This is a genomic window from Rhodococcus sp. P4_B6, assembly GCF_056402215.1.
Genome location: NZ_JBFUHV010000012.1, coordinates 1 through 113,211, shown reverse-complemented (window position 1 = coordinate 113,211; position 113,211 = coordinate 1). Strand labels below are relative to the sequence as shown.

Annotated in this window: 108 protein-coding genes and 2 pseudogenes (1 of these 110 only partly in view); 52 read left to right on the top strand and 58 right to left on the bottom strand. The window is 67.2% G+C overall.

All coding sequences use genetic code 11. The annotated features are described in order from the left end of the window. Nucleotides 1-636, bottom strand: partial view of a polyphosphate kinase 2 gene (gene ppk2 / locus AC1DWT_RS08640; RefSeq protein WP_072943826.1) — the 5' portion only. Its footprint begins 204 nt before the window's first position; the window shows 636 of its 840 coding nt (coding positions 1-636); it begins with the start codon at nt 634-636; its stop codon lies beyond the left edge, outside the window. A 24-nt stretch (nt 637-660) separates the two neighbouring features. After that, complete coding sequence (locus tag AC1DWT_RS08635; protein WP_072943825.1) at nt 661-1,059, bottom strand: DUF7144 family membrane protein; 399 nt, start codon at nt 1,057-1,059, stop codon at nt 661-663. A 228-nt stretch (nt 1,060-1,287) separates the two neighbouring features. Between AC1DWT_RS08635 and AC1DWT_RS08630 the strand changes: the two genes are divergently transcribed. The 5 genes and pseudogenes from AC1DWT_RS08630 to AC1DWT_RS08610 form a co-directional block, all read left to right on the top strand. Then, nucleotides 1,288-1,506, top strand: coding sequence for a three-helix bundle dimerization domain-containing protein (locus tag AC1DWT_RS08630; protein ID WP_477920268.1), 219 nt, complete (start codon nt 1,288-1,290; stop codon nt 1,504-1,506). A 91-nt stretch (nt 1,507-1,597) separates the two neighbouring features. Further along, nucleotides 1,598-2,047, top strand: coding sequence for a DUF6325 family protein (locus AC1DWT_RS08625; protein ID WP_072943823.1), 450 nt, complete (start codon nt 1,598-1,600; stop codon nt 2,045-2,047). Nucleotides 2,048-2,080: 33 nt separating this feature from the next. Continuing rightward, nucleotides 2,081-2,365: an SHOCT domain-containing protein gene (locus AC1DWT_RS08620; protein ID WP_206014174.1), complete on the top strand. Its 285-nt coding sequence runs from the start codon at nt 2,081-2,083 to the stop codon at nt 2,363-2,365. Between the two features lie 30 nt (nt 2,366-2,395). Then, on the top strand, nt 2,396-2,773 hold the full coding sequence (locus tag AC1DWT_RS08615; protein WP_072943820.1) for an SHOCT domain-containing protein: 378 nt from the start codon (nt 2,396-2,398) through the stop codon (nt 2,771-2,773). A gap of 65 nt (nt 2,774-2,838) precedes the next feature. Next, nucleotides 2,839-3,107: pseudogene (locus AC1DWT_RS08610) on the top strand (IS630 family transposase); the annotation flags it as partial. Between the two features lie 32 nt (nt 3,108-3,139). Here the strand turns inward: AC1DWT_RS08610 and AC1DWT_RS08605 are convergent. After that, entirely contained in the window at nt 3,140-4,537 is a 1,398-nt protein-coding gene (locus AC1DWT_RS08605; protein WP_206014175.1) for a hypothetical protein, read from the bottom strand. A 6-nt stretch (nt 4,538-4,543) separates the two neighbouring features. After that, nucleotides 4,544-4,942, bottom strand: a complete 399-nt coding sequence (locus AC1DWT_RS08600; protein ID WP_206014176.1) for a DUF7144 family membrane protein — start codon at nt 4,940-4,942, stop codon at nt 4,544-4,546. A 165-nt stretch (nt 4,943-5,107) separates the two neighbouring features. Here AC1DWT_RS08600 and AC1DWT_RS08595 point away from each other — a divergent pair, with 165 nt between their 5' ends. Next, a complete protein-coding gene (locus AC1DWT_RS08595; protein ID WP_477920266.1) occupies nt 5,108-5,515 on the top strand; it encodes a DUF7144 family membrane protein in 408 nt (135 codons plus the stop codon). Nucleotides 5,516-5,577: 62 nt separating this feature from the next. Continuing rightward, nucleotides 5,578-7,269 (top strand): alpha/beta hydrolase, encoded by a 1,692-nt coding sequence (locus tag AC1DWT_RS08590; RefSeq protein ID WP_206014177.1) that lies wholly within the window; start codon nt 5,578-5,580, stop codon nt 7,267-7,269. A 7-nt stretch (nt 7,270-7,276) separates the two neighbouring features. On the opposite strand, the gene AC1DWT_RS08585 is transcribed toward AC1DWT_RS08590, so the two are convergent. The 10 genes from AC1DWT_RS08585 to AC1DWT_RS08540 form a co-directional block, all read right to left on the bottom strand. After that, entirely contained in the window at nt 7,277-8,857 is a 1,581-nt protein-coding gene (locus tag AC1DWT_RS08585) for an MFS transporter (protein WP_072943810.1), read from the bottom strand. Between the two features lie 85 nt (nt 8,858-8,942). Further along, nucleotides 8,943-9,797: a poly(3-hydroxyalkanoate) depolymerase gene (gene phaZ, locus AC1DWT_RS08580; protein WP_206014178.1), complete on the bottom strand. Its 855-nt coding sequence runs from the start codon at nt 9,795-9,797 to the stop codon at nt 8,943-8,945. After that, on the bottom strand, nt 9,794-10,246 hold the full coding sequence (locus AC1DWT_RS08575) for a MaoC family dehydratase (RefSeq protein WP_206014179.1): 453 nt from the start codon (nt 10,244-10,246) through the stop codon (nt 9,794-9,796). The genes phaZ and AC1DWT_RS08575 overlap by 4 nt, the downstream gene beginning before the upstream one ends. Before the next feature lie 27 nt (nt 10,247-10,273). Beyond that, entirely contained in the window at nt 10,274-11,974 is a 1,701-nt protein-coding gene (locus AC1DWT_RS08570; RefSeq protein WP_206014180.1) for a PHA/PHB synthase family protein, read from the bottom strand. A 52-nt stretch (nt 11,975-12,026) separates the two neighbouring features. Further along, a complete protein-coding gene (locus AC1DWT_RS08565; protein WP_206014181.1) occupies nt 12,027-13,598 on the bottom strand; it encodes a long-chain-fatty-acid--CoA ligase in 1,572 nt (523 codons plus the stop codon). Between the two features lie 36 nt (nt 13,599-13,634). Then, nucleotides 13,635-14,228, bottom strand: coding sequence for an RBBP9/YdeN family alpha/beta hydrolase (locus tag AC1DWT_RS08560; RefSeq protein WP_072943801.1), 594 nt, complete (start codon nt 14,226-14,228; stop codon nt 13,635-13,637). A gap of 16 nt (nt 14,229-14,244) precedes the next feature. Next, nucleotides 14,245-15,552 (bottom strand): MFS transporter, encoded by a 1,308-nt coding sequence (locus tag AC1DWT_RS08555; RefSeq protein WP_206014182.1) that lies wholly within the window; start codon nt 15,550-15,552, stop codon nt 14,245-14,247. Nucleotides 15,553-15,676: 124 nt separating this feature from the next. After that, nucleotides 15,677-16,729 (bottom strand): beta-keto acid cleavage family enzyme, encoded by a 1,053-nt coding sequence (locus AC1DWT_RS08550; RefSeq protein WP_072943797.1) that lies wholly within the window; start codon nt 16,727-16,729, stop codon nt 15,677-15,679. A 51-nt stretch (nt 16,730-16,780) separates the two neighbouring features. After that, complete coding sequence (locus AC1DWT_RS08545; RefSeq protein WP_206014183.1) at nt 16,781-17,695, bottom strand: TauD/TfdA dioxygenase family protein; 915 nt, start codon at nt 17,693-17,695, stop codon at nt 16,781-16,783. 35 nt (nt 17,696-17,730) lie between these two features. Next, nucleotides 17,731-18,705, bottom strand: a complete 975-nt coding sequence (locus tag AC1DWT_RS08540; protein ID WP_095865500.1) for a quinone oxidoreductase family protein — start codon at nt 18,703-18,705, stop codon at nt 17,731-17,733. Between the two features lie 220 nt (nt 18,706-18,925). Here AC1DWT_RS08540 and AC1DWT_RS08535 point away from each other — a divergent pair, with 220 nt between their 5' ends. Next, on the top strand, nt 18,926-19,936 hold the full coding sequence (locus AC1DWT_RS08535) for an AraC family transcriptional regulator (RefSeq protein ID WP_072943791.1): 1,011 nt from the start codon (nt 18,926-18,928) through the stop codon (nt 19,934-19,936). Here the strand turns inward: AC1DWT_RS08535 and AC1DWT_RS08530 are convergent. From AC1DWT_RS08530 to AC1DWT_RS08510, 5 genes are all read right to left on the bottom strand, one after another. Continuing rightward, nucleotides 19,926-20,315, bottom strand: coding sequence for a DUF7144 family membrane protein (locus AC1DWT_RS08530; RefSeq protein WP_072943790.1), 390 nt, complete (start codon nt 20,313-20,315; stop codon nt 19,926-19,928). The two genes, AC1DWT_RS08535 and AC1DWT_RS08530, sit on opposite strands and share 11 nt — an antisense overlap. Beyond that, the gene (locus tag AC1DWT_RS08525) at nt 20,312-21,658 is read right to left on the bottom strand and encodes a dipeptidase (RefSeq protein WP_206014184.1); all 1,347 of its coding nucleotides are present in this window, start codon (nt 21,656-21,658) and stop codon (nt 20,312-20,314) included. The genes AC1DWT_RS08530 and AC1DWT_RS08525 overlap by 4 nt, the downstream gene beginning before the upstream one ends. A 3-nt stretch (nt 21,659-21,661) precedes the next feature. After that, complete coding sequence (locus tag AC1DWT_RS08520) at nt 21,662-22,108, bottom strand: hypothetical protein (RefSeq protein ID WP_072943786.1); 447 nt, start codon at nt 22,106-22,108, stop codon at nt 21,662-21,664. Then, on the bottom strand, nt 22,105-23,559 hold the full coding sequence (gadC, locus tag AC1DWT_RS08515) for a glutamate/gamma-aminobutyrate antiporter GadC (protein ID WP_095865502.1): 1,455 nt from the start codon (nt 23,557-23,559) through the stop codon (nt 22,105-22,107). Before gadC ends, AC1DWT_RS08520 begins: the two co-directional genes overlap by 4 nt. 71 nt (nt 23,560-23,630) lie before the next feature. Next, nucleotides 23,631-24,767, bottom strand: a complete 1,137-nt coding sequence (locus AC1DWT_RS08510; protein WP_206014185.1) for a M24 family metallopeptidase — start codon at nt 24,765-24,767, stop codon at nt 23,631-23,633. 338 nt (nt 24,768-25,105) lie between these two features. On the opposite strand from AC1DWT_RS08510, the gene AC1DWT_RS08505 reads away from it, so the two are divergent. After that, entirely contained in the window at nt 25,106-26,455 is a 1,350-nt protein-coding gene (locus AC1DWT_RS08505) for an APC family permease (RefSeq protein WP_095865503.1), read from the top strand. Nucleotides 26,456-26,473: 18 nt separating this feature from the next. Here AC1DWT_RS08505 and AC1DWT_RS08500 read toward each other — a convergent pair whose 3' ends face one another. Then, nucleotides 26,474-27,298, bottom strand: a complete 825-nt coding sequence (locus tag AC1DWT_RS08500) for a class II glutamine amidotransferase (RefSeq protein ID WP_477920260.1) — start codon at nt 27,296-27,298, stop codon at nt 26,474-26,476. 16 nt (nt 27,299-27,314) lie between these two features. Next, nucleotides 27,315-27,869 (bottom strand): GNAT family N-acetyltransferase, encoded by a 555-nt coding sequence (locus AC1DWT_RS08495; RefSeq protein ID WP_206014186.1) that lies wholly within the window; start codon nt 27,867-27,869, stop codon nt 27,315-27,317. A 185-nt stretch (nt 27,870-28,054) separates the two neighbouring features. Here AC1DWT_RS08495 and AC1DWT_RS08490 point away from each other — a divergent pair, with 185 nt between their 5' ends. From AC1DWT_RS08490 to AC1DWT_RS08470, 5 genes are all read left to right on the top strand, one after another. Then, the gene (locus tag AC1DWT_RS08490; RefSeq protein ID WP_072943777.1) at nt 28,055-29,413 is read left to right on the top strand and encodes an MFS transporter; all 1,359 of its coding nucleotides are present in this window, start codon (nt 28,055-28,057) and stop codon (nt 29,411-29,413) included. 49 nt (nt 29,414-29,462) lie between these two features. Continuing rightward, on the top strand, nt 29,463-31,058 hold the full coding sequence (locus AC1DWT_RS08485; RefSeq protein WP_206014187.1) for an aldehyde dehydrogenase (NADP(+)): 1,596 nt from the start codon (nt 29,463-29,465) through the stop codon (nt 31,056-31,058). 25 nt (nt 31,059-31,083) lie between these two features. Further along, nucleotides 31,084-32,019, top strand: a complete 936-nt coding sequence (locus AC1DWT_RS08480) for a 5-dehydro-4-deoxyglucarate dehydratase (RefSeq protein WP_206014188.1) — start codon at nt 31,084-31,086, stop codon at nt 32,017-32,019. Next, nucleotides 32,019-33,290: a glucarate dehydratase family protein gene (locus AC1DWT_RS08475; protein ID WP_095865507.1), complete on the top strand. Its 1,272-nt coding sequence runs from the start codon at nt 32,019-32,021 to the stop codon at nt 33,288-33,290. The genes AC1DWT_RS08480 and AC1DWT_RS08475 overlap by 1 nt, the downstream gene beginning before the upstream one ends. Before the next feature lie 103 nt (nt 33,291-33,393). Further along, nucleotides 33,394-34,287 (top strand): LysR family transcriptional regulator, encoded by an 894-nt coding sequence (locus AC1DWT_RS08470; RefSeq protein WP_072943770.1) that lies wholly within the window; start codon nt 33,394-33,396, stop codon nt 34,285-34,287. 12 nt (nt 34,288-34,299) lie between these two features. Here AC1DWT_RS08470 and AC1DWT_RS08465 read toward each other — a convergent pair whose 3' ends face one another. Together AC1DWT_RS08465 and gvpJ are read right to left on the bottom strand one after the other, a co-directional pair. Next, a complete protein-coding gene (locus AC1DWT_RS08465; protein ID WP_072943768.1) occupies nt 34,300-34,782 on the bottom strand; it encodes a carboxymuconolactone decarboxylase family protein in 483 nt (160 codons plus the stop codon). An 80-nt stretch (nt 34,783-34,862) separates the two neighbouring features. After that, nucleotides 34,863-35,231, bottom strand: a complete 369-nt coding sequence (gvpJ, locus tag AC1DWT_RS08460; protein WP_072943766.1) for a gas vesicle protein GvpJ — start codon at nt 35,229-35,231, stop codon at nt 34,863-34,865. A 260-nt stretch (nt 35,232-35,491) separates the two neighbouring features. Between gvpJ and AC1DWT_RS08455 the strand changes: the two genes are divergently transcribed. Next, a complete protein-coding gene (locus AC1DWT_RS08455) occupies nt 35,492-35,782 on the top strand; it encodes a hypothetical protein (RefSeq protein WP_072943765.1) in 291 nt (96 codons plus the stop codon). On the opposite strand, the gene AC1DWT_RS08450 is transcribed toward AC1DWT_RS08455, so the two are convergent. Next, nucleotides 35,783-36,394 carry a malonic semialdehyde reductase gene (locus AC1DWT_RS08450; RefSeq protein ID WP_072943764.1) on the bottom strand — a complete coding sequence of 204 codons (612 nt, stop codon included), beginning with the start codon at nt 36,392-36,394 and terminating at the stop codon, nt 35,783-35,785. Between the two features lie 91 nt (nt 36,395-36,485). On the opposite strand from AC1DWT_RS08450, the gene AC1DWT_RS08445 reads away from it, so the two are divergent. Then, nucleotides 36,486-36,824 carry a winged helix-turn-helix transcriptional regulator gene (locus tag AC1DWT_RS08445; RefSeq protein WP_072943763.1) on the top strand — a complete coding sequence of 113 codons (339 nt, stop codon included), beginning with the start codon at nt 36,486-36,488 and terminating at the stop codon, nt 36,822-36,824. Between the two features lie 36 nt (nt 36,825-36,860). On the opposite strand, the gene AC1DWT_RS08440 is transcribed toward AC1DWT_RS08445, so the two are convergent. Next, nucleotides 36,861-37,925 carry an MBL fold metallo-hydrolase gene (locus AC1DWT_RS08440; protein WP_072943762.1) on the bottom strand — a complete coding sequence of 355 codons (1,065 nt, stop codon included), beginning with the start codon at nt 37,923-37,925 and terminating at the stop codon, nt 36,861-36,863. Between the two features lie 150 nt (nt 37,926-38,075). On the opposite strand from AC1DWT_RS08440, the gene AC1DWT_RS08435 reads away from it, so the two are divergent. Together AC1DWT_RS08435 and AC1DWT_RS08430 are read left to right on the top strand one after the other, a co-directional pair. Continuing rightward, the gene (locus AC1DWT_RS08435) at nt 38,076-39,200 is read left to right on the top strand and encodes a serine hydrolase domain-containing protein (RefSeq protein WP_206014189.1); all 1,125 of its coding nucleotides are present in this window, start codon (nt 38,076-38,078) and stop codon (nt 39,198-39,200) included. Nucleotides 39,201-39,363: 163 nt separating this feature from the next. Next, entirely contained in the window at nt 39,364-40,320 is a 957-nt protein-coding gene (locus AC1DWT_RS08430; RefSeq protein WP_206014190.1) for an alpha/beta fold hydrolase, read from the top strand. 61 nt (nt 40,321-40,381) lie between these two features. Here the strand turns inward: AC1DWT_RS08430 and AC1DWT_RS08425 are convergent, their stop codons facing one another. Both AC1DWT_RS08425 and AC1DWT_RS08420 read right to left on the bottom strand, forming a co-directional pair. After that, nucleotides 40,382-40,642: an acyl-CoA-binding protein gene (locus AC1DWT_RS08425; RefSeq protein ID WP_072943759.1), complete on the bottom strand. Its 261-nt coding sequence runs from the start codon at nt 40,640-40,642 to the stop codon at nt 40,382-40,384. Nucleotides 40,643-40,712: 70 nt separating this feature from the next. Beyond that, nucleotides 40,713-42,302, bottom strand: coding sequence for a GntR family transcriptional regulator (locus AC1DWT_RS08420; protein WP_206014191.1), 1,590 nt, complete (start codon nt 42,300-42,302; stop codon nt 40,713-40,715). 283 nt (nt 42,303-42,585) lie between these two features. On the opposite strand from AC1DWT_RS08420, the gene AC1DWT_RS08415 reads away from it, so the two are divergent. Next, nucleotides 42,586-43,917, top strand: a complete 1,332-nt coding sequence (locus tag AC1DWT_RS08415; protein WP_095865511.1) for an MFS transporter — start codon at nt 42,586-42,588, stop codon at nt 43,915-43,917. Nucleotides 43,918-44,059: 142 nt separating this feature from the next. Here the strand turns inward: AC1DWT_RS08415 and AC1DWT_RS08410 are convergent, their stop codons facing one another. Further along, nucleotides 44,060-44,458 (bottom strand): DUF7144 family membrane protein, encoded by a 399-nt coding sequence (locus AC1DWT_RS08410; RefSeq protein ID WP_095865525.1) that lies wholly within the window; start codon nt 44,456-44,458, stop codon nt 44,060-44,062. Between the two features lie 156 nt (nt 44,459-44,614). Continuing rightward, complete coding sequence (phoU, locus tag AC1DWT_RS08405; protein ID WP_206014192.1) at nt 44,615-45,262, bottom strand: phosphate signaling complex protein PhoU; 648 nt, start codon at nt 45,260-45,262, stop codon at nt 44,615-44,617. Nucleotides 45,263-45,651: 389 nt separating this feature from the next. Between phoU and AC1DWT_RS08400 the strand changes: the two genes are divergently transcribed. After that, the gene (locus tag AC1DWT_RS08400) at nt 45,652-46,797 is read left to right on the top strand and encodes an endonuclease/exonuclease/phosphatase family protein (protein WP_477920249.1); all 1,146 of its coding nucleotides are present in this window, start codon (nt 45,652-45,654) and stop codon (nt 46,795-46,797) included. On the opposite strand, the gene AC1DWT_RS08395 is transcribed toward AC1DWT_RS08400, so the two are convergent. The 3 genes from AC1DWT_RS08395 to AC1DWT_RS08385 are packed head-to-tail and all read right to left on the bottom strand — an operon-like array spanning nt 46,790 to nt 50,362. Then, nucleotides 46,790-48,355, bottom strand: coding sequence for a bifunctional 3-(3-hydroxy-phenyl)propionate/3-hydroxycinnamic acid hydroxylase (locus tag AC1DWT_RS08395; RefSeq protein ID WP_259376083.1), 1,566 nt, complete (start codon nt 48,353-48,355; stop codon nt 46,790-46,792). The two genes, AC1DWT_RS08400 and AC1DWT_RS08395, sit on opposite strands and share 8 nt — an antisense overlap. Before the next feature lie 24 nt (nt 48,356-48,379). Then, on the bottom strand, nt 48,380-49,057 hold the full coding sequence (locus AC1DWT_RS08390; RefSeq protein WP_206014195.1) for a YceI family protein: 678 nt from the start codon (nt 49,055-49,057) through the stop codon (nt 48,380-48,382). A gap of 9 nt (nt 49,058-49,066) precedes the next feature. Beyond that, a complete protein-coding gene (locus tag AC1DWT_RS08385; protein ID WP_206014196.1) occupies nt 49,067-50,362 on the bottom strand; it encodes a nucleotide disphospho-sugar-binding domain-containing protein in 1,296 nt (431 codons plus the stop codon). Nucleotides 50,363-50,544: 182 nt separating this feature from the next. Between AC1DWT_RS08385 and AC1DWT_RS08380 the strand changes: the two genes are divergently transcribed. Then, nucleotides 50,545-51,594, top strand: a complete 1,050-nt coding sequence (locus AC1DWT_RS08380) for a type III polyketide synthase (protein ID WP_206014197.1) — start codon at nt 50,545-50,547, stop codon at nt 51,592-51,594. Nucleotides 51,595-51,682: 88 nt separating this feature from the next. On the opposite strand, the gene AC1DWT_RS08375 is transcribed toward AC1DWT_RS08380, so the two are convergent. Next, nucleotides 51,683-52,147, bottom strand: a complete 465-nt coding sequence (locus tag AC1DWT_RS08375) for a hypothetical protein (RefSeq protein ID WP_206014198.1) — start codon at nt 52,145-52,147, stop codon at nt 51,683-51,685. Between the two features lie 92 nt (nt 52,148-52,239). On the opposite strand from AC1DWT_RS08375, the gene AC1DWT_RS08370 reads away from it, so the two are divergent. Next, on the top strand, nt 52,240-52,935 hold the full coding sequence (locus tag AC1DWT_RS08370; protein WP_206014199.1) for a helix-turn-helix transcriptional regulator: 696 nt from the start codon (nt 52,240-52,242) through the stop codon (nt 52,933-52,935). Between the two features lie 59 nt (nt 52,936-52,994). Here AC1DWT_RS08370 and AC1DWT_RS08365 read toward each other — a convergent pair whose 3' ends face one another. Further along, a complete protein-coding gene (locus AC1DWT_RS08365; protein WP_072943740.1) occupies nt 52,995-53,639 on the bottom strand; it encodes a dihydrofolate reductase family protein in 645 nt (214 codons plus the stop codon). Between the two features lie 336 nt (nt 53,640-53,975). After that, the gene (locus tag AC1DWT_RS08360) at nt 53,976-54,269 is read right to left on the bottom strand and encodes a DUF4193 domain-containing protein (RefSeq protein WP_072943739.1); all 294 of its coding nucleotides are present in this window, start codon (nt 54,267-54,269) and stop codon (nt 53,976-53,978) included. Between the two features lie 337 nt (nt 54,270-54,606). Here AC1DWT_RS08360 and AC1DWT_RS08355 point away from each other — a divergent pair, with 337 nt between their 5' ends. Both AC1DWT_RS08355 and AC1DWT_RS08350 read left to right on the top strand, forming a co-directional pair. Then, nucleotides 54,607-55,299 carry a TNT domain-containing protein gene (locus tag AC1DWT_RS08355; protein WP_206014200.1) on the top strand — a complete coding sequence of 231 codons (693 nt, stop codon included), beginning with the start codon at nt 54,607-54,609 and terminating at the stop codon, nt 55,297-55,299. 7 nt (nt 55,300-55,306) lie between these two features. After that, complete coding sequence (locus tag AC1DWT_RS08350; protein WP_072943737.1) at nt 55,307-55,753, top strand: Imm63 family immunity protein; 447 nt, start codon at nt 55,307-55,309, stop codon at nt 55,751-55,753. 4 nt (nt 55,754-55,757) lie between these two features. On the opposite strand, the gene AC1DWT_RS08345 is transcribed toward AC1DWT_RS08350, so the two are convergent. Further along, on the bottom strand, nt 55,758-56,294 hold the full coding sequence (locus AC1DWT_RS08345; RefSeq protein WP_206014201.1) for a GNAT family N-acetyltransferase: 537 nt from the start codon (nt 56,292-56,294) through the stop codon (nt 55,758-55,760). Between the two features lie 85 nt (nt 56,295-56,379). On the opposite strand from AC1DWT_RS08345, the gene AC1DWT_RS08340 reads away from it, so the two are divergent. Next, nucleotides 56,380-56,976 (top strand): TetR family transcriptional regulator, encoded by a 597-nt coding sequence (locus AC1DWT_RS08340; protein WP_206014202.1) that lies wholly within the window; start codon nt 56,380-56,382, stop codon nt 56,974-56,976. Between the two features lie 45 nt (nt 56,977-57,021). Here the strand turns inward: AC1DWT_RS08340 and AC1DWT_RS08335 are convergent, their stop codons facing one another. Genes AC1DWT_RS08335 through AC1DWT_RS08320 form a run of 4 tightly spaced genes read right to left on the bottom strand, consistent with a single transcriptional unit; the run spans nt 57,022 to nt 62,643 of the window. Next, nucleotides 57,022-59,028: an acetoacetate--CoA ligase gene (locus tag AC1DWT_RS08335; protein WP_206014204.1), complete on the bottom strand. Its 2,007-nt coding sequence runs from the start codon at nt 59,026-59,028 to the stop codon at nt 57,022-57,024. Beyond that, nucleotides 59,018-59,941, bottom strand: coding sequence for a VOC family protein (locus AC1DWT_RS08330; protein ID WP_072943733.1), 924 nt, complete (start codon nt 59,939-59,941; stop codon nt 59,018-59,020). Before AC1DWT_RS08330 ends, AC1DWT_RS08335 begins: the two co-directional genes overlap by 11 nt. Nucleotides 59,942-59,968: 27 nt before the next feature. Beyond that, entirely contained in the window at nt 59,969-60,835 is an 867-nt protein-coding gene (locus AC1DWT_RS08325) for a fumarylacetoacetate hydrolase family protein (protein WP_206014205.1), read from the bottom strand. Between the two features lie 26 nt (nt 60,836-60,861). Beyond that, a complete protein-coding gene (locus AC1DWT_RS08320) occupies nt 60,862-62,643 on the bottom strand; it encodes an FAD-dependent monooxygenase (RefSeq protein WP_477920244.1) in 1,782 nt (593 codons plus the stop codon). A 184-nt stretch (nt 62,644-62,827) separates the two neighbouring features. On the opposite strand from AC1DWT_RS08320, the gene AC1DWT_RS08315 reads away from it, so the two are divergent. From AC1DWT_RS08315 to AC1DWT_RS08300, 4 genes are all read left to right on the top strand, one after another. Continuing rightward, entirely contained in the window at nt 62,828-63,529 is a 702-nt protein-coding gene (locus AC1DWT_RS08315) for a GntR family transcriptional regulator (RefSeq protein ID WP_072943730.1), read from the top strand. 396 nt (nt 63,530-63,925) lie between these two features. Continuing rightward, a complete protein-coding gene (locus AC1DWT_RS08310) occupies nt 63,926-64,264 on the top strand; it encodes a hypothetical protein (RefSeq protein ID WP_167372186.1) in 339 nt (112 codons plus the stop codon). A 161-nt stretch (nt 64,265-64,425) separates the two neighbouring features. Further along, nucleotides 64,426-65,343 carry a phosphatase PAP2 family protein gene (locus tag AC1DWT_RS08305; RefSeq protein WP_241031417.1) on the top strand — a complete coding sequence of 306 codons (918 nt, stop codon included), beginning with the start codon at nt 64,426-64,428 and terminating at the stop codon, nt 65,341-65,343. Nucleotides 65,344-65,403: 60 nt separating this feature from the next. Next, nucleotides 65,404-66,804, top strand: coding sequence for a sensor histidine kinase (locus AC1DWT_RS08300; RefSeq protein ID WP_072943728.1), 1,401 nt, complete (start codon nt 65,404-65,406; stop codon nt 66,802-66,804). Here AC1DWT_RS08300 and AC1DWT_RS08295 read toward each other — a convergent pair. Further along, nucleotides 66,761-67,462: a response regulator transcription factor gene (locus tag AC1DWT_RS08295; protein WP_206014207.1), complete on the bottom strand. Its 702-nt coding sequence runs from the start codon at nt 67,460-67,462 to the stop codon at nt 66,761-66,763. The two genes, AC1DWT_RS08300 and AC1DWT_RS08295, sit on opposite strands and share 44 nt — an antisense overlap. Nucleotides 67,463-68,192: 730 nt before the next feature. Here AC1DWT_RS08295 and AC1DWT_RS08290 point away from each other — a divergent pair. Then, a complete protein-coding gene (locus AC1DWT_RS08290) occupies nt 68,193-68,894 on the top strand; it encodes an MspA family porin (protein ID WP_095865539.1) in 702 nt (233 codons plus the stop codon). A 90-nt stretch (nt 68,895-68,984) separates the two neighbouring features. Here the strand turns inward: AC1DWT_RS08290 and AC1DWT_RS08285 are convergent, their stop codons facing one another. The 4 genes from AC1DWT_RS08285 to AC1DWT_RS08270 form a co-directional block, all read right to left on the bottom strand. Further along, nucleotides 68,985-69,734, bottom strand: coding sequence for a rhomboid-like protein (locus AC1DWT_RS08285; protein WP_241031418.1), 750 nt, complete (start codon nt 69,732-69,734; stop codon nt 68,985-68,987). Nucleotides 69,735-69,748: 14 nt separating this feature from the next. Further along, nucleotides 69,749-70,237: a sigma factor-like helix-turn-helix DNA-binding protein gene (locus tag AC1DWT_RS08280; protein ID WP_072943723.1), complete on the bottom strand. Its 489-nt coding sequence runs from the start codon at nt 70,235-70,237 to the stop codon at nt 69,749-69,751. 38 nt (nt 70,238-70,275) lie between these two features. Further along, a complete protein-coding gene (locus tag AC1DWT_RS08275) occupies nt 70,276-70,584 on the bottom strand; it encodes a hypothetical protein (RefSeq protein ID WP_477920239.1) in 309 nt (102 codons plus the stop codon). A 182-nt stretch (nt 70,585-70,766) separates the two neighbouring features. After that, nucleotides 70,767-71,291, bottom strand: a complete 525-nt coding sequence (locus AC1DWT_RS08270) for a PRC-barrel domain-containing protein (RefSeq protein WP_206014211.1) — start codon at nt 71,289-71,291, stop codon at nt 70,767-70,769. 332 nt (nt 71,292-71,623) lie between these two features. Between AC1DWT_RS08270 and AC1DWT_RS08265 the strand changes: the two genes are divergently transcribed. The 3 genes from AC1DWT_RS08265 (at nt 71,624) to AC1DWT_RS08255 (ending at nt 75,946) form a co-directional block, all read left to right on the top strand. Beyond that, on the top strand, nt 71,624-71,917 hold the full coding sequence (locus AC1DWT_RS08265) for a hypothetical protein (RefSeq protein WP_072943717.1): 294 nt from the start codon (nt 71,624-71,626) through the stop codon (nt 71,915-71,917). Nucleotides 71,918-72,019: 102 nt separating this feature from the next. After that, complete coding sequence (locus AC1DWT_RS08260) at nt 72,020-73,501, top strand: DUF1254 domain-containing protein (protein ID WP_241031419.1); 1,482 nt, start codon at nt 72,020-72,022, stop codon at nt 73,499-73,501. Nucleotides 73,502-73,591: 90 nt separating this feature from the next. After that, the gene (locus AC1DWT_RS08255) at nt 73,592-75,946 is read left to right on the top strand and encodes an arylsulfatase (RefSeq protein WP_095865545.1); all 2,355 of its coding nucleotides are present in this window, start codon (nt 73,592-73,594) and stop codon (nt 75,944-75,946) included. A gap of 15 nt (nt 75,947-75,961) precedes the next feature. Here AC1DWT_RS08255 and adhP read toward each other — a convergent pair whose 3' ends face one another. Continuing rightward, a complete protein-coding gene (gene adhP / locus AC1DWT_RS08250) occupies nt 75,962-76,987 on the bottom strand; it encodes an alcohol dehydrogenase AdhP (protein ID WP_174705514.1) in 1,026 nt (341 codons plus the stop codon). Between the two features lie 103 nt (nt 76,988-77,090). Continuing rightward, nucleotides 77,091-77,621, bottom strand: coding sequence for a DUF1269 domain-containing protein (locus AC1DWT_RS08245; protein ID WP_072943712.1), 531 nt, complete (start codon nt 77,619-77,621; stop codon nt 77,091-77,093). A 241-nt stretch (nt 77,622-77,862) separates the two neighbouring features. Between AC1DWT_RS08245 and AC1DWT_RS08240 the strand changes: the two genes are divergently transcribed. Both AC1DWT_RS08240 and AC1DWT_RS08235 read left to right on the top strand, forming a co-directional pair. Then, nucleotides 77,863-81,126: a protein kinase domain-containing protein gene (locus AC1DWT_RS08240; RefSeq protein ID WP_477920235.1), complete on the top strand. Its 3,264-nt coding sequence runs from the start codon at nt 77,863-77,865 to the stop codon at nt 81,124-81,126. 196 nt (nt 81,127-81,322) lie between these two features. Beyond that, nucleotides 81,323-81,502 (top strand): annotated as a pseudogene (locus AC1DWT_RS08235) (FAD-dependent oxidoreductase); the annotation flags it as partial. Between the two features lie 19 nt (nt 81,503-81,521). Here AC1DWT_RS08235 and AC1DWT_RS08230 read toward each other — a convergent pair. Both AC1DWT_RS08230 and AC1DWT_RS08225 read right to left on the bottom strand, forming a co-directional pair. Continuing rightward, nucleotides 81,522-82,667, bottom strand: a complete 1,146-nt coding sequence (locus AC1DWT_RS08230; protein ID WP_206016134.1) for a serine hydrolase domain-containing protein — start codon at nt 82,665-82,667, stop codon at nt 81,522-81,524. After that, the gene (locus AC1DWT_RS08225) at nt 82,667-84,055 is read right to left on the bottom strand and encodes an APC family permease (protein WP_206014214.1); all 1,389 of its coding nucleotides are present in this window, start codon (nt 84,053-84,055) and stop codon (nt 82,667-82,669) included. Before AC1DWT_RS08225 ends, AC1DWT_RS08230 begins: the two co-directional genes overlap by 1 nt. A gap of 141 nt (nt 84,056-84,196) precedes the next feature. On the opposite strand from AC1DWT_RS08225, the gene AC1DWT_RS08220 reads away from it, so the two are divergent. After that, a complete protein-coding gene (locus tag AC1DWT_RS08220; protein ID WP_095865550.1) occupies nt 84,197-84,907 on the top strand; it encodes a TetR/AcrR family transcriptional regulator in 711 nt (236 codons plus the stop codon). A 16-nt stretch (nt 84,908-84,923) separates the two neighbouring features. Here AC1DWT_RS08220 and AC1DWT_RS08215 read toward each other — a convergent pair whose 3' ends face one another. Then, nucleotides 84,924-85,889 carry an alpha/beta hydrolase gene (locus AC1DWT_RS08215; protein ID WP_477920232.1) on the bottom strand — a complete coding sequence of 322 codons (966 nt, stop codon included), beginning with the start codon at nt 85,887-85,889 and terminating at the stop codon, nt 84,924-84,926. Between the two features lie 157 nt (nt 85,890-86,046). Between AC1DWT_RS08215 and AC1DWT_RS08210 the strand changes: the two genes are divergently transcribed. Genes AC1DWT_RS08210 through AC1DWT_RS08200 form a run of 3 tightly spaced genes read left to right on the top strand, consistent with a single transcriptional unit; the run spans nt 86,047 to nt 88,830 of the window. Further along, the gene (locus AC1DWT_RS08210; protein WP_206014217.1) at nt 86,047-86,712 is read left to right on the top strand and encodes a hypothetical protein; all 666 of its coding nucleotides are present in this window, start codon (nt 86,047-86,049) and stop codon (nt 86,710-86,712) included. Then, entirely contained in the window at nt 86,705-88,060 is a 1,356-nt protein-coding gene (locus tag AC1DWT_RS08205) for a glutamine synthetase family protein (protein ID WP_095865553.1), read from the top strand. Before AC1DWT_RS08210 ends, AC1DWT_RS08205 begins: the two co-directional genes overlap by 8 nt. Beyond that, nucleotides 88,057-88,830: a gamma-glutamyl-gamma-aminobutyrate hydrolase family protein gene (locus tag AC1DWT_RS08200; RefSeq protein ID WP_477920230.1), complete on the top strand. Its 774-nt coding sequence runs from the start codon at nt 88,057-88,059 to the stop codon at nt 88,828-88,830. The genes AC1DWT_RS08205 and AC1DWT_RS08200 overlap by 4 nt, the downstream gene beginning before the upstream one ends. Nucleotides 88,831-88,896: 66 nt before the next feature. Here AC1DWT_RS08200 and AC1DWT_RS08195 read toward each other — a convergent pair whose 3' ends face one another. Then, entirely contained in the window at nt 88,897-89,574 is a 678-nt protein-coding gene (locus AC1DWT_RS08195) for a TetR/AcrR family transcriptional regulator (protein ID WP_206014219.1), read from the bottom strand. Between the two features lie 290 nt (nt 89,575-89,864). Between AC1DWT_RS08195 and AC1DWT_RS08190 the strand changes: the two genes are divergently transcribed. After that, a complete protein-coding gene (locus AC1DWT_RS08190; RefSeq protein ID WP_477920228.1) occupies nt 89,865-91,334 on the top strand; it encodes an MFS transporter in 1,470 nt (489 codons plus the stop codon). A 42-nt stretch (nt 91,335-91,376) separates the two neighbouring features. Here the strand turns inward: AC1DWT_RS08190 and AC1DWT_RS08185 are convergent, their stop codons facing one another. Next, nucleotides 91,377-92,057, bottom strand: a complete 681-nt coding sequence (locus AC1DWT_RS08185; protein WP_477920227.1) for a TetR/AcrR family transcriptional regulator — start codon at nt 92,055-92,057, stop codon at nt 91,377-91,379. A 307-nt stretch (nt 92,058-92,364) separates the two neighbouring features. On the opposite strand from AC1DWT_RS08185, the gene AC1DWT_RS08180 reads away from it, so the two are divergent. From AC1DWT_RS08180 to AC1DWT_RS08135, 10 genes are all read left to right on the top strand, one after another. Continuing rightward, entirely contained in the window at nt 92,365-93,987 is a 1,623-nt protein-coding gene (locus AC1DWT_RS08180) for a class I adenylate-forming enzyme family protein (protein WP_477920225.1), read from the top strand. A gap of 10 nt (nt 93,988-93,997) precedes the next feature. Further along, the gene (locus AC1DWT_RS08175; RefSeq protein ID WP_477920223.1) at nt 93,998-94,777 is read left to right on the top strand and encodes an enoyl-CoA hydratase/isomerase family protein; all 780 of its coding nucleotides are present in this window, start codon (nt 93,998-94,000) and stop codon (nt 94,775-94,777) included. A gap of 14 nt (nt 94,778-94,791) precedes the next feature. After that, nucleotides 94,792-95,886, top strand: coding sequence for a Zn-dependent alcohol dehydrogenase (locus AC1DWT_RS08170; protein WP_072943686.1), 1,095 nt, complete (start codon nt 94,792-94,794; stop codon nt 95,884-95,886). Between the two features lie 44 nt (nt 95,887-95,930). Continuing rightward, the gene (locus tag AC1DWT_RS08165) at nt 95,931-97,388 is read left to right on the top strand and encodes an aldehyde dehydrogenase family protein (protein ID WP_072943684.1); all 1,458 of its coding nucleotides are present in this window, start codon (nt 95,931-95,933) and stop codon (nt 97,386-97,388) included. A 107-nt stretch (nt 97,389-97,495) separates the two neighbouring features. Further along, nucleotides 97,496-99,160 carry a flavin-containing monooxygenase gene (locus AC1DWT_RS08160; RefSeq protein ID WP_477920220.1) on the top strand — a complete coding sequence of 555 codons (1,665 nt, stop codon included), beginning with the start codon at nt 97,496-97,498 and terminating at the stop codon, nt 99,158-99,160. Then, on the top strand, nt 99,157-99,534 hold the full coding sequence (locus AC1DWT_RS08155; protein ID WP_072943681.1) for a hotdog fold domain-containing protein: 378 nt from the start codon (nt 99,157-99,159) through the stop codon (nt 99,532-99,534). Before AC1DWT_RS08160 ends, AC1DWT_RS08155 begins: the two co-directional genes overlap by 4 nt. Nucleotides 99,535-99,536: 2 nt before the next feature. Beyond that, a complete protein-coding gene (locus tag AC1DWT_RS08150) occupies nt 99,537-100,835 on the top strand; it encodes an NAD(P)/FAD-dependent oxidoreductase (protein WP_477920216.1) in 1,299 nt (432 codons plus the stop codon). Between the two features lie 34 nt (nt 100,836-100,869). Then, nucleotides 100,870-101,565 (top strand): transporter, encoded by a 696-nt coding sequence (locus tag AC1DWT_RS08145; RefSeq protein WP_477920215.1) that lies wholly within the window; start codon nt 100,870-100,872, stop codon nt 101,563-101,565. A gap of 58 nt (nt 101,566-101,623) precedes the next feature. After that, complete coding sequence (locus AC1DWT_RS08140) at nt 101,624-102,979, top strand: flavin monoamine oxidase family protein (RefSeq protein WP_477920213.1); 1,356 nt, start codon at nt 101,624-101,626, stop codon at nt 102,977-102,979. A 32-nt stretch (nt 102,980-103,011) separates the two neighbouring features. Further along, entirely contained in the window at nt 103,012-103,992 is a 981-nt protein-coding gene (locus AC1DWT_RS08135) for an NAD(P)H-dependent flavin oxidoreductase (RefSeq protein ID WP_477920211.1), read from the top strand. A 22-nt stretch (nt 103,993-104,014) separates the two neighbouring features. Here the strand turns inward: AC1DWT_RS08135 and AC1DWT_RS08130 are convergent, their stop codons facing one another. The 6 genes from AC1DWT_RS08130 to AC1DWT_RS08105 form a co-directional block, all read right to left on the bottom strand. Then, entirely contained in the window at nt 104,015-105,055 is a 1,041-nt protein-coding gene (locus tag AC1DWT_RS08130) for a ferredoxin--NADP reductase (RefSeq protein ID WP_206014231.1), read from the bottom strand. Nucleotides 105,056-105,137: 82 nt separating this feature from the next. Then, complete coding sequence (locus AC1DWT_RS08125) at nt 105,138-105,845, bottom strand: TetR/AcrR family transcriptional regulator (protein ID WP_206014232.1); 708 nt, start codon at nt 105,843-105,845, stop codon at nt 105,138-105,140. Between the two features lie 77 nt (nt 105,846-105,922). Continuing rightward, nucleotides 105,923-107,419, bottom strand: a complete 1,497-nt coding sequence (locus tag AC1DWT_RS08120; RefSeq protein WP_477920210.1) for a pyruvate, phosphate dikinase — start codon at nt 107,417-107,419, stop codon at nt 105,923-105,925. After that, nucleotides 107,416-108,222, bottom strand: coding sequence for a coniferyl-alcohol dehydrogenase (locus AC1DWT_RS08115; protein WP_095865569.1), 807 nt, complete (start codon nt 108,220-108,222; stop codon nt 107,416-107,418). The genes AC1DWT_RS08120 and AC1DWT_RS08115 overlap by 4 nt, the downstream gene beginning before the upstream one ends. Next, nucleotides 108,219-109,649: an aldehyde dehydrogenase family protein gene (locus tag AC1DWT_RS08110; RefSeq protein WP_477920207.1), complete on the bottom strand. Its 1,431-nt coding sequence runs from the start codon at nt 109,647-109,649 to the stop codon at nt 108,219-108,221. Before AC1DWT_RS08110 ends, AC1DWT_RS08115 begins: the two co-directional genes overlap by 4 nt. After that, nucleotides 109,642-110,844: a cytochrome P450 gene (locus AC1DWT_RS08105; RefSeq protein WP_095865571.1), complete on the bottom strand. Its 1,203-nt coding sequence runs from the start codon at nt 110,842-110,844 to the stop codon at nt 109,642-109,644. Before AC1DWT_RS08105 ends, AC1DWT_RS08110 begins: the two co-directional genes overlap by 8 nt. 150 nt (nt 110,845-110,994) lie before the next feature. Between AC1DWT_RS08105 and AC1DWT_RS08100 the strand changes: the two genes are divergently transcribed. Next, nucleotides 110,995-112,503, top strand: coding sequence for an AMP-binding protein (locus AC1DWT_RS08100; RefSeq protein WP_072943663.1), 1,509 nt, complete (start codon nt 110,995-110,997; stop codon nt 112,501-112,503). Between the two features lie 44 nt (nt 112,504-112,547). Continuing rightward, a complete protein-coding gene (locus AC1DWT_RS08095; RefSeq protein WP_072943661.1) occupies nt 112,548-113,180 on the top strand; it encodes a hypothetical protein in 633 nt (210 codons plus the stop codon). Nucleotides 113,181-113,211 lie beyond the last annotated feature (31 nt).

Genomic DNA, 113,211 nt, shown 5'->3' with positions numbered 1-113,211 from the left:
ATGGAACATCTCGTCCCGCGCGCGGGAGTAGTCGTACCAGCGGCTGTACGACTTCAGGTCGAGCTCCGACAGCTTCCAGTACTTCCGGGGGTCGTCCATCCGGCTCTGCAGGCGCATCGTCTGCTGTTCCTCGCTCACTTCCAGCCAGTACTTGAGCAGGATGACTCCCGAGTCGACGATCGAGCGTTCGACCGTCGGGATCAGTTGGAGGAAGTGCTCCGTTTCTTCCTCGGTGCAGAAGCCGAGCACCCGTTCGACCCCCGCGCGGTTGTACCAACTTCGGTCGAAGATGACGACCTCTCCGCCGGCGGGCAGGTGCGGCAGGTACCGCTGCACATACATCTGCGACTTCTCGCGCTCGGTGGGGGCCGGCAGCGCGACCACCCGGAACACCCGCGGGCTCACCCGTTCGGTGATCGCCTTGATGACGCCGCCCTTGCCCGCGGTGTCACGGCCCTCGAAGACGACGCACACCTTCGCGCCGGATGACTTCACCCACTCCTGCAGCGCGACGAGTTCGGCATGGAGGGGTTTCAGGAGTCGCCGGTACTCCTTGTTCTTCATCGGTGCGGACGGCTCGGCGCCGTCGGGCCGGGACAGCTCGGCCCCGGCCCTGTCCTTGCTCTTCTTTCCCACGGTTTCTCCCGCTTTGCCGGGTGATCAGACCTGTTCCGGCTTCCAGGTCGACACGGCCCAGATGACGACGACGTCGAGTGCGATGATGAGCAGCGACCACCACGGGTAGTACGGCAGCCACAGGAAGTTGGCGAGAATCGACACGGCCGCGACCACGATCGCCGACACCCGCGCCCAGCCCGCTCCGGTGAACAGCGCGAGGCCGACCCCCAGGATCACGATGCCCAGCACGATGTGGATCCAGCCCCACGTCGTCAGGTCCAGCTTGTAGACGTATTCGATACCGACGACGAAGACTTCGTTCTCGGCGACCGCGGCGACCCCTTGGAAGAACTGGATGATGCCGACCGTGACGAGGATGATGGCTGCCCCGATCGAGGTGCCTGCCGCGACGCCCTGTTTGACCGATGATGTCTCGGACATGACAGTCCCTTTCTCTACCGCGAGTTCTCTACCGCGAGCCGGCGGCCCGGTACCCCCATTGTCCGCCGTTCCACCCCCGCCGCAGTCGTGAAACGATATTTCCGGACGGAGTCGGATACTGGATTCATTCCAGGATCCCGCACATGCGCGGAGCGGAACCGAACCGCGTTGTTCGAGAGTTCATTTCGTGTCTTGACGGTAGCCGCCCGCCGGGATGACGATTGATCGATGACGGGGGAGGACGAACTGCTTCAAGTCGAAAAGGTCATCGAGCGCCTGATCACTCGATACCCGTCGGTCTCGTCGGTCGACATCGAGCACATCGTGCGCACCGTCCACAAACGACTGGCGGAGAGCCGCGTTCGCGACTTCATCCCCCTTCTCGTCGAGAAGGCGGCTCGGCGCGACCTCGCCGCCCGTGCGACAGCGACGGAATCGGTCGGGTGACTTTGTACTCTAGCGGTTCCGCACCGGCTCATGGATACTGAGCGCAGGCCCGTGTGGCTGCCGCTGCTGTCTTCAGAAGAGAGGTCCTGCGGTGAACGACAACGATCTGGATGTACTCGGGCCCATCGACTATCTCGTCGTGGAGTTCCCCGCAGACCGGAAACCCGACGGTTCGGCACTACCACTGCTGATCGATCTCGTCGATCGGAACATCATCCGGGTACTCGACCTGATCTTCGTCCGTAAGGAACCCGACGGAGCGCTGTCCGGTATCGCGATCGAGGACCTCGGGTTCGAGGGCGGAGTGGACGTGACGCTCTTCGCCGAAGCGGCAACGGGCCTGATCGACCGCACCGACCTCGAGGAAGCCGCGGCCGTGCTCGAGCCCGGGTGTTCCGGGGCGATTCTCGTCTATGAGAATTGTTGGGCCGCACCGTTCGCCTCCGCTCTGCGGCGCGAAGGGGCCCAGCTCGTGGCATCCGGGCGCATCCCCGTCCAAGGCATTCTGGCGGCGCTCGACGCGCTCGACGCCTCCAGCTGACAGGCTGCCGAATCCAGAGCTGAGGAGCACATCATGCCAGGACTTCTGCGCGGGATCGCCCGGACCGCCGTCGTGGCGGGTACCGCGACCGCCGTCTCCAACCGGGTCTCCCGACGACAAGGGCAGCGGTGGGCGGGGAACCAGCCGGCCCCGCAGCAGCAGGCTCCGCCTCCGCCGCCTCCGCCGGCGCAACCCGCACCGCCGGCCGTTGGCACGGATCGTATTGCGGCCCTGAAACAACTCGGTGAACTCCGCACTCAGGGGGTCCTCACCGAGGAAGAATTCAACGCAGAGAAGGCCAAGATCCTGGCCTCCTGACCGCAACACCGAGTGGACGGAGCACTGAAAATGGAAGGCTTCTGGGAGTTTTTCTGGTTCATCTTCGTCTGTTTCGCCTTCGTGGCGTACCTGACCGTGCTGTTCTCGATCATCACGGATCTGTTCCGGGACCGCGACACTTCGGGGTGGGTGAAGGCGATCTGGATCTTCTTCCTGTTCTTCGTTCCGTTCCTGTCGGCGCTGATCTACCTGATCGTCAACAGCGACGGCATGGCGAAGCGGTCGATGGCTGCCGCCCAGCAAGTGAAGCAGGCGCAGGACACCTACATTCGGGATGTCGCCGGGCAGTCTCCGGCTCAGCAGATCTCGGATGCCAAGGCGCTCCTCGACTCCGGCGCGATCACCGAGGCCGAGTTCCAGTCGATCAAGGCGAAGACGCTGGCATAGCAGCGTCCGTCGCCGCGGCTGCCCGAAGCTGCGGCGGCTGCGCTGCGCCTTCACTAGTGTCCCTGTGGGCGCGGCGACGCAAGACCGCTGCAGGTTTGGCGGTACGGTCGCGCATCATCCTTGCTGCTGCCGATGGTGGATCGAATACCGAAGTGGCGCAGAGGCTGGGGTTGAACCGAGGACGATCGACGACGACAAGATCAAGGATCTGATTACCTCGACCCTCGAAACGACACCGAAGAACGCCACACACTGGTCCACACGCTCGATGGCCGAGCATTCCGATATCTCGCAATCGACGGTTTCGAGGGTGTGGCGCGCGTTCGGTTTGGCCGCGTTCGCCGAGTGCCGACGTCACTCAGTCGATCAAGGCGAAGACGCTGGCATAGCGTCCGTCGCCGCGGCGGAAGTGCGGGCCGGACGGATGAGCAACTCGATCGCCACGAGTGCCAGCAGGCCGATGATGACGATCCACAGCACGACCAGTCCGGTGGGGTAGCGCCAGAACATCAGCAGTACTGCGGCGATACCGATCACCGCGCAGCGCAACGGAATGCGGAGCTGGTAGGCCCACCGCTCCACCTCGTTCGGTGGCCGGCCGCTGCCGGACCGCCGAACGAAGTCGAGTGCCTGCCCGTAGCCGCGACGCACGGCGGTCGCCGAGGACGAGCCACCGATGAGGTAGGCGCCGAGTGCGATCACCAGGCCCAGTACCGCGACCGCGCGCAGGCTCGTCCGCAGCGGGACGAGGACCGTGTCGATGACGGCCGTCGCCGCATCGGGCGACAGGATGTCAGGTGGGACGCTGTCGAGATAGATGGCCCGTCCGATGAGAATGCCGATTGCGAGAGCGAGCATTCCGAGAGCGATCGCGAGTCCCGCAAGGGCGAGAGCGCGGAGCCTCCTGCCGGTGGGTGCGACGGCCACGGCAGCGGCGGCACAGGCGATGCCCAGCCACGGCAGGATGGCCGACGCCTTGTCGAGTGCGCGGACGGCGCGCTGCGCCTTCACGAGTTCGGGAGATTGGAAGAGCACGAATTGCTTGTCCACCGACGGGATCTTGTCGGCGAACGCGAAGCCGCGGCCGGCGAGTTCCGATTTCACGCGGTCGATGACGGTGCCGAGGGAGATGCTGACGGTGCCACTCTGGTCGACCTCCACGGAGCTGAGGCCGTAGTTTCCGGTCATCACTGCCACGAGTGCGTTGTGTGCGGCCCGGTTCGCCTGGATCCACAGGTCTTCGAACTGCTGGGATCGCACGAGCGAGCTGACGGTGTCGTGGACGAAGTTCTTGGCCTGGCTGGTGAGCACCGGTGCGAGGCCGACGACCGCCTTGTCGAGGCGCGGCGCGTTCGCGGCGAGATTCGTCATGTCGGTCAGCGCGGTGAGGGCTTCGGTGGTGAGACCCTCGACGTCGACGCGCGCGAAGATCTCGTCGGTGATCTGGTTGGTGATGTCAGCCTGCAGTGCGGGATTCGAGCCCAGCGGCGCGACCGTGCTCACGTAGCGGTCGGTGTCGAGGATCTGGCTGCGGGTGAAGCGGGCGGTGACCGACGCGACCGCGAGGACGGCGACCAGCACGAGCAGGATCGTCACCGCGGTCCAGCGCAGCCCGTTGTGGGGTGGGCGGGAAACCGGTTCGGCGGGAACACCGGCAGCTTCACCTGCCGCCTGGGCTCGCAGTGTGGTGACTTCGTCGCGCAACCGGAGTAGTTCGGCGCGTTCGTCCTTGCCGAGCGCGTCCGCGCTCGAGGCCTCGTTCATGGTCGGTCAGGCCTCGTCTGGGTTCCAGGTGGCAACCGCCCAGATCACTACCGCATTCAACGCGATGATCGTGATCGCCCACAGGGGGTAGTACGGCAGCCAGAGGAAGTTGACGAAGATCGAGACGGCGCAGAGCACCATGGCTCCGACGCGGGCCCAGGTCGCTCCGGTGAACAACGCGATGCCGACGGCGGCCACGATCACGCCGAGTACGAGATGGAACCATCCCCACGCGGTGACGTCGAATTTGTAGGTGTACTCGACGCCGACGACGATGACGTCGTCCTTGGCGATTGCGGAGATACCTTGGAGGAATTCGAGCGCGCCGACGGTGACGAGGAGAACCGCCCCGCCCATCGAGGTTCCCTTTGCCACACCTTGTTTGACCAGTGATTCCTCGGACATGACCGTTCCTCTTTCGTCAACGTACGAAATGAACTGGTATAACGAGTATCCCCCGTCGGATTGCTGCTGTCAGCGAGATTCCGGTACCGGGCGTATGTTGACCTTGCGCGACGCGGCGGCAGACAATGTCTGCATCCCACCGCATATCCGGGGAAGGGGATCGTCATGTCCGATCAATCGTTGGCCAAGCAGGGGGTCGCCGCCGCCACGTCCATGGTGGCAGCGATAGTTTTGCTCACTATCGGAATACTGCATGTGCTCTCGGGTATCTCGGCGCTGATGAAGGACGACCTGGTCGTGGCCGGGCCGGAATACGTCTACCAGTTCGACACGACGGCGTGGGGGTGGATCCACCTCGTGCTCGGCGTGATCGTCGCGCTCGTCGGCGTCATGCTGTTCACCGGTGCGACGTGGGCCCGTGTCGGMGCMATGGTGMTCTGCGCGTTGTCGATACTCGCTAATTTCCTGTGGCTGCCCCACTACCCGTTGTGGTCGATCGTCATCATTCTGCTCGACGTGTTCGTGATCTGGGCCGTGGCGACGTGGCATCCGGGCTACGAGGAGAGCATTTAGGTCGTTGTTCCCAACGCGGCACGAGGGAATCGTCGCGTCCGCCCCGTCACGGAGAGGATGAGATGACCGACGAATCCGGATCGTCACGACCGCCCCAGCAGTACCGTCGCTGGCTGCCGGACCGGTATGCGTTCGGGGGACTGGTCGTTGCCGTGCTGTTCGTGTGGCTGTCGTTGACGCCGACGTTGCTGCCGCGGGGTCCGTTCTTCCAGGGATTGGTCACCGGTGTTTCGGCGGCGGTCGGCTACGCCCTCGGATTTCTGGGTTCCGTTCTGGTTCGTCATCTCGTGCGGCGGGAGCCGTCGGCGCGCGTGAAGACCTGGGTTCGGCGGGGGGCGTTGGTGATCGGGCTCGTCGGCACCGCGGCGATGCTGGTGTGGTTCGCGAATTGGCAGGATCAGCTTCGGGCACTCATGAGCGCCGCATCGTTCCCGTGGACGGGCTACGTCGTGACGGTGATCGTGGCGGTATTGATTTTCGTGCTGCTGGTTGCGATCTCCCGGTTGCTGCTGCGGGCGGTGCGGTGGGTCGAACGCAAGATCAGCCGTGTCGTGCCGCGACGGATCTCGGCGACCGTGATCGGCGTGCTGGCGGTAGCGCTGTTGTTCGCACTCCTCAACGGGGTGGCGGTCCGCGTGATCATGACCGGTCTGAACAATTCGTTCGCCGCGGTGAACCAGGAGACCAAGGCCGGTGACGAACCGCCGACGACGACGCTGCGTTCGGGCGGACCGGAATCGCTGGTCACGTGGGATTCGCTGGGAAGGCAGGGTCGGTCGTTCATCTCGCGTGGCCCGACCGTCGAGGAACTGTCCGCCTTCAACGGTGGACGGCCCGCACTGGAGCCGATCCGGACCTACGCCGGGCTCGCCAGCGGTGGCGATTCGATCCGGGAGAGCGCCCAACTGGCAGCGGACGAACTCGAACGGGCCGGCGGGTTCGATCGCGCGGTGATCGGCGTGGCGACAACCACCGGCACCGGATGGATCAACGAGAGCCTCGCCTCCTCACTCGAGTACATGTACAACGGCGACACCGCGATCGTCGGGTTGCAGTACTCGTATCTCCCCAGCTGGCTGTCGTTCCTGGTGGACAAGGAGCGGGCCCGCCAGGCGGGGGAGGCGCAATTCGACGCGGTGTACGACAAGTGGAAGCAGTTGCCACCGGAGACCCGTCCGAAACTCGTCGTGATGGGGGAGAGCCTGGGCTCCTTCGGCGGCGAGAGCGCGTTCGGCAGCGTCGACGACGTCGAGGCGCGTTCCGACGGCGTTCTGTTCACCGGACCGCCGAACGCGAACGAGATCTGGACCGACGTGACGACCAACCGGGATCCCGGCTCACCCGAATGGCTTCCGATCTACGAGCAGGGCGAGACCGTGCGCTTCGGTGCGCGGGCGCCGGAGGATCTGCCCCGCCCCGACACCCCGTGGGGGAAGCCACGGATGGTGTACCTGCAGCACGCGTCCGACCCGATCGTCTGGTGGTCGCCGGAGCTGCTGGTGAGCGAGCCCGACTGGCTGAAGGAGGAGCGCGGGTACGACGTCCTGGACAGCACGCAATGGTTCCCGTTCGTGACGTTCCTCCAAGTTGCGGCGGACATGGCGGTGTCGACGGGCGTCCCCGACGGGCACGGGCATACCTACGTCGTCGACATCGCGGATGCGTGGAGCGCGATCCTGGCGCCRGACGGCTGGACCCCGGCGGACAACGAGCGATTGCGGACCGTGCTCGCCGAGATGGGGGCGGACGGCTGACCCGTCGTCACGGTTGCGGCGGCGCGGGGTCCTGTTCTCGTCTCATGCGGAACGAGTTGAGCAGTCCGGCGAGACCGGCGAGGAGGGGTACGAGCAGCGCCACCTGCAGGGCGAGTGGCCGTGCGTCGGTGTTGATTCGGACCACCTCGTCTCGTATCTCGGGTGGCTGGCCGACGAGGAGTTGTTCGAGTTGGGTGTTGCTCATGACCTCGGCGTCGTCCTCGAGTACCTGCGCCACGTGCTGCTGGTCGGCCGGCGGGAGGACGGTGCTCGATTGCGCCATGGCGGTGAACGTGATGGACAGTGTCGCCAGCATGATGGCGCCGGCGAACGCCAGTCCGAACGACAGCCCGAACGATCCCGCTGCGGAGTTCGCGCCTGCCGCCTCGCTGACGTGCTCCTCCGAGATCGGGGCGAGCGTGTAGTTGTTGAGTTGGGATACCAGCAAACCCAGCCCCGAGCCCGCGATTGCCAGCGGGAGCAGCAATGCCCAGCCGAACTCGGCCCGCGGCACGATCGGGATCAGTATTGCGACGCCGATCGTGACGAGGACGAATCCCCAGCGGATGATGCTGCTCGGACTGCGATCTCCCGCCTTCTTGCCCGCCAGCAGCGCCACGCCGAACATGCTGAGCGAGAGGGGGGCGAGTGACAGTCCCGCCTGCATCGCGTTGTACTCGAGCACCATCTGGAGGTAGATCGGAAGGGCGATCATCGTGCCGCCCAACGCTATCTGCTGGAGCATCTGCTGTGAGATTCCCAGTCGGAACACTGTGGAGCGGAACAGATCGGGGTCCAGCAGCGGCGGTTCCCCGCGACGCTTCCGGCGGACGAGCCAGTACCCCAGTCCGGCCAGCGCCAGCGCACCCACGACCAGCAGGGCGGCCACCGCTTCGCCGCCTTCCTGCCACACGAGGATTCCCAGCACGATGCCGCCCATCCCGAGGACGGAGAGGCCCGCACCCACCGGGTCGATTCCCCGGGGCCCGGTGTACGGCACGTCGCGGACGAGTCGGATCCCGGACAGCACGATCGCGATGATGACGACCTCGAGCACGAATGCGACGCGCCACGACAGGAAGGTGGTGATGAAACCTCCGAGGAGCGGTCCGACTGCGGCGGCGATCGCCGCCGCCGCGCCGACCAGCGCGTAGACCTTCTTCTGCGCAGCACCTTCGAAGTTGCCGTGGATCAGGGACTGCATGGCGGGCAACAGCAGTGACGCACCGATTCCGCCGAGGATCGCCCAGAACACGATGATCGCGGTCAGGCTCTGCGCGAGCGCCATCGCGGATGCGCCCACGGCATACCCGAGCAGACCGATCACGTACGCCCGTTTGCGTCCGATCAGGTCGCCGACCTTGCCGCCGATCAGGATGAACGCGGCCGACACCAGTGCCTCGAGTGCGATCGCCGCCTGGACGCCGCTGACGGTCGTGTCGAGGTCGCGGACCACGGCTGAGATCGACACGTTCATCAGTGAGGTGTCGACGACGAGCACGAACATCGCCATCGCCAGCAGCAGGGCGAGCAGCCGCTGCGACCCCTCCAGGTTGGTACCCGAGCTGTTGGTTCGGTCTTCGGACACGGGCGCCTCCTGTGCCGACCGGCCACTGCGGTGTCGCGCCGAGCGGTGATTCCCAGACCCGAGTCTCCCACGTGCAGGGGGCGTCCTACGTGGATTCACCCGTTTCCGGGTGTGCGAGGAACCCGGCGACGACCGGTGCGAGTCCGGATGCGTCGGTGACGATGTCGATGTGCCCGCCGGCGTGGATGTGCAACGTCGCGTGTGGCAGCAGTGCGTTCATGATGCGCGCGTTCAGGACGGGAATGATCGGGTCGTCGGTGCCCGCCACGACGAGCGTGGGCTGCCGGATCAGCGGCAGGACGGGAAGGCTCGTCCACAGGGCGCCCGCGAGGAGTTGGTGGAGATAGCCGACCCGGGAGCCGGCCTGCCGCTGCTTCCCGAAGATCCGCGCCACGTCACCGTCGCCGCCGGCGCGGCGGGCGGCGCCGCCGTACAGGTCGCCGGCGACGGCCGACGCGTAGGCGGGATCGGTGAACCGCTTCGGGGTCAGCATCTTCGAGAGCACGCGCGGATGACCCGGAATCATGAGGGCGCCGGTGCCGGTGGCGACGAGGACGAGACGACGGCAGCGCCGCGGGTGCTGCAGGGCGAACTGCTGGGCCAGCGCTCCGCCCCACGACAACCCGAGGACGTCGACGGTGCCGACCCCGATCTCGTCGAGCAACCGGCTCAGACCGCAGGCGAGGGCCGGGATTGCGTACGGAACCGGGGAGGCAGGTGAACCTCCGGTGCCCGGGACGTCGAAGCTGATGATCGTCGCGGTCGGATCCAGTGCGGCGACCAGCGGTTCGAGCACTTCCAGGCCGGCCCCGATGCCGTTGCACAGCACCAGGGGCACCCCGGTGCCGGTGCGGATCCGCACCCGGATCCGCAGCCCGCACACCGGAACGACCCTGTCCTCGAACCGGTCGCGGCTGCCGAACAGTTCGGTCACCGTCACGTGTAGAGCACCACGACGTCGGCGACGCACACCGGACGGGTTCCGCCGTCGATCTCGTAGGTCAGCCGGAACACTGCTTCGACGCCGGCCGGCTTCTTTTCGGCTGCGGTGAGAGCCACGGTGGCGCGCAGGACGGATCCGACCGGAAGCGGCGCCGGGAACCGGACCTTGTTCAGTCCGTAGTTGAGGGCGGCGTCGACGCCGTCGACGGTGAGTGCCTCCGCGAGGATGCTCGGCGCCAGCGACAGCGTCAGATAGCCGTGTGCGACGGTGCCGCCGAAGGGTCCGTCGGCGGCGCGATCCGGATCGGTGTGAATCCACTGGAAGTCGCCGGTCGCCTCCGCGAACAGGTTCACCTGGTCTTGCAGGACCTTGTAGGGGCCAGTGGTTCCGATGGTCCGGCCGACCGACTCGACGAGTTCGGCGGGATGGGTGAGATGCAGGGTCATGGTGTTCCTCTGTCGGTGACGAGCGGGTCAGGAGTGGTGCACATAGGTGCCGGGGGCGGGCGCCAGCGGCGGGTACTGCCGGGCACCGAGGCTGTGCGGTGCGTCGACGTCGGGTCCGCTGCGTTCGGCGAGCCAGTGCGCGTAATCGGTCCACCACGAGTCCGTCGCAGTCTCCGCGGTGGCGAGCCACGCGTCCGGCGTGTCGGAGGCCGGTTCGCCGAACCGGTACGACGCCCGCGGGTTGCCCGGCGGGTTCACGAGTGAGGCGATGTGTCCGTTCGACGACAGCACGAACCGGGCGTCCTTGCTGCCGAGGAGGCGAGCGCTGCGGTACGTCGACTGCCACGGGCAGAGGTGGTCGGCGGACCCGCCGACCACGTACGAATCCGCGGTCACCGTGCCGAGGTCGACGGGCGTGCCGAGCATGGTGGCGGCACCGGGGATCGTCAGCGCGTTGCGCAGGCCGAGCAGCACGAGGTCGCGGTGCAGTGCCGCCGCCATGCGGGTGGTGTCCGAGTTCCAGAACAGCACGTCGAACGCGGCCGGAGACCGGCCCTGCACGTAGTTGTTGACCCAATACCGCCAGACCAGATCGGTGGGACGCAGCCATGCGAACATCTCCGCGAGCGTGCGACCGTCGAGGAATCCCTTCGCGGCCGAGTCCCGGATCGCCGCGGCAGCGGCACGCTCGCTCATCATGGCCGACGCCGTTCCGGCGCGGGTCTGATCGAGAACGGTCACGGCCAGGGTGAGGCCGGCGATACGGTCGCCCTCGCCGATCTCGGTGAGGTGTGCGGCGACCATGGCGGCGAGAATGCCGCCCGAGCAGGTGCCGAGGACGTGCGCGCTCGTGGTTCCGGCGATGCACTGCACCGCGTCGAGAGCTTCCAGGATCGCGGCACCGTACGTGTCGGCACCCCAGTCCCGGTGCCGGGCGTGGGGGTTGCGCCAGGAGATCGCGAAGACCTGCTGTCCCTGCTGCACGAGGTGCTCGATCAGGCTGCGGCCCGGTGCGATGTCGAGGATGTAGTACTTGTTGATGACGGGCGGGACGATCAGCAGCGGTGTGGCGTGGACCGTCTCCGTCTGCGGCGCATAGTGGATCAGCTCGAACGTGCGGGTCTGGAAGACCACGGCACCCTTCGTCGCCGCCACGTGCTCCCCGACCTCGAACGCGTCGGGTTCGACCATGGCAGGCACCCGCGGACTCGACTGCATGTCGCGGAGGAAGGCCCGGACGCCGCGTACCGCACTGAGTCCGCCGGTGTCCACCATGGCCTTCCACCCGAGCGGGCTGAGGAACGGATTGTTGGTCGGCGACAGACCTTCGACCAGGTTGTCGAAGACGAACCGCATCCGTTCGTGATCGCGCCAGTCCAGGTCGGCGTCCTCGAGCAGGGCAGTGGCGGTGTGGGAGGTGGCGAGATACGCCTGCATGGCCCGCCGCAGGGCGGGATTCTGCTGCCACGCGGCATCGCCGAAACGCTTGTCCGCCTTGGCGGGAGCCCGGTCGGACGTGCCGGCGACGATCGCACCGAGTTCACGGACGAGGGCGCCGCCGCGCAGGGCGACCGTGCGGGGCCTGCCGGCGAGGCTGATGCCGAACCGGCTCCAGGAGCTGTCGGGGAGCATGCGGGCGGCGACGCCGCGGGTTCCGCGGGTGAGGAGGAGGTCGAGGGGAGCGGTCAGCTCGTCGGGGGTCGTCGGAGTGGGGGACGACGTACTCATGGGCGGAGCTTTCGATGGAAGTGTGCTCTGAGATGTCAGAGTGCGGAGTGAGTCAGAGCGCGGCCGGCGTGCGGCCGAGTTCGCGTTTGAGGATCTTGCCGGTGGCGGTCATCGGCAGGGAGTCGACGAATTCGACGGTGCGAGGGTATTTGTAGCTCGCCATCTGCTGCTTGGACCAGGCGATCAGCTCGCCGGGGGTGATCTGTGCGCCCGGTTCGAGGATGACGTAGGCCTTGACCTCCTCGCCGTGGCTGTCGTCGGGGACACCGACGACGGCGGCGAGGGAGACGGCGTCGTGCCCGATGAGGACGTCCTCGATCTCGCGGGGATAGACGTTGAAACCGCCGCGCACGATGAGGTCCTTGGCGCGGTCGACGATGTAGTAGAAGCCGTCCTCGTCGACCCGCGCGAGGTCGCCGGTGCGGAACCAGCCGTCGCGCAGCACTTCCGCGGTGGCCTCGGGGCGGTTGTAGTAGCCCTTCATGATGTTGTGACCGCGCAGCGCGATCTCACCGATCTGATCGGTCCCGGTGACGGTGTTCCACTCCTTGTCGACGAGACGCGCCTGGATGCCCCAGACGGGAACGCCGATCGATCCGGGCCGGGGTTCGAGAGCGGGATCGCTGAACGTCGCGAGTGGCGACGTCTCGGACAGCCCGTAGCCCTCGAGGATCTGCACCCCGAACCGGTCGGCGAACCGGGTGAGGATCTCCACCGGCAGCGCGGCGCCGCCGGAGATGGCACGGCGCATGTTCCGGGCGATGCGGTCGATGTCGACGGGATGTTCGTCGAGGGCGCCGAGCAGACCCCAGTACATGGTGGGCACACCCGCGAAGACGGTGATGTCCTCCCGTTCGATGAGGTCGAGTGCGGCCCGGGCCTCGAACCGGGGCAGCAGCACGAGGGTCGCGCCCACCGAGATGCCTGCGTTGAGGGTGACGGTCTGGCCGAAGGAGTGGAACAGCGGCAGCGTCACCAGATACCGGTCGTGGGTCGAGGGTGTGCTGTCGAACAGCCGGTTGGCGGTCAGCGCGTTCAGCGCCATGTTGGCGTGGGTGAGTTCGGCGCCCTTGGGTTTTCCGGTGGTGCCGCTCGTGTACAGGATGACGGCGGTGTCCCCGGGTTCGCGGACCACGGCGTCGAAGTTGCTGTCGTGCCGCGCGAGGGCGTCGGCGAGCGTCCCGACGCCGTCGATCATGGCGGGGGCGGCCGGGTCGGTGGTGATGCGGAACAGGGCGCGGCAGCGGGGACTCTGCGCGAAGCCGGACAGTCCGTACTCGCCCATCGGCAGTTCGGGGGTGCCCTCGTAGCAGAAGTAGGCCTTGGCATCGGAATCGTCGAGGTGATACGCGATCTCACGATCCTTGAGCAGAACGTTGAGCGGCACGACCACCGCGCCCGCCTTGAGGATGCCGTAGTAGACGACGGGGAACTGCGGAATGTTGGGGCACGACAGCGCGATCGTGTCGCCGGGTTCGATGCCCGCCGACACCAGCAGGTTCGCGACCCGGTTCGACTGGGCGTCGAGGTCGGCGTAGGTCATCCGCTGGTCACCGAGCACCAGGGCGACGCGGTCGGGGAATCGGCGGGCCGAGTCTTCGAGAAGTACGGAGAGGTTGAGCACGGTGAACTTTCTCGTCGGGGGAACAGTGCCGTCGCGCTACGCGAACGACGCGGCGGTGGCGGCGGTCGAGTTGATCAGCTCGCGGAGCAGCTCTTCGGCGTACGGCCAGTACCCGTAGCCGGCGGCCGGGTTGAGGTGACCGACGGCGCCGAGGTCGACGAGCTTGCTGCCCCACGATTCGGCCATCCCGGCGACCCGACGGAACCGGGCCAGCGGGTCGTCGGTGCTCGCCGCCACGATGCTGGGGAACGGGAGCCGGCGCCGGGGGACGGGGTTCCAGCCGTTCGCGTCGAGGTCCCCGCGTGCGGGGTAGCCCGCGGGCAGCGGCTCCTCGAAGTCCGGTGGGGTGGCCAGCAGGGCGCCCTGAACGGGACGGGACGCCTGCTGGGCCCAGTGCACCGTGATCGCCACGCCCGCGCTGTGCGCGACGAGCACCACCGGACCGTCGATGTCGGTGAGAACGGTGTCGAGGGCGGCGATCCGCGCGGCGAGACTGAGCTTGTCCCGCTCGAGCGGCGGCACCGTCCGCACGTTGTCGAGTCGCTCGGCGAGCAACGTCTGCCAGTGGTCGGCGACGTGATCGCGCAGTCCGGGCACGATCACCACGGTCGGTTCGGTGGAGGTGGTCACGGTCGGCTCCAGTTTCCTAAGAGATGGCGGTAAGGGCGGCGAGCTTGCGGCGTCCGGCCGGGTAGGCACGTTTGCCGAGAATCAGGGCGACGATCGCGACGACGTAGATCAGGGGCGCGATCTGCAGGGCGGTGACGAGGCCGAAGCGGTCGGCGAGCAGTCCGACGACGAACGGGCCGAGTGCCAGTCCGAGAAGGTTGTTGGCGAGTGTGAGGGTGCCGAAGGCCGAGGCACGCACCGAGGAGTGGGTGAGGTTCGCGACCATCGCGGCGATCGGACCGGACGAGCCGGCGGAGAAGAAGGCGCCGATGCCGATCAGGATCAGCTGGGTGGAACCGGACGGCATCTGGAAACCGGCTCCGAGGAACACGAGCGAGAGCACGCCGTACACGACGGCCGTGGTCCATTTCTTGGTGGGATCGTCCCGGCTCACACGGTCGGTGATGATGCCGCACACCACCATGCCGCTGCCGACGGCGAGGACGAAGATCGACGCCATTGCGCCGGCCTTGTCGGGGGCGAGGCCGTACGACCGGTTGAAGAAGCTCGGCAGCCACGCCAGCAGGACGCCCGCGGTGAACATCTGCAGACCGCCACCGATGTACGCCAGCACGACGGCGGGTGTGGAGAAGAGGCTCGAGAGCGGTGCCCGGAAACCGGTGGGTGTGTCGGCGGGGTCGTCGAGGACGGCGGCGTCCGTCAGTTTCCGTTCGGATACGAGGGCACGGAACAGGGCGACGAGGATGAGGCCGAAGACGGCCATCGCGGCGAACGACCAGCGCCAGCCGAGGTTGACGGCGATGACGCCGCCGAGGGCGACACCGATCACGGAACCGAACGATCCGCCGCCCATGAAGGCGCCGCTGAGCGCGGAGTGCACGCGCGGGGCGAACACGCTGAGCACCACTGCGATGCCGACACTGCCGTAGGCGGCTTCGCCGACACCGACGAGGAATCTGGCGCCGAGCATCTGCTCGTAGTTGGTGGCGAGCGCACACAGCAGCGTGGCGGCGCTCCACAGGACGGCCATGAGAAGCAGGCTCTTGACCCGGCCCCACCGGTCGGCCAGTAGCGACAGCGGGAGGGTCAGCAGGCCGACCATGAGTGCGACGATGCTGCTGAGCGACGCCAGCTGTGAATCGGACAGCGCCCATTCGGTTTTGAGGAGCGGGAAGACGGCGCTGAGAACCTGCCGGGACATGTAGTCCGACAGCAGCAGTCCGAAGGTGAGCGCGAAGACGATCCAGGGGTATACCCGCGACCGCCGGGCCGGCGCAGCGGTCGCGCCGATAGTGTCCGGGGCGGTGGTGGTGTTCGGTCCCATGAGGCCTCCTATGGCCGACAGGATTGGTAAAGGGTGTGGGGAGGGAGCCGGGCGTGCTCGGCAGGAGCAGCGAATTCTCCGGCTCCCTCCCCGTTCGTGACGAAATCCCCTCAGGTGCGGGAACTCAGGCGTGCTGGGTGAAGCCGACCTGGCCGGGACGGCGGTTCGGGGCGTAACCGAGCTTGGCGAGGGTCTCGTCGGCGTCGGCGTAGGTCTGACCGATCCGGTAGATGTCGCGGGCCTCCTTACCGGTGGCCACCTCCCGGCCCAGCTCCCCGGCCACCCGGACCAACTGCTCGACCTGCGCGACCGACGTCATCTTCTCGCCCTTGCGACCCCAGATCGTGTCCTCGTTGCCGCACCGCGGATGCAGACCCATCGCGATCGCCATCGCGTTGACCGGCAGCACACTGCGCATCAACGTCTCGAGGGTCAGGCACGCACCGTCCGGCACCCGCTGCACGAAATTCATGATGTTGTACGGRTTCGGGCCGTCGAAGCCGCCACCGATACCGACCCAGGTCAAATTCAGCGGACCGGTGTACACCCCACGACGGATCAACCGCTCCACCGTCTCGAGCTGCGGRATGCTCGACAGCTGGAAATGCGGCTGGATCCCGGCCGCCTGCAGACGACGCAGATGCTCCTCCACCCACGCCGGACCGGCCGGGACCGTCATCTCCCGGTACGCCTCGGCCAGCTCGGGCCGCTGCATCGAGGTGCCCGCGATGTCGTCGGCGGTCATCAACTCCATGATGTTCATCTGCGAGGTGTTGATCGCGATCGTCACCTGATCCGGTGCCGGATCGAGGTCGGCGAGCATGTGCCGGGTGTCGTCGGAGAGCCACTTCGCGTCCGCRCCCTCACCCTCGGGGGCGAACGAGATSGAACCGCCGACCTGCAGGATCATCTCCGGCACCGCCTGCCGCAGTCCGGCGAGCAGTTCGTTGAACTTCGACAGCCGCTTGGAGCCCTTGCCGTCGAGTTCACGGACGTGGATGTGCAGCACGGTGGCGCCGGCCTCGTAGCAGTCCACCGCCTTCTGCACGTGCTCGTCCATCGTCAGCGGCAGGTCCTCGCGGAAGTCGTCCGGCTCCCACTCCGGACCGTACGGGGCACACGTGATGACCAGCTTCTCCTGGTTTTCGGGGAAGAGGGCGTCGTCGTGGAAATGCATGGGTGTTCTCCGTTTCGAAATCGGAATTGATGACTAGGGGAAGTGAGAAATTCAGAAGGGCCGGTCGCCGACGATTCCGGCGCGTTCCATCTTGCGGACGGCGGGCCAGTAGTCCTGGACGGCGTAGTGCTGTGTGGACCGGTTGTCCCAGATCGCAACACTGTTCGGGGTCCACCGCCACCGCACCTGGTACTCGGGGATCGAGGCCTGGCTGATCAGGTAGTTGAGCAGGTTGCTGCTGCCGGGCGCGTAGTCGATGCCGTACCGGATGTTGTCCGGGGTGTGGTAATTGACGAAGTGGGTTGCGAAGGAATTGACGAACAGGATCTTTTCGCCGGTGTCCGGGTGCGTGCGCACCACGGGGTGCTCGGCGTCGGGGAAGCGATCGTGCAGGGCGTGCCGCTGCTCCAGCGTCTGGGCCGCGCCGAACGAGGCCTCGATGCTGTGCCGGGCGCGCAGTCCGTCGATCTGCTCCTTCACCCGGTCGGGGAGTTTCTCGTAGGCCAGGGCCATGTTCACCCAGATGGTGTCGCCACCGACCGGCGGCGTCTCGACGGCCCGGAGCACACACCCCATGGGCGGGTTGTCACGCCAGGTGGCGTCGCAGTGGAAGGCGTTCTCGTAGTGCTCGGCCGGGCTGTCGAGGTCCTTGTAGATCCGCACCAGCCCGGGATACTCGGGGTCGCTGCCCGCGACGGGATGATCCTCGAGCGGGCCGAAGCGCTCGGCGAGCGCCACGTGCTCCGCCCGGCTCATGTCCTGGTCGCGGAAGAACAGAACCTTGTACTCGAGCAGCAGTTCCCGGAGTTCGGCGAACAGGGCGTCGTCGCGAGAGACGTCGCCGAGGTTCACGTCGAACAACTCGGCGCCGAGAGAGCAGGTCATCGGTGTCAGCCGGAACGAACCGGAGGGGGAGAGGATCGCGTGCCGCTCGGGCGAATACGTCAGTTGCGCGGTGTCGTTCATGATGGTGTCTCCGTCGTGGTGAAGGGTGGCCAGGCTCAGAGCCGGAACACCGAGGAGCCGATGCTGGTGCCGGATTCGAGGTCGCGGTGCGCCTGGACGGCGTCCTCGAGTCCGTAGCTCTGGTTGATCTCGATGCGGATCCGGCCCGCCTCGACGTGGCCGAACAGTTCACCGGCGAGTTCGGCGCGCTCCGCCGGGTCCGCGATGTAGTCGGCGAGCGCGGGCCGGGTGACGAACAGCGAACCCTTGACGGCCAACTGCATCGCGTTGATCGGCGGAATCGGTCCCGACGCCGTGCCGAAGCACACGAGCAGTCCCCGCCGGGACAGGCAGTCGAGCGAAGTCTCGAAGGTGGACTGGCCGATGCTGTCGTAGACGACGGGAACGCCGGCGCCGTCGGTGATCTCGCGGACCCGCTCGGCGACGTTCTCGCGGGTGTAGACGATCACGTGCTCGCAGCCGTGGGCGCGGGCGATCGCGGCCTTCTCGTCGGTGGAGACCGTGCCGATCACGTTGACGCCCAGCAGCTTCGCCCACTGGGTGAAGATGAGTCCGACGCCACCGGCGGCCGCGTGGAGCAGCACGGTGTCGCCGGCCTTCAGCGGGGCGATGCGGCGCAGCAGGTAGGCCGACGTGAGCCCGCGCATCGTCATCGCGGCGGCCGTGTCGAAGCCGATCGCGGACGGCAGCGGAATGAGCGGGGCGGCAGGCATCACGCGTTCGGTGCTGTACGCGCCGAGCGGACTGCCCGTGTAGGTGACGCGGTCGCCGACCTGCACGTGGGTCACTCCGGTTCCGACCGCCTCGACCACACCGGCGCCCTCGACGCCCATGCCCGCGGGCAGTTCGGCCGGGTAGAGGCCGGTGCGGAAGTAGGTGTCGGCGAAGTTCAGGCCGACCGCCTCGTGGCGGATCCGGACCCCGTGCGGGCCGGGTTCTCCGACCTCGACGGACTCCCACTGCATGACCTCGGGTGCGCCGTGCTCGTAGAACCGAACAGCCTGTGCCACAGTATTTCTCCTCTTCGACGTGATGATCGGCGCGGTACCGCTGCGGAACTGCTCGCGGGGCGGGCCGGGGTGATCCGGTGCCGTGGGGTAGCTCTCCGCGCCGTCTCTCTGTGATGCACCTAACAGTAGGGCCGCGTCCGGTCGTATGCTTATCCTGACGGGACAGGACGCCTATCATTTCGGGACACGGCCAGGTGTCGGGAGAGGGCAGGGACGGGATATGAAACCTCTCGCGCGTTACGCATCATTGAACGGGTACGTGGAACTGTGCCGGTCGCTCGGACTCGAGCCGGCACCGCTGCTGCGCGCCGCCGGCCTCGACCCGTCCGGGCTCGGTCTGCAGGACCGCTGGATACCCGCCGCAGCGATCGCGCGACTGCTCGAGCAGTCGGCGGACAGATCCGGATACGCGGATTTCGGGGTTCGCCTCGCCGAACGCAGGCAGTTCTCCAACCTCGGACCGCTCAGCCTCGTCGTCCGCGAGGAACCCGACGTCCGCAGCGCCCTGCGTGTCCTCACCCGCTACGACCACACGTACAACGAAGCGTTGCGGACCCGGATGTCGGAGCGCGGCGGGCTGGTGACTCTGCGAATCGAACTCGATGTGGGGGAGGCCACCGACATCCGGCAGTCGGTGGAACTGGCGGTGGGGGTGCTGCACCGGCTCCTGCGGGGCTTCCTCGGCGGCGGCTGGAAACCGCTCGCCGTCTGCTTCCCGCACCCGGCCCCGGCCGACGCCGCGACGCACCGCCGGTTGTTCGGGCCTGCGATGAAGTTCGACCACGAGTTCGCGGGCATCGTCCTCGAGGCCGGCGACCTGAACGCGCCGAACAAGATGTCCGATCCGCTGCTCCGCCCCTATACCCAGCAACTGCTCGAATCGTGGGAGCCGTCGGACGACGTGACGATCGTGAGCCGGGTCCGCGAGTTGATCGAACTGCTGCTTCCCACCGGCCGCTGTTCCGTCGAGCAGGTGGCCCGCAGCCTGGGGGTCGACCGGAGAACCGTGCACCGCCGTCTCGCCGAGAGTGGAGAGTCGTTCTCCACCGTCCTCGACGGCACCCGCACCGAACTCGCCGAACGGATGGTCGCGAATCCGCGGCTGAACCTCACCGAGATCGCGGACATGCTGGCGTTCTCGGCGCCGAGCAACTTCTCACGGTGGTTCCGCGGCCGGTTCGGGGTCAGCCCGAGCAGATGGCGAGCCGAGCACGCGGACGTCAGACCCTAGTGGGATGCCAGGCCGCCACAGCCCAGATCACGACCGCGTCGAGCGCGATGAGGGTGATCGCCCACATCGGGTAGTACGGCAGCCACAGGAAGTTGACGACGATCGACAGACCGCAGATCACGAAGGCGGCGCCGCGGGCCCACGTCACCCCGGCGAGCAGAGCGACACCCGCCGCGGCGACCAGCGCCCCGAGCACGATGTGGGTCCACCCCCACGAGGTGACGTCGAATTCGTACGTGTATCCGGCCTCGACGACGAGCACCTCGTCCTTGGACACGGCGGAGAGGCCCTGCAGGATCTCGAGCACCCCGACGGTGACGAGGAGGACCGCCGCGCCCAGTTGCGGTGAGGTGCGGGCCGGACCCGCCGCGGACGTCATGAGCGGATACTCGCGTAGTTCTGCAGGAACCGGGCTTCGACCAGCGACATCGCCGCGATCTCCGAGGGGTCGACACTTTCGTTGGGGGCATGGATCAGTGCCCGGGGTTCCTCGACGCCCATCAAGATGATCTCGGCGTCCGGGTACGTGTCGGCGAGGACGTTGCACAGCGGAATGGAGCCGCCCTGTCCCAGCATGACCATGGGCCGGCCGTAGGCCTCCTCCATGGCCGAACCGAGGGCCCGGTAGGCAGGTCCGTCGGTGCGGGTCCGGTACGGCGCCCCCGAGGCCTCGACCTCGACGTCGACGGCCACCCCCCACGGCGCCGCGGAGTGCAGATGGTTGATCAGCGCTCGCTGTGCCTGCGCGGGTTCGAGCCCGGGCGGTATCCGCAGGTTCAGGCGGGCGCGTGCCCGCGGTGCGATCGCGGCCGCCGATCCGACCACCGGCGGGCAGTCGATGCCGAGGACGGTCAGCGCCGGACGCGCCCAGAGCATGTCGGAGACGGTGCCGTCGCCGAGAAACGATTCGGTGTCGAGCATTCCGGCGTCGGTGCGGAACTGTTCCGGCGGGTAGAGTTCTCCGGTCCAGGTCTGGGTGTTGTCCACACCGTTGACGGTGGTGTTGCCCTTGGCGTCTCGCAGCGTTGCCAGCATCGCGATCAACGCGGCGAGGGCGTCCGGGGCGGCGCCACCGAACATGCCGGAGTGCAGATCTGAGGTGAGTGCTTCGACGGTGACGACGACGTTGACCAGTCCCCGCAGGCTGACGGTGGCGGCCGGCAGGCCCACATCGGCGTTACCGGTGTCGCACACGAGAATCGCGTCGGCGCGCAGGAGATCGGCATTTTCGCGGACGAAGCCTTCAAGACCGCCGGTGCCCTGCTCCTCCGACCCCTCGACGACGAGTTTCAGGTGCACGGGGAGTTCGGCTCCGAGGGCTCGCAGCGCCGTCAGGTGGACGAGGATGTTGCCTTTGCAGTCGGCGGTGCCGCGTCCGTACCAGCGTCCGTTCCGCTCGGTGAGCTGGAATGGTGGTGTTTCCCAGGCGGTGTCGTCGAGCGGGGGTTGGACGTCGTAGTGGGCGTAGAGCAGCACGGTGGGGGCGTGCGGGTTCGGGGAAGGGCGTGACCCGACCACGGCGTGGCTGCCGTCGGACGTTTCTTCCAGACGGGCGTCGGTGAAGCCGTGCTGCGCGAATTTCGCTCGCACCCATTCGGCCGCACGGTGGCATTCTTCGGGAGGGTACCGGCGGGGGTCGGCCACCGATTGCATGGCGACGAGTTCGGTCAGTTCTTCTCGCGCCTGCGGCATCAGGTCGCTGATGCGTTCTCTCAGGTTCATCGCTCACTCACCCGCCACGTCGCTGGTCTCGAGGTCGCCGACGAACTGCTGGAATTCGGGAAGTTTGTCGGGGCAGTAGATCTGGATGACCAACAGTTCCCCCTTCACCACCCGTTCGTCCACGACGACGGGCCGGGTTCCAGGCCCGCCTGCTCCGTTGGCCATCTGGGACAGCAGCGTGGCCCGGGCCAGGGGAGCGTTCGGGTTGGCGCAGATCGCCCCGCCGTCGTCCCCTAGCACCCCGACGATCTGGTCGTGCGACGGTGTCCGGGCACCGGCCTGGTCGAGGGCCGCGATGAGCTGATCCGCCTTGTCGTCGGCTTCCCGGTTCGACGAGACATAGGGGAAGAGGAGCAGGGCGATGATCGTGAGGATCACGATGATGAAGGTGACGAGACCGTAGATGATCATGCGGTCGCGTCGGCTCGAGGCTTCCTTCGCGGTGGTCATGACTCGCTCTCCTCGGGTTGCTTCCACGAGGGCTTCCGGGCCCTGTAGAACAGATAGGGCACGAGCAGGCCGAGGCCGAGTGCTCCCGCGGCGACGATCAGGACGTACACGCCGGCATTGCCGGAACTGAACTGCGACGGCGGGATGAAGCCGATGAGGAGAGCGGCGAGTGAGGCGGCGAACCCGACCCCGCACAATCCGACCAGCATCGGTGCCCGGTATCCACGCGGGTGGTCGGGGGCCTTGCGGCGCAGCTGAACCGCGGCGACGAACATCAGCAGGTACATGATCAGGTACACCTGCGTGGTGATCACCGAGAAGATCCAGTACGCGCTCGACACGTCGGGGATGAACGCGTAGAGCAGGGCGATCACTGTGGTGACCAGGCCCTGCGTGACCAGAATGTTCTGCTGCACGCCGTGCTTGTTGACCCGCTGCAGGAACGGCGGCAGGTAGCCTTCCTGCCGGGAGATGAGCACCAAGCCCTTGGACGGGCCGGCGAGCCAGGTCAACATGCCACCGAGCGACGCCGCCACCAGCATGATTCCGATCACCGGTGTGAGCCATTGCCAGCCGAACTCCGCGAAGACCGCGTCGAATGCCTGCATCACCCCGGCGGTCAGGGACAGCTGTTCGGCCGGTACCACCCAGCTGATCGCCAACGCGGGCAGGATGAAGATCGCCAGGACCAGGCCCATGGACAGGAACATCGCGCGAGGGAATTCCTTGCCCGGGTTCCGCAGGGACGACACGTGCACCGCATTCATCTCCATGCCGGAGTAGGAGAGGAAGTTGTTGACGATCAACACGAGGCTTGCCAGGCCGGCCCACGCAGGCAGCAGGTGGTCGGCGGTCATCGGTGCGGCGGAGGCATTGCCCTGGCCCAGGAAGACCGTTCCCAGAATCACCAGCAGTGCACCGGGCACCAGGGTGCCGATGATCAGGCCGGCGCTGGAAAGACCTGCCACACCCTTCGTTCCGCGCGAGGAGATGTAGACCCCGGACCAGTAGGTCACCATGATGACTATCGCGGTCCACACTCCGTTGCTCGCGAGGGCCGGATTGATGACGTAGGCGAGCGTGCTTGCGACGTACCCGAGCAGACTCGGATAGTAGAAGATCGTCATGGCGAACTGGCACCACACCGCCAGGAATCCCATCGGCTTGGAGATCCCGCGGGAGACCCAATTGTAGACGCCGCCTTCCCATCCCGATGCCAGCTCGGCCGACACCAGCGATGTCGGTAGCAGGAACACCAGAGCGGGGATGAGGTACAGGAACACGCACGCCAGGCCGTACACGGCCATCGTCGGCGACGGACGCAGGCTCGCCACCGAACTGGTGGTCATCAACGCCAGGGCGAGCCAGGAAATCCACGACCCCGCCGGACCGCGGGTGCGGGCCTCGGCCTGAGCGGGCGGCTGGTCGGAGGGTATGTCCGGTGCACTCATGACATCCACCTGTCCCGGAACCGGCGGTCGGCGTTCCCGGCCTCGCTGCTGCGTGTCATCCCACTGCCCTCCTAGTCGACAACCCGCAGGTCGTGGCTGGTGTTGTTCAGGCGGCGTCCGCCGTCTTCGGTGACGGTGACGATGTCTTCGATGCGGATCCCGAACCTGCCCGCGAGGTAGATGCCCGGTTCGATCGAAAAACACATGCCGGGGACGAGGAGCTGTTCCTCGCCCTCGACGATGTACGGCGGCTCGTGGGTGGTGACCCCGATCCCGTGTCCGGTGCGGTGAATGAACTGCTCGCCGAAGCCGGCGTCGCTGATCACCGACCGMGCCACCCGATCGATCTGCTGGCAGCTGATCCCGGGTCGGACGGCCTCGACGCCCGCTTGCTGCGCCCGCCGGACGATGTCGTGCACCTGCTGCACTTCGGGTGCCGGCTCGCCCACCGCGACCGTGCGGGAGGTGTCCGAGCCGTAGCCGAACATCAGGCCGCCGAAGTCCAGGACGACGGTGTCACCGCGTTCGATCTTCCGGTCACCGGCCTCGTGATGAGGATTCGCGCCGTTGGGTCCGGAGCCGACGACGGTGAAATCGACCTGCTCGTGCCCGAATCGGCGCAACAATCCGGCAAGTTCTGCCGCGACCTCGTTCTCTCGCCGACCGGCGAAACGTGTCTGCACGATCTGCTCGTACACTGCATCGGCTGCGGCGCCGGCCGCGGACAGCCGAGCCAGCTCGGCGGGGTCCTTGACGGCACGCAACATCGGCATCCCGTCGGTCAGTGCCACATACGACGAGCGCGGTAGCTGTCGCTGCAGGCCCAGCAGGTGCATCGCCCAGGCGGAGTCGGAGACGCCGTATCTACCCGTGGGGTCGAGCAGTGCGCCGGCCACCTGGTACGGATCGGTGCCGTCGGACCACTCGACGAGCGACACCGCAGCCGTCCCGTCCGCACCTTCGGCGTCGGGTCGTTCGAGCGCGGGCACCACCATGGTCGGCTGCCGATCCGGGCACAGCACCAGAATCGTGAGTCGTTCGGTGATCGCGGTCGGCCGATACGCCGTCAGCCACACCAGGTCCGGTCCCGGCGTGACGAGCAGACCGTCCAAGCCCGCGGCGACGGCGTCGTGAACGACTCGTGCCATTCGGGCGGCGTAGTCTTCGCCGGTGAACGGCGTGGGCGTCGGATGCGCGATCGATGTCATCGAGCCCTCCGGTGAGTGTGGAGATCTTCGACTGCCACCCGAAATTCGAGACAAAGAAACCGAATTCGCATTGCGAACTCGCCGCGTCCATGACCGCATGACGACGGTTGCTCAGGGCACTCCGCTCGATCGGCACCGCATCGCCACGGTCCACCTCCCACGGGCGCGTGAAGGCCCGCCAAATCGAATTGTGCGCCTGCCCGGACCGAAACCGCAGCAGAATTCCGGTAAAATTCAATTGCCATCTTGGTAACGGGGACGAGGCCGGCACAGTTCTCCAGTTGGACATCGGACTGATGCGACCGATCTCGGCCCTTCGCAGACGTGGCGGTTGCACCATGAATGACATGGACGACATGGCCCGTGAACCCCTCGACGGACGTGACTCCGGCGAGGGTGCCCCCGCGGGCGCTCAGGCCATGACCGTGCGCGGCGCCGCGTTCCTCGGCGTCGGCTCGATGGTCGGTGCCGGCATCTTCGCCCTCCTCGGGGAGGCCGGGGCCGTGGCCGGCTCCGCGGTGTGGCTGTCGTTCCTCCTTGCCGGCGTGGTGGCCACCTTGCAGGGCTATGCCGTCGCGAAGTTGGGGGCGCGCTACCCGTCCTCGGGCGGCATCGTGACATTCCTGCTCCAGGGGTACGGCCGCGGGCACATCACCGCAATCACGTCGTGGCTGCTCTACTTCGCGGCGCTCATCGTCACCGCCATGGTGGCCGTCTCGTTCGGGAGTTACGGCGCCGCACTGTTCTTCGACGATTCGGGTGCGTGGAGTCGCATACTCACCTCCGGCGTGGTCGTGCTCGTGGCGGCGATCAACATCGCGGGCACCAAGTTCATCGACCGGGTCCAGACCGCGATCGTGGTGATCCTGCTCGCGGTGTTCGCCGTCTTCGTCGTCGTCACACTCGCTCAACTCGACCCGAGCCTGCTGGCACCGTCCACGTACCCGCCGACACTGGACATCGTCGGCAGCGTGGCGCTGACCTTCTTCGCCTATCTGGGCTTCACCGTCATCAGTTTCACCGGCGGCGACCTTCCCGACCCGCGTCGCAACCTGCCTCGTGCGATGTACCTGGCCCTGGGCATCACGATCCTCCTGTACGTGCTGATCGCTCTCGGAGTCTTCGGAACCCTGACCGTGCAGGAGGTCATCGACAACGGCGATACGGCCCTCGCCGTTGCGGCCCAACCCGCTCTCGGCGACGCCGGGTTCGCGATCATGGCTCTCGCGGCGCTGCTGGCCACCTCCTCCTCGGTCAACGCCAACGTCTATGCGGCGGCCGGCTCCACCGCCAAACTAGCCGAATCCGGGACCTTTCCACCGGTGTTCGGTAGTCGAGCCTGGGTCGGGGGCACACGCGGGTTGACCATCTCGGTCGCGCTGATCCTGCTCCTGGCGAATCTGGTGGATCTCACCGCCATCGCCTCCCTCGGCAGCGCCGTGGCTCTCGCGATCTTTCTCGTGATGTCGATCGCGGCCTACCGGCTCCGCCACGAAACGGATTCCCGCGCAGGCATCCTCGTCGCCGGAATCGTACTGACCGTCGTCGTTCTCGTCGTCTTCGCCGTGCAGACGCTGCTGACCGCCCCGCAGACGTTCGTGGCGATGATCGGGATCGTGGTGCTGGCGGTTGTGCTCGAGTTGTTCTGGAGCGCGGTGCGCGCTCGCCGGGCGTCCCGCACGCGGTGAGGGGAGTGGGGCGCGGTCTCAGCGGACGGGTGGGACGGGCAGAAACGGCCGGATCTCGTCGTCGCCGGGGCGGATGACCCCGGCATGGGACTCGGGCACCTCCTGCCACGCGCCCTCGAGGTCGCGCAGCGGTTCGGACACCACGAACCTGGTTTCGTCGCCCAGTTCGCGCAGTACCTCCACCTCGGGGTGCAGGGCGCGGACCTTGTCCATCGCGGTGGAGAAGAACAGCGAGCGCGTCTGCTGTTCGGTCGAGTACCGGAACACCCAGACGGAGACGCCGTCGGTGGTGGCGATCGTCGCCTGCACCGGGTTCTCGACCCCGTGCCGGGCGCCGACGTCCTCGACGAACCCGACGGCGCGGGCGACGGCGGTGAACGGGTCGTCGGTGAGTCCGAACGTCAGCGCGAGGAAGAACAGTGTCTCGGAGTCGGTGGATCCTTCGATCTGCGGGTAGAGACTCGGGTCGACGGCCAGGGCCAGTTCGCGCTTCATCTCGGTGAATCCGCGCAGCGCGCCGTTGTGCATCCACAGCCAGTTGCCGTGCCGGAAGGGGTGACAGTTGCTGCGCTGCACGGGAGTTCCCGTCGACGCGCGCACGTGCGCGAAGAGCATCGGCGTCCGGATCTGGCGGGAGATCTCCCGCAGGTTGCGTTCGTTCCAGGCGGGTTCGATGCATTTGAACAGGGCCGGGGTGGGGCCGTCTCCGTACCAGCCGATGCCGAACCCGTCACCGTTCGTGGTGGTCRCACCCATGCGGGAGTGCAAGCTCTGGTCGATCAGGGAATGGACCGGCCGGAAGAGGAGGTCCTCGACGAGGATCGGATCGCCGGAGTATGCCATCCACCTGCACATCTTCTCATTCAAGCAGGTCGAGTCTGCTGACGTAGTGGCTTCCGTCATCGATCGGGTTGTCGGGTGGGAGATAGCCCTCGCCGACGCGTCGGAAGCCGGCCTTCTCCAGCGCCCGCCACGACGCCCGGTTGGGGACGACGACGGGGACGACGATCGCGGTGGCGTCGGGTAGGTCGGAGCGGCACTTGGCGACGAACGCCCGGATCATCGCCGTTCCCAGCCCTCGGCCGATACGCCCGGGGTCGCCGACGAAGTAGTCGATGGAGATGCTGCCCGGTGGGATGTCGACGAGGGCCGTGAGGAGCGCGAGGTCCTCGGGATAGTCGGCGATCCGGTATCGCTGGATGAAGCCGAACGGCACGCCGCCCCGCAGCACGAGGAAATCCTCGCAGGGTTCGGTGCCGTCGATGCTGCCGCCGAAGTCGCGCTCGATGTCGGCGTCCGCGGTGTCGTGGTTCCAGAACCGCGCGACGTGCGGTTCGCGGAGCCATCGTTGCAGTTGAGGGAAGAATTCGCGGGTAGTGTGGACGAACTCGAAGGTGACTGCGCCGGCGCTCACGGTAGGGAAACTAGCACCACCCGAGTCGATACAACTTCGGTATCGATAACGAGAATCTTTGACTTGGACATGTATCGAACATCCCTCTAGCGTGATTCCTATGACTCAGGTCACGCTTCCGGATCGGGGCGTGATCAGAGTCCCCCAACTTCGTCACCCCCCGAATCCAGAGAGAGGAGTCACCGATGACCCTCCCCCTCGCCGTCTCGCCGGCAGTCGACAGCGCGGTCTCCAAGATCTTCCGCCGTGTCGTGCCGCTGTTCATCGTGATGTTGATCTGTAACCAGCTCAATCGCTCGAATATCGGCTACGCCCAGACCCACCTCGAAGCAGATGTGGGCATCGGCGCCGCGGCGTACGGATTCGGCGCGGGTGTCTTCTTCATCGCCTACGCGATCTTCGAACTGCCGTCGAACGTGCTGATGGAGAAGTTCGGCGCCAAGGTGTGGCTGACCCGCATCATGATCTCGTGGGGCCTGGTGTCCGCGGCCATGGCGTTCGTCAACGGCCCCGAGATGTTCTACGCCCTGCGGTTCCTGCTCGGTGTCGCCGAGGCCGGCTTCTTCCCGGCCATCATCTTCTACTTCACCCGCTGGCTGCCGAACAACCACCGCAGCCGCGCCACCGCCCTGTTCATCGCCGGTTCGTCGATCGCGGCCGCCATCTCGGGACCGATGTCCGGACCGCTGCTGTCCCTCGACGGACTCGGCGGGCACCACGGCTGGCAGTGGATGTTCGCCCTCGAGGGCCTGCTGTCGGTGGTCGTCGGGTGCATTGCCTACCGCCTGCTCGACTCGAAGATCGACGACGCGAAGTGGCTCACCGGCCCGGAGAAGCACGACCTGCAGGCCGTCATCGCCGAGGAGGACGTGCTGCGCAGCGAGGCGTCCGCGAAGCGCGGCGAGTCGGGCTCGCGCTGGAAGCTGCTCCTGCAGCCGCGGATCCTGGTGTGCTGCGGCATCTTCTTCGCGATCACCATGGCGATCTACGCCAACACGTTCTGGCTGCCGTCGATCATCCGCCGCATCCCGGGCACCACCGACGTCACCGTCGGGCTGCTGTCCTCGCTCCCGTGGATCTGCGCGATCTTCGCGATGTACTTCTCCAACCGCTCCGCCGACCGCACCGGACGGCACAAGCCGTACCTCGTCGCCGCGCTGCTCATCGGTGGTATCGGCACGATGGCCGCCGCGTTCGTCACGCCCTGGCTGGCCCTGCCGCTGCTGTGCGTCGCGACGATGGGGTTCAAGAGCGCGAGCCCGCTGTTCTGGTCGATTCCGCAGCGCACGCTCCATCCGATGGTGCTGGCACCGGCGATCGCGATCATCAACTCGCTCGGCAACCTGGGTGGCTTCGTGGCCCCGTTCGGCTTCGGTGTCATCAAGGAGCAGACCGGCACGGTGACGATGGGCCTGATCGTGCTGTCGCTCTTCGCCCTGGCCGCCGCCGCGGCGGTGACGTACTTCCGGCGCGACAAGGAAGACATCGACGAAGTCGCGAACGTCGCAGAGGTGGCGTCCGACGACACCCTGGCCACCAAATGACCCGTCACCGGACCATACGAAACGCAGACGAGAATTCGAGGATCGCATCATGACAGCAACGGTGAACCGGACCGACGTGACCGGACAGATGATCATCGCGGGCAACCCCGTCCAGGGTTCCGGCACGACCATCCACGGCATCGACCCCGCCACCGGCCACCAGCTCGAGCCCGGCTTCGCGCACGGTGACGACCGGGACGTCGACGCGGCCTGCGCCGCCGCCGCCGAGGCGTTCGCGCCGTACCGCGCCACGACGTCCGAGGAGCGCGCCCGGTTCCTCGAGACGATCGCCGACAACATCGAGGCGCTCGGCGAGACGCTGATCGCCCGGGTGTGCGCCGAATCCGGACTCCCCCAGGGCCGCGTCACCGGCGAGGTGGGCCGCACCTCCGGACAGCTGCGGCTGTTCGCCGGCGTCCTGCGCGACGGCGGCTGGAACGGTGCCCGCATCGATCCTGCGCTGCCCGACCGCACCCCGTTGCCGCGTGCCGACATCCGCCAGCGGAAGGTCCCGCTCGGACCGGTCGCGGTGTTCGGCGCCAGCAACTTCCCCCTCGCGTTCTCCGTCGCCGGCGGCGACACCGCGTCGGCGCTGGCGGCGGGCTGCCCCGTCGTCGTGAAGGCCCACGACGCGCACCCCGGCACGTCCGAACTCGTCGGCCGCGCCATCGCCGACGCCGTCGCGAGCACCGGCATGCCTGCGGGGACGTTCTCCCTGCTGTTCGGCTCGGGCCGCGGGCTCGGCACCGCGCTGGTCACGGATCCGCGCATCAAGGCCGTCGGCTTCACCGGATCCCGTTCCGGCGGAACCGCTCTGGTCGCAGCCGCCGCGGGTCGCCCGGAACCGATCCCGGTGTACGCGGAGATGAGTTCGATCAACCCGGTGTTCCTCCTCGAGAACGCGCTCACCACCCGCGGCGCCGAACTCGGTCGCGCCTTCGTCGGGTCGCTGACCCTCGGTTCCGGACAGTTCTGCACCAACCCCGGTCTCGTCATCGCGGTCGACGGTCCCGGCCTCACCTCGTTCGTCGAGTCCGCGCGCGCCGCGGTCGCCGAGAGCACGCCCACCCCGATGCTCACCCCGAACATCGCCGGCTGCTACGCCGACGGCGTCACCGCGCTCAGCGGAGCTGCGACCGTGGAGGCCCGCGGCACCGAATCCGACGCGCCCAACACCGGCCGGGCGGCGCTGTTCAGCGCCGCCGCCGACACGTTCCTGGGCTCGGAGGTGTTGCAGCAGGAGGTGTTCGGCTCGTCCAGTCTGATCGTCCGCTGCCGCGACGCCGAGCAGGTGCGCGCCGTGGCGGCGAAGCTGGAAGGCCAGCTGACCGCGACCGTCCACGTCGACGACGCCGATCTCGACGAGGCAGGCCGCCTGCTGCCCGTCCTCGAGCTCAAGGCCGGGCGAATCCTGTTCAACGGCTGGCCCACCGGGGTCGAGGTCGGTCACGCGATGGTGCACGGTGGTCCGCACCCCGCGACGTCCGACTCGCGCACCACGTCCGTGGGTTCGCTGGCGATCGAACGCTTCCTGCGACCCGTTGCCTACCAGGATGTTCCGAGCTCGCTGCTCCCCGCTGCCATCGCCGACGGCAACCCCGACCAGTTGTGGCGTCGCATCGACGGCCGACTCACCCAAGCCTGATTTTTCCCTCGTGAAGGAGTTCCCCATGCTCGACGGCGTCCTGTTCTTCCCCGTCACCCCGTTCACAGCATCCGGCGACGTCGACTACGACCGGCTCGCCGAGCACGTCGCCAAGGGTGTCGACGCCGGCCCCGGAGGCGTCTTCATCGCCTGCGGCACAGGCGAATTCCATGCCCTCGGGCTGGAGGAGTTCGGCAGGATCGTCGCCAAGGCCACGGAGGTCGTCGCCGGACGGGTCCCCGTCTTCGCCGGCGCAGGCGGTTCCGTGCAGCAGGCCAAGGAGTTCGCCGCCAGCGCGAAAGCCAACGGCGCCGACGGCATCCTGCTGCTCCCGCCGTACCTGGTGACGATGCCGCAGGCCGGACTGGTGGAGTACACCCGCGCGGTCGCCGAGACCACCGACCTGCCGCTCGTCGTCTACAACCGCGGCAACGCCCGCTTCGACGAGGCGGCAGCCGTGGAAGTCGCGCAGTTCCCGACCGTCGTCGGGTTCAAGGACGGCACCGGTGACCTCGACAAGGTGGGCCGCATCGTCCGTGCGGTGAAGGACGCGCTCGCCCCGTCCGGCAAGCAGTTCCTGTTCTTCAACGGCATGCCCACCGCCGAGGTCACCCAGCAGGCGTACCGCGCGATCGGTGTCACGCTGTACTCGTCCGCCACGTTCGCCTTCGCGCCGGAACTCGCACTCGGCTTCTACGACGCACTCGAATCCGGCAACCAGGAACTCACCGACGCACTGCTCCGCGACTTCTTCCACCCCCTGGTGCGCCTGCGCGACCAGGTGCCCGGATATGCGGTGTCGCTGATCAAGTCGGGTGTCGCGATGGAAGGTATCGACGCCGGGCCCGTGCGGCCGCCGCTCGTCCCCACGAGCGACGTGCACCTGCGTGAGCTCATTCGGATCACCGCAGCCGGCCGCGCCGTTCTCGCCGACGCTCTCGCCGTGCAGGCGGCGGTCTGATGACTGCCGCACCGATCCGGATCACCGGCGCGCGGATCACGCCCGTCGCGTTCGTCGATCCGCCGCTCCTCAACACCGTCGGCGTGCACCAGCCCTACGCGCTGCGCGCGATCATCCAGCTCGACACGGACGGCGGTCTCGTCGGACTCGGTGAAACGTACGCCGACACGGCCCACCTGCTCCGGCTCGAGGCGGCCGCCGAGGCGATCGTCGGGCTGGACGTGTTCGCGCTCAACGCGATCCGCGCGGCGATCGACGCGAAGATCGCCACGCTGACCGTCACGGGCGGCGACGGTGTCGCGGGCATGATCACCACGGCCAGCACCACCGACCGCGTGTTCTCCCCGTTCGAGGTGGCGTGCCTCGACGTGCAGGGCAAGGCACTCGGCCGGCCGGTGTCCGACCTTCTCGGCGGCAAGGTACGCGACGCCGTCCCGTTCAGCGCCTACCTGTTCTACAAGTGGGCCGGGCACCCCGGTGCCGAGCCCGACGAATGGGGCGAGGCGATCGACCCCGACGGTCTGGTCCGCCAGGCGCAGAAGATGATCGGCGAGTACGGCTTCGAGGCCATCAAGGTCAAGGGCGGCGTGTTCTCCCCGGACGAGGAGATCGCCGGTATCAAGGCGCTGCGGGCCGCGTTCCCCGACCTGCCGCTGCGCCTCGACCCCAACGCCGCGTGGACCGTCGACACGTCGATCAGGGTGGCGTCGGAACTCGACGGCATCGTCGAATACCTCGAGGACCCCACACCCGGTCTCGACGGCATGGCCGAGGTGGCGCGTGAGGCGAAGATGCCGCTGGCCACGAACATGTGCGTCGTCGCGTTCGATCAGCTCAAGCCTGCGGTGCTGAAGGATTCGGTGCAGGTCGTGCTGTCGGATCACCACTACTGGGGTGGCCTGCAGCGGTCGCGGCTGCTCGCCGGGATCTGCGACAACTTCGGCCTGGGCCTGTCGATGCACTCGAATTCGCATCTCGGCATCAGCCTGGCCGCGATGGTGCACCTCGCCGGCGCCACCCCGAACCTCACGTACGCGTGTGACACGCACTGGCCGTGGAAGACCGAGGACGTCGTCAAGCCGGGTGTGCTGAAGTTCGTCGACGGCGCGGTCGCGGTGCCGACGACGCCGGGTCTCGGCGTCGAGATCGACGAGGACGCGCTCGCCGCCCTGCACCAGCAGTACCTCGACTGCGGGGTGCGCGACCGCGACGACACCGGGTACATGAAGTCGGTGGACCCGACGTTCGAGAACACCTGCCCTCGCTGGTAGCTGTCTCACGGAAGACGCCGACCGCGAACTCGGTCGGCGTCTTCCGGGTGGGCTAGATTGAGCTTCGGGCTCGGGCCCACCTCGAGGCAAAGGAGTGGATCGAATGTTCTCCCTCGCACGGCTGTCGTGTTTCATCGCCGTCGCGGAGGAGCTGCATTTCGGTCGCGCCGCGGAGCGCCTGCACATGACGCAGCCGCCGCTGAGCCGTCAGATCCAGCAGCTCGAAAGCGAACTCGGGGTGCAGTTGATCGACCGCACCAGCCGATCCGTCACCCTCACCGCGGCCGGGGCGGCGTTCCTGCCCGACGCCCGGCGCATTCTGAGTCTGTCGGAGAGTGCCGCCCTGACGGTGCGGCGGGTGCCTGCCGGTGATCTCGGCACCGTCGTCGTCGGGTTCACCGGCGCGTCCGCGCACGCGGTGCTGCCGAGGTTGCTCGAGGCCGCACGCGACCGGCTGCCGGACGTGAAAATTGTTCTGCGGGAGATGGTCACGTCGGTGCAGATCGAATCGCTGATCAGCGGTGAACTGGATCTCGGACTGATCCGCCCCATCCTCACCCGCCCCGGCATCGACACCCGCCCCATCCACCACGAACGTCTCGTCGCCGCGCTGCCCGCGGGTCACCCCCTCGCCGACGCCGGCCAGTTGGCGGTGGAGGATTTCGACGACCAGCCCGTCGTCATGTATTCGCCGGTCGATGCGCGGTATTTCCACGAACTGCTCATCAGCACGTTCACGATCGTGGGGGCCTCCCCGCGCTACGTCCAGTACGTCACGCAGGTGCACACCATGCTGGTGCTCGTCCGGTCCGGGCTGGGCCTGGCCCTCGTCCCGGAATCCGCGCAGACGATGCACCCGGAAGGGGTCGTGTTCCGGCCTGTCTCCGCGATCCGCGACCGGCCCGTCCAGATGAACGCCGCCTGGCGCTCGGACAGCCGGAACCCCGCGTTGCGCAGGCTCATGGAGGACGTCCTGCCGCAGCGGGAATGGGAATGAGGGCCGGCACGCTCAGAGCGTGAGCTTGCACGTCTGACCGATGTCGAGCACCCGCAGCACCCGGCCCGTCCCCAGCCACAACGCACACGACAACGCCAGGTCGGTCAGGATCTCGTCGGTGAAATGCTCGTGACACCGCGCCCAGAAGTCCTCGTCCTCGCGCAGCGCCGTGTGATCGGTGGCGAACCGGTGCGCGAACTCCGCCGCCGTCCGCTCCTCCGCGCTGTACCCGGGCCACGACTCCCACTCGAGGACGTGATCGTAGAAGTGCTCGTCGATGCCCGCGTCGGCGCCACTGCTGTCGCGGGTGCCGAGGCACACGGCGCACTCGTTGGCCTCCGCGACCGCCATCCGCGCGATCTCCCGCACGCGTAACGGTAACCGGTTCCGGTTGTATACCGCATCCGTGAAGGCGCCGAGCGCACCACCCAGTTCGGGTGAGATCGACAGCCAACCTGCCACGTCATCGTCACTGTAGCTACCTACTCGACTCATCCCCGAATGCTACAGCGAATGCCGTCGCGGGCGATAGATCTGACACGTGTTCTACGTAGCAGTGGCCTCAGCGGCGGTGGTCATGTCCGCCTCCGACGGGGTGCGGGTTCGCGTTCGTTGTCCGATCCGCCGAGCAGCTCACTGAGCGTTTCGCCCACGCCCTCGAGTACGCCCTTGGTCTTGGATTTCGTGCTGCCGCTGCCCTTGACGTCGGAGACGAGATCGGTCAGGCCTTTCGGTTCGCTGCCGATCGCGAGTCGGTTCGCCGCCTCGGCAAAACGCAGGTAGGTGTCGACGCTCGCGACCACGACGCGGGCGTCGATGGTGAGTAGTTCGATGCCGACCAGCGAGACCCGGACGTAGGCGTCGATGACCAGGCCCTTGTCCAAGATGGTGTCGATGACATCGGCCAGGCTGCTCGAGCTCGGGCCTCCACCGGCTGTGGTCATTGCCGTGCACCTCGCTTTTGCTCGTGCCGCCCGTTACCGCATGCCCTGCGACATGGCGGAAACCGTGAATATCGTGCGGCTACCGGACTACCCGGAACCGAGGGAACCTAATCGGTCAAAGACGGGAATTGACTAGGTAATTCGTTCCTCGTGCCGGCCGGGAAACGGTCCGGACGGTCGGCTCTTTCGGTGCTCGGGTCGCCCCGGGGCCCGCAGGTGCTTATGCTCCTGACCAGGTTCGCCGAACGAAGAGGTGCACGATGGGCGACGCAAGCGATGACAGGTCGGGGCCCGGCCCCGAGTTGACCGTCGGCACGCGGGTGCTGGTCCGCAGGAAGGCCGAGGCCGACGCGACCGGTGAGGTCGTCGAGGACTACGCGGCACTCACCGAGCCGGGTGGTGCCGGGCACGACTGGGCGCCGGCGCATCGGTGGGCGATCGCACTCGACGACGGGCGCCTCGTCTTCGCCGACACGGACGAGGTGACCGTCGATCCCAGCCCTCGATCCGGTCGGCGGGGGACGCACCGTCGTGAGAGTTCCGACGGGTAGTCAGATCCAGGACACGGTGTCGGCCGGGTCCAGGCGGGGGAGCCGATCGAACCACGGGTTCGCGCCGGGGTGCCCGACGTTGACGACGAGAATGGAACGGAAGCGGCCGTCGGGGAAGAACTCGGCGTCGATTCCGGCGGCGTCGAAGCCTGCCATCGGGCCTGCGGCCAGGCCGAGGGATCGGACGGCGAGGATGAAGTAGCCGGCCTGGAGTGCACTGTTGAATTCGCCCGTTCGCTCGCGCATCTTCTCGTCGCCTTCGAAGACGTCGCGCAGCTCCGGCCGGAACGGCAGCAACGCCGGGATGTGGTCGTGGAACTGCGTGTCTACGGCCAGGATGGCGACCGCGGGCGCCGACTCGGTCTTTGCCTTGTTGCCCTCGCTCATGTGTGGCAGCAGTCGCGCGCGACCCTCGTCGGTCCGGGCGAAAACGATCCGCAGGGGCTGGGTGTTCGCCGCGGTCGGTGCCCACTTCGCGAGGTCCCAGATCTGGGCGAGCTGCTCGTCGGTCACCGGGGTGGACGCGAAACTGTTGGCCGTGCGTGCCTCGCTGAACAGCAGGGCGCGACCCGCCTCGTCCAGTTCCGGTCGCGTCTGTACGTCTGAGCTCATGGTTGCTTCCCTCTCGATGACTAGCAACAAAAATGTTACTAGTAAAAAACTAGTTGACAGTTGGATGCTAGCACCTTGCTATGGTCGAGGTATGAGCTCAGGCGTCGAACAGCACGATCCGCGAGCGTGCGACGGCGCGCTCGCGAGAGCGTTCACGTTCCTGGGCAAGCGCTGGAACGGCGTCATTCTGGCGACGCTGATGTCGGGCCCGGCGACGTTCTCCGGGCTGCGACGATCGGTCGGGAGCATCAGCGATTCGGTGCTCTCCGACCGTCTCGTCGAACTGGCCGGGGCCGGTCTGGTGACGCGGGAAGTCTGCGAGGGACCGCCCGTGTCGGTCACCTATCAGCTGACCGAGGCCGGCCAGTCACTGATGCCGGTCCTCGACGAACTGGCGGAGTGGGCGAAGACGCATCTCACGGTGCAGTGACCGGCAAGTCCCGACCTGAACTGCCGCAACCGGGGATCAGGGTGCGCGCGTGGAGTCGTCGAGCGCGGGTCGGGTCCACGTCTGTTGCGAACCTGCACCTTTCGCTACGAGGCCGAGCTCGCGCAACTTGGCGATCGTCATCATCGTGTTGAACATGGGGTTCGGATTCGCACCCGATACGCCCAGCTCCTGGGATCGCGCGATGAAGGCGTGAACGAACGCCGGTAGATCGTCGATGCGATCGGTGAGCAATGCCTGTGCGGCGCCGTCGAGCGCCGAAGCCTGATCGAGTAGCGACGCCAGGCGCTCGGCTGCGGCCGGGCGATCGAACACCTCGAACGCGTGGCCCTCCGTGACGACGTCGACGGCGCCGGTCTCGACCAGCGTCAGCGCCAGGGCGGCCGCGGCGAAGATGTTCATCTGGTTGGCGTCGTGCATCGCGCCGCACGGCCCGTTCGGTTCGTCGGACAGGTGCAGCAATCGTGCCCCGGGAAGGTGGACGACGACCTGGCCGGCGCAGTGGCCGTGGGTGCGGACGACCTGGACGGCACCGTCTCCGAACGACCAACCCGACACGTGTTGAGAGCCGATGACGAGGTGCTCGAGCGGGAGTTCCTCATAGGTCCGGGTGACGTCGGTGACGGGAACGTAGGGCCGGTACATGGCAAGGAGCCGGCGCGCTGCGTCAGCCGGATCCTCGAACCCCGGCACCAGTCCGGACACGCGCTCGAGACTCGTGATCCAGTAGGGAAGACCGTCATCGCGGTACTGGCTCGCGTCGTGTGCGCTGACGAAGTGCTGCACGTTCGAGCGGTCGAGTCCGTCGCCGAGGTCGTTGACGAGGTCGTTGTTCCCGACATGGTCGGGGTGGCCGTGGGTGGTGAGCAGCAGGATCTTCGACCACGGGGCGAGGTCGTCGGCGGCGGATCGGATCGCGTCGCGGAAAGCGGTGGTCACCCCGCTGTCGACGAGCACCAGGAGATCTCCGGCCCGGTGGACGATCACGTTGCCCACGTCCGGCTGGTGCGCGGCCATGTCGAGCGCTTGACCCACGATCATGCGCGTCCGAGCGTCGATCTCGATCTGTTCGCCGAGTGCCACTCGTTCGTTCTAACACGCCACCCGACTCGTCGGTGACGGTTCACCCGAAGTAATCCGCCTCCCCGGCTGGGTACGGCCGCCCATACTGGAAACAGTGTTCCACGCAAGCTTCGAGCAGGTCGAGATTCGAGACAGCGATGGGAGAGCGGGGTGGCACGAACATCCTCGGTGCGGCGACTGGTCGCCGTTCTGGCGGTCCTCACGACGGGACTGGCGGGATGCGGTGAATCGGACGATGCACCGGTCCTGCCCGATGCACAGCTCACCGAAACCATCCCGACGGCGATGGAGAACGCCTCGGTTCCGGGGGCGATCGTCGGTGTCTGGCAGGACGGCGCTGCACCCTACGTGCAGGCGTTCGGGGTACGCGACACCGCCACCGGCGACCCCATGTCGCCGGACCTGTTCATGCGCGTCGGCAGCCTCACCAAAACTTTCACCACCACCGCCGTGCTGCAACTGGTCGATGAGGGAAAGGTCGGCCTCGACGATCCGATCGACAGGTATGTGCCCGACGTCCCCAACGGCGAGGCGATCACCCTCCGCCAGTTGGCGGCCATGCGCAGTGGGCTGTTCGACTACTCCGAGGTGGTGATTCCGGCGCTCCCGAGTCAGCCGCAGCGCCAATGGACACCCCAGGAACTGCTCGCGATCAGTTTCAGCCGTCCACCCCTCTTCGCGCCGGGAACCGCGTTCGACTACTCCAACACCAACACCCTCCTCTTGGGTCTCGTGGTCGAGAAGGCATCCGGCCTGCCGCTGAATACCTACATCGCCGAGCGGATCACGGAACCCGAGAATCTCGACGACACCTCGGTCCCCACCACTGCGGCCCTTCCGTCACGGCACGCCCGGGGATACGCGAAAACACCCGACGGCGCGACGGTGGACGCGACCGACTGGAGCCCGTCGTGGGGATTCGGCGCGGGAAACATGATTTCCACGCTCGACGATCTGCGCGTGTGGGTGCGCGACTTGGCAGAAGGAACGATGCTCTCGCCCGCCACCCAGCACGAACGGGAGCAGTTTCAGCCGGCGCCGTCGGAAGGCACGGGTTCGCTGTACGGACTCGGGGTCGAGAACCAGAACGGCTGGATCGGCCACAACGGAAACATCGCGGGCTTCCAGACCTATGCCTACTACCTTCCCCCCGAGGGCAAGACGGTGGTGGTGTTGGTCAATTCGAACGCCGACCCGCTGGGCGTGTGGAACTTCTTCACCGAGATCGTGAAGATCGTCAGCCTCGACCACCCGTGGCCTGCGCCGCCGTCGTAGCGATCCGACGAAACCGCGGGTCGGCGGAGCGGCGCGGCCGGATCCACCCTGGGTGGCGGGACGGTCACCCGCGGGTGATTACGGACAGCACTCGGGGTGCTTATTTCCCGAACCTGCGCGATGGACAGTAGAACCTGTCATCGCGAGGAGGAGGGAGGCCGGCATGTCGATCGAGAGCACCACCCAAGCCCCGGTCCAGCGCAGGACCACTGTCTCGGCTGACGACGGTGTTTCGCTTGCGGTTCGCGAGTACGGCCCCACCGACGCCCCCATGACGATCGTCTTTCTGCACGGCCATTGCCTGAGTGCCGAATCGTGGATCCTGGTGCGGGACGAACTGATGCGGCAGTACACCGACGCCAGGATCGTCAGCTACGACCACCGCGGTCACGGCGATTCCGACGTGGCGCCCGCTGCGACTTACACCCTCGAGCAGTTGGGCCGCGACCTCCACGCGGTACTGGACGCCATCGCCCCCACCGATCCGGTCGTTCTGGTCGGACACTCCATGGGTGGGATGACCGCACTGACCTACGCGCGCCGGTATCCGCACGAGATCGGCACCCGCATCGTCGGGATCGGCTTGATCGCAACCGCCGCGAGTGGTCTGGCCGACGCCGGATTCGGCCGACTGCTGCGCGCCCCGGTCCTGTCCTGGGTCCAGGAGGCCGTGCGCCGAGCACCGACATCCATGGAGCAGGTGAAGCGCCTCGGGTGCAAGGTATTCGCACCGGTCATCCGCGGGGCCGAATTCGGTGACCGGAAGGTCAGCCCACACGTCCTCGAGCTCGCCATCGCGATGCACGACGAGACCCCGATCGTGACGATGACCAGCTTCCTGAACTCGTTCACGACCTACGACGAGTTCGAGACGTTGCCGGCGCTCTCGGCGATTCCCACGCTCGTGCTGTGCGGTTCCGCGGACCTGATGACGCCGCCCACCCATTCGGTGGCAATCGCCGCGCAGGTCGAGGACGCCGATTTCGTCTGCGTCGACGGCGCCGGCCACTCGGTGATCCTCGAACAACCGACCGCGGTTGCCGATGCGATTGCTCGCCTCGTGACCCGGATACGCGGTTCGGAGACCGCAGAATCCGCGAACCTGGTGCTGACTGCCTGATCGGTGCACAGTTCGCGCACGATCAGCATGTCCAGGACTGGTGCTTCGGGGCCCGCTGAACTCAGCCCTGCGTGAGCCGGGCTACCAGGTCGACGTAGCCCTGCTTGGCGTCGGCGCTGCTCGTACCGGTCAACTTGGCCCAGGCGTCGTACTTGGCGCGTTTGACCATGTCCAACCGACCGGGCCGCTTGCCCTCGACATCACCCTTCGACCCCTGCTTGAACAGCGCGTACAGCTGCAGCAGCTGATCGTTGTCCGGTCGCGAGGTGAGCTTGTTGACGTTCTCCTGTGCATCGGCAAACGCCTGATCCAACTCCGACATGGCACCCCTGGCTCTCGGACGGACGATTCGACGCAATCGTAGCGGCCGGAGCCGATGGCGGCTGGTTCACTCAGTCGAGATGGCCGAGTTGTCCGACCATGTAGGTCACGGCGTTGTCGATCTTGCGGCGCCAGAGCCGCGTGACCTCTTCGGGATCCTGGGCCTCGAGAGCGAGGAGTATCGCGGTGTTGTCGGCGACGATCTCATCGACCGAGTACGTGTATTCGAGACCGAGAATCGAGACGAACATCCGCAACTGCAGCGAGAGACGGACGAACATCTTCTCGATTCTCGGCATGTCGGCTGCGGCAGCGAGGGTGTCCTGCCACCGGATGTCGGCGTCGCCCGTGCCGGGAACGTCGCGCATTTCCGCATGCTGGACGAGGTCGTCCAGCGCGTCTTTCGCCGCGGCCAGACGGGATGATCCGTTCGTGGCGATGCGGCGGAGCAGCAAGGCTCCGAGGGGGCCTCGGGCGGTGTAGGTGTCGTAGACGTCGCGCCGAGTGGGGAGGGGCACGTACGCGCCGCGGTGCGGTTCGAGTTCGATCAGTCCGTCCTCGGCGAGGATTTTCAGGGCGTCCCTGATCGGCCCGCGGGAGACACCGAGCCGAGTGGCGAGAGGCTGTTCTGCGATGCGCTGCCCCGGCCGGAACGCGCCGGTGGCGAGGGACTCGCGTAGTGCTTCGACCACTGCCGATGCCAATATGGGTGAGGGGGAGCGTGACCGGTGGTCTTCGGTCGCGGGCCGGCGAGAAGCGCGGGTGGGTGAGGCGCGGACCCAGGAAAATGGTGTGCTCGGTTGCTCCGCCCACCGGCGCACCCTGTGTTCGAGATCGAGCAGTCCCGGCGATTGGCGAGGGTCGAGGACTGCGGTGATCGAGTTCAGTTGCGCGAGCCACGAGTCGGGATCGACTTCGTACACACTGAATCGGGGATGCCCAACAAGCCAACGGTCCACCCGAGGCGGTATCGGACGATCGACGAGCGCGGTAACCGGCCAATTACGCGGCACCGCGGCGTCGACCTCGCCCAACGTGGTCAGCAGCGTCGGGGAGATGTCGTTCCCGGTGGCCGGGGTTTCGCGAGGGAAGGCGAACTGGGCCGAAAGCAGGACACGGACGGGTTCGGTGAGCTGACTGGTCTGTCTGCTGTGCGGTCGCGCTGCGGGCGTTGCCGGCTGGTGGAAGACGAGGACCCGCACGCCGGGATCGATGACGACAGCCGCGAGCACCATCGAGTTCGGCGAGTCCAGGACCGAATGTGAGATGAGGTCGGGCCGATCTGCGAACCACCGACGCCGAACCCGGCTCACCGCTGCCTGGTTGGTGCCGAGTGCCTCGGCGATCGTGCGTGTGGTCCACCCCCGGTCCGGCGGTCGCTGCAGCGGAATACGCAGGATCGCACGGTGCAAGTCGTCCCCTGAGGCGGTCGGACGACCCGGCCTCGGCAGATCCTCGAGCCCCTGCAGACCGTGGGTGCCGAATCGGGTCCGCCATTTCAGTGCCGTGTTGCGTGAGACCCCAAGGGCGCGAGCAACAGTGGAAATCGACTCCTCGGAACTCGCCAGAACGATGCGGGCGCGGAGGGCCAGCGACTGGGGGGTGCTCGGTGCCGACACCAGCCGCTCGAGTGCACGTCGTTCCGCCTCGGACAGTGGCACGTCCGCCTCCCCTTCCTCGCGATCGACTCACAAATAGTAGAGCAGGCATCGGCGCGGGTGAGCTGGCATGTTGTGCCTTCAGTCTGCTCAGGTACTTATGAATCAAATCCCAACAAGGTGACCGTTTCGACTCGAGTCGATGGTCAACAAACAGGCGGCGCATGCATACTCACCGAGGCGCAGGCACAGGGCGCGCGCGGGTTCCCTGTGCGTGACGACGCGCCCGTCGTCATGCGAGCCCGGATACGGCCCCTGTGGCCGCAATCAGCTCAGGAGAAACTCGATGGACCAGCCACCTCACGCCCGGACAGAAGCGTTCCTCGTCGACGATGCCCCGCTGTTGCGCTTCCACAAACGACTCGCACTCCACGCCGGCGGGGGACCCTTCCTCGACGGATACGTGCTGAGCATCATCGGCATCGCCATGGTGCAGATCACGCCGCAGTGGGGTCTGAATTCGGCGCAGCAAGGCCTCATTGCCGCGTCGGCGACGATCGGTATCTTCCTCGGATCGTTCCTCGGCGGACGGCTCACCGACCGCTTCGGCCGCCGGCGTCTCTATACATTCGACTTGATCGCCGTCGTCGTCTTTTCGGTCGCGCAGTTCTGGGTGGACGGCTTCTGGTGGTTGTTCCTGCTCCGGGTTCTGATCGGAGTGGCAATCGGGGCGGACTATCCCGTGGCCGCCTCACTTCTGACCGAGTTCACCCCGAAGAAATATCGTGGCCCCTTCATCGGTTCGCTCACCGTGATGTGGTTCCTCGGTGCCGCGTCCGCCTATGTCGTCGGTGACCTCGTCAGCGGAGTTGGTGATCAGGGTTGGCGGTGGGTGCTGGCCAGCGCCGCGGTACCGGCTGCCCTGACCGTGCTCGCCCGCGCCGGCACACCGGAGTCACCGCGCTGGCTCGCCGGCAAGGGGCGCGTCGCCGAAGCCAGTGCGATCATCACGAAAATCTTCGGCCCACACGCCACACTCGAGATCGAGCCCGGCAGCTCCGCCGGGGCAATCGGCCCGCTCTGGAAGTCGGGCTACCTCGGACGAATCGTCTTCGTCACGACCTTCTGGACCGCATCCGTCGTGCCGCTGTTCGCGGTGTACGCCTTCGGGCCGAGGATCCTCGCCGGTCTCGGCCTCGACGGGCGAGTGGCGAACATGGGTTCGGCCGTCGTCACGATCCTGCTCCTGGTCAGCTGCGTCATCGCGCTGACCGCCATCAACAAACTGGGTCGCCGCACCCTGCTGATCCACAGCTTCGCGTGGTCCGGACTGACCCTGCTCCTGTTGGGATTGTTCCCGGGCAGTCCGGTACCTGTCATCCTGTGCCTGTTCGCGACATACGCGATCTTCACCGGAGGCGCCCAGGTCCTTCAGCTCGTGTACCCCAACGAACTCTTCCCGACCGAAATCAGAGGCAGTGCGGTGGGATTGGCCTCGTCACTCAGCCGAGTCGGTGGCGCCGTCGGTACCTATATGGTCCCGATCGCCCTGGACCGCTGGGGCATCGGCCCGACCATGCTCGGCGCTGCCGCGATCGCCCTGATCGGCCTCGCTGTCAGTGCCGCCTGGGCGCCCGAGACGCGTGGTAAGTCCCTCGCCGACTCCGCGCGAATCTGACGTCGGAGGCGGGCTCGCGTTTCGGTTCGCTGGTCGACATACTCTTACGTTCTCGTCCCGTCTACCGCACAGGACCACCGTCGCGCGAGGGACAAGGGACTTGGTCCGGTCCTCGCGCCCGTCCGGCTGGGGCCTGTCGCGCTCAGATCTTGGCGGGATCCCAGGTCGCCACGGCCCAGATGACGACGGCGTTGAGCACGATGATCGTGATCGCCCACCACGGCTGGTAGGGCAGCCAGAGGAAATTGACGACGATCGACAGGCCGCAGATGATGGGCGCGGAGATTCGCGCCCAGATCACCCCGCTGAACAATCCGATGCCGGTGGCCGCGACGACCGCCCCGAGGACGAGGTGGATCCACCCCCATGCGGTGACGTCGAGTTTGTAGGTGTATTCCACTCCGACGAGGATCACCTCGTCCTTGGCCACCGCGGAGATGCCTTGCAGAAATTCGAGCACACCGACGGTGACGAGGAGAACCGCTCCACCCATCGCGGTTCCTTTTGCCACACCTTGCTTGACCAGTAATTCCTCGGACATGCCCGCCCCTTCCTCGGCACGGTGTTACGTGGTCTGCGCTCTTGCCATTCTTCCCGGGCGTCGTAGGCGGTTGCAGGTACGTGGCGGTGTCGTGTCGGCGAAATTCCGGTGCACGAATGTCTGTGCTCAGCCGACGGATCCGGTTCCGCCGAGCTGTCATTGGTCGGGAATTTCTCCTGTGACCACGAAGATGACGCGCCGCCCGATCTCGACGGTGTGATCGCAGAAGCGTTCGTAGAATCGGCCCAGCAATGTGATGTTCACGGCGGACGCGGCGCCGTGCAGCCACTCGTCGCTCTTGGTGGCGGCGAACAGTCTGCGGAGTAGTTCGTCGGTTCGTTCGTCCGCCCAGATGAGGTCCAATGCGGCCGCCTCGTCGCGGGTGCGGAGGACTTCTCGTGCCGCCGCGGCCTGTGCGGTGGCGGCGACGCCCATGTCCGAGATGATGCCCCGCAGCTCGTGGGGAACGACCGGTTCGGGATGGTGCAGCCGGGCCACCTCGGCGATGTGTGCCGCCAGACTGCCCATCCGCCGTAGATCTGCGATGTTGTGCATGCCGCCGATCAGGGATCGCAGGTCCAGTGCCACCGGTTGTTGGCGGGCGATCAGCGTGAGTGCTCGATGATCGAGTTCTCCGGCGCGGGCCTCGATGTCGGCACTCAGTTCGGTGGCGCGGTCGGCTGCCGAGAGGTCGGTATCGAGCACGGCCCGGGTTGCGCAGTCGATCGCGGGCTCGGTCAGGGTGCACAGTTCGACCAGGTCGTCCCTGATCTGTTCGAGTTGCTCGTCGAATTGTTCCCGCATCGTCCCGGAGTTCCTCTCGCGATCGACTGGCACCAGGCTCGAGACCGGGCGGGCCGGATGGCGCACAGCCCGGGGATACCCACTCCGGGGGGAAATCAGTCATGCCGCTCACAGTCGGAGAACTCTAGGTATACAGGCGCGGTGGATTGGCCGGATGCCCTGTGAACAGTCGGCAGCGCAACAATCGACTGCCGATCCGATAAGTAAAGGGTGCAACGCCTTTCGTGCCTATCCAGGATCGTTCCCGGTCGTGCGGGTGTGGCTCGGTTGTGTTCCGTTCCGGTCGGCGCCCGGATAGGCTGCCGTCTGCGGGCCTGGGCTCGCACCGTGCTCGATCGACCATCACCCCGTCGTCTTCTCCGCCGTCCGAAGTCAAACCGGGAGTCATCGTGTCGTCCACCTCGCTCCGCATTGCCTCGTTCAACGTCGAGAACCTTTTCTCCCGTCCCCGCGCGATGGGCAGCGCGCCGGACGATGACGGGCGCGACATCCTCGAGGCACACGCCCAGCTCGGCGAGCTGATCGCCCAGGACACCTACACCGACGACGACAAGAAGCTCATCCTCGACCTCTTGGTGGCCCTGGATCTCGACCGATCCGACACCACCACCTACGCGGTACTGCGGCAGGTCCACGGACGACTGGTCAAGCGTTCGAAGGCCGCGGTGTCGGTCGTTGCCGACGGGCGCGGCGACTGGGTCGGGTGGGTGGAGCTGACCAAGGAACGCATCGATGCGCTGGCGATGACGCACACCGCCCAGGTGTTGCGCGAGGTGGACGCCGATATCGCTGCCGTCGTCGAGGTCGAGGGCCGGATCGCTCTCGAGCGTTTCGCCGAGGCTGCGATCGTCGACCAGGACCGGAATCCGCTGTTTCCGCACGCGATGGTGATCGACGGCAACGACGATCGCGGCCTCGCTGTCGGAATCCTGTCGAAGGACGCCTATCCGTTGCGGGGCATCCGCTCGCACGTTGACGACCGCACCCCGACCGGTCGACCGATCTTCAGCCGCGACTGCCCCGAGTTCACCTTCGACTTCCCGGGCGCCAGCACGCTGGCCGGCTCGTCGTTGACGGTGCTGGTCAACCATTTCCAGAGCAAGGGTTACGGCACGCCTGCCGACAGCAACGCGCGCCGCCTTCGGCAGGCCGAGCGGGTCGCCGCGATCTATTGGCAACTGCGCGCCGACGGCGCGCAGTTCGTGGCCGTTGTCGGCGATCTCAACGACACCCCCGACAGTGCGTCGCTCGAGCCGCTGCTGGTCGGCACGGATCTGCGCGACGTCTCGGAGGTGGCCGGGTTCGATGACGGCGGCCGGCCCGGAACCTACGCCAATGGCACCGCGAGCAACAAGATCGACTATGTGCTGCTCTCTCCTGCGCTGTTCGATCGGGCGACGGGTGGGGCGATCTTCCGCAAGGGTGTCTGGGGTGGCAAGCACGGCACGCTGTTCGAGCACTTTCCGACCATGACGGCACCGGTGCACGCTTCCTCCGGCCACGCCGCGATCTACGCCGACATCGACCTCAGCTGACCTCACCGGTCAGCAATGGCAACCAGGACGTTGTCGGACTCGTGCGACCCCGGCGGTCGACAGTAGCGAGGACGATCCGATCAGGTCGCACCAGCACTTCGGTGAGGTGATTGCGACGCATCCAGCGGTTGATTTCACCGGTCGATCCTGCGAGGGAGCCGCTGGTGACGACCTTCGCGTCGAGTCGGCGGCCGACATCGGCGAGGGCGTGCGGCGGCTCCCCGGCGCAGATGAGTGCGAAGCCGGGGCCGAGCACACTGTCGGTTCTCGCGGTCCCGGTCTCGCCGTCGAGGACGTCCTGCGGGATCGGTGTGCCGACGGTCCTGGTCCGGTACGACGGCAGAGCGAGGACGCTGGGGGTCAGTGCACTTCCGCGCAGCGGTGGTGCGAGGACGCGTGTCGCCAGTGCGTCGGGCCCCGGTAGCGCCGATGCTCGGCGCAGCACAGCGTGTCCGGCTCGAACGGGACGTGTGGGGCGCGTGGCCATGATTCGGCCGATCGCGGTGGCGGCGCGGATGGCCCGGACGACATGTCTGCTGCGTTCGGGCTCGTAGGTGTCGAGCAGTCGATCGTCGGCGTGGCCGTCGAGGACGGCGGCGAGTTTCCAGGCGAGGTTCATGGCGTCGCGTTGTCCTGCACCGAGACCCTGCCCGATGAATGGCGGCGTGAGGTGGGCGGCGTCGCCGAGCAGAAGGAGCGGTCCCCTGCGCCAGGTGCGTGCGACCCGGGCGCGGTGAGAATAGATGGTGTGCCGCAGCACCCGCAGACCGGTGTCTCCTGCCGGTACCCATGGTTCGAGCAGGTCGCGCACATCGGCCGGGCTGATGTCGTCGTCGGAGTCGAATCGGCACTCGTCCGGGAGGCGAAATTCCCACCGGTATCTGTTGTCACCGATCTGCATGAACGTTGCAGATTCGACGCCGGCGCAGACCTGGTGGACCCCCGGCCACATCCCGAGATCGTGGTCGTACTCGGCATCGACCACCAGCCATCGTTGTGTGAACCCGAGATCTCTTGTGCCTGTGCCGATCGCGGATCGGACCATGCTGTTCGCGCCGTCGCACCCGAGCACGTACCGGGCTGTCGTGACGGTCTCGTGTCCGGTATGGGTGTCGCGGATCGTGACATCGACGGTGCCGTTCGGCCGTCGTTGCACCCGGACGGCCTCGCACCCGGAGACGAGGGCATTCGCCACGCGCTCTTCGAGGTTCGTCCGTAGAACCTGTTCCAGGTCAGGCTGATCGAACATGTTGGTCTCCGGCCAACCGTGCAACCCGACCGGGCGGTCACGCCGGATCTCGACCAGTGTCCGTAGCTCGCCGTCGACCAGTCTCATTCCGAGTGCGCGGCGCGATATTCGGGTGATCTCGGCGGCCGCGTCGACCGTTTGCAGGATCCGGAGGACCTCGTCGTCGAGATGGACGGCCCGCGGCAGTGGATAGGGACCGCGGTGACGTTCGAGGACGATGCTCTCGATGCCGTAGCGGGAGAGGAGGTTCGCGGTCGTCAGACCGGTCGGTCCGCCACCGACGATCAGAACCGGAACGGTGGGCGGAATCCGGTTGGTGGTGGTGATCGTCGGTCAGCTCCTGCTCAGCACGATCGCGAACTGCACCTGTCCGGCATCCTCGACGACGATGTTCGGGAAGAGGGTCGGTTTGTTGATCTGGTAGTCGGTCCAGACCGTGTCGATTGCGCCCGCCGTCTCGATATTCTGTCCTGACCTGCGGATCTGGAAATTCGTGGTCACGTCGCGGGTCTGGTCGCGCAATGTCAGTGTGCCGTGGACGGGGACGGTGACCGCGGTGCCGTCGGCAGGCAATTCGGAGAGGTCGACGGGTTGGGAAATCTCGAACGTCGCTGTGGGTTGAGAGGCTGTGTTCATCACCAGGGTGCGAAACATGTTGTCCCGGCGGGTGTCGTCGGTGGCGATCGATTTCACGTCGACCTTCACGTTCCCTGTTGTGAGTACGGAATTCTCGACAGCTGCGGTACCGGTGACCTGATCGGTCTGACCGCGCACGAAGGTTCGTTGGCCGCTCAAGGTTTCCCAGACTTCGTACCCGGCGTGCGAGCCGGGAGACACGGACCACGTGCCGTCGAGGGGGCCTGTCGCGGCGGCCGCCGGGTCGTCCGACAGGTGCAGCGCATCGGGCTGATCACCGTGCAGAAACTTCGCATACGCCCAGGGTCCGACGCCGACAACCAGCACGATCACGGCGACGACACCCGCAATGATCCACCACACCCGTTTGCGCATGGAGTGAACCTAGCCGACCGAACCTGATCGCGCGCGACCTATGATCACCTGCGAGATCGATCTGGTTGCGTCGAGTTCGGCCAACTCGGCAGCCAATTCCTCGGCGCGGGTCCGGTATGCGGGATCGCGGAGAACGGTCTCGACAGCCCGGCGAATCCGGGCCGGGCCGGGGCTGCCCGAGCGCAGTCGCACGCCTGCACCGGATCGCGCGAGTCGCGCACCCACCTCCGCTTTGTCCTCGGTACTGCCCGCGACGACGAGGGGGACGCCGTGCGACAACGCGAAATGTACCCCGCCCCAGCCGCCGTTGGTGACCATGACGTCGACGTGTGGGAGGAGGAGGTCGAAGGGGACGAATTCGGACACGATCAGATTCGGAGAGTCACGCCGCACCGCCGCGATCGGGCGTCCCCCGGTAGTGGCCACGATCAGCGCATCGGTGTCGGCGAGGGCATCGATGGTCGGCTCGACGAGGCGGCCGAGGTCGTGATTGTCCAGGGTGCCCTGTGTGACGAGGACGACGGGCCGGTCGGTGTTCAGGCGGTCCCACCAGGGCGGCTTCGGTGCGTCGCTGGGGGCGGCAGGCAGAATCGGGCCGACGAAGGTCAGGCGCTGTCCGATGTCGCTTCGCGGATACTCGAAGCCGGGCGTGGTCAGGATGAAGGCCGTCTCGGCGTGCAACACCCAGTCCAGTAGAAAGCACGGGGGCTCGGCCCCGGTGCAGTCGCGTGTCGCTGCCGCGGCGATCTGCTGGGCCCGGCGCAGCACGACGCCCCGCGCGCCGGCGTTGAGTACCCGGTTGCGCAGACGTCCGAGCCTTCCGGTCGCCGGGGACAGCCCCGGACCGAACGGCGCGGTATCGACGCTGGTTGCCATCAGCGGGGACGTGCACACGCCGAACACGCGCGGGCGCGTGCCCGGGCTCCGGCCAATCAGCGGAAGCATGCCCAGGAACAGGTTCTCGGCGAGGATCGTGTCGGCGTCCACCCGCTCGAGGGCCTCGAGGACGGCACGGTACTGGTCCGCCAGCGGCGCCGCGAACATCCGCTCCGCGTCGAACCGGGACCGGAGAAACGCCGGCCTCCGGGCGCGACCGGCGAACCGTTCGTTGAGCGAGGCTTCGTCGTAGTCGCAGCGGTCGGGGAGCGCGATGAACCGGATCCCGGCACGTTCGGCGTGGGGCCGAAATTTGCGCCCCGTCAGGATCGACACGTCACACCCGTCCTGCACCAACTGTCGGCCGATCGCAATCATCGGCTGCACATGGCCGGTCAGCGGGGCGCTGCACAGCAGGATCGACGACATCGCGTTCCTCCTGCAGAGGCTCGACGGAACTTGCATGACGTTGCGACCGTACCCTCGAGTGGCGACCGACGGTGCTCTTGCAGAGCGGCGGAACGCGGTCTAACGTTCTCGCCGTCGTCGGTTCAGCGATTGCACCCACACTGCCTCCATCGGTTCCTCATCCAGTTTCGGAGCACCCCGTCATGGTTACTGCCTTTGTCAATCGCATCAGTACGGTTGTTCCGGAGCACGATGTCCATCAGGCATTCGTCGACTTCGCCGACGGCACGTTCAGCCAACGTCGCAAGCAGTTGCTCTTCCGCCGGATGGCCGACAGGTGCCAGATCTCGCACCGATGGGCGGGTATCGCCTCACCGGAATCCTTCTACGGTGACGATCCGAACAAGGTGGACACCGCGACCAGGATGGTCGAATTCGAACGTAACGCACCAGATCTCGCCGTCCGGGCCGTCGAAGGTCTCGAACTCGGCGACCGTGCCGCCGAGATCACCCACCTGATCGTCGTCACCTGCACCGGGTTCTATTCCCCCGGAATAGATTTCGAGCTCATCAAGCGGTGCGGAATCAGCTCGTCCGTCGAACGCACCCAGATCGGCTTCATGGGCTGCTTTGCGGGCATCAACGGACTCAAACTCGCCCATCACATCGTGCGGAGCGAACCCGGTGCCCGCGTGCTCGTCGTCAGCCTCGAATTGTGCTCGCTTCACCTGCAGCGGTCCGAGTCGCTCGAAACGATGCTGTCGTTCCTCGTGTTCGGTGACGGATCCGCCGCGGTGCTGGTATCCGCGGACGAGGAAGGCATCGCTCTGGACTCGTTCAACGCCGTGATGGTTCCGGACACCTCCGAGCTGATCACCTGGCGCATCGGAGACATCGGCTTCGACATGGTGTTGTCCGGAAAGGTCCCCGGCGCCCTTTCGCGAGCACTCGACGAGAAGAATCTGAAAACCATCCTGGCCGGCGCCGACAAGGATTCCATCGACCTGTGGGCCGTGCATCCCGGTGGACGATCGATCCTCGACGCCGTGGAAGAGTCTCTCGGACTCGACCATCGACACCTTGCACCGTCCCGTCATGTCCTCGACAACTACGGCAACATGTCCTCGGCGACAGTCCTCTTCGTTCTCGCTGAAATCATGGAGCGAGCGAAGAACGGCGGACCCACAGGATCCGGTTGCGCCATGGCATTCGGCCCGGGCCTGACCGCAGAAACGATGCTGTTCCACATCTGACCCTCTACCCGACGGGGCCGGTGGGCCCGTCGGGTGGACGCGAGGATGATGTTGTCGCGGGAGGCGATCAGGTGCGCGACCGATATCGCTATGCTGCAGCGAGATTCGCGGATGGAACGGTGTGTCTGTGCCAGGCGGGGTCGTACACGTAGGCCAACCGGCCGAGGGTGAGTGCGCCGAGCATCAGTCCGAAGTCACGCAGTGCGATGTCGTAGAAACCCGGGTAGGTCAGCAGGTTGATCACGATTCCGGCGAGCCAGGCGGCCACGATATAAGCGGCATATCGTGGTTTGATCGCGACGGCGATCCCGGCGACGATTTCGATGACACCGACAACGAGCATGGTGTCGTGCGCATCGAGCGGACTCAGGTCGACGATCCACGGTGCCAGGTAGTCCTCCCAGGTGGTGAGCACGTTGGTGAACTTGTCGAGGCCCATGGCGATCGGGAGCATGGTGAATCCGATCCGCAGCAAGAGGAACGCGCTGTATGCGGGGTCGCTGCGGGCGCGTTCGAGAGGCCCGGGCGAGTGTGCAGGCGTTGGGGTGGCCATCAGAAAACCTCCTTGTAAAAGTAATGGGATGTGTTTTTAGAATCGTCCGCCGCGCCCTATTTGTCAATACTGTTTGGTGTTACAGTCGGGGTATGTCCGCATCCGGGTCCGCAGCCCCAACTGCATTGGCGGCGTTGAGCAACCTGGACGATCCGTTGCGGCGCAGACTCTATGATTTCGTGGCCGAAAGCGACACGCCGGTCTCGCGGGAGCAAGCGGCTGCCGCCGTCGACATCGGCCGAACCCTCGCGGCCTATCACCTCGACAAGCTGGCCGACGCCGAGCTGTTGACGGTCAGTTACCAGAGACCGGCCGGTCGCGGCGGACCCGGCGCCGGGCGCCCCGCGAAGCTCTACACCCGGGCGACGACGGAAATGTCTGTCAGCGTGCCTCCCCGGGATTACGAATTGCTTGCCCGGTTGCTGGTCTCCTCGGTCGAACATGACACCAGCGGAGTCGTCAGGGCGGCAGTGAACGAGGCAGCGCTCGACGCCGGCAAGCGGGCTGCGGCCGACGCCGGCGGAGACCTCCTGGCGGCGCTCCGCGGCTGCGGATATCTCCCTCAGATCGACGCGGACGGCCGTGTCGACCTACGCAACTGTCCGTTTCATCGGGTTGCCCGTGACCACCTGGAGGTCGTGTGCGGGTTGAATTTACGACTGGTCGAGGGAGTGATCGCCGGCAGCGGCCGGAGCGGAGCGCGCGCCGAACTGGCCCCCGAGCCGGGTCGATGCTGTGTGGTACTCCACGATGCAGCACCGGTCACTTCGGACTCGCGCCCCGCTTGAGACATCGCCCACCCTGTCGTCATCGCTCGAGACGATCCCGATCGGCCGAAGGACCGGGGTCAGTCGTGACCGTTCTTGTTCCAGAACTGGTGGGTGAGYCCGCTGGGGGAGGCGACGGTCTCGACGGTGAAGCGGTCTTCGATGCCGTCCAAGCCCTCCCAGAGGGATACGCCGCGCCCCAGGGTGATGGGCACGATCACCAAGTGCATGAAATCGATCAGGTCGGCTTGCAGAAACTGCCGCACCGTCGAGGGGCCTCCGCCTATGCGGACGTCCTGACCGTCGGCAGCGTCCTGGGCCATGCGCAGCACCTCATGGGGTGACGCATCCACGAAGTGGAAGCTGGTTCCGTTGGGAAAGTCGATGCTGGGGCGTGGGTGATGGCTCATGACGAACACCGGTGTTCGAAATGGCGGCTCGTCGCCCCACCAGCCTCGCCACCCGTCGTCGGGCCAATCGCCGGTTTGGGGCCCGAACTTGCGGCGGCCCATGATCTCCGCGCCGATGCCCTGGCCCCACAGGCTGGTCACGGCGCGGTCCAGGGTGATCGGGTCGTCTACCCGGTCGACCCCGTGGATGACGCGTCCGTCGAACGAGGCGAACAGCCGTTCGGCACCGCCGATCGGGGCGTCGAACGTCACGTGCTCGCCGGCGGCGTAGCCGTCGAGGGAGATGTTCATGTTGTGGATCCGGGTGCGGGGCATGCGCGACTCCTTCAATGAACGGATGGACCGGGATACGAATAGGCAGACCGCAAGAGGCGGCCGAACTCATCGCGGAACGTCGAACATCGTATTCCGTCGGCCGTCCCGGGAGCCGGTTGATGACCGGCGGCGCCACCGGCCCGGCGTGCTCCCGCCGCGGTTCCGGTCCCATCGGTATCCCGGCCTCACCTGTTGTAGCGTGTCGTCGACGTCGCGTCCCCGCGCCCGCCGAGCAGTTCCACTGTCACCGACAACCACGTTCGTGCCACCCCCCGAGGATGGCACGCGGACCGCGGCGCTGTCCGGTCATCGCCGCAGACGCGCGCATCGGTGTTGTCAGACGCAGTCCCGGCAGATCAGCTGCCCACCCGGGGCGAGTCGGCTGCGGTGATGGACCAGGAAGCAACTGGTGCAGGTGAATTCGTCGGACTGCTTCGGGATGACGCGGACGGTGAATTCTTCACCGGACAGGTCGGCGCCGGGCAGGTCGAAGGATTCGGCGGGGTCGGTGTCGTCGATGTCCACCGCGGGTGATTGGGATTCTTTCCTGCTGGCGGTCAGCTGTTCGAGCGACGTGTCCGTCGACTCGTCGGAATCGGTGACTCTGGGTGCGTCGTAATCGGTGGCCATAATTGTTCAACCTCGTGATCTGCGTGTTCTGACCCGCCAGGTTAGAGCCCCCGGCAGCACGGGATGCGTCCGGGGGGTGTGACGGTGCTCGCAAAGGGCCAGGTCAGGGGTGGCTGGGCTCGGCCGCGTCGATCGGGCACGCGTGTGGCGCGGCGTGTGTCGGGATTGGATACCCCCGGTGGTGGCTGCTATTCCGTTGGGGGCGACGCGCGGTCGCAAGTTCGGTCACGATCGTGGACGGATCTGTCACGATTCTCTCGTAAATGATCTTGCTGTGCTCGATGCCCGGTCAGATGGGACCGCATCGGAATCGTCATTCGAGGGGGAAGGGTTCGTTATGCATCGCTGTCGCCAGCTGTTCCTTGTGGTCGGGTTCGTGTTGTCGATTCTGTTCGCCGAAGGGGCGGTCGCCAGTGCGGCGCCGGGTTCGTCGGCAGGTTCGAGTGATCTCCTCGGCGGGCAGGGTTGTTCGACGGAGTTGTTCGACGGTGACCGGAGGCTCGGACCGCAGACGCTGTCGGATCTGTTCCCGGTTGCCGTGCAGCTTGCCGGATACCAGCGCACCGGCGATCTCACGGCCGATCAGTTTCTGAGCAAGTACTGGGATCCGACGGTGGTTCCGGCGGGTTCCTACAAGTACCCGCCGAAGAACGGTTACGTCCTCGACGGCAGCGGGAACCCCCGGCGGGTGCAGGGGCAGTTGGATGTGGGCACGCTGATCGACCGGTACGGCAGCGAAGGCGGCAACTTCCTGGCCCCGGCCGGCGCGAGTTACACCTCCCGCGCGCTTCCGCCGGTGAACCTGGTGTCCGATCCCGCGGACTTCTGCAACTACCACGTCTACGTCGTGACCAAGCCCCTTCCCCTGTACACCGGTCCTATTGCACCGTGGTTCGAGCAGCAGGGGTTCGGTACGCAGTTCGAGGTGGTGCCTGACTTGCTGCCGCAGGTCGCCGAATGCGGGACGAAGGTCGATGTCAGCTGGCTGCGGTGCGCCGGGTATGTGCGCAGCGTGTACCCGCTGCAGTGACGCGTACATGGTTGATCCGTTGAACGACGACCTGCTCGATCACGACATGCGCCGGCGGATCCTGGAGGTGACGGGGCGGATGGGTGCGCGCCCGGAGGATCTGCCGGCGCTCGGGCAGGCGCACGAGGACGCGCGTCCGTTCTGCTGGAGTGCGCCCGAGGGCGGGTGGCATCTGACCGTCCGGGAACGCGATCGGTTGCTGTCGGACCGGCACACCACCGATCCGGACGAGTTCGTGTCCTGGGTCGCGGAGTCGGTGGCCGAGCGCATCGCTCTGCGCCTGCATCCACCGGAACAGCCCGGATTCCGGGCCGCGTCCTGGCACGCGCAGTACCAGTTGCTGCGCGGCATCGAACCGGCGTGGGCCGATGCGTGGCTCGCCGCGACCCGGTCGGCGTTGACGGCCGCCGGCGCCGAGCGGGCCGTCCTCGACATGCTGCCGGCGCCTCCGTAGGTCGTCAGTTACCGGTCGCCGTCGTGGTCACGCTCAGGTCGAGGGTCCAATTCTGGCCGACGAGGTCGTGGCCGAAGCTGTGGTGCGGTTCTTCGTCGGTGAGGACGAACCCGGCACCCTCGTAGATCCTGCGGGCCGACGCCAGCACGTCGTTGGTCCACAGCGTGACCTGCCGGTAGCCGGCGTCGCGGGCGAACGTGATGCATCGCTCGACCAGCCGGGACCCGACGCCGAGACCGCGGGCGCCCGGGGCGACCAGCAGGATCCGTAGTTTGGCGACTGCGCGTTCGTCGCCGGCGACGCAGAAGATGCAGCCCACGCGCTGGCCGTCGACCTCGGCGATCCAGGCGCCTTCCCGGGCCGGGTCGTGGTCGGTGGCGTAGTCGGCGACGATCTGTGCGACCAGCGCCTCGAAGCCGGCGTCCCACCCGAACTGCTGGTGGTAGATCTCGCCGTGGGCCATCACGGCCCAGCCCAGATCGCCGGGACGATCGGCCGGGCGCACCACGACTTCCGGTCGCTGGGGTGGTTGCGACGACATGGGTTTCCTTTCCCGGAGCGCGTCCCTGGTGGGTGATGCTCTGCGCTCACTGACACGACTGTTTCAGTGGAGGTAGGCTACCGCCGTGCCTTCGGAAACGACAACCCCGTCCGCGCGGCAGACCGAGTTGCTCGACGCCGCCTACCGCTACGCGCTCGAGCACGGGTTGGCCGATCTGTCGCTGCGTCCGTTGGCGGCGGCGATCGGCTCGAGCCCACGTGTGCTGATGTTCTTGTTCGGCAACAAGGACGGCTTGGTGCGCGCCTTGCTGACGAAGGCCCGCAGCGACGAGCTGACGATGCTGGACCGCCTCGGGCAGGGCGCGGGCGCGGAGCCGATCGGGCTGCCCGCGGCGGTCGAGCGGGTATGGGAGTGGCTCGCCGCCGAGGAGCATCGTCCGTTGCTGCGGTTGTGGACCGAGGCGTACGCCCGCTCACTCGTCGAACCCGACGGTGCGTGGACCGGATTCGCCCGGTCCACGGTCGACGACTGGTTGGCCGTCCTCGCCTCGTGCCAACCGCAGCCGGAGAGGGACAGCGAGGCCGGTGCGGTCCGTCGCACCGCGGCGTTGGCGGTACTGCGGGGCGCCCTGCTCGACCTCCTCGCCACCGACGACCGGCAGCGCGTCACCGCCGCGGTTCGGCACCAGCTCGCCGCGCTGTCCTCGGATGCGGCGACGTAAGGCGAAGTCGGCTGGCTGTCCGGGCCGGTCGGATGGCTGGTGGGGTCAGGTCGCCGGTGACGAGGTGTGAGGAATGTCAGTGTGCAGGGCCGTCTTTCGTTGGGCTGCGATCGGGACGAACTGTGCAAGCGCGTCGGCGTCGTCGAGTGCGGCCGGGTTGGCGACACTTGATAGTGCGGCGCCCTGGAGGACTCGCTTGATGGGGACTTCGAGGCGTTTGCCGGTCATGGTGTGGGGCAGTGCGGGAACGGCGATGACGTCGTCGGGGACGTGGCGGGGGGAGACTTCGGACCGGATCCGGCCGCGAATTCGGGCGATGAGGTCGGGGTCGAGGTCGTGTCCGTCGGCGAGGACCACGAAGAGCGGCATCCAATAGCCGCCGTCGGATTCCTCGACGCCGACGATGACTGCGTCGGCGACTTCTTCGAGTTGGTCGACGACTTCGTAGATTTCGGCGCTGCCCATGCGGACGCCGTACCGGTTCATGGTGGCGTCGGAGCGGCCGTGGACGATGACGCCGCCGCGGGTGTTGACCGTGACCCAGTCGCCGTGGCGCCACACGTCGGGGTAGGTGGAGAAGTAAGCGTCGCGGTATCGGGCTCCGTCGGGGTCGTTCCAGAAGTACAGCGGCATGGACGGCATCGGGCGGGTGACGACGAGCTCGCCGACCTCGTCGGTGACGGGTTGTCCGTGTCCGTCCCAGGATTCGAGGGCCACGCCGAGTAACCGGGCCTGCATCTCGCCGGGGTACGACGGGAGGGTGGGTACGCCGCCGGCGAACCCGGAGGCGATGTCGGTGCCGCCGCTGGCGGCGGCGAGCCAGGTCGTGGGCAGGGTGTCGTGGATCCATTGGGCGGTGCCGGCGGGCAGTGGTGAGCCGGTGCTGCCGAGGCCGGTCAGCTGGAGGTCGTAGGCCGCGGCGAGGTGGGTGCCGTCCTTGTGGGCGGCGGTCAGGTAGGCGGCGCTGGTGCCCAGGAATGTCAGCTGCTCGTCGGCGGCCAGCTGCCACAGGGCGCCGGGGTGTGGCCAGCCGGGGCTGCCGTCGTAGAGCACGATCGTGGCGCCGAGGAGCAGGCCGGAGACCTGGATGTTCCACATCATCCAGCTGGTGCTGGTGTACCAGGCGAAGCGGGAGGAGGCGTCGAGGTCGAGGTGGAGGCCGAGGAACTTGAGGTGCTCGAGGGTGACGCCGCCGTGGCCGTGCACGATGCCCTTGGGGCGGCCGGTGGTGCCGCTCGAGTACAGCACCCACAGCGGCTGGTCGAACGGCACCGGGGTCGTTTCGAGCAGGTGGTCGCCCTGGGTGAGGGTGTCGAAGTGCTCGGTGCCGGGTGGCTGGGCCGCGCCGAGGTGCGGCACCCACACGGTGGTTCGCACCGAGGGCAGCAGGCGCCGGAGTTCGTCGTTGTGGGTGGAGCGGTCGTGTTCCTTGCCGGCGTAGCGGTAGCCGTCGGCGATGAACAGCACGGTGGGTTCGAGCTGGCCGAGGCGGTCGGCGGCGCCGTCGGGTGAGTACTCCTGGGAGCAGGCCGACCAGGTGGCGCCGACGGCGGCGGTGGCGAGGAACGCGACGACGGTGGCGGTGACGTTCGGGAGGTAGCCGACGACACGGTCGCCCGGGCCGATGCCCTGGGTTCGGAGCCAGTGTGCGAGGGAGGCGACCTGGTTGCGGAGCTCGTCGCGGGTCACCTCGTGCCGGTGCCCGCCTTCGGAGACGGCGACGATCGCGGTCCTGTCGCCGGTGTGGCGCAGCGCCTGGTCGGCGTAGTTGAGTGTGGCGGCGGGGAACCACTCCGCGCCCGGCATCGCGTCGTCGGCCAGCACTCGCGTTGCCTGCTGGCGGAAGCGCACGTCGTAGAAGTCGGCGATCGCCTGCCAGAACTCCTCGAGTTCGGTGGTCGACCAGCGCCAGAGCTCGTCGTAGCCGCCGAACTCACCACGTCCTTCGGTGGCCAGCCACCGCCCGAACGTGCTGATCTGTGTTCGGGCGGCGGCGTCCGCTGTCGGGGTCCACGCCGGCACGGGGACGTGTGCACGGTCATTAACCGGCATTGTGGGCCCCGGTCATCATCGCGGCGACGTCCTCGGGCATGAGGAAGGACGGCGGCGGGGGCGGGCCCCAGTTGAACAGGCCCTTCACACCTTCCCAGGTGCCGGGTGTCCAGAGCGCGTCGTCGACGATGCAGTCGATGTCGGAGTAGTACTCGGAGAAGTTGCCGGCCGGGTCTTTGAGGTACCAGAAGAAGTTGGATCCGACGTGGTGGCGACCCAGGCCCCAGACGTGCCGCTCGGGGTTCTCCTCGAGCATCGCCATTGCGCCGCGGCCGATTTCGTCGATGTCCTCGACCTGCCAGGAGGTGTGGTGCAAGAAGTTCACCGGTGCCTGCTGAACCAGCACGTTGTGGTGGTCGGTCGAGCACCGCATGAACGCGGCGATGGACGGGACGACGTCGCTGACCTTGAACCCGATGCCCTCGGTGAAGAACCGCTGGGTCGCGGCCTGGTCGGTGGACCCGATGACCACGTGCCCGAGCTTGCGCGGGGCCACCGGGCCCTCGCGCACGATGCCCGGCGCCCGCACGTTGGCGCGGTCGATCCGGCCGGGCCCGTTGTACGGGGTGGGCTCGGTGCGCTGCTGCTCGATGCGGGGTGCCACCGAGACGACGGCGCGAAAGCCCGCGATCGGCTCCTCGGTGACCAGCGCGTCGGCGGTCCGCTCGACCGGCAGGTCCAGGGTGCGGAGCTGACGGGCGATGCGGTCGAGGTCGTCGGGATTCTCCGCGCCGATGCCGATCTCGACGAGGCGCCTGCGGGGTGCGTGGGCGAGCTTGAACTGCTCGCCGCCGTCGGTGGTGGCGAACGCGTTTCCCCCGAGCGGTGTGAGACCGAAGTCGGTGTAGTAGGCGGCGGTTTCCTCGACGTTGGGGACGCCGACGGTGATCGAGGTGAGGCGGTGCAGAGCCATGGCGGGTCTGTCCTTCCCTGTCAGGTGTTACGAGGCGGAGGCGGTGGTGTGCGGGGTGCCGGGCACGCATCGTTGACGGAGTGCACCGATGCCCTCGATCCAGGTGACGACCTCCTCGCCGGGGACGAGGAACCGCTTCGGGGTTCGTCCGCCGCCCACGCCGCTGGGTGTGCCGGTGAAGATCAGGTCACCCGGCTGCAGCGGCAGGACCGCGGAGAGTCGCTCGACGAGGACCGGGATCGAGAAGATCAGGTCGCTGGTGCGGGCCTTCTGGACCTGTTCCCCGTCGATGCTGCAGCCGATCTCGAGGTCTGCGGGGTCCGGCAGCTCGTCGAGCGTGACGACGACCGGGCCGATCGGCGCGAAGCCGGGGAACGACTTGCCGAGGCTGAACTGCGGTGCGGGCGCGACGAGTTGCCGCGTGCGCTCGGAGTAGTCCTGCCCGGCGGTCAGGCCGGCGACGTAGTCCCACGCGTCTGCCGCGGCGACGTGACGGGCCTCGCGGCCGATGACGACGACCAGCTCGGCCTCCCAGTCGACGGTCTCGCCCGGTAGGGCGAGGTCACCGACTGGACCGGTGATCGAGGTGCGGAACTTGGTGAAGACCGGCGGCTCGACCGGGAAGTCGAACCCGCTCTCGGTGGCGTGCGCGCGGTAGTTCAGACCGATCGCGAACACCTGACCCGGCTCCGGGACCGGTGCGCCGAGTTCGGCGTCGTCGTAGGGTCGGCCGGACGGAAGCTCGGCCGATTCGGCCCAGGCGGTGAAGTCGGGCCACCGGCGGTAGATGGCGGTCGGGTCGGGCCCGAACTGGCCCCGGCTGGCCTCTTCGACGTCGACGGCACCGGTGTCGGTGACCAGGACGAGCCGTCCGGCGAGGTTGGCGATACGCATGGGGGATTCTCCTTGTGAGATCTAGGTCAGCGGAGCTCGGTGGAGAGCACCTGGGACAGGGCGTCCTCGAGCGCGGCGTGCGGGTCGGCGACGCCGTCGCTCGACCGGAACGCGACGTATCGGTCGGGCCGCACCAGGACGGCGCCGGTGGAGGAGATGCCGCGGTTCTTCAACCAGGCGCAGCGCACGTCGATGAAGTCGGAGTCGAGGACGCCGACGGTGCCGGCGACCAGCGGGAGGTCGTTCTCGGCGGCGATCTTGTTGGCGGCCTCGACCCAGGCGTGGCCCTCCTCGCCGGCGAGGAGCAGGAACTTGCCGCCGTGGACGAGGGTGCCGAGCGGGATCCGCTCGCCTCGTCGCTCCACGAACGCGTGCGGCATCGGGTGGCCCGGCTGGGTACTGGGCTCGTAGAGGCGGACCGGGTCGAGCGGCACGTACTCCGGGCTCCCGTCGGACACGATGGCGGTGGAGTCGTAGCGGTAGCCGAATTCGACGTTGTGGTGGCGGAACTCCATGGTCTGTGAGCCGATCGCCCGGTTGAGGGCGTGCCGCTTGGCCGCCGACTCCGGAAGCTCGTGCCACAGCGGGGCGAGCTCGGCCCAGTTCTCCTCCGGGGTCTTCTCGGGCGAGAGGCCCAGGGCCTTGTCGATCGTGAAGTGGTTCATCGCGTTGGCGATTGCGTTGTCGATGTTGTTCTGGTCGACGGGCTTGCGCTCGGCCTCGTAGGTGTCCAGCAGGCCGTCGCCGGCGCGGCCGGCCAGGACCGCGGCCAGCTTCCAGCTCAGGTTGTAGACGTCGTGGATCGCCGAGGTCAGGCCCAGGCCACCGGTCGGGGGGTGACGGTGCGCGGCGTCACCCGCGAAGAACACCCGGCCCTGGCGGAACTTGTCCGCGATGACGCCCTCCATCACCCACTGGCTGATTCGGTGCACCGTCGGCACCAGGTCGGGCGGAAGGCCGAGTGAGGCGCGCATCCGAGCGAGGACCTTCTCCTCCTGCATCGCGTCCGGGTCGTCGGTGGCGTACTGCATGTGGAAGACCCACTCCTCCGATTCCGGGCCCCAGTGGTCGGGTCCCATCGGGACCAGCACCCCGCTCCACGAGCCCCCGAAGTCGGGGTTGACCAGCCAGCGGATCAGCACGTCGTCGTCGGCGGCCCACGGGGAGAGGTCCGCGGTCATGTGGATCGAGACCATCTTCATGATGTCCCGCGGTCCGTTCATCTCCACCCCGACGAGCTTGCCGACCGTCCGGCCGCCGTCGGCAGCGATCAGGTACTGCGAGCGCACCTGGTAGGTCGCGTCGGCGTCCTTGTCCCGCACGGTGGCGGTCACACCGTCGGCGTCCTGGACCAGATCGATGAGCTCGTGGTTGAACCGAATCCCACCTGGGTTCAGCTTCTCGGCGTGCCCCTTCAGGACCGGCTCGAGCCGGATCTGCGGCAGGTTGCAGGTCCGGCAGGGGCTCGCGGCCACGTAGTCGGGGTCGGTGTAGCCGCCGCCCCACGCCTCGAGCTCGCCGAGCTTGCGTCCGTAGCCGTCGTGGGCGCCGGCCAGGCCGGCGTACCAGCCGTTCGCCCRCATGTTCGCCGCAGGGGTGCTGCGCTTGTAGATCTCGGGAGCCACCCCCACCTCTGTGAAGATCTCCATCGCGCGCTGGTTGAGCACGTGCGCCTTCGGCAGCGTCGACGTGCCCGGCAGACCGCTCACCAACAGCGAGTCGACGCCGAGGTTGGACAGCGACATCGACGCCGTGAGCCCGGCGCCACCGCCGCCCACGATGAGAACGGGAACCTGGATGTCAGTCATGGAATGTCTCCTTTATCGGGACCGCCGAACGAGTGGACGAGAGGGTTGCCGACGGCCCGGCGCTGAGGCCCTGGCAGGTGTATTGCCTGGATCACAGTGTGCTCCAGATCTCATCGATGTGTCAACAAAAAATCGATTATTTCTTCCCATACCGATATTTCGGTGGATTCCGTAGACTGACCGCATGACCAACACTCCCGCCAAGCCCACCCGCGTCCAGGAGGTCTACGACCGCATCCGCGGCGACCTCCTCAGCGGCGAGCTGGCGCCTGGGAGCAAGCTCAAGATGAACGACTTCACCGAGCAGTACGGCGTGAGCCTCTCCGTAGTCCGGGAGGCCGTGATCCGACTGGCCGGCGAGGGCCTCGTCGAAGCAACACCCCAGCGCGGCTTCGCCGTCACGACACTCACGATCGACGACCTGCAGGACCTGACGCGCACCCGGGTCCTGATCGAGACCCTGGCCCTCGCGGAGTCGATCAAGCACGGCGACTTGGCATGGGAGGCTTCGGTCATTGCCACGCACCATGCGCTGGCCCACACGCCCATGATGACCAGCGAAGGGCACGTCGACCCGGCCTTCACCACCGTCCACCGCGACTTCCACCGCACTCTGCTCGTCGGCTGCGGCAGCTCACGGCTCGCCGCCATCGCCACCGGCCTGCGCGACTGCGCTGAGCTTTACCAGCACTGGTCCCAGGAGTTCGCCCGCGACGCCACCCGCGACATCGCCGCCGAGCACAAGACCATCGCCGAACTCACCGTCGCCCGCGACGAAACAGGCGCGACCCAGGCGCTGCGCGAGCACATCGAACGCACCACCGCCGCGCTCGTCCGGTACGCCGAGCAGCTCGACGGCAGGGACGACCAGCGCGCCCTCGCCTGAGCAAAGCGCTGGCACCACCTGGCGCAGCTATCCGACATCGATCTCGAGTCTTACGCATCGCTCTCGCAATTCGTGCTTGCCGTGCAGTGGAATCGCTACCCGGAGGAGAACACTTGATGGTCCCGAGGATCTTGTCGCGGCGGGGTTGGCCGTGACGGCGGCCGGCGTGGGGGCGCTGGTCGCTCGCGACTACCGGCAGTGGAAGGCGCTCGGCGAGGGGGGTATCATCGCACCCCACCCAGTCGGCATGATCGAACCGCAGGTGCGAATCCGCGGAATCGCCGAGGCTTCTTCGGCGCCGGAATGCCCTCCAGCGCAACGCATCGGCGACCTGGGTGACGATCGGAACGGGCTCCGTCAGGAGATGCCCTCGAATTGCCTTTGGCGGCGCCGACGGTGAAACCGATCGCGCTGCTCGTCGAGGAGTATCAGGCCGTGATGGTCGCGCCTGCTGTTTGCGCGCGTAATCGCCTCTCGCACAGCGGCCGTATGCCGGTGCAGTTCGGTGGCGCGCCTGTCCGCATTGTGATCACCGAGCAGTTGGGCGGCGGCGCGATCACATTCGATCAGTACCTCTTCGTAGGCGAGCCGGATCGGCGCCTGTTCGTCGAATCGGGTCAGCACCGCTTCGACGAATCGCAGCGGGATACGCGACAGCCGGTAGTTGATTCGCAGGAGGCGCATCGTCGTGCCGCGCAAGGTGACCACGATCGGCTCTGCGGTGGCAGTTGGTGATTGCGTCGGAGCTCCAATCATCAGGGGATTTCGGTCAACCGGCCCGAGTATGTACGCGGCGCGCTGTGAGGACGCTGAGAGACGGCGTCCCTCTGACAGTGCCGGGCGACGCCGGTCGCGCTCTCAGCGCTTCCACAGCAGCCGGCGCCGATACTGCGAACGTGAAACAGGCACCACCACTTCTCTTGCTTTCGAAGGCATCGGCGTATGGACACCACGACAATCTGATCGGACGAGCCCACGACGCCGCCGCCGACGTGCACCAGAGCACCGGCGCCGCTCTTGCATTCTCGCTGATGGTGGCCGGAGCGGCTGTTTTCCTGGCCGCAACCACCTGGCGGGCGGTGGCGGGGACGAACCGGCGTTCGGCGACACCACCGCTGATCGGCCTGCAGATCCTCGGGCTGACCGTGGCGTTGAGCGCGCTGGCCTACCAGGTCAGGGTCGGGGCGTGGGTCACCACCGCGGATCCCGTTGTGCTGGGCTGGTTCGCCGATCACCGGACGGAGTGGGTGACCGGTCCGGCAATCGCGGTCACCGACGCCGGCGGCCCCGTCGGCACCGTCCTCATCGCGGTGGTGCTGGGGGCGCTGTTGTCCCGGCGGGCACGATCACTCGTCCCGGGATTGATTCTCATCGGGACCGTCGGGGCTGCCGCGCTCGCGTCGACCGTCACCAAATCCATTGTCGGGCGGTCGCGCCCGCCGATCGTGTCCCAGGTACTCCTCGAGACCGACCACTCGTTCCCGTCCGGGCACGCGACGGGGGCGATGGTGCTGTCCACCATGGTCGCGGTCATCCTCGGATGCGGGTCGCCGGCTGCCCGGCGCGGGCTGCTGCTCGCCGCGGCGTTCACGGTGACCGTGGTGGTCGCGGTCACCCGCCTCTACCTCGGCGAGCACTGGCTCACCGACGTGATCGGCGGAATTCTCCTCGGCGGCTTCGCCGCCCTGATCGGTTCCGCGCTCTATGGCATCTGGATGCGGCGAGCCTCTGATCGCGTGCACAGTGCCACACAGGTTGATCCCCCACACGCGGTCTCACCTGTCGATGCGGCGACGACGGGACGAGCGGCGTGACGTCCTGGGGCGCCGTTCCGGCTTCTCGCCCGCGGGTGTCCGGTGGCGGAGGATGGCCCCATGAACAGCGCACCTGTGTGGCTCATTCCGTCGCGGTGGGGGCTTGCCCTGCGTTCGGCCCTGAGCGCCGGAGCGGTGGTGGCGGTCGCATTGGTGCTCGGCGCCGCAGCCCTGTTGTTCGTGCTGGACCGGACCCTGTTGTCGGCCCTGGACGACGCCGCGACCGGCCGCGCCGCCGACCTCACCGTTGGATTGCGCACCGATTCGCCCGCTGATCTCGACAGCCAGCTCTTCGACACCGACCAACGCATCGCTCTGGTGCAGGTCGTCGACAACGCCGGCGCGGTGGTGCGCTCCTCACAGGATGATCTCGGGCTCCCGGTCACCGTGGTGCGGCCACCGGTAGGCGGTGCACCGGTCCGCAGTCTGGTCTCTCACGAAACAGGCGGCGCAGATCTGCGGACCACCGTGCAAGGGGCGAACGGGGTCGGCGGCGACTACACCGTGATCGTGGCCGCGAGCGAGGAGTCGGTGGAAGCAACCCTGGCCACGGTCGGCGGGCTCGTCGCCGCCGGAGCACCGGTCATCGCCCTCGTCGCGGCGGGAGTGACCTACAAACTGGTGCGCCGATCGCTGGGCTCGGTCGAGCGCATCCGCACCCAGGTCGCCGCGATCTCGACCACCGACCTCGGTGAACGGGTCCCGGTGCCGCGTCCACGCGACGAGATCGCCGCGCTCGCCCGCACGATGAACGACATGCTTGCCCGCATCCAGGCTGGGCACGCGGCCCAGCGGCGGTTCATCGCCGACGCCTCCCACGAGCTGCGCAGCCCGCTGGCCACGCTGACCACCGCCCTCGACGTAGCCGATGCGCGGCCCGAAGTCCTGAACCGCGACCTGGTCCGCGGGACCCTGCGTCCCGAGACCACCCGCATGCAGCTTCTCGTCGACGACCTGGTGCTGCTCGCACGGGCCGACGAGCACGGATTGCCGCTGCGGGTCGCCGACGTCGATCTCGACGACATCGTCGACACCGAAGTCCGCCGCTCCCGCGCCGACACCACCGTCACGGTGACCGCAACGCTCACCCCGGTCCGCATCCGCGGTGACGCCGCCCAGCTGTCCCGGGCGGTGCGCAACCTCGTCGACAACGCCGTCCGATTCGCCGCCACCACCGTGTCCATCGGGGTGTCCCGATCCGGCCGCCAGGCGTGCGTCACCATCGACGACGACGGACCCGGCATTCCCGAGTCCGATCGTGCGCGTGTGTTCGAGCGTTTCGTGCGACTCGACAGCGCCCGCTCCCGCGCTCACGGGGGTTCCGGACTCGGACTGGCGATCGTCGCAGAAATCGTGTCGGCGCATCGGGGTTCGGTGCGCATCGACGCGGCCGAGCACGGCGGGACACGAGTGGTGGTCACGCTTCCGGTGCAGGAGGTGCGTCCGGACAGCCGGTCGTGAGTCGATAACCGACCCCGCGCACCGTGTCGATCGTGCGGGTACCGAACGGGGTGTCGATCTTGCGACGGAGATACCCCACATACACCTCGACGACGTTTTCGTCCCCCGCGTAATTCGCGTCCCACACGTTCCGCAGAATCTCGTTCTTGGTGAGCGCGGTGTCCGGGTTCCGCATCAGGTACTCGAGCAGTCCGTACTCGCGGCGGGTCAACTGCAACTCCTCGGTCCCGCGGGTGACCCGGCGGCGGCCGGGATCGAGGCTCAGGTCCCCGGCGGTGAGTACTACCGGCCGCATGGGTGCGCCGCGCCGGACCAGCGCCCGCAGCCGCGCGACCAGCACGACGTAGGAGAATGGCTTCGTGAGATAGTCGTCGGCGCCGAGGTCGAAGGCGTCGGCCTCGTCGTACTCGCCGTCCTTGGCGGTCAGCATCAGGATCGGCGTCCAGTTCTGCCTGGCCCGGATTTCGCGGACGACCTGATACCCGCTGATCCCCGGCAGCATGATGTCGAGCACGATCACATCGAACGATTCCTCGGTGGCGCGCCAGAGCCCGTCGGGTCCGGTGGCGGCGGTGACGACCACGAATCCTTCCAGCTCGAGGCCGCGACGGACCATCTGGGCCAGCCTGGGTTCATCCTCGACGACCAGCACCCTCATTGCACAGACCTGTGATCGAACACGTGACCACCGTATCCCGGCCAGGACCCGAGATGTCCGAGAGGCCTGATGCCGGAGAAATTCCGGACGCCGAGCCGTTCGTCGAGGTGACTTCGTGTGCCGCGTTCACGGTGACCGTCCTGTTTCTCAACTCCGTTGCCGCGAAGCAGAATTCGGGTGAGCGAGTCCCGTGGGGAGGCAGCGCTGTACCGCGAGCGGTGTGTGCCGAAACTGTGTGGAGAGAAGGCATTTACTGCTCGCGGTGGTGGTGGGACGGTTCCGATATGCGTCTGTTGTGCCCCTTCTGTCGGTTGGGTCCTTCTGTCAACTGGCGAGTATGCACCCGGCATCCTGTGGGAACGCTGAGAGGCGCCGGGCTCGCCCGTCGGAGTCCGGGCGTGTCTGAGACCCCGCTGAGAATCGGCGCTCAGTACTTTCCGGACAACGTTGCGGTGGAATAGCATTCGGATGCTGATGATGATCGATGCAACCGATACGTCAGTGCACCGGGCCCTCATTCCCAGGCGAGAGATGAGCTCCGGTTCGTCGGCTCCCGCCGGCCGCGACCCCAGAGGCCGGCGGGAGCCGTCGGTGTGCGCGCAGGCGGGATGATCCCTGCCGATGTGACCAGGATTCGCGGTTTTCCTTGTATCCCGAGCAGCAGGCCAAATCACCGGTTACCCTCAGCTCCTACGCATTTCGTAGAAAATTCCGAACGAATGGGGTCGGTATGACGAACATCAGCAAATCTCGCTCGAAGTACACCGGTCTTACCCGCGCCCTCGCGGTCGCAGGTGTTGCGGCGCTTGCGATGGTGCTGGGCAATGGTACCGCGTCTGCGGGCGTGGACAATTCGAGTTCCGTTGTCGATGCGAGGGGCAATCGCGTCGAGGTCCTGCAGGGTGACACTCAGTTTCAGGTCGTTCCGCCGCTGGACGGTGTGCCCACGTCGGTCGAGTTCTTTCACAACGGCTACGCCGGGGTGAATATCACCGGGCCGAATGCCGCGGAGTTCAAGGGCACCACACTCACCATCGGTTACCAGATCGGCTATCCGATCGCTCTGTCCGGCGCCACTGTGGTGCTCAACTCGCCGGGTCTCGGATTCGTGATCGGCGCAAGTAACGGAATCGACCTCGGCCTCGTCCCGACACCCTCGCTGAGCCTGAATGCGTCGAACCACGCCGACCTCGCCGGCGACATCATTCCGTCCCAGGAACTGGACATCGATCTGGCACCGGGTGGCATCACCACAGTTCCGCTCCTGGAGAACCAGTCGTTCGACGGTCCGGCGGCATCGGTGCGATTGCAGGGCATACACGGTTCCATCTCGGGCGCGCTCGGGGCAGTCACCATCCGGCCGTACGCGACAGCTGTGACGGCCGGGGGCGATACCGTCACGACCTACGGAGTGCCGCAGAAGCTCAACTAGCAGTTCACGCTTCGTGGCAGACGTTTCGGCCCGCTGCCCGACACCGATCCGCGATCGGTGCCGGGCAGCGGTGTCTGTGGTGACGCCTGCCTACGCGTTGCCGTGCTCTCGGCGAAATCGTCGGGCCGTGTCGGCGGGCGACCAAGTGCCGGTGCGGGCACGGGTCAGCGGGTAGCAGCACAGGCCGATGAGAACGGCGGCGAAGTGGCCGATCGCGGTGAAGGTCAGATGCACGAAGAGGGGTACCGCGAAGAAGGCGAGCACGCCGGCGAGGTAGAGATAGCGCCAGGGCGCCGCGATTCGGTAGGTGAGGATCGCGACCACCCCGGCCAGTCCGTAGCTGACGCCGACGTCGAGGGTGTCGACCGCCGAGGCAGGGACGCGGCCATGACGGATCGCGGCATACAGTGCACCTTCGCTGATGTAGGTGGCACCGATGTGCGCGATCGCCACCACGCACAACCATCGAAGTGTTCCCAGCCACCGCTCCGCCGGCACGTGGAAGATGTTGTAGACGATGAAGTACGTGATCCATCCGCCGCCGGCGAGCCAGAAGGCGCTCGCGATCAGGACTCGAACGGGGTCCTCGGCGAGGTGGTGCAGGTTGGTCGAGCGGTTACCCAATACGTCGTGGAGCACATCCGGCGACAGGTGCCTCGCCACCACAGTCGTGACCAGCAGTATCGCCAGCCAGACGTAGGTGCCGGGTGCCCGCCGGATGTACGTCCAGGCTGCCCGCGGAAACGATCGAAGGTGCGACGAGATGGCGGCGTCCACCGGGGTAAGTATGCGCCGGGTGGTGGTATCGGCGCAGGCACGCCGCTCGACCTCGTTCCGCATCGCGACCCTCCTCATCATCGTCGCGATGGTGGCAGTCGTTCGCGGGGGATGCCGATCTCGCGCAATTTCTGCAGGGCCCGATGCTGGTCGAGCAGCACCTCGGCGGATGTGCGCCCGAGGGAGGTCGCGGTGTCGTCGACGCTCAGTCCCACCACGAGTCGCAGGATCAGGACCTCTCGTTGGGTGCCCGGTAAGGCCGCGAGCGGTCCGGGTTTCCGGGAGGTCGGGTCGGCCGCGCCGGTGCGGTCGATCATCGAGTTCGTAGTCGCCTCGAGGACGCGCAGCAACGGCTGCTGGGGTGGCCTGCGGTGCGGAAATGCGCGCAGCGCCGTCGATGACACCGCTGTCGCGACGGAATCAGCTGTTGTGCTGTCGAGTTCGGCCCGGCAACGTCGGACCAGGATAGGCCAGACGATGTCGAGCAGGTGCCTGGCGGCGTCCCGATCTCCGGTGGCTGCCGTGTCGGCCAGGGTGTCGAGCGCACCGAACGGTGATGATCTCATCGGACCTCAGCTCACTTTCGTGTTCCACTTACCCGGTGTCAGCTGGACCCGAGCAGCCCGGCGAAGGGGTTGGTCGCGAGCAGCCCGGCGAAGGGGTTGGTGGTCGGAGCGGGGGTCTGATTGTCGGTCTGCGGGGGCCAGGGGTCGGTGTCCTGCCAGTTCTCGTGCTGTTTGTCGTGGTGGTTCCCGTCGTGCCGGCCTCGGTCCACCTGAACTTGCGCTGGTGTGGTGGTGGCAGCGAATGCCGGCGCGGTGACCGCGGCCAGCGGAATGGCCGCGAGTGCCGCTGTGACGGCGATTCTCGACAGACGTCGCCGTGTTCCCGTCGTCGTGGAGTGTGTGATCATCATCGATCCTTTCACTGGCAAACCCACCGGGGAGGTGGGTTGGTGCACCCCTGGTCGAGGAGTGCACAATCCCAGTGCAGGCCCGCATCCTGGCGGTCGGCTGGCATGAACCTGTGAATCTCCTGGCAGCATTCAGGGTGTGGGAAAAACGTAGTGGCACAACGTATATCCGCTGACGGCAATTAGGCGGAGGGTTCGACTCGGGTCCAGTCGCGAGTGATTCGTCCCCGGTCGTGGACTCTCCAGTGCGTGCCGATCCGGCGGCGGGGGCAGGTGACGACTCGACTGAGCATCCACTCGCCACCGGTGTTGTCGAGTTCCGCGTCGACGGCGAGGACGAGTTCAGCGGTGCACCGGTCGACGAACCGATGGCCCAGAATGCCGGCGCGTACGAGGATCTCCCCGCTGCGGAGTGCGAACCCACGCGAGCTGATCGCATTGGTCGACAAGGACACCCGACCGCGGGCGAGGCTGCGGATCCGCCAGGTCGGCACGTACACCCGGCGCCCGCCGACCGCGGCCACGATTCCGGTTACCGGTGGGGACTCCTTGCCGCCGTCGACTCGGACGACGATGTCGTCGACGCGACCGACAGACCGGCCGGTACGGGCGATGATCGATTTACCGAGCAACCGCGCCACAGTCACGACCGTCCGCGCCGACCCCGTGGTGGGCGCCGCAGAGGAACTGCGCCGATGGGCATTCATTGCGGTCTACTTCTGTTTCATACCTTGCTGTTTCGTCGATCTATTCTGCGAAATGCCAGGGCTTGGCAGTGTGCGGGGGACTGCCGGGGTGATGCGACCCCATGTGACCAGGCTACGCACGGTCGCCGGGCGATGATCCTGCCCTTCCTGAGTATTCGCTGAGGATCTGAAATGAATGGTCTTGCGTCGGAGTATGTTCGATATGTGCCCCGCTTCGCCCAGTGCTGGGAGCACCCCTCGGTCACGCCTTGCGGCAGGCGGAAGTCCCACATGTGGATGGCGCGCCACGCCGAGGTGGAGTGGGACAGTGGCAGCAACCTCGAGAGGTCGTCATGAATATCGTCAAGAATGTCATCGTGGTCGGATCCGTCGCGGCGGGCTTCGCGCTGGCTGGTCCGGGAATGTCTCTCGCGTCGGCGGCGACGCCCGCGCAGACGGTCGTCAATCAGCCGTCGGCGCCGTCCTCCACGCCGCCCAAGGAACCGACCTGTGGTCCGTTCCAGGACGCCCCGCACTGGGATTTCGACGCGCCGAGCAATCCCCTCGGTGACTGGTGCACGCAGTGGCAAGGGCAGCCGCGGGACACCACCAAGGACGGTGGCGGGGGCACCGTCTTCATGAAATGACGCCGAACCCGCCCCCGGTGTGAATCCTGTTGTGAGGCATGCCGGCGTTTTCACCCGGCACGGGTGATGGCCGGGTGGGCGCCGCGGGGGCACCGTGTTCGGATGGGTACTTCGTTCGACGACGTCGCCAGAGGGTTCACGCCCGCACACGCCGGGCTGGCCCGGTCTGCGGGGGTTCCTGCCGCACTGGCGGGTGAAAGCTATGTGGAGGCCCTCGCCCGCGTCGTCTACTACTGGGGATACCCGGCGGTGGACACGTTCGGCCGCACGTCCATGTGGGACCTCATGGAGGGCAGGGCCGGACTGCAACTCGGCATCCTGCCCGGCGCACCGAAGAACCGCACCGGTGCGCTGGCCGACTACATGAGTCCGGCGCAGCGGTGGGTGGTCTCGCCGAACAACGACACGATCTACGGTGTCGGGTTCGCCGATCTGACCCGGGACGCCGTAGTCGTCCAGACGCCGACCGACGTTCCCGCCAGACACTACTGGACCGTCCAGATCGTCGACGTACTCACCAACGTCATCCACCAACTGGGCTCGGCCGCAGGCACACCCGGCGGTAAGTTCCTGCTCGTCGGACCCGCCTGGGAGGGGCACGAGGCCGCGGAATTCGTGAGCGTCCTGCGGATGCCTACCAACGTGGCCGCGGTGATTCCGCGCAGCTTCGCCGCGCACTCGGAGGAATCCAAGCAGCAGGCCCGCGTCGTCCTCGACCAGATCGGGATGTATCCCCTCGACGAGGATCAGCCCGGGCAACGATCGTTCGGATACGAGGCCGACGCCGCCACTGCCATCTTTCCCCCGGGCCTCACCGCCGAGATGCTCGCGGCGAATCCGGACGCCAGCAGGCCGCAATGGGTCAAGCCGGAATCGTTCTGGGCCGATCTCGGCGCGATGCTCGACTTCAATCCCCGGATGAGTGACTCCGACACCCCGATGGCCGATCAAGCGCGCACACTCGTCGCGTTGCACCGATCCGACGAGTCGTACCGCGCGCTCCTCGACCGTGCCGCGCTCAGCGCCGACGTCGCCCTCCATGCGTCTGCGACCTACGTCCAGGTCGGCGTGGACGTCGGCAACGGGTGGCAGCGCCAACGCAACGGCGGTGTGTGGGGTACCGACTGGTTCGGCCGGGCCCTCGCCTCGGTGATCTACATCTACGTCAACGACTTCCACGAGGCGGTCTACCTGATCCGGGGCACCGACAGCGCCGGTGGTCTCCTCCACGGCCGCGAGCAGTACACGATGACGTTCGCCGAGAACGCCCTGCCACCGGTCGACCGAAGCCGTGGCGGGTTCTGGTCGTTGACCATGTACGACAAGGACGCTTTCATGCTCGCCGGTGCCCCCGGTGGGCGTGTCAATCTCGGCACCGTCGACCTCGACGCCGGCGACCTCGTGTTCCGCGACGGGACACTCACTGTGCACCTGTCGCACGAGGAGCCCAGTGACCCTGCTGCACGGGCGAATTGGCTCCCCGCGCCCGACGGTGAGTTCTGTCTGATCATCCGTGCGTACGTCCCCGACCGGACCATCCTCGACGACTCCTACCAGTTCCCGGACGTCATCCGAAAACAGTAGGCGGGTTCGGGTTCACCCGTGTCGGGTGAGGTGTGTGAGCGCACGAGTGTCGAGGCTGTCAGCAGGAGTATAGGCGAGGAGAGGCGCATCATGGTCAAGCCATTTCGCGGTGTTGTCAACGTCGATATCCGGGATTCGGTCCCGGATTGGACGCCGTTCGAGCCCCCTCGGGCCCCTGACGGAGCGCCGAACGTGCTCTACATCGTGCTCGACGACGTCGGATTCTCGGCAATGGGATGTTACGGCGGGCCGATCGAGACGCCGAACATCGATCGGATCGCTGCGAAGGGGGTTCGGTACACGCAGTGGCACACCACGGCGCTGTGCTCGCCCACGCGGTCCTGTTTGCTGACCGGGCGAAACCACACGCGTAACAGCATGGCCTGCATCACGGAGGCGTCGATCGGATTCCCCAATGCGAGTGGCACGATCCCGCCGGAGAACGGCATGCTCTCGGAGATCCTCGGCGAGCGGGGTTGGAACACATACATGGTGGGCAAATGGCACCTGTGCCCGACGGACGAGATGAACCTGGCGGCGACCCGCCGAAACTGGCCGAGCGGGCGTGGTTTCGAGCGCTGGTACGGGTTCCTCGGTGCGGAGACCAACCAGTGGTATCCGGATCTGGTCTACGACAACCACCCGGTCGACCAGCCCAGTTCGCCGGAGGACGGTTACCACCTCACCGACGACATCACCGACAAGGCGCTCGAGTTCATCAAGGACGCCAAGGTGATCGCGCCGGAGAAGCCGTTCTTCCTCTACTACGCGCCCGGTGCGTGTCACGCTCCGCATCACGCCCCGGAGGAGTGGATCGCGAAGTTCGAGGGCAAGTTCGACATGGGTTACGACGCGGTCCGTGAGCAGACCCTTGCCCGGCAGAAGGAGATGGGCATCGTCGCGGCGGACACCGAGCTGCCGCCGATCAATCCGATCGGCACCCCCGACACCCGGTCGGGACCCGAGGGGCAGCCGTTCCCGGAACTCGACTACACCCGCCCGTGGGACACGCTCAACGACGACGAGAAGCGGCTGTTCGCGCGGATGGCCGAGGTCTACGCGGGTTTCCTGGCCCACGCCGATCATCACATCGGGCGGGTGCTCGACTATCTCGAGCAGAACGACGAGTTGGAGAACACCGTGATCGTGGTCGTCTCCGACAACGGCGCGAGTGGTGAGGGCGGCCCGAACGGCTCCGTCAACGAGATGAAGTTCGCCAACGGCATCCCGGACGACCTCGCGGAGAACCTCTCGAAGCTCGACGATCTCGGCGGACCCAAGACGTACAACCACTACCCGAACGGTTGGGCGATGGCGTTCAACACCCCGTTCAAGATGTGGAAGCGCTACGAGTTCAACGGCGGCACCGCGGACCCGTGCATCATCTCGTGGCCGGCCGGAACGAAGGCGCGGGACGAGATCCGTGACCAGTACCATCACGCGATCGACATCGTGCCGACGCTCCTGGACCTGATCGGCGTCGAACCACCCGAGACCATCAAGGGCCATACCCAGGCCCAGTTCGACGGCGTCAGCATGCGGGGCACGTTCGAGGACAAGTCCGCGCCCTCGGCGCGCCGGACCCAGTTCTACTCGATGCTCGGCTCGCGATCGATCTGGCACGAGGGTTGGAAGGCCGTCACGACGCACCCGACCATCGCCGGGTGGGGCCACTTCAACGAAGACGAGTGGGAGCTCTACCACACCGATGTCGACCGGGCAGAGGTGAACAACCTGGCGTCGGAGCACCCGGACAAGCTGCGGGAATTGGTGAACATCTGGTTCGCCGAGGCCGGCGCGAACCTGGCGTTTCCACTCGACGATCGATCGGGTGTCGAAATCATGGGCACGCCCCGCCCCCAACTGGCCGCTGCCCGCGACCGGTACGTGTACTACCCGGACGTGGCCGCGGTGTCCGAATGGCAGGCGGTCAACACCCGCGGGCGGTCCTTCGTGATCGGGGCGCTCGTCGACATCCCCGAGCCGGGCGCCGAGGGCGTGCTCTTCGCGATCGGATCCCGCTTCGGCGGGCACGCACTGTACGTGAAGGACAACCGACTGCACTACGTCAACAACTTCGTGGGCAGCGACGAACAGATGATCGTCGGCTCCGAGGACGTCCCCACCGGCACCGACCTGATTCTGTCCGCGTCCTTCGACAAGGACGAGCAGGAACCTGCCGCCACCTTGGGAACACTGTCCCTCTTCCATGGGGATCGGAAGGTCGGCGAGGGCCGGATCAGAACTCAGATGGGGGCGTTCGCGATCGCCGGTGCGGGGCTGTACGTCGGCAGGCACCCGGGCGAGCCGATCACCGACGACTACCCCGGCGAATCACCCCATCGTTTCACCGGCGGCACGATCAACCGGGTCGCGATCGACGTCAGCGGTGAACCGTACCTCGACCTCGAGCGGGAAGCCGCCCTGATGCTGATGCGGGAATAGAGGACTTGACCGCATTCATGCGAATTGCAGCACGATACGGCCGTCGACCGTGCCCTGGCGCAACTCGTCGAAGACGTCGTTGATCTCGTCGAGTCTGCGGGTGTGCACGGTCGGATGAATCTTCCCGCGCGTATAGAAGTCGAGTGCCTCGCGCATGTCCTGCCGAGTGCCGACGATCGACCCCCGAATGGTCAGCCCCTTGAGGACGGTGTCGAAGATCGGAGCGGGAAAATCCCCGGGTGGCAGACCAATGAAAGTGATCGTCCCACCCCGCCGGGCCATTGCGATGGCCTGCCCGAACGCGGCAGGATGCACGGCCGTGACCAGCACGCCGTCGGTTCCGCCGGTCGCCGCTTGAATTCGAGCGGCCGGATCCTCCTTGGTCGCATTCACGAGGACTTCCGCGCCGAGGTTCCGGGCGAGTTCGAGCTTCGAATCCGACACGTCGACGGCGGCCACCCTGAACCCCATCGCCACCGCGTACTGGACCGCGACGTGACCGAGGCCTCCGATTCCCGAGATCGTCACCCACTGACCCGGCTCGAGGTCGGTGACCTTCAGTGCCTTGTACACCGTCACACCGGCGCAGAGTATCGGCGCCACCTCCACCGGGTCGGAACCGTCCGGAATGCGCGCCGCGAAGCGCGAGTCCACCAGCATGTATTCGGCGAAGGATCCGTTGATCGAGTATCCGCCATTGATCTGCTTCTCACACAAGGTTTCCCAACCCGTGCGGCAGTACCGGCAGTCCAGACAGGCCGACCACAGCCAGGCATTCCCGACCCGCTCGCCGATCTCGAGGTCGGCCACACCCTCGCCCAGTTCAACGACCGTCCCATAGCCCTCGTGGCCGGGGACGAACGGTGGGGCGGGCTTGACCGGCCAGTCTCCGTCCGCGGCGTGGAGGTCGGTGTGGCAAACACCGGTCGTCTCGACCTTCACCAGCGCTTGATGGCGGCCCGGCGTCGGAATCGGCACCTCTTCTATGGTCAGCGGCCGTCCGAATTCTTTGACGACCGCGGCCTTCATCGTGCTGGTCATGGGGCCTCCTTGCGTCTGTGGTGCACACTACGAGCGGGGGTGCCACTACGGTGGGTCGGCTGCGCCGGATGCCACGCGGAATACGCGGTTCAGGCGCCGGATCTCAGGATTTGGACGCCTCGTCGATCTCCTTGCCGACCCGCTCCGTGTCCGCCTCGAGCTGCTTCTTTGTCACCTTGGATGCGCGTTCGAGCGCCTTCTCGACCCGCGCCTCGAGGTCCGTCGCCGCAACGACGATCAGTCCGCTGTCCCCGTCGTCGAGTAGCTCACCCACGTCCTTGAGGTCGGAGCGGCTCATCCCGGCGGCGACGTGCCCGCCGAGTGCCCCGAGACCGGCGCCGCCGGCACCGCCCAGCAACAACCCGGCACCGAGCCCGACGGCCGGGAACAGGGCAACCAGTGCACCTCCAACCAGGCCGATGCCGAGCCCACCCCACGCTCCCTGCCGGGTCGGCTGCTCATGTTTCTTGACGATCTTGACCTTGCCGGTTTCGGTCCGGGTGATGACGGCCGCATCGTAGGTATCGATCAGGTCCGCCTCGACGTAGAGATCGTGCACGGCGTCGTAGTCGGCGATCGCGGCGTCTTGCGAGTCATAGACCGCCGCGAGTAGGGCGAATGTATCGAGGGCCATGATTTCCTCCGATGGGTTGGTTGACGGTGGACCCGCTTCCAGCCTCGGCACCCGCGGTCCCGCTCGCATCGCCCAAAACGGGTGATCACCGGCGTGTCGTCGGCGCGCAGCGAGCGCTCACGATGTCTCCGCCGCGCAAACGTCACCGCTGTTGCCCGTCGTCGGCGATATCCTGGGGAGGCGTCCTCGAGAGGTAAGTGGTGCTGAACCGGCGACATGGCTCGGATGAATCGACCTAGCAGTGGCCGATGACGATCCGTTCGAGACCCAACGCGATGTGGACCCGACGGCCACCGCGCAGTTGAGTGCGGACGGATTCGACGACGCCCGGGAGATCGGGCGCGGTGGCTTCGGCGTCGTCTACCGGTGCACGCAGGCCACGCTCGACCGGACCGTCGCCGTCAAGGTTCTGACCACGGATCTCGCGAAGGAGAATCGGGAACGATTCTTCCGGGAACAGCGGGCGATGGGTCGTCTGACCGGCCACCCGAACATTGTGACCGTGCTCGAAGTCGGCATCACGGGAAGCGGTGATCCGTTTCTCGTGATGCCCTACCACCCGCAGGGCTCCCTGGACACTCGTATCCGACGGCACGGTCCGCTGTCGGTGGACGAGGTGCTGCACCTCGGGGTCAAGCTCGCTGGTGCACTCGAGACCGCACACCGGCAGGGCATCGTCCACCGTGACGTGAAACCCGCAAACGTCCTCCTCACCGAGTACGGCGAGCCGGCTCTCACGGACTTCGGGATCGCCCACATGTCCGGGGGCTTCGAAACCGCGACGGGCATCGTCACGGGTTCGCCCGCGTTCACCGCGCCCGAGGTCCTCGGCGGCGCGTCCGCGAGCCCGGCGTCGGATATCTACGGGCTGGGTGCGACCCTGTTCTGTGCGATCACCGGGCACGCAGCGTTCGAGCGGCGCAGCGGCGAACAGTTGGTGGCCCAGTTCGTCCGCATCACCACCGAACCGACACCGGACCTTCGGGAGCAGGGGATCGCGGACGACGTCACCGCCGTGATCGAGCAGGCAATGGCCCGCCGACCCGAGGACCGGCCACCCTCTGCCGCCGCATTCGGTGAGAAGCTGCGCGACGTCCAGCTTGGCCGTGGTGTGCCCGTCGACGTCATGGCTCTGCACGCATCGCCGACCACCGCCGCCCCGGACCCGGCGGACACTCCACGGCGAACACCGCTCGGTCCCTCCGCTCATCGGACGGGAAATCTCCCGCTGGAATTGACCAGCTTCGTCGGGCGCAGGCACGAACTCACCGAGGCGAAAAATCTACTGGCAGCATCGCGGCTGCTGACGCTGACCGGAATAGGCGGAGTCGGGAAGACCCGTCTGGCGATACGCGTCGCTACGGCAATGCAGCGCGAATTCGCCGACGGGGCATGGCTCGTCGAACTCGGGGAGGTCCGCGACCCGTCTCTGGTGATCGACGTCGTCGCCACCACCCTCGGATTGCGTGACCAGACGGCTCGGTCTCTTCGTGAAGTCCTGCTGGACTTCCTCTCTTCGCGAGAACTTCTGCTGATACTGGACAATTGCGAACAAGTGGTCGATGCCGTGGCGGACCTCGCGACGACACTGTTGCAACAGAGCCCCCGCCTGCGTGTTCTCGCGACCAGCCGGGAACCCCTGACAATCGGCGGTGAAGCGACCTTGCGCGTCCCACCGCTGGCGGTCCCCGACCCGGATCGCGAGCCGTCACTCCAGGGTCTTCCCCGCTACGACGCCGTGTCGCTGTTCACCGAACGCGCCACCGCCGCGGTACCGGCCTTTGCCCTGACCGAGACGAACAAGACCGCGGTGACCCGAATCTGCCGCCGACTGGACGGGTTGCCGCTACCGATCGAACTGGCGGCGGCGCGGTTGCGGGCGATGTCGCCCGAGCAGATCCTGCAACGCCTGAGCGACCGCTATGCGTTGCTGACACGCGGAAGCCGCGGGGCACCGTCGCGCCAGCAGACGTTGAGGTTGTGCCTCGATTGGAGCTACGAACTCTGCACCGTGCGAGAGCAACGCGCATGGGAACAACTGTCGGTATTCGCGGGTAGCTTCGAACTGGATGCGGCAGAACAGGTATGCGGTGCAGACAGCGACGCACAGGACCTCCTGGACGCGGTGGCATCGCTCGTCGACAAGTCGATCCTGAACCGGGAGGACCAGGGCGTCACGGTGCGATACCGGCTGCTCGAGACTCTCCGCGACTACGGCCGGGAAAAGGCTCAGCAGACCGGCGACTATTCGGACCTGCGTCGTCGGCACCGGGATTGGTATCGCCAGCTGGCCCGGACCGCTGAAGCCGAGTTCATAGGCCCTCGGCAGATCGAATGGCTCTCCCGGTTCAGTCGCGAGCAGCCGAACTTGCGGGATGCCATGGAATTCTGCCTGACCGAGGGCGACGTCGAGGAAGGTTTGCAGATCGCGACCGCCGCGTCCCTGCTGTGGAGTACGCGCGGTCTGCTCAGCGAGACACGGCGCTGGCTCGACCGATTCCTCTCGTCACCGAATCTGCCGCCGACGATCGTGACGGTCAAAGCGCTCTACGCCAACTGCCTGATGGCCGAACAGCAACGGGACCATCAGCGAGGTGCTGCCCTCGTCGAGCAGGCGCATGCCCTTGCCGACCATGTGCCCGATCCCGTCGCGCGCGCCATCGTCGATCACGCGGACGGCGTCTTCGGGATCTTCAACGGTGATCTCGTGCGCGCGTGTACCGGTTTCGAGCGGGCCCTCACTGTGCTTCGAGAAGCGGAGCGCGAGTTGGTCATACACGTCGAGACGCTCACGTTGCTCGGTCTGACTTACGAGCTGCTCGACGACGATCCTGGCCGGGCGGTCGACTGCTACGAGGAAGCCCTCTCGATCACCGATCGCCACGGCGAATCCGTGTACCGGGCCTACGTCCTGTGGGTCATGGCGGTTGCGCAGTGGCGACAGGGCGAACGGCGTCGTGCAACCGAATTGCTCGAGGAGGGGCTGCGGCTCAGCCGTCTCGTCGACGATCCGGTCAATTGCGCAAACAGCCTCGAAGCTCTCGCGTGGATCGCCGGCGGCAGTGATCCCGAGCGCGCCGGCATTTTGATGGGAGCCGCCGAAGCCATTGGTCACGCAGTGGGAAGTTCCTCGGTTTTCGTCCCCGACCTGCTCGTTCATCACGACGAGTGCGAACGGGTCGTCCGCGGGGCGCTCACCGAGAACGCCTACGAGCAGGCGCAGCAACAAGGCCGGAAGATGGATCTCGACTCGGCCGTCTCGTACGCACTCGGCGAACGGCTCCAGAAAGATTCCGGACCCTCCGGATCGGTGAAACTGACGAAACGTGAACGACAGGTCGCCGAGCTGATCGCCGAGGGGCTGACCAACAAGGCCATCGCCGCCCGGCTCGTGATCTCACAACGCACCGCGCAGGGACACGTCGAACACATACTCACCAAACTCGGATTCAACTCGCGAGCCCAGGTCGCGGCCTGGGTCGTGGAGGAGCGGCAATCGACCTGACCTCTGCCTCCACCGTGTCGACGACGAAGGCGATCACTGCGTTCGGCCCACTGCTGCACGATCGCGTCCGGTGGCCGGTCAGCGGCGGTTCACCAGCCGAATGGGTTACGGTCCGTGCCGGGCATCCACGGTCGAATGGCCACACCGAGCAGAGTACTGAAGTCCCAGGCCGAGACGGGATCACCAGCTGCTTGCCTACGGCGGCCGACTCGGTGCGGGCGTGTGGACGCAGTACGGTGCCGCCCTGTCCGATCCCATCGGGCGTGTGCACCGGGCAGGCGCGGAAACCTCCGACACCTGGAACGGCTACATGGACGGGGCGATTCGGTCCGGCTACCGAGCCGCGGCCGAAGTGCTGGCACAACTGAACTCGTGAGGCCGGCCGGGATTGCCGGTCAGGCCAGTGATGCCGCGATCGCCTCGGCGGCCGCGAAGCTTGCGTTGTCGAGTTCGTCGTCCACCGGTGTCGGGCACGACGACAGTTTCACCACCACGACGTCTCGGTCGAGGTCGACGTAGATGGATTGGCCGTAGATCCCCAGGCACAGCAGCACTTGCCGATCGGCGTGCGGCACCCAGAACTGGTTGCGGTACATGCCACCCGGCAGTGGCGTCGCGATCGGTGACTCGGCATACGCTGCACGGGAATCGGGCGCGCCGCGCAGGGCGTCCTCAATCCAGGATTGCGGCACCACCTGGTCGGTGGCGTTTCGTCCGCCGCATCGGAGCATCTCGCCGAATCTCGCCACGTCGCGGAGTGTGGCGGCGAGCCCGCCGTCGGCGAATACCGCTCCCGCGCGGTCCACTCCGGCATCCATGTCGTCCGAGGCGATCCGGGACCAGATCAGGCGCGACAGCAGCGACGGCATGCGCTCACCGGCGGCGCGTTCGCAGACCCATCCGAGTACGTCCGTTTCACACGATCGGTATTCGAACGGGCCACCGTGTGGGCGAGCCGCTTTCAGCATCGGAAGGAATCCATACATCGACTGCGGGACCCAATCGTCGACGCGCGGAACCCAGCCGACGGCCTGGTCGAGAAGGCGTACCTCGGCGCCGGGTTCGAGGTACTCCTCCGAGAATCGGATACCCGACCGCATGTCGAGAATGTGCCGCACGGTGGCTCCGGCGTAGCCCGAGTCGGCGAATTCCGGAACATACGCGGTGAGTGGGGCGTCGGGATCCAATGTGCCGGTCGCGATCAGGTTCGCGGCCACCGTGCCGACGATCGACTTGCTCACCGAGAACAGCATGTGGGTCCGGTCGGCGTCGAGATCGCCGGGATACAGCTCCGCGAGCACGGCGCCGCGGTGCAGGACCATGAAGCCGTCGGTGTAGGTGCGCTCGAGGATCGAACGCACGGTCTCGTTGCCGACGGGAAGATCGAGGTCGAGTGCGCCGTCCTCGGGTAGCCGCAACGGTGCGGGGCCTGCCGCGACTCGTGCCGTCGGCACCATCTGGCGCATTCGGCCGAAGGTGTACCGGTTGTGCGGGGGACTCTGCCAATCCGCGAGTGTGACAAGTGGTTCGGTTCCGATCATCATTTCCGGCCCTCGCTGATCTGTGCGGCGGCCACGACATCCTGCTCGTGGGTGAGGTTCATTTCGGGTGTCGGCCGGCGGAATCCGCGAGTGAGCCATACCAGGTAGACGATTCCGACGGCGAGCCAGGAGATGCCCGAGATCAGTGCGTGCTCGCTGAGCTGGGTGATCATGCCCAGCGTCACGGCTGCGCCGATCGCCGGCATCACGACGAAGCGAATTCTGCTCAGCGGCCGGGTCGAGCGATGGCGGACGTAGTAGGCGATGACGCAGAGGTTGACAGCGGTGAACGCCGAGAATGCGCCGAAGTTGATGAATCCTGTTGCGGTTTCGAGGGGCATGTTCATGCCGACGAAGCACATCGCGCCGGTCACCAGCACGCAGAAGATCGGAGTGCGCGTGCGGGCGTTGAGCTTCCCGAACAGGCGACGCGGGAGCACACCGTCCCGGCCCATGATGTACAGCAGTCGGCTCGAACTGAGCTGGACGGCCAGGCACGACGCGGACCCGGCGACGATGCCCGCGAGGTTCGTCCAATCGGCGTAGAACTGGCCACCGACGTCGACCGACATCGTGTACGCCACCGCCTGCGCGTCCTCGAAGACACCGCCGGGGTGGACCAGCTGCATCACGTACGCGACGGTGACGAAGATCAGGCCGCCGATCGCGACGATCCAGATTATGGCTCGCGGGATGTTGCGGGCGGCGTCCTTGGTCTCCTCGGCGAGAGTGGTGACGGCGTCGAACCCGAGGAACGAGTACGCCGCGATGGCCGCGGCGACCGAGATGCCGGACATCATGCTGTTCGAATTCCAGAACGGTTCCGTGTAGGACGCGACGGGGTTGCCCGCGACGAACTTGACGCAATAGGCGAAGAACAGCAACACGAGGAACACCGACACGGCGAGCAACACCCGATTGATGCGGTCGGCGAGCGCGATGCCGATCACGTTCACGGCTGTCGTCAGACCCGCGTTGATCAACATCCACACCCAGATCGGGATGGCGGGGAACTGGGCGTTGAGCAGGATCGACTGTGCCAGCCACGCGACCATCGGCAGGAACAGGTAGTCCAGCAGGATGGCCCATCCCACCAGGAATCCGACCGACGACCCCAGGTTGCGGCGCGCGTAGAAGTACGCCGAACCCGACACCGGACAGATCCGGGCGAGGCGGGCGTAGCTCAGTGCGGTGAGCAGCATCGCCACCGTCGCGACGAGGAACGCGGTGGGCGCCGTGCCCGCGCTCGCCACGGCGATGACGCCGAAAATGATCATGACCAGGCTCGGCGCCATATACGACAGGCCGAATGCCACGACGGACGGAAGCGTCAGTCGCGGGGTCAATCGAGGTTCGTCCGTCGCTGTCGCGGCCTGCGAATCCGTCATGTGAATTCCTCCGTGGAGTGCTGTGATCGACCACACTAAACAGGCATCGCATCGTTGTTGTCAACAGCGTTGACAGTTTTGTTGGCAACGCGGTCGGAAACAGGGATTGCTACGGTGGACGCGGGAATCGAGGGGAGAACGATGGCAAAGGACTCGGCACCTGCGACGACGCCGCGGCCCTCCCGGCGGGAACGCAGGGGTGTGCAACAGGAGGCGGCCGTCGCGGCGGCCTTCGAACTCGCCCGACGCGAAGGTGTCGGTGGGCTGACGATGCGACGGCTCGGCGAAGCGCTGAACGTGGACGCGAGCACGTTGTACAGGCTTTTCCGTGACAAGGACGAGTTGCTGCTCGCCGTCTACGATCACGCGACCGCGATCGAGCTCGACGAGATCGGCGAGGTGAACGAGGACGAGCACTGGCAGGACACGCTGCGGCGGATCGCCGACCGGATCTGGGCGACGGCGGCCCACTCACCGGCGATCGCCGCGCTGACGTTCGCGCGCACGACCGGCGGGCCTGCGGAGCGCCGGATGGTGGAGCTGATTCTCGACACGTTCTCGCGGTCCGGTCTGTCCCGGAGCGCCACCGTCCGGTATTACCGGGCGTTCGTCGACGCTGCGCTCGGGCTCGCGGGCCAGGTCGCCACACTCGCCACCCTGGACCCCGAGATCCAGGCGAAGGACGCGTCGTCGTGGACCCGCATCTACGCCCAGTTGCCCGACGGCGAGTACCCCACCGCCCGTGCCCACATCACCGAACTGACCAGCATCGATCGCCGCGCCGTCTTCGACGTGGTGATCGAGGCGATCCTGGCGGCGGCCGAACGCGAGAGCCGCGAAACCGGTCTGTGAGGCGCTGAGCGACGAGCTATGCCCGCGCGATCTCGCGCAGGTGCAGGCACACCTCGTCGATCGCCTGTTTCGCCTGCGCGAACACACCGATCTCGGTGACGAAACCGTGGAAGACGCCGGCATAGCGGGTCAGCGAGACGGGGACGCCGTCGCGCCGCAGCCGTCCGGCGTATGCCTCGGCGTCGTCCCGGATCGGGTCGACCTCCGCGGTCAGAATCAGGGCAGGCGGCAGGCCGCGCAGCGATGCGGCGCGCATGGGTGCCGCGAGGTGGTCGTCCGCCCGAAGTCCGGGGCCGACGTAGTGGTCCCAGCACCAGCGCGCGTCCACGGTGCTCAGCAGCGGCGCATCGGCGAATTCCGACCACGACGGCGTAGTGAATGTCCCGTCGACGGCGGGGTAGGCAAGGACCTGAGTCGCGGGTAGGGGGCTGCGCTCGTCGCGTCGGTGCAGGCAGAGGGCGGCGGCGAGATTGCCGCCGGCGGAGTCGCCCCCGACCGCGATCATTCCCGGATCGATACCGAACTCCGATGCTGTCCCGGTCAGCCACGCGTAGGCGTCGAGGCAGTCTTCCAGCGCTGCCGGGTAGGGGTTCTCGGGAGCCAGCCGGTAGTCCAGGGACACGACCGTCCATCCGGATCCGGCGGCGATCGCGCGACACAGCTCGTCGGCTCCCTCCAGGGTTCCCAGGACGAAACCTCCGCCGTGCAGATAGACGAGGGCGGGCGTGTCGCCGTCCGGAGCGGCACTGTTCGCGCGGTACAGGCGAGCCCGGATCGCACCTGCGCGGGTCGGCACGGTCAGTTGTTCGACACGGTCGAGCGGCGTGATCGGCTCGGCAGGTGGAGTCGTGTTCAGGAGCGCCCGGGCCTGCTGCGGTCCCAGCTCCCGGATCGGTTTCTGCAGGGCGTGGGCGATCATCCGGGCCGCGGCCTGCGCATCGCCGTCGAGCAGATTCCACCAGGTGGGCGCGTCGTCGTTCATCTCGGAAACCTCGCAAGTCATTGACAACAAGTGATCTGTGCCTCACCATCATAGTCACGTGACCAAGACGTTTGACTGTGAAGGTCGCATTCCAACTGGGATCCGCTGCTGACGGTGTACCGCGCACATGATCTCGTCGAATCGAAAGGACTGAAGGATGACCGAAACGACGATCGGCCACGCGACATGCGAGGCCGACGCGGTCGACGGGGTCGACATCCGGATCGAGGACGATGCGAGTCCGATCGTCCGGCTGATCGGCCGCACGATCACCGATTCCGTCCGCGCGAACCATGCGGATTCCATCGTGGAGGGGGTGGAAGGCATCGTCGCGGTCCGCTCCCACGACACCCCGCAGGCTGCGACGATCAGCATCTCCAACGGTGTCGTCGCGGTGTCGAGCGGCGTGTTCACCTCACCCGACGTCACCCTGACCGTCGACCTGAACGCGCGGCTCGCCCCGGTCGGCGAGCCCGCGGGCGAGCGCGACCTCGCGGCAACGTCGCTGGCACTGCTGTCGCCGCCGCTGCCGGACTGGCAGGTTGCCGCGGAGGCGTTCTGGGCCGCGGCCCGGTCGGTACCGGGGATCCCCGACGTGCTCGTCGCGGTCGCGGACGGCCCCGACGGATTGGCCCAGCTGGTCGTCGGCGAGGGTGAGACGCACTATGTGATCGCCGGCCCCCCGGAGCTGCTGGCCGGGATCTTCTCGGGCGCCGACGATCTGATCGCCGCCCTGTCCACCGGTCTGATCGGCGTGCGCGGCACGCTCTCTCAGCTGTCGGTGCTCGTCGCCGCATCCTGGAAGGTTCGATACGATGTCTGAAATCACCGCCACCGCAACGGATCGCGATGCCGCCGTCCACACGGTCCGGCTCGAGGCCACCAATCACGATGGCTCGTTCCTCGGAAAGAACGTGGCGCCCAAGAAGTTCGCCGCGAGCGCGGGGTCGGGTTTCGCGTTCGCCGATCTCCTGTTCGGCCTCGATCTGGGCAACGACCCCACGTTTGGATTCGCCTACCCCGACTGGCGTGGGCACCTGGCCGACGTCCAGTTCCGGCCCGACATGTCGACGCTCGTGCAGTGGGAGCCCGGCCTGCAGTCCGTGATCGGTGACTACTGGCAGACCGACGGCACCCCGGTCGGGACCTGTCCGCGTAACCTGGCCCGAAAGCTGGTCGACCGACTCGCAACGCATGGTTTCACGGCCACCGTGGCGGTCGAGATCGAGGCGACCCTGTTCCAGGAGTCCATTCACGAGGCCCGCGCCAAGGGATATCGCGACCTGACGCCGCTCGGCGGTTCCGCCGGAACCGCGTACCACCTCGCGAAATCGAAGGACTGGGTCGACTACATGTCGGCGGTCGCCCGTCGCCTCGAAGAGATCGGCATCGAGTGGGAGGCGTGGAGCGACGAGGACGCGGCAGGCCAGGTCGAACTCAACCTGGTTCCCGGTGACCCGATCTCGGTGTGCGATGCCTGGGCTCGCGCCCGGCAGGTGATGCGCGAGGTGGCCTTCGAACTCGGTCACACCGTGACCTTCATGGCCAAGCCGACGGCCGGATACGGTCAGGCCTCGCACGTCAACCTGTCCCTGCAGCGCGACGGGGTCAACGCGTTCTACGCCGAGGACGGACCCTCGCCGACGATGCGGCACGCGATCGGCGGACTCCTCGCGACGATGCAGGGCGCGACGTCGATCGTGCTCCCACAGATCACCTCGTACCGCCGCCTGGTCGACCTGAGCGGCCCGCCGACGACGGTCACGTGGGGCATCAGCAACAAGACCACCGCGGTGCGTGCGGTGTGCGGGCATCCGGCGTACTCCCGCCTCGAGTACCGGGTTCCCGGTGCCGACGCGAATCTGTACCTCGCGGTCGCGGCCATTCTCGCCGGGGTGATCGCCGGCCTCGACGGCGCGATCGAGCCGCCCGAGCCGGTCAACGACATGGCGTGGTGTGCGCCCGATCTCGAGCGGTTGCCGAACTCCATCACCAAGGCGGCCGCCGCTCTCGAGGCGGATCCGATCCTGCGCGAACAACTCGGGGACGAGTTCGTCGACTACTGGGTGGGTACCCGCCGATGGGAGTGGATGCAGTTCCACACCGCGGGGGGCGATCCGTTCGCCGAGCTCTCGGAATGGGAGTCGGCGCGATACTTCGAGTTCCCGTGAGCACGGAGAACGCGACGCCGGGCACCATCCGGCCGCTGATCGGCATCACCGGCCGGCGGTTCCGGCTGGGGCTGGTCGATGGACTCGACAAGCGTTACGGCCACCTGTTCGCCGACGCCTTCATGTCCGACTTCTCGGACCGGATCGCCAGGGCCGGTGGCATTCCGGTGAACCTGCCTTACGATGCCGACCCGGAGGCACTCTGCCACTGGCTGGCGGGCGTGGTCGTCACCGGAGGCCAGGACGTTCATCCCGCGCGCTGGGGTGGCGACCCGTCGGTGGTCCGGGACGTGGATCCGCGGGACGATCCGATGGTCCACGACCCTGATCGGGACGAGTTCGAGATCGCTCTCGTGCGTGCCGCACTCGCCAGGCCCATTCCGGTACTCGGGGTGTGCCGCGGCCTGCAGATCCTGAACGTCGCTCTCGGTGGCACGCTGATCGCCGACCTCCCGCCCGGCTCCGTCGAGCACCTGTCGGTTTCGCCCCCGCTCACCGACGGTGCCGACGACCACAAGGTGACGTTCGAGCCCGGTTCGATCGCGGAACGGCTGTTCGGTGCCGGCGCGGTGACCAACTCGTGGCACCACCAGGCGGTCGACCGTTGCGGTACCGGCCTCGTGGTCACGGGTCGCGCGGCCGACGGCGTCGTCGAAGCGGTCGAGCTGCCGGGGGCCGCGGTGCTCGGTGTCCAGTGGCATCCCGAGTGGATGGAACGYGACGATCCGGCGCTGAGCTGGATCGTCGCCGARGGCAACCRGCGGATCTGACCACAAGAGACTGTCGGCCGCCACCGAAAGGGGCGGCCGACAGCTGTCTTTCGGATCAGTGCGGTATCACTCSACGCTCACCCAGGACACGAGCGAGCGCAGGGTTGGCTGGGAGGAGACCGTCGACGCTCGGCCCACCGGCACGGAGGAAGCGCCGAGGTTCGTGGCCATCCACGCGTCGAGCACGCCGAGGGTGAGCTCGATCTGCGGCTCTGCCGATGTGCGGTCGGTAACCAGCCAGTTGAGCGCGAATCCGTCGGACAATACGGACACGATGTACGTCAGTTCGTCGATGGTTCTCGGGTCGACCGACTGGCCCGCAGCGGTAGCGGCGGCGTCGAGGATCGGCCGCATGGTCGCGAATGCCTCGTTGTACACCATCTCGGCCAGCTTGGCCTCCTGGCGCTGGGCCCAGCTGATCAGCTCGACGATTGCCGCGCCGAGATCGGGATTCGCCACGTACCACTCCATTACGCCGCGCAACAGAGCGCGGGCGACGGTCGCTACGTCGCCTTGGACATCGTTGCGCGTCAACACCTCTCGATACTGCGCGTTGACGTACTCGAACACCGCCGCGAACAGCACCTCCTTGGAGGAGAAGCAGTAGTGCAGCGTGGCCAGCGGTGCGTTCGCCTCTTCCGCGATGCGGCGAGTGGTGGCGCCGTCCACCCCGTGGGCGGCGATTACGCGTACGGCTGCCGCCACCAGTTCGGCGCGACGTTCGGCGGCGGGGATGCGAGCCATACGTTCTCCTGTCTGGACAGAGCTGAGCAGATGATCAAGTCGGTTCCCACGTTAGCAGTCGGATCGGAAAGTGAGCTGGCACATCGCCGAGAGGGGCCGCCTCGAGCTGCAGGTAGTGCCATCAAATTTATGAGTCAAACATCTTGATCGTATGACTGACTTGACCTACGGTATGAGCCGGATCACACAGTCGTCGGCGTCCCTTCACTGCGACCAGCCCACTTTCGAAGGAACAGACCCCTCATGACGACGAACGAACTCCCGCGCCTGATCACGAATCGGAGAAACCTATGACAGAGATCCACCCGCAAGCCGGACTCGCCAGTGAGGTTGTCGGTCGCCCTGCGCCGAACAAAGGAGTGCTCATCGGTGTCGGCACGCTGCTGATCGTCCTGACCAACGCCGTCATCTTCATCCTGCCGCCGCTGCTGCCGATCATCCAGGCGCAGTACGGCCTTGCCACAGTGGCCGAGACGACGTGGCTGTACACGGCGCTGACCCTCGGCGGGGGAGCGGGCTTCATCCTGCTGCCGCGCCTCGCCGATCTGTACGGCGACCGAAACGCCTCCGTGGCGGCGTCCGCATTCCTGGCGGTCGGCGCGCCCATTCCGGCTGTCGGCGACTCCTATCCGACCCTCCTGGTCGGCTGCATGCTCATGGGCTTCGGTGGTGCGGCGCAGCTGCTTCCGCTCGGCTTCCTGCGTCGCAATCTCGGCGAGGAGGGCATCACGGTGGGCGTCGGGGTTCTGGTCGTCGCCACCGGTGTCGGCATCGTCGTGGGCATGATCGGCGGCGGCTTCATCGTCGAGAGCCTGTCGCTGCGGAGCTTCTTCGTCATCCTCACCGCAGTGTGCGCGGCCACGACCATTGCGTGCTTTGTCACGATCCCACATGCCCCGCCTGCCGAGCGTAACGGCCGCATCGCAGTACTCGGCACGGTGTGGATGATCGCGTGGGTCGCGGCGATCCTGCTGACTCTGACGCAAGGCCTCGTGTGGGGCGTCGCGGCACTCGTTCCGTTGGTGGTCGGCATCGTCGGTGGCATCGCATGGGTGCGCGTCGAGCGCCGGTCGACCTCGGCGGTGTTCGACGTCGCAATGATGAAGACGCCTCTGGTCACCGCGTCGTGCCTGTGCATCGCGTTGTTCGCAGCGGTGAACTCGGCCTTTCTGTTGCTGCTCAGCACGTACGCCCAGATCTCTCCCGAGAATCTTCGGCCCGAAGACTCCTACGGACTCGGGCTCAGCGCGCTGCAGACGGGCTGGCTCATGGCACCCTTCGCGGCGGCGTTCCTGGTCCGCGGAACCGTGCTCGACCGCGCCCTGCTCAACGGCCGTGGTGTCCCCGTCTTCGTCATCGGAGCGCTCACCAGCGCATCGGGGCTGGCCTGGCTCGCCCTGGCGCACGACCAGCAGTGGCAATACCTCGTGGGCGCTGCCGTCATGGGGCTCGGGACCAGAATCGGCTACGCAGCCGGCTTCACCATGGTGCAGATGGCAGTGCCCGAAGAGAAGGCCGGGATGGCGGCCGGTGTCGCCGGCACGTCCATGGCCGTGGGTTTCGCCCTCGGCACGGCACTCGTCAGCGGCGACCTCAGTGCCTCTTTGGTTCCGGTGGTCGGCACCGGCCTCGAGGTCGCGGCAAAGGGCCTCTACGGCACCGGCTACTGGCTGTCGGGAGTTCTCGCCCTGCTCGTCGTGGTGACCGTGCTGATGTCACGCGCCCGGTCCGGTCGACGCGTCGACAGCGCCGTGTTCTGAATCAGTCCCACGCCTGTCTCCACGCTCGGCGTCGAGGGTGCGTCACTCCACGCTCACCCAGGACACCAGCGAACGCAGGGCGTCTTCGGGTGACGCCTTCGCGGCCGGAGCCGCCGGTCTGGGCACATCGCCGACGTTGGCGGCCATCCACGCGTCGAGGACACCCAGGACGAGCTCGATCTGCAGCTCGGCCGCTGTACGGTCGGTGAACACCAGCCAGTTGAGCGCGAATCCGTCGGACAGTGTGGACACGATGTAGGCCAGTTCGGCGATCGTTTTCGGGTCGACCGACTGGCCCGCATCGGTCGCGGCGGCCTCGAGGATCGGCCGCATGGTCGCGAATGCCTCGTCGTACACCACCTCGGCCTGCTTGCCCTCCTGACGCTGGGCCCAGCTGATCAGCTCGACGATCGCCGCGCCGAAATCCGGATTCGCCAGGTACCACTCCATCACGCCGCGCAACAGGGCGCGCGCGGTGGTCTCGATGTCACCTTGGACATCGTTGCGCGCCAGCACCTCTCGATACTGCGCGGTGACGTGTTCGAAGACCGCGGCGAACAGCACCTCTTTCGTGGCAAAGCAGTAGTGCAGCGTGGCCAGCGGAGCGTTCGCATCCTGCGCGATGCGGCGTGTGGTCGCGCCGTCCACTCCGTGGGCGGCGATCATGCGCACGGACGCCGCCACCAATTCGGCGCGACGTTCGGCGGCAGGAATGCGGGCCATGCGTTTCTCCTGTCGAATCAGATGTGAACGACTGATCAAGTCAATGCAAACGCTACCAGTCGGCTGGGCGGGCGAGCTGCCTCATCGCCGAGATGGGAACCTCACGGCTCGCAGCGTTTATGAGTATCTAGTCATTTGCCTTGATCATATGACTATGTTCTTCTACGCTATGACTGAGCCCAGTGCCCGGCGCCATCGCGGTCGGAGGGGCACGAGCGCACCGCGAAATGCGCCGTCACGACATGAGATCGCGAGCAGCACCCGCATCAACGCCGCATCGCACCCGACAAGTCTGAAGAGGATGACCATGACCGGAGTCGACTCAGTTCGACTGGAACGTGTACCAGCCCTGGCCCGGTTGGCGCAGGACCCGCCGATCGACACCCTCGTCGGCCTGCTGGCGATCCAGGCCCTCAGGTATCCGGACCGCGAGTTCCTCCGGTTCACGGAAGGGTCGTGGACCTTCGGCGAGATCGACGACTGGACGTCACGCCTGGCGCAGCGACTTGTCTGCGAGGACGGGGTCCGCGAAGGCGACCGGGTCGCGATCATGCTGCCCAATGTGGTGCAGTGGCCGGTCGCCTGGCTCGCGATTCTCGCGGCCGGCGGCGTCGCGGTGCCGATCAATTCGTCATATCAGCGCGCAGACCTCGAATTCGTGCTGCGGGATTCCGGCGCCCGGGTGATGGTCACCGACGCCGAACACACCCCACTCGTCGAACAGGTGCGCGCCGCGAACGCCGATCTGGCCGATGTCCGGATCGTCGAAGCCGCCTCGTGCGACGAACTCGCGCAGTATCCGGCGGACAGGCCGGGGGTCGCCATCTCCGGCGAGACGCTCGCGAATCTCCAGTACACCTCGGGCACTACCGGATTCCCGAAGGCGTGCATGCTGACCCACGACTACTGGGTTCGGTTGGGGTGGGTCTGCGCGAGCGCGGCAGGCCTCGGGGCCGACGACGTGGCGCTCACCTCGCAGCCGTTCTCGTACATGGACCCGCAGTGGAACACCTCGCTGTGTCTCACGATCGGCGCACCGCTGGTGGTACTGCCCCGGTTCTCCGCCTCGGGTTTCATGGCGGACGTCCGCAGGCACCGGGCCACATTCTGCTACGTGCTCGGCTCGATGCCCACGCTGCTGTTCAAGCAGGAGCCGAGTCCGCAGGACCGGGACAACTACCTACGCCTCGTGCTGTGCTCGGCAATCCCCGTCGCGCTGCACGCTGAGCTCGAACAGCGTTGGGGTGCACCGTGGCGGGAGATCTTCGGAATGACCGAAAGCGGGGTCGACCTGGTCAGCTTCCCCGAGCGCTCGGCCGACGTCGGCAGCGGGCGGCTGGGGCAGCCGGTTCCCACGAAGCAGGTCCGGGTGGTCGATCCGCAGGGCGCGGAGGTTGCCGAGGGAGAATCCGGCGAGCTGATCACCTCGGGCAGACCGATGATGCTGGGCTACTGGAACCGGCCCGAAGACACCGCGCAGGTCCTGCGCGACGGCTGGCTGCACACCGGCGATGTCGCGGTCCGCGAGGCGGGCAGCTACCGCCTGGTGGGCCGGATCAAGGACATGGTCCGCCGCGGCGGCGAGAACATCGCGAGCGCCGAGGTCGAACGCGTCCTGGAGCGCGACGACACCGTCGTCGCGGCAGCGGTGGTCGGCGTCCAGGACGAGCTGTTCGGCGAGGAGGTCAAGGCTTTCGTGCAGCTGGCCACCGGCGTCGACGAGAGCCGCGGAACCGCAGAGCGAATCGTCGACGGCGCGCGAGCCCAGCTGGCACGTTTCAAGGTTCCGCGCTACGTCGAGTTCGTCGCCGATTTCCCGCGCACCCCGTCGGAGCGTGTGTCGAAGCCGGTCCTGAAGGCGCGCTCCGCAGAACACCCGCGCACCACCTACGACCTGCAACCGCCGCGCACCGTCCGCAGCGGTAGCTGAGGAGCCGGACATGACCGAGAACTACCTGGACGTGCACATCGACCGTGACGTCGCGGTGCTCACACTGAACCGTCCGGCGAAGCTGAACGTGATGGACGTGGCCACCCGGGTGAGGTTCGCGCAGACGATCCGCCGGTTCGGGACGGGTGACGTCGTCCGCGGGATCGTGCTCACGGGTGCGGGGCGGGCCTTCTCCGCCGGTGAGGACCTGCAGTCGGTGCCGACCAGCTACGACGAGATTCACGAGGCCTTCGCGACGTTCCACGACATCACCCGCGCGATTCTCGAGACGAAGGTCCCCGTGATTGCGGCCGTGAACGGGATCGCGGTCGGCGGCGCCTCGGAGATCACGTTGTGTTGCGACTCCCGGATCGGCACTCCCGCCGCCGAGTACTACCAGCCGGAGAACCACCGCGGGATCATCATCTCGAACGCCTCGAGCTTCCTCCTGGGTCGCCTGGTTCGGAACCATGCGATGCGAATCATTCTGGCCTCCAGCCGGATCGATGCGGACGAGGCTCTGCGGATCGGGCTGCTCGACGAGATCGTGGCCCCGCAGACACTGGTGGACCGCGCGGTCGACGTGGTCGGGCAGTGGAACTCCGATCCCCGTACCACCGCACTGCACCTGGGTCTGCTGCGGCCGCGGCCCGAAGACATCGAGGCCGCGTTCGCCCGCGAAGACGACGCCGCCCGCCACTCGTGGGAGTCCGGCGCCTTCACCGAGGGCATCGAGGGCTTCTGGGCATCGAAGAACGCGGCGCCGACGGCGCCCACGACGAGCAATTGAGATCGGAGACAAGAGTGATCACCACCGAAGCAGCACTTCTCACCGCGGTGAACGAGCCGCTGGAATTCACCGAGATCCAGGTCGACGACCCGGAGCCCCACGAGGTCCGCGTCGCGGTCTCCAACGTGGGCCTGTGCCACAGCGACCTGCATTACATGACCGGTACCGTGCACGCCGACCTGCCGGTGGTGGTCGGGCACGAGGTGGCGGGCATTGTCGAGTCGGTCGGCTCCGCGGTGACCTCGTTGCGTCCGGGCGACCGCGTCGTCGGCGCCCTCACGCCCTCGTGCGGGTTGTGCCGCAACTGTCAGGCCGGGCACTCGACGCAGTGCCAGCGCGCCTCGCAGATCCGGCAGCGGCCCCGGCCCGCTTTCCAGCGGCCGGGAGGCCGGGTCGTGGAGCGGCTCGGCGACATCGGCGCGTTTTCCCGTCACACCCTGATGCGGGAGAACTCGCTGGTGACGGTGCCCGACGAGGTGGGGCTGCACGTCGGGTGCCTACTGTCGTGCTGCATCATCACCGGCGTCGGTGCCGTCTTCCGCGGCGCGCAGGTACGCCCCGGCGCCACCGTGGCCGTGATCGGTTGTGGCGGTGTCGGGTCGGCTATCATCCAGGGCGCGCGGCTCGCCGGTGCCTCGGCGATCGTCGCCGTGGATCTCGACGATGCGCGGCTCGCGGCGGCGCGGACATACGGTGCCACGCACACCGTGAACGGCGCGGCCGATGTCCCCACCGAGATCCGGAAGGTGCTCGGCGACGGGGTGGACTACTCGTTCGAGGCCGTCGGCTCCGCGCGCACCGCGGCCACCGCGCTGTCGGTCTTGCGCGCCAGGGGTACCGCATGCCTGGTGGGCATCGCACCGGACGGCACCGACCTCACCGTTCCCGCGTCGGATTTCTTCTTCGGCGAGAAGCGCCTCATCGGCTCGTACATGGGCTCCGGCCAGGCGCACGAGGACATCACCCAGTTCGCGCGTCTGTACCTCCAGGGCAGCCTGCTGCTCGACGAGATGGTCAGCGACGTGATCCCGTTCCGCGAGATCGACAAGGGCTTCGAGGCGATGAAGTCGGGCGAGGTGACCCGCATCGTCGCCGACCTCACCGTGTGACCGCACCGACCCCAACCATACCCACGCACCGAAGGAAGACGCGGATGTCGAACCCTCAACTGCCCCAGCCGATCAACTACATCGCCGACGAGTGGTCCGAGTGCCGGACGATCCCGGACGCGTGGAATCTCGACCCCAACACGGGCCGGCCGGTCCACCGCGCCGTCACCACCGGCCCGGACGACGTGGAGCGCGCACTGCGGCATGCCGAGCGGGCATACGGCTTCGAGCGCTGGGACGACGCGGCGAGCGAGGAACGCGCGGCGGTCATCGAGCGTGCGGCCGACGTCGTCGAGTCCCGGATCGAGGACATCGCTCGAACCGATGCCCTCACCAGCGGCGTCCCGATCGCGAAGGCTCGGATGGTCGCGCAGTTCCTTCCGCACCGGATCCGCTCGTCCGCTGCGGATCTGCGCGCCATCCCGCGTCGCACGGCGTTGGAGGCCGGCGGCCGCGACGTGCGGCTGTACAAGGTTCCGTGGGGCCCCGCCGCCGTCCTCACCCCGTGGAACGGTCCGAGTTTCATCCCCGCCGCGAAGATGGTGAGCGCCCTCGCCGCCGGTTGCCCCGTCATCCTCAAGCCGTCCGAGCACGCGCCGAGCAGCGCCCAGATCATCGTCGAATGCTTCGTCAAGGCCGGGCTGCCCGACGGTGCGCTGCAGCTCGTCCACGGCGCGGGCGACGTGGGCGCGGCGATCACCGGCGATCACCGCGTGAAGATCGTCTCGTTCACCGGCGGCCCGAACGCCGGCCGCGCGATCGCCCGCGCGGCCGCGGAGGACTTCAAGGTGCTCCAGCTCGAGCTCGGCGGCAACAACCCCGCCCTCGTGCTGGACGATGCCGACATCGACGTGGCCGCCGACGGGATCCTCGACGGGATGACCAAGCTCAACGGTCAATGGTGTGAGGGCCCCGGAAAGGTGCTGGCGCACAAGAGCCTCGTCGAGCCGCTCCTGGAGTCGCTGCTCGATCGCATCGCCCGCATCGGCATCGGGCACTCGCTCGACGAGAACACGCAGCTGGGCCCGATCTCGAACGCCCCGCATTTCGCCACGCTGCAGAGCCGGATCGAAGGGCTGCGGGCCCACGGCGGGACGATCCATCAGCCCGCAGAGCTCCCCGCACTCGACGGGTTCTTCCTTTCCCCCACAGTCGCTTCGGGAGTCGACGCGTCGATGGCGACCGCCGAACTGTTCGGGCCGCTCGTCAGCCTGCACGCCGTGGAGTCCGACGAGGACGCGTTGCGCGTCGCCAATGCGAACCCTTCGGGCCTCGACGCGTACGTGTTCGGTGGCGACCTGGACCGCGCCATCGAGGTCGGATCCCGGGTGCGGTCGGGCGAGGTGCGGGTGAACGGTGCCAAGATCGCCGATCTCGCCGACGGTTCGGCACAGAGCTTCTGGGGTGCTTCCGGAATCGGCGGTCATGCCCCCGGTGAGTCCGTCCGGGTGTTCTGCGGCGATCGCGTGGTCGGCGTCGATTCTCCCGACCTCCCTCTGTAGCGATCGCGTCTACTTTCGCGTCACCCCTTGACTGTGACCGGGACCACTGGTCTACTCAACTAAGTCAGTTGATCGAGTCGTTTGACCAATACAAMGAAAGCGACAGCATGAACTCCACCTCCACCTCAGCCAGCGGGATCGTCGATGTCATCGGCATCGGTGCCGGCTTCTCCGGCCTCTACCTCTCGCACCGGCTCACGAACGCCGGGTGGACCTTCGCGGGTTTCGAGGCCGGACCCAGCGTCGGCGGCACCTGGTTCTGGAACACCTATCCGGGCGCCCGCTGCGACGTCGAGAGCATCTACTACTCCTACTCGTTCGACGAGGCACTCCAGCAGGAATGGACGTGGAGCCAGCGATTCGCGCCGCAGGCCGAAATCCTCAGCTACATCGAACACGTCGCCGACCGCTTCGACCTGCGCAAGCACTTCACCTTCGACACCCGCGTGGTCGGCGCGACGTGGAACGCGGCCGACCGGTTGTGGGAGGTGCGGCTGGACAACGGCGAGACCCGACGTAGCCGCTACCTGATCTCGGGTGCGGGTGGCCTGTCCACCCCCAAGGACTTCGACGTGCCGGGCCTCGGGAACTTCACCGGACTCCAGGTGTCCACCAGCAGGTGGAACATCTCGCTCGACGACCTCGAGGGCAAGCGGGTCGCCGTGATCGGCACCGGATCTTCGGGCGTGCAGGCCATCCCACTGATCGCGGAGGTCGCGGAGCACGTCACGGTGTTCCAGCGCACCCCGAATTACGTGATGCCTGCCCGCAACACCGAACTGTCCACGGAGCAGATCGAATCCATCAAGGTCGACTACCCGGCGATCCGTGAGGAATGCAGGCACTCGCCCGGCGGCATCCCCGACCGCCCAGTGGCCGACAAGGCCTTCGACGTGTCGGAGGAGGAGCGCCGGCGGCGCTACGAGGCGGCGTACGAGCGCAGCGGCTTCCAGGGCGTCGGCGCCGAGTTCGCCGACCTCCTCACCGACGCCGAGGCGAACCGGACCGCCTCGGAATTTCTCCACGACAAGATCCGCGAGATCGTCGAGGATCCGTCCACCGCCGAGCTACTGGTGCCCAGGTACCACCCGCTGGGCGCCAAGCGCAGTGTCTTCGGTACCGACTACTACGAGACCTACAACCGGCCGAACGTGTCGCTGGTGTCGCTGCGCGACGAGCCGCTGGAGACGATGACCGCGAACGCGATCGTCACATCGGAGGGCACGTACGAGGCGGATGCCGTCGTGCTCGCCATCGGGTTCGACGCCTTCACCGGCCCGCTGTACGGGCTCGGTCTCACCGGTGCGTCCGGCACGAAGCTGCAGGAGGCCTGGCGCGACGGTGTCCGGACCTACCTCGGGATGATGACCACGGACTTCCCGAACTTCTTCATGGTCGGCGGCCCCCAGAGCCCCGCGCTCGCCAGCAACGTGGTGATGACCATCGAGCAGGCCGTCGACTGGATCGCCGACCTCATCGAGCACGCCCGCGACTCCGGAGCGACGCTCGTCGAGACCACCGTCGAGGGTCAGAACGACTGGGTCGACATCACCGAGGAGACCGTCGCCCAGACGCTGTACGCCACCACCGACTCCTGGTACCGCGGCTCCAACGTCGAGGGCAAACCCAACACGTTCATGGGCTACGTCGGCGGTGTCGGCAAGTACCGCCGGATGTGCACCGAGATCGCCAAGCGCGGCTACCCCGGCGTCGAAATCGACGGTGAGGCAGAGTCCCGCCACCTCGGCGCGATCCATCAGGAGATTTCATGAGTAAGGCTGTCCACCGGCGCTATGTCGCCTTCTCCGACGCGCACTACGCGGGCAATCTGGTCGACGGCGCCTACGCCCTGAAACTTTTCGGGGACGTCGGCACGAACCTGTCGATCGAGCTGGACGGTCACGAGGGCCTGTTCGCCGGCTACTCGTCCGTCGAGTTCCTCGCCGCTGTTCGTGGCGGCGATGTCGTCGAGGCCGAGGCCACGCTGGTGAAGAAGGGAAATCGCAGTCGCACGGTGGATTTCGAGCTTCGGGTGATCTGCCGCGTCTCCGACGACACGGGCAGCTCGCACGTCCTGGAGCCGCCACTGGTCGCGGTGCGCGCTCGCGGCACCGCGGTCATTCCCGCAGACGAGACGGAGGCGTAACCATGGAGCTGATCTACGACACCGGTTGGGCCGCAACGCCCGCCACCGCCGAACAACCCCTGACCGGTGACATCGACTGCGACGTGGTGGTGATCGGCGGCGGCGGGGGCGGCATGTCGGCCGCACTCCGCCTCGCCGAGAAGGGCGTCGACGTGGTGCTCCTCGAGACGCAGACCCTCGGTTGGGGCGCCAGCTCCCGCAACGCCGGATACGTCACGAATTCGATTGCCGCCGATCCGGAGTTGCTGGGCTTTCTGCTGAAGAGCGAGCGGCTGCGCGACCTCTACCGGTACGCCGAGAACGCGGTGCACTTCGCCGAGGACGCCATCGCCCACCACGGGATCGACTGCGGCTACGAGCAGGCCGGCATCGTGATGGCCGCCGTGTCCAAGGGGCAGCTCCGGCATGCGCGCCGCAACGCGAAGGTCATGGCCGAGGCCGGATCGTCGGCCGAATTCGTCGAGGGTCGGGAGGCGGGCCTTCCGGACGGCTTCCTCGGCGGAATGCGCGAGGGCGTCGGTGGGACCCTCAACCCGGGTGAGTTCGTCCTCGGCCTGCGGGCCGCGACGATCGCATCCGGCGTGCGGGTCTACGAGCACACTCCCGCGCGCGACATCACGGACACCGGCGGCGGGGTCTTCGTCGAAACTCCGGACGGAAGGGTTCGGGCGCGCAAGGCGCTGCTGACCACCAACGCCTACAGCGCAGGCCTGTCCAGCGCGCCGAAGAACCTCGCCACCCCGGTGTGGACGTCGCTGGTCGAGACCGAACCCGTTGCGCCCGAGCGACTCGACGAGATCGGCTGGACCAGCCGTGCCCCGATGGTCACGCTGCACATGATCATCGAGAGCTACCGTGTGACCCCACGGGGCACGATCGTGTTCGGCACCCGCCGCGTGCAGACCGGGCGGAATCCGCTGCCGGACCGCACCCCTGCCCGGAACGTCGCCGACGACCTCGTCCGCGGATTCCGCGACCGCTTCCCCGGTCTGCGCGACATCGAACCGCAGAAGGCCTGGGGCGGCTGGATCGGCATGAGCTCCACGTGGCTCCCCGTCGCCGGCGAGGCCTCCGGCAACGTGCTCTACTCGCTCGCCTGCAACGGCCACGGCTTCGCCCAGGCGCAGTACGTGGGCCACCTGCTCGCGGACCGCATCGGCGGCGCGCCCTTACACGACGACCTGGCCGCGATCTGGCACGGCCGGAAGCGCTTCTGGCCCAGCCTCGTCAGCGGCCCCGCGCTGCACGCGGCCTGGCTCGCCGACCGTGCCTCGGATCGCCTGGCAGCCCTCACGAAATAACCATCGGCGTAAGCCACCCTCCAAGGAGAAAATCATGTCCATCCGAGAACTGCTCTTCGCGGTAGCGGACATCTGGATGATCGCCGTCGGATTCACATACGGGATCAAGTTCATCCGGAACTACAAGAACTACCTGCTCGGCCTCGAGTGGATCATCGTTGCAACGTCGGGTTCGAACTTCCTCGTCTACGGCATCCTGAAGGCCGGTCACGACAGTCCGATGTACACCGGCGCAGCCTTTCTGGACGCCTTCTCCCGGTCGGTCGGCATCACGCTGATCCTGGTTCTGGGGCTGATGAAGGTCACCCAACGATACAAGCCGTCCGTCGCGGTGGACATCGGCGCGTTTGCACTCGCCGCGGTGGTGGGCTTCCTCCTCCTCGGGTACCAGTACCACATCGGCACCCCCGCCAAGATCTTCTTCATCGTTGTCAACGTGCTCACCACGTTGTTCCTGATCTACTTCGTCAAGCGCCTGTGGGGTATCGGCGAGCACGGTCACGCCGTGTCGGTCGCCCTCGCCACCGCCTGCGGATTCGTCATCGCCTCGACCTACGACTTCGTCCACATTCCGGGCGACGACGCGGAGCACACGATCTTCTACATCTTCGCGCTGTCCACGTGGGGCCTGCAGATGTTCACGTACTTCCGTGCGTACCGGGCGTTCGACGCCCACAACAAGCGCGTCGACGCTCAGGCCGTCAGCGGCGGCGCCCCGGTCACGGCTTGATCCGCGCCCTGACCGCCGCAGTAGCGAGGCCCATAGTTTTCGAGAGTCAGGAACCGAAATGACAACGCACGTACAGGAAGAGACCACCGAGGTGGTCGTCGTCGGCGCCGGAATGGCGGGTTTGACGGCGGCGACGTCGCTGTCGCCCGAGACCGACGTAGTCGTGCTCGAATCCACCGACCGCGTGGGCGGCCGAGTCGAGACCGTCCGGAAGGGCGACTACTGGATCAACGTCGGCACTCAGTTCACCGAGGGCACAGGCACACTGATCGATGCCCTCGACCGGCACGGCATCGAGATGGGCTCACTCGCAGGCAAGAGCGTCGCGCTGTACCTGAACGGCGAGGTGATCGACACCTCGAATCCCGTCGCACTCATGTTCCGCACGCGGATGACCCTGATGGACCGAATCGGCATGGCCATCGTCGGTGCACGCATCCTCGCGGTCACGCCGTTCCTGGAGTCGCAGAGCCGTATTGCACAACGGGTTCGCGCCAACCTCGACACCAAGCTGGCGTCGTACCTACTGAAGGGCGTCCGGTCGAAGCTGGCCGCCGACGTCGTCCGGTCGTGGTCGGCGCAGTGGATGGGATGCGAGGTGGAGGAGACGGCCGCCACCCAGTTCGTCACGTCGGTCGGCCTCGCACTGGCCGACCCGGAGAAGATCCCGAACTTCTCGCTGCCGGTGGGTGGCAACCAAACGCTGACCGACGTGCTGGCGGAGGATCTCGGTGACCGGATCCGGCTGAACTCGGCGGTGCACTCGGTGCGGCGCGACGGTGACGGCGTGGTCGTCGACTACCACGACGGTGACCGACCGGTGCGGCTGCGGGCGAAGCGCGCGATCGTGACCGCACCCGCCGATATCGCCGAGCGGATCATCCCGGACCTCCCGCAGCAGCACCGGAATGCGTTCGACGACATCACCTACGGCCGGTACGTRATCGTCGGATTCTTCACCGACGAAGTCGGGCCGCARCGCTGGGACGASTACTTCGCTGTCTCGACGCCGCAACTGTCGTTCCAGGCGATGTTCAACCACGCCGCGGCGATGCGGAACGGCGACGACCGYAAGCCSGGTGGAGCRCTGGCCTGTTTCGCCGGCGGCGCTCACGCCGACGCGTTGTTCGACCTCCCCGACGAGGAGATCGTGTCGCGATACCRGCAGGACCTGCTCGCAGTGTTCCCCGAGCTGGAAGGGAAGCTGGGCGAGGGCATCGTGCGRMRGCAYCRTCGGGTCGTGCCCTTCTGGGCGCCCGGGCGGAGGAACTCGCTTCCGACGTTGCGTGATCCGCTCGGCACCAYCTACCTCGCCGGCGACTACCAGCTCGATCTGCCGTCGCTCGCCGACGCAGCCACGTCGGGCGAGCGCGCGGCGAAGGCCGTACTGGCGAGCCTGAGCCGGCAGCGCTAGACCAGTCCCCGAACAGAAGAACGAGGAAGCGCATGTTCACCAACACCTTCACCGAGACCTTCGGGATCGARCACCCCATCGTGTGCGGCGGCATGACCGCCGTCGGCACCGCAGACCTSATCRGCGCGGTGGCCAACGCCGGGGCGCTCGGATTCCTCACCGCCCTGACCCAACCGACCCCCGAAGCGTTGGTCAAGGAGATCGCCCGCTGCCGCGACCTCACCGACAAACCGTTCGGCGTCAACCTCACCATCCTGCCGACCATCCAGCCGGTGCCCTACGACGAATACCGCGACGCCATCGTCGACAGCGGCATCACCATCGTCGAAACCGCCGGGGGCAACCCGACCCCACACCTGCCCACCTTCAAGGCCGCGGGTGTCAAGGTGATCCACAAGGCGGTCTCGGTGAGGCACGCCGTCAAGGCCGAGCAACTCGGCGTCGACGCGATCAGCATCGACGGCTTCGAGTGCGCCGGGCACCCCGGTGAGGACGACGTTCCCGGGCTCGTGCTGATCCCCGCTGCGGCCCGGGCACTGTCGATCCCGATCATCGCCAGCGGCGGACTCGCCACCGGCGCCGGACTTGTCGCCGCCCTCGCGCTGGGAGCGTCGGCGGTGAACATGGGCACCCGATTCATGGCGACCACCGAGGCGCCCATCCATCACAACGTCAAACAACAGATCGTCGACAACACCGAACACGACACCGTCATCGTCTTCCGCGAGTTCCACAACTCCGCCCGTGTCGCCCGCAACTCGGTGTCCGAAGAAATCGCCACACTGTCGCGGCGACCGGGTGCCACGTTCGACGACATCGCCCACTTGGCCAGCGGTGTCCGCGGCCGCGAGCAGGTGTACGGCAACGGAGACGTCGAAGGCGGCATGTGGTGGGCCGGTCAGGCTCAGGGCCTGATCCACGACATCGGCAGCTGCGAGGAGGTAGTGGACTCGATCCTCACCGAGGCTCAGCAGATCATCACCCGCTCATTGCCCGATCAGCTCCGCGGCTGAATCAGCCCGGCAACCGGACGCTTCAGAATTCGATCTTCAGCGTGGGACTGGTCGGCTTCGCCTGGCAGCCGAGGATGTAGCCGTCGGCGACGTCGTCGGGATCGAGGGCGTCGGTGACCCCGGGATCGACGGTCCCTTCCAGGAGGGTGCAGGCGCAGGATCCGCATTCGCCTTCGCGGCAGGAGTACGGGGCGTCGATCCCGGCGCCCACCATCACGTCGATCAGGGTTGCGTCGGCCGGCCAAGACAGGGTGTGGGTGTCGCCGTCCAGGGTGACGTCCACGGTCGACGACGCGGCGGCGTCGGCGGTGACCTGCTTGATCGGCGCGAAGGGGTCGCCGTCGAGGGACCGGAATTCCTCGATGTGAATCCGGTGCCGGTCGTACCCGATGCTGGTCAGCGTCTCCTTGACCATGGCCATGAAGGGTGCGGGTCCGCAGACGAAGACGGTGCCGTCCTGGCCGCCGTCGGCGAATTGGGTGAGATTGTCCGGGGTCGGTAGCCCCGCCTCGCTCTCGAGTCGGTGCTCGACGGTGAGCCGGTCTGCGTGCTTCTTGGCGAGGTCGGCGAGTTCGGCGTCGAAGATGATCGATTCCCGGTCCCGGTTGGCGTAGTACAGGGACACGGTGCCGGTCGTGGACGCCAGCACGGACTTGAGGATCGACATCACCGGGGTGACGCCGCTGCCGGCGGCGAACAGCTGGAAGTCGCCGTCGAGACTGTGCGGGGTGAACGTGCCCGACGGTGGCAGCACATGCACGTCGTCGCCCGCGGTGATGTTGTCGCACAGCCAGTTCGAGCCGTATCCGTCGACGGTGCGTTTGACCGTCACCTTGATCCGGTCGTCGGTGGTGGGCGAGCTGGCGATCGAATAGCAACGCGCCACCGAACCGGTGCGTTCGCTGGGGATCCGGATGGTGAGGAATTGCCCGGGCCGGTACGCGAACCTGTCGGCGATCTCCTGCGGGACGTCGATGACGAGGGAGGAGGCGTCGGGTGTCTCGGCGATGACGTCGGCGACACGGACGGTGTAGCCGAGAGAATCGGGTGCGACGTTGGTCATGGGTGCGTCTTTCGTTGCAGCTCAGGATGGGGAAGCGACACGTTCCGGCCGTCGGCGGCCGAACGAAACCGGTGGAACGCCGTCAGTGCTCGGACGGCGACGCGGCCGGGGGCAGCGCCCGGAACCAGACCTCACCGAGGGCGCGGCCGAGTTCGTCGATGCGTTCGCGTTTGGGGGTCGAGGCGGGGAGACCGACGTGCACGTAGGCCATCTGCTCGGTCATGCAGCCGAGCGACTCGGCGAGCAGGTCGAGGTTGGTGTCCCCGATCTCCCCGCGGTCGTGCAGTTTCTCCAGCCAGCGGCGGGTGCGTGCGATGAAGTCGTCACGCAGTTGCAGCCACAGCTGCTGAAAACCCTCGTTTGCGCTGGCGGCGGCAGCTTCACGCAGCAGTCGCAGGATGTGCCGGTGCCGGGAGTAGGCGTGCAGGTAGGTGCTGTTGACCTCGATCAGCGCTTCGAGTTCGCCGCTGGTGGTCGTCTTGCGGCTGGTGGCCTCGGACAATTCCTGGAGCCCGGTGTGCATGGCGGCGAGGAAGACGTCGTCGAGGTCGGTGAAGTGCCGGTAGAAGTTTCCCTGCGCGGTCTTCGCGCGGTGGGTGATGTCGGAGACCCGGGTGCGGGTGTACCCGTACTCGCTGAAGCATTCGATGGCGGCCTGCACGATGCGTTCCCGGGTGAGCTCCCCGCGGCGGTTGGGACGTTTCGGGGTGGCCGCGCCGGGTTCGACGAGGCCGACGTGCGTGTAGACGTCGTCGAGCGTGCGCGGTGGGACCTGTCGCTGTGTGGTCATCGCCGCCCCCTCTCCGTCGCCCGAGTTTGCGAACAAGATATCACTGACCGTGGATGTCGCATCGTTCTGACCTCGTGTTATGCCCGTTCCAGGTGCGCAGAGCGCAACTGTGCGAGCGGATGATCCACCGGGACGGTGTCGGGCAGGTAGCCGAGGAGTTCGGTGAGGTACTCGTCGACGTCGCCCTCGTCGGGGGTGTGCAGGGCGTCGCCCTCGTAGACCGCGCCGGTGGTGCCGTCGACGGTCACCGTCAGCCCGGTCAGTTTCGCGACGGTGCCGACTCCGGCGCCGACGACGCACGGCAGCCCGATCTCCCGGCACACCAGCGCCGCGTGGGAGGTGCTGCCGCCGAGTTCGGTGACGACGGCGACCGATTCGAACATCGCGGGCACGTCGTCCGGAGCGGTGGAGGGGCGAACGAGCACGACGGGTGTGCCGGCCGCGGCGAGGTCGAGGGCCTGGTCGAGGTCGCTGACGGCCTGCCCGACGGCGACACCGGGGCCGGCGCCGAGGCCGCCGGCCAGGACCGTCCGGTCGGCGTGCACCGCCTGCGTTTTCGCCAGGCTCGCGGCCTGCTCGGCCGAGACGCGGGAGACCGCCTCGTCGGCCGTGATGAGACCTTCGCGGACGAGGTCGACGGCGATCCGGACCGCGGCGCGCGGAGCACGCTTCCCGGCCCGGCACTGCAGGACGTACAACCGGCCGCTTTCGACGGTGAACTCGATGTCGACCAGGTCGCGGTGCTCACGTTCGAGGACCTCGGCGATGCGCTCGAGTTCCGGGTACACGTCGGGCAGGATGTCGCCGACGGTGACGAGCGGGTTCGGGGTCTTCTCCCCGGACACGACGTCCTCGCCCTGCGCCTTCGCCAGCCATTCGCCGTAGAGAGTGTTCTCGCCGGTGGCCGGGTCGCGGCTGAACAGCACCCCGGTCCCGGACCGTTCGTCGCGGTTGCCGAACACCATGGCCTGCACGGTGACTGCGGTTCCGGCGCCGGCGCCGAGGTTGTGCCGGGCGCGGTACGCCTTGACGCGCTCGTTGGTCCAGGAGTCGAAGACGGCGCCGATCGCCGATCGCAACTGCTCGAGCGGATCGCGCGGCGGCGCGGCACCGGGGTCGCCGGCGACGATGTCGGCGTAACTGTGACAGAACCGCTGCCAGGTGTCCGTCGCCCACCGCTGATCGCCGGTCTCGGCGGCGAGCGCCTCACACAGTTCGGGGGTCAGGCCGAGGTTGAGGACGGTGTCCATCATGCCCGGCATGGACTGCGCGGCGCCGGACCGAACGGACACCAGCAGCGGGGACGGACCGGCGCCGAACCGGCGGCCGGTCTCCGTTTCGAGTCGTCGCAGGTGTTCGAGGACCTGCTGCCAGATCTCGTCCGGCAGTGATCGGCCGTTGTCGTGGTAGACCGCGCAGACACCGGTGGGCAGCGCGAACGCCGGGGGGACCGGCAGTCCCATCGCCCGCATCTTGTTGACGCTGTAGGCCTTGCCGCCGAGTACCACGCGGGTGCTGGGGTGGGTGCCGTCCAGGGTGATGACGTGCTCGGCCGGGCTGCTGGAGGAGGTCATAGCGAGAGTCCTTCGAAAACGGGGGATTTGGCGGCCGCACGGGTGGCGAACAGGCCACCTTCGACCGGGATGTCGATGCCGTTGAGCCAGGACGCGGCGGGGGAGAGGGCGAACGCGACGACCGCGCCGATCTCGTGGGGGTAGCCGTGTCTGCCGACCGCGTCGTGGGATCGTGCCATCGCGTCGGCGCCCATGCTGGCTTCGAAGTCGGCGAGGATCGGTGTCTCGACCGGTCCGGGGCTGACGGACAGCGCACGGATGTGGCGTGCCGTCAGTTTCGCCGACAGCAGTTGCGTCCAGTCGACGAGGGCGCGTTTGGACGTGTCGTAGGCGGCGGGCCCCTTGACGGGGTGGTCACGCAACCAGGCGTGCAGGTCCGCGCGGTCGCGGACCCGCAGTAGTTCGTCGATCGACTCCGGGGATTCGGTGTTGCGGTGCGCGGCGACGGAGGCGACGTTGACGATCGCCGATCCCGCGGTCATGCGGGGGAGCAGAAGTTCGGTGAGCAGGCGCGGCCCGAGAAGATTGACCGCCAGCACGGTCTGCGCGGCAGCGGTGCCCGGGACACCGGCGACGTTCGCCAGCCCGGTGACCTCACCGGGGAGGGCCGCGACGGCGTCGCTGATCGAGCCGGGGTCGGAGAGGTCGCACAGCAGGGTGCGCACCGGTCCGATCGGGCAGTCGCGCCGGTCGAGGGCGTAGACCGTGGCGCCTGCCGCGCTCAACTGGCCGGCGAGGGCGAGCCCGATCCCCGATGCCGCCCCGGTGACGACGACGTTTCCACTGAAAGTGTTGCCGGTCATGACATTACCGCCATCACGTCGGTGAACTCCTCGATGCCGAGGTGGCCGAGTTCGCGGCCGTAGCCGGAATTCTTGACGCCACCGAAGGGAACTGTGGGCCGATTGCGGGTGCGGACGCCGTTGATCTTGACCTGGCCGACGTCGAGCCGTCCGGCGACGGCGCGAGCGCGCTCGACGTCGCCGGACCACACCTCCGCGGACAACCCGTACGCGCAGTCGTTGGCGATGCGGACGGCGTCGTCGACGTCGGTGTAGATCTGCACGGCGAGGACGGGGCCGAAGATCTCCTCACGGATGGCCCGGGCGTCCTCGGGCAGTCCGGTGATGACGGTGGGATCGACGAAGTACCCGGTCGGGGACGCCTCGGACGGCTTGCCCGTGCCGGTGAGCAGGTGCCCGCCGGCGGCGACGGCGTCACCGATGTGGTCGAGGACGCGCTCACGTTGGCGCGCCGAGACGAGCGGCCCCTGCCGCGTGCGGGGGTCCGCGGGGTTACCCAGGACCTGCTGCGCGACTGCATCTTCGATGATGTCGACGGAGTCGGCGGCGAGGTGTTCCGGGATCAGCAGGCGGGTGGTGGCGTTGCAGGCCTGACCGGAGTTGACCAGACCGGAAGTGACGACCCCGGTGAGCGCGGTCTCGAGGTCCGCGTCCGGCAGCACCACGGCAGGTGACTTCCCGCCGAGTTCGAGGGTGCAGCGGGTCAACGTCTGCGCCGCCAGGGAGGCCACCGTGCGACCGGCGAGGACGCTGCCGGTGAACGAGACGTGCGCGAGGCCCGGGTGCGCGGCCAGTGCGGCGCCGGTGACCGCACCGGTTCCGGTCACGACGTTGAACACCCCGGCCGGAAATCCCGCCTCGAGGAACAGCGCGGCGAGCGCGTTCGCGTCGTACGGGGTCATCTCCGACGCCTTGAGCACCACGGTCGATCCGGCGGCGAGTGCGGCCGAGACCTTGGCGACGATCTGATGGACCGGCATGTTCCACGGCGTGATCGCGCCGACGACCCCGCTGCCGCGTCGGACCAGGGTGGCCCCGTCGATGTCCTGCGACCACGGGAAGTCGCGGGCGGTGCGGGCGGTGGCCCGCAGCACGTCGGCGGGGAGCTGGGCCTGTGTGACCTCCGCGAGCGAGATCGGCATACCCATTTCCCGGCTGACCAGTGCCGCGATCGCCGAGCCGTCACGGGTGAGCAGATCCGCGGCACGGTCGAGCAACTCCGCCCGCTCGGCGACGTCGGTGCGCCGCCACGCCGGATGGGCTGCTGCGGCCGACCGCACGGCGTCGTCGACGACCTCGGATCCGGCGTCGACGACCTCACCCATCACGGACTCGGTGAACGGGTCGATCACCTCGATCACCGGCCCGGCCGGCACGAACCAGTCGCCGTCGATCAGACAACCGGCCCGGTCGAAGGTGTCAGCCATTGCGCGGCTCCAATCGCACGGGCAGGGTCTTGATGCCGCGGAAGAAGTTGCTCTGCAGTCGCTTCGGGGAATCGGCCACGTCGATGTCGATGCCGCGTTCGACGAGCTTGGTGAAGAACAGCTTCGCCTCGAGGCGGGCGAGGTTGGCGCCGAGGCAGGCGTGATCGCCCCACCCGAAACCCAGGTGCTCGTTCGGGAACCGATCGGCCCGGAACGTGTCCGGCTCCTCGAACACCCGCTCGTCCCGGTTCGCGGAACAGAACCACATGACGACCTTGTCGCCGGCCTTCACGGTCTTGCCGTGTATCTCGACGTCCCGGGTGGCGGTGCGCCGCATCGACAGCACCGGCGACACCCAACGCACCATCTCTTCGACCGCGGAGCGGATCTTGCCCGGATTCTCGCGCAGAACGTCCCACCATTGCGGGTTCTCGTGCAGGGCGAGCACACCGCCCGACAGCAGGTTCCGAGTGGTTTCGTTCCCGGCGACCATCAGGATCAGGTAGTAGGCGTCGAGGTAACCTCGGCTGAGCGGGACCCCGTCGAGTTCGGCGGCGGTCAGCACGCTGACCAGGTCGTCGGCCGGGCAGGCCCGACGCTCGGTCTCGAGGGCCCGGAAGTAGGCGAACACCTCGTCGCGGGCGCGCACGGCGGTCTCGGGGCCCGCGGAGTAGTCGGGGTCCTCCGAGGCCATCTGGTTCGTCCACCGCAGCAGGTTCGGGCAGTCCTCGAGCGGGGCGCCGAGCAGTCGACCGATCATCACCAGTGGCAGTTGGGCGGAGATGTTCGCGACCAGGTCGATCGGCCCCGCGCCGACGGCCTTGTTCAGCAGGTCGTCGATCACCGCCTCGATGTCCGGGACGAGGGCCTTCACCTTGGCGGGTCGCACGTGCGGGGTGACGATCTTGCGCAGCGGACCGTGCTCCGGTGGGTCGACGTGGTGAATGCTGCGGGCGCCTTCGCCTTCGGCGCGCCTGCTCGCGATCTGCGTCCCCTGGGTGACGGTGAACGTGTCGTGGTCCGCGGCAACTGCTTTGACGTCGGCGTATCGAGTCACCGACCAGAATCCCGGGCCGTTCGGTTCCTCGTTCCAGTGCAGAGGGTCCTCGTTGCGCAACTGCGCGAAGATCTCGTCCGCGTAGCCGGAGGCGAATGCCCGCAGGTCCATCAGGTCGATACCACTGCTGGTGGTCATTTGGATGTCTCCCGTCACGGTCACGTTCGTTTGTGACATTGGTGTCACTAAAGCACAAATCGCCGGATTTGCAAATACCCCTTGTAAGACGAGTCAAATCGCTTGTAGCCTGACCTAGATAGTGACGAACAATTCACAAAAAGAGGTCACGTGTACCCACCCGCAATCGCCACCGAGCATCCTGATTCTCTCGCGTTCGTGATGGCCGCCTCCGGTTCTTCGCTCACCTACCGGCAGCTCGACGAGCAGTCCAACCAGCTCGCCCATCTCCTGCGCAGCAGAGGCGTGACAGCAGGCGATTCCATCGTCCTGGTGATGGAGAACCGGATCGAATGGCCGGTGGTGGTCGCGGCCGGAATGCGCGCGGGCCTGTATGTCACACCGGTGAACTGGCACCTCGGCGCCGCCGAACTCGCCGCGCTCCTCGCCGAAGCGACACCGGCCGCGGTCGTCACCAGCGGCTCGCTCGCCGGAGCGGTCGCCGACGCCCTTCCCGGCGGGCACACCGCGCTGACCCTGTGCACCGATCCTGCTCCCGGGGTCGAGCACCTCGCCGCGGCGATCGCGAACCACCCGAGGACTCCCATCGCGGACGAGCGCTTCGGCGCCCGCGTCCTCTACAGCGGCGGCACCACCGGCCGTCCGAAGGCGTTCCGGCAGAAATTGCTGGACATCCATCCCGCGGACGCCCCCACCCGTCACGCGGGCCTCGCCCTGAAACTCGGCATCGACTCGGACACGGTGCTGCTCTCGCCCGCCCCGAACTACCACGCGGCGCCGTTCACCTTCCAGCTGATGACGATGGCCGCCGGCGGCACGGTCGTGTGTATGGAACGCTTCGACGCGTCCGCGGCCATGACGGCGATCGCCGCCCACGGGGTCACCCACTCGCAGTGGGTGCCGACGATGCTGCTGCGCATCCTCGCCCTGCCCGACAGGAGCGCCATCGCGCTGTCGCCGACGCACACCACCGCCGTCACCTCCGGCGCGCCCTGCCCGGTGGAGGTCAAGGAACAGATCAACGCGTGGTGGGGGCCCGTCCTGCACGAGTACTACGGCGCCTCCGAGGGCTACGGGCACACGTACATCTCCGCGGCCGAATCCGCCGACCACCCCGGGTCGGTCGGCCGACCCCTCGGCGGCACCCGTGTGCACGTCACCGACGACGCGGGCACCCCGCTGCCGACGGGTGAGATCGGCAAGGTCTGGTTCGAACCGCCGGCCGCGGCGGCCTACGTCAACGCGGGAGACACCGCGACGAGTGCCGGCTGGAAAAGCATGGGCGACCGCGGCTACCTCGACGAGGACGGATTCCTCTACCTCGCCGGGCGGGAAAGTTTCATGATCATCTCCGGCGGGGTCAACATCTACCCCGAGGAGATCGAGGCCGCCCTGGTGCGCCATCCCGATGTCGTCGACGCCGCGGTATTCGGTATCCCCGACCCGGAATTCGGGGAACAGGTCAAGGCGATGGTGGAATTGCGCGAGGGTGTACCGGGTGACGCCACCACCGCCGCCGACCTCATCGATTACTGCCGCGGCTGCCTGGCGACCTTCAAAGCGCCCCGCTCGATCGACTTCGTCGACCGCCTGCCGCGGCTGCCCACCGGAAAACTCAACAAGAAGGCCCTGCGCTCGCACTATTTCGCGAATTCCTGACGAAGACACAATCTGACCACCGCTCACCCGAACAGGAGCCAGACATGGTTCACGCCCAGCAAGATCAACACACCTTCGACGTCCTGCATTCGCTCCGCGTGAAGGGACTGGCCAACGACAACGTGCTCAGCGCCCTGTCGGGCGTGCCCGTCGAGGACCTGCCGGCAGCCCTGGATCCGCTCGTCGAGCAGGGTCTGGTGGTGCGCCGGGAGGGCCGGATGCCGGGAGCGATGCTGACCCCCGCGGGCAAGGCCGAGCATCTGCGGCTACTCGCACAGGATCCGGCCACCACCGGCGCGGCCACCGCACTGACAGCCTTCTACGACCGATTCCTGCCGATCAACTCCGACTTCAAGATGGTATGTCAGCGCTGGCAGATGCGCAGCGACGACACCCCCAACGATCACGGCGACCCGACCTACGACGGCGAGGTCGTCGGCGCGCTGGCGCAGACCGACGAGCAACTGCGGGCGTCGCTCCCGGAACTGGTCGATGCGCTGCCGCGGTTCGGTCGCTACCTGCCGCGCCTCTCCGCGGCGCTCGACCGCATCCGCGGCGGCGACAACGCCTCGTTCGCGCGGCCGATGTACGACAGCTACCACGACATCTGGATGGAACTGCACGAAGACCTCATCCTCAGCGCCGGGCGGACCCGGGGCGCTGCCGACGAAGGCTGACCAAGCGCACAACCACAACACGCAGAAGGGT

Bases quoted from the DNA above. Each gene is read 5' to 3' on its own strand.
- AC1DWT_RS08635 (WP_072943825.1), bottom strand. From the start codon at position 1,059: ATGTCCGAGACATCATCGGTCAAACAGGGCGTCGCGGCAGGCACCTCG.
- AC1DWT_RS08630 (WP_477920268.1), top strand. From the start codon at position 1,288: ATGACGGGGGAGGACGAACTGCTTCAAGTCGAAAAGGTCATCGAGCGC.
- AC1DWT_RS08620 (WP_206014174.1), top strand. From the start codon at position 2,081: ATGCCAGGACTTCTGCGCGGGATCGCCCGGACCGCCGTCGTGGCGGGT.
- AC1DWT_RS08615 (WP_072943820.1), top strand. From the start codon at position 2,396: ATGGAAGGCTTCTGGGAGTTTTTCTGGTTCATCTTCGTCTGTTTCGCC.
- AC1DWT_RS08605 (WP_206014175.1), bottom strand. From the start codon at position 4,537: ATGAACGAGGCCTCGAGCGCGGACGCGCTCGGCAAGGACGAACGCGCC.
- AC1DWT_RS08600 (WP_206014176.1), bottom strand. From the start codon at position 4,942: ATGTCCGAGGAATCACTGGTCAAACAAGGTGTGGCAAAGGGAACCTCG.
- AC1DWT_RS08575 (WP_206014179.1), bottom strand. From the start codon at position 10,246: ATGACCCTGCATCTCACCCATCCCGCCGAACTCGTCGAGTCGGTCGGC.
- AC1DWT_RS08570 (WP_206014180.1), bottom strand. From the start codon at position 11,974: ATGAGTACGTCGTCCCCCACTCCGACGACCCCCGACGAGCTGACCGCT.
- AC1DWT_RS08555 (WP_206014182.1), bottom strand. From the start codon at position 15,552: ATGGGACCGAACACCACCACCGCCCCGGACACTATCGGCGCGACCGCT.
- AC1DWT_RS08545 (WP_206014183.1), bottom strand. From the start codon at position 17,695: ATGAACGACACCGCGCAACTGACGTATTCGCCCGAGCGGCACGCGATC.
- AC1DWT_RS08535 (WP_072943791.1), top strand. From the start codon at position 18,926: ATGAAACCTCTCGCGCGTTACGCATCATTGAACGGGTACGTGGAACTG.
- AC1DWT_RS08530 (WP_072943790.1), bottom strand. From the start codon at position 20,315: ATGACGTCCGCGGCGGGTCCGGCCCGCACCTCACCGCAACTGGGCGCG.
- AC1DWT_RS08525 (WP_206014184.1), bottom strand. From the start codon at position 21,658: ATGAACCTGAGAGAACGCATCAGCGACCTGATGCCGCAGGCGCGAGAA.
- AC1DWT_RS08520 (WP_072943786.1), bottom strand. From the start codon at position 22,108: ATGACCACCGCGAAGGAAGCCTCGAGCCGACGCGACCGCATGATCATC.
- gadC (WP_095865502.1), bottom strand. From the start codon at position 23,559: ATGAGTGCACCGGACATACCCTCCGACCAGCCGCCCGCTCAGGCCGAG.
- AC1DWT_RS08505 (WP_095865503.1), top strand. From the start codon at position 25,106: ATGAATGACATGGACGACATGGCCCGTGAACCCCTCGACGGACGTGAC.
- AC1DWT_RS08490 (WP_072943777.1), top strand. From the start codon at position 28,055: ATGACCCTCCCCCTCGCCGTCTCGCCGGCAGTCGACAGCGCGGTCTCC.
- AC1DWT_RS08485 (WP_206014187.1), top strand. From the start codon at position 29,463: ATGACAGCAACGGTGAACCGGACCGACGTGACCGGACAGATGATCATC.
- AC1DWT_RS08480 (WP_206014188.1), top strand. From the start codon at position 31,084: ATGCTCGACGGCGTCCTGTTCTTCCCCGTCACCCCGTTCACAGCATCC.
- AC1DWT_RS08475 (WP_095865507.1), top strand. From the start codon at position 32,019: ATGACTGCCGCACCGATCCGGATCACCGGCGCGCGGATCACGCCCGTC.
- AC1DWT_RS08470 (WP_072943770.1), top strand. From the start codon at position 33,394: ATGTTCTCCCTCGCACGGCTGTCGTGTTTCATCGCCGTCGCGGAGGAG.
- AC1DWT_RS08465 (WP_072943768.1), bottom strand. From the start codon at position 34,782: ATGAGTCGAGTAGGTAGCTACAGTGACGATGACGTGGCAGGTTGGCTG.
- gvpJ (WP_072943766.1), bottom strand. From the start codon at position 35,231: ATGACCACAGCCGGTGGAGGCCCGAGCTCGAGCAGCCTGGCCGATGTC.
- AC1DWT_RS08455 (WP_072943765.1), top strand. From the start codon at position 35,492: ATGGGCGACGCAAGCGATGACAGGTCGGGGCCCGGCCCCGAGTTGACC.
- AC1DWT_RS08450 (WP_072943764.1), bottom strand. From the start codon at position 36,394: ATGAGCTCAGACGTACAGACGCGACCGGAACTGGACGAGGCGGGTCGC.
- AC1DWT_RS08445 (WP_072943763.1), top strand. From the start codon at position 36,486: ATGAGCTCAGGCGTCGAACAGCACGATCCGCGAGCGTGCGACGGCGCG.
- AC1DWT_RS08430 (WP_206014190.1), top strand. From the start codon at position 39,364: ATGTCGATCGAGAGCACCACCCAAGCCCCGGTCCAGCGCAGGACCACT.
- AC1DWT_RS08425 (WP_072943759.1), bottom strand. From the start codon at position 40,642: ATGTCGGAGTTGGATCAGGCGTTTGCCGATGCACAGGAGAACGTCAAC.
- AC1DWT_RS08415 (WP_095865511.1), top strand. From the start codon at position 42,586: ATGGACCAGCCACCTCACGCCCGGACAGAAGCGTTCCTCGTCGACGAT.
- AC1DWT_RS08410 (WP_095865525.1), bottom strand. From the start codon at position 44,458: ATGTCCGAGGAATTACTGGTCAAGCAAGGTGTGGCAAAAGGAACCGCG.
- phoU (WP_206014192.1), bottom strand. From the start codon at position 45,262: ATGCGGGAACAATTCGACGAGCAACTCGAACAGATCAGGGACGACCTG.
- AC1DWT_RS08390 (WP_206014195.1), bottom strand. From the start codon at position 49,057: ATGCGCAAACGGGTGTGGTGGATCATTGCGGGTGTCGTCGCCGTGATC.
- AC1DWT_RS08385 (WP_206014196.1), bottom strand. From the start codon at position 50,362: ATGTCGTCGATCCTGCTGTGCAGCGCCCCGCTGACCGGCCATGTGCAG.
- AC1DWT_RS08380 (WP_206014197.1), top strand. From the start codon at position 50,545: ATGGTTACTGCCTTTGTCAATCGCATCAGTACGGTTGTTCCGGAGCAC.
- AC1DWT_RS08375 (WP_206014198.1), bottom strand. From the start codon at position 52,147: ATGGCCACCCCAACGCCTGCACACTCGCCCGGGCCTCTCGAACGCGCC.
- AC1DWT_RS08370 (WP_206014199.1), top strand. From the start codon at position 52,240: ATGTCCGCATCCGGGTCCGCAGCCCCAACTGCATTGGCGGCGTTGAGC.
- AC1DWT_RS08360 (WP_072943739.1), bottom strand. From the start codon at position 54,269: ATGGCCACCGATTACGACGCACCCAGAGTCACCGATTCCGACGAGTCG.
- AC1DWT_RS08355 (WP_206014200.1), top strand. From the start codon at position 54,607: ATGCATCGCTGTCGCCAGCTGTTCCTTGTGGTCGGGTTCGTGTTGTCG.
- AC1DWT_RS08350 (WP_072943737.1), top strand. From the start codon at position 55,307: ATGGTTGATCCGTTGAACGACGACCTGCTCGATCACGACATGCGCCGG.
- AC1DWT_RS08345 (WP_206014201.1), bottom strand. From the start codon at position 56,294: ATGTCGTCGCAACCACCCCAGCGACCGGAAGTCGTGGTGCGCCCGGCC.
- AC1DWT_RS08335 (WP_206014204.1), bottom strand. From the start codon at position 59,028: ATGCCGGTTAATGACCGTGCACACGTCCCCGTGCCGGCGTGGACCCCG.
- AC1DWT_RS08330 (WP_072943733.1), bottom strand. From the start codon at position 59,941: ATGGCTCTGCACCGCCTCACCTCGATCACCGTCGGCGTCCCCAACGTC.
- AC1DWT_RS08325 (WP_206014205.1), bottom strand. From the start codon at position 60,835: ATGCGTATCGCCAACCTCGCCGGACGGCTCGTCCTGGTCACCGACACC.
- AC1DWT_RS08315 (WP_072943730.1), top strand. From the start codon at position 62,828: ATGACCAACACTCCCGCCAAGCCCACCCGCGTCCAGGAGGTCTACGAC.
- AC1DWT_RS08300 (WP_072943728.1), top strand. From the start codon at position 65,404: ATGAACAGCGCACCTGTGTGGCTCATTCCGTCGCGGTGGGGGCTTGCC.
- AC1DWT_RS08295 (WP_206014207.1), bottom strand. From the start codon at position 67,462: ATGAGGGTGCTGGTCGTCGAGGATGAACCCAGGCTGGCCCAGATGGTC.
- AC1DWT_RS08290 (WP_095865539.1), top strand. From the start codon at position 68,193: ATGACGAACATCAGCAAATCTCGCTCGAAGTACACCGGTCTTACCCGC.
- AC1DWT_RS08285 (WP_241031418.1), bottom strand. From the start codon at position 69,734: ATGCGGAACGAGGTCGAGCGGCGTGCCTGCGCCGATACCACCACCCGG.
- AC1DWT_RS08280 (WP_072943723.1), bottom strand. From the start codon at position 70,237: ATGAGATCATCACCGTTCGGTGCGCTCGACACCCTGGCCGACACGGCA.
- AC1DWT_RS08275 (WP_477920239.1), bottom strand. From the start codon at position 70,584: ATGATCACACACTCCACGACGACGGGAACACGGCGACGTCTGTCGAGA.
- AC1DWT_RS08270 (WP_206014211.1), bottom strand. From the start codon at position 71,291: ATGAATGCCCATCGGCGCAGTTCCTCTGCGGCGCCCACCACGGGGTCG.
- AC1DWT_RS08265 (WP_072943717.1), top strand. From the start codon at position 71,624: ATGAATATCGTCAAGAATGTCATCGTGGTCGGATCCGTCGCGGCGGGC.
- AC1DWT_RS08260 (WP_241031419.1), top strand. From the start codon at position 72,020: ATGGGTACTTCGTTCGACGACGTCGCCAGAGGGTTCACGCCCGCACAC.
- AC1DWT_RS08255 (WP_095865545.1), top strand. From the start codon at position 73,592: ATGGTCAAGCCATTTCGCGGTGTTGTCAACGTCGATATCCGGGATTCG.
- adhP (WP_174705514.1), bottom strand. From the start codon at position 76,987: ATGACCAGCACGATGAAGGCCGCGGTCGTCAAAGAATTCGGACGGCCG.
- AC1DWT_RS08245 (WP_072943712.1), bottom strand. From the start codon at position 77,621: ATGGCCCTCGATACATTCGCCCTACTCGCGGCGGTCTATGACTCGCAA.
- AC1DWT_RS08230 (WP_206016134.1), bottom strand. From the start codon at position 82,667: ATGATCGGAACCGAACCACTTGTCACACTCGCGGATTGGCAGAGTCCC.
- AC1DWT_RS08225 (WP_206014214.1), bottom strand. From the start codon at position 84,055: ATGACGGATTCGCAGGCCGCGACAGCGACGGACGAACCTCGATTGACC.
- AC1DWT_RS08220 (WP_095865550.1), top strand. From the start codon at position 84,197: ATGGCAAAGGACTCGGCACCTGCGACGACGCCGCGGCCCTCCCGGCGG.
- AC1DWT_RS08215 (WP_477920232.1), bottom strand. From the start codon at position 85,889: ATGAACGACGACGCGCCCACCTGGTGGAATCTGCTCGACGGCGATGCG.
- AC1DWT_RS08210 (WP_206014217.1), top strand. From the start codon at position 86,047: ATGACCGAAACGACGATCGGCCACGCGACATGCGAGGCCGACGCGGTC.
- AC1DWT_RS08205 (WP_095865553.1), top strand. From the start codon at position 86,705: ATGTCTGAAATCACCGCCACCGCAACGGATCGCGATGCCGCCGTCCAC.
- AC1DWT_RS08190 (WP_477920228.1), top strand. From the start codon at position 89,865: ATGACAGAGATCCACCCGCAAGCCGGACTCGCCAGTGAGGTTGTCGGT.
- AC1DWT_RS08185 (WP_477920227.1), bottom strand. From the start codon at position 92,057: ATGGCCCGCATTCCTGCCGCCGAACGTCGCGCCGAATTGGTGGCGGCG.
- AC1DWT_RS08180 (WP_477920225.1), top strand. From the start codon at position 92,365: ATGACCGGAGTCGACTCAGTTCGACTGGAACGTGTACCAGCCCTGGCC.
- AC1DWT_RS08175 (WP_477920223.1), top strand. From the start codon at position 93,998: ATGACCGAGAACTACCTGGACGTGCACATCGACCGTGACGTCGCGGTG.
- AC1DWT_RS08165 (WP_072943684.1), top strand. From the start codon at position 95,931: ATGTCGAACCCTCAACTGCCCCAGCCGATCAACTACATCGCCGACGAG.
- AC1DWT_RS08160 (WP_477920220.1), top strand. From the start codon at position 97,496: ATGAACTCCACCTCCACCTCAGCCAGCGGGATCGTCGATGTCATCGGC.
- AC1DWT_RS08155 (WP_072943681.1), top strand. From the start codon at position 99,157: ATGAGTAAGGCTGTCCACCGGCGCTATGTCGCCTTCTCCGACGCGCAC.
- AC1DWT_RS08150 (WP_477920216.1), top strand. From the start codon at position 99,537: ATGGAGCTGATCTACGACACCGGTTGGGCCGCAACGCCCGCCACCGCC.
- AC1DWT_RS08145 (WP_477920215.1), top strand. From the start codon at position 100,870: ATGTCCATCCGAGAACTGCTCTTCGCGGTAGCGGACATCTGGATGATC.
- AC1DWT_RS08130 (WP_206014231.1), bottom strand. From the start codon at position 105,055: ATGACCAACGTCGCACCCGATTCTCTCGGCTACACCGTCCGTGTCGCC.
- AC1DWT_RS08125 (WP_206014232.1), bottom strand. From the start codon at position 105,845: ATGACCACACAGCGACAGGTCCCACCGCGCACGCTCGACGACGTCTAC.
- AC1DWT_RS08120 (WP_477920210.1), bottom strand. From the start codon at position 107,419: ATGACCTCCTCCAGCAGCCCGGCCGAGCACGTCATCACCCTGGACGGC.
- AC1DWT_RS08115 (WP_095865569.1), bottom strand. From the start codon at position 108,222: ATGACCGGCAACACTTTCAGTGGAAACGTCGTCGTCACCGGGGCGGCA.
- AC1DWT_RS08110 (WP_477920207.1), bottom strand. From the start codon at position 109,649: ATGGCTGACACCTTCGACCGGGCCGGTTGTCTGATCGACGGCGACTGG.
- AC1DWT_RS08105 (WP_095865571.1), bottom strand. From the start codon at position 110,844: ATGACCACCAGCAGTGGTATCGACCTGATGGACCTGCGGGCATTCGCC.
- AC1DWT_RS08095 (WP_072943661.1), top strand. From the start codon at position 112,548: ATGGTTCACGCCCAGCAAGATCAACACACCTTCGACGTCCTGCATTCG.